The sequence below is a fragment of the Pediococcus argentinicus genome, from assembly GCF_001437605.1.
Taxonomy (GTDB): Bacteria; Bacillota; Bacilli; order Lactobacillales; family Lactobacillaceae; genus Pediococcus; species Pediococcus argentinicus.
This window is the reverse complement of record NZ_JQCQ01000002.1, coordinates 1-103,319: the sequence shown is the minus strand read 5'-3', so window position 1 is coordinate 103,319 and position 103,319 is coordinate 1. Positions and strand designations below refer to the sequence as shown.

Annotated in this window: 87 protein-coding genes, 1 pseudogene and 1 riboswitch; of the genes and pseudogenes, 68 read left to right on the top strand and 20 right to left on the bottom strand. The window is 36.7% G+C overall.

Going from position 1 to position 103,319, the window contains the following annotated elements; translation table 11 throughout:
* Window positions 1–128: 128 nt before the first annotated feature.
* From IV88_RS01110 to IV88_RS01075, 8 genes are all read left to right on the top strand, one after another.
* The gene (locus IV88_RS01110) at window positions 129–1,508 is read left to right on the top strand and encodes a cytosine permease (protein ID WP_057797858.1); all 1,380 of its coding nucleotides are present in this window, start codon (window positions 129–131) and stop codon (window positions 1,506–1,508) included.
* Window positions 1,498–2,733 (top strand): cytosine deaminase, encoded by a 1,236-nt coding sequence (codA, locus tag IV88_RS01105; RefSeq protein ID WP_057797856.1) that lies wholly within the window; start codon window positions 1,498–1,500, stop codon window positions 2,731–2,733. Before IV88_RS01110 ends, codA begins: the two co-directional genes overlap by 11 nt.
* Before the next feature lie 89 nt (window positions 2,734–2,822).
* Window positions 2,823–4,349 (top strand): ABC transporter permease/substrate-binding protein, encoded by a 1,527-nt coding sequence (locus tag IV88_RS01100; RefSeq protein ID WP_057797854.1) that lies wholly within the window; start codon window positions 2,823–2,825, stop codon window positions 4,347–4,349.
* 1 nt (window position 4,350) lies between these two features.
* Window positions 4,351–5,319, top strand: coding sequence for an ABC transporter ATP-binding protein (locus IV88_RS01095; RefSeq protein WP_057797853.1), 969 nt, complete (start codon window positions 4,351–4,353; stop codon window positions 5,317–5,319).
* A gap of 16 nt (window positions 5,320–5,335) precedes the next feature.
* Window positions 5,336–6,667: a dihydrolipoyl dehydrogenase family protein gene (locus IV88_RS01090; protein WP_057797851.1), complete on the top strand. Its 1,332-nt coding sequence runs from the start codon at window positions 5,336–5,338 to the stop codon at window positions 6,665–6,667.
* Window positions 6,668–6,678: 11 nt separating this feature from the next.
* The gene (locus IV88_RS01085) at window positions 6,679–7,842 is read left to right on the top strand and encodes a cation:proton antiporter (RefSeq protein WP_057797849.1); all 1,164 of its coding nucleotides are present in this window, start codon (window positions 6,679–6,681) and stop codon (window positions 7,840–7,842) included.
* A 147-nt stretch (window positions 7,843–7,989) separates the two neighbouring features.
* On the top strand, window positions 7,990–11,421 hold the full coding sequence (locus tag IV88_RS01080) for a pyruvate carboxylase (protein WP_057797847.1): 3,432 nt from the start codon (window positions 7,990–7,992) through the stop codon (window positions 11,419–11,421).
* Window positions 11,422–11,430: 9 nt separating this feature from the next.
* On the top strand, window positions 11,431–12,612 hold the full coding sequence (locus IV88_RS01075) for a pyridoxal phosphate-dependent aminotransferase (RefSeq protein ID WP_057797845.1): 1,182 nt from the start codon (window positions 11,431–11,433) through the stop codon (window positions 12,610–12,612).
* Between the two features lie 159 nt (window positions 12,613–12,771).
* Here IV88_RS01075 and helD read toward each other — a convergent pair whose 3' ends face one another.
* Window positions 12,772–15,075 carry an RNA polymerase recycling motor HelD gene (gene helD, locus IV88_RS01070; protein ID WP_057797843.1) on the bottom strand — a complete coding sequence of 768 codons (2,304 nt, stop codon included), beginning with the start codon at window positions 15,073–15,075 and terminating at the stop codon, window positions 12,772–12,774.
* A gap of 343 nt (window positions 15,076–15,418) precedes the next feature.
* On the opposite strand from helD, the gene trpS reads away from it, so the two are divergent.
* From trpS to IV88_RS01050, 4 genes are all read left to right on the top strand, one after another.
* Window positions 15,419–16,438 carry a tryptophan--tRNA ligase gene (gene trpS / locus IV88_RS01065; protein ID WP_057797841.1) on the top strand — a complete coding sequence of 340 codons (1,020 nt, stop codon included), beginning with the start codon at window positions 15,419–15,421 and terminating at the stop codon, window positions 16,436–16,438.
* A 126-nt stretch (window positions 16,439–16,564) separates the two neighbouring features.
* On the top strand, window positions 16,565–17,491 hold the full coding sequence (locus IV88_RS01060; protein ID WP_057797839.1) for a Ppx/GppA family phosphatase: 927 nt from the start codon (window positions 16,565–16,567) through the stop codon (window positions 17,489–17,491).
* Window positions 17,492–17,500: 9 nt separating this feature from the next.
* Window positions 17,501–18,766, top strand: coding sequence for a hydroxymethylglutaryl-CoA reductase, degradative (locus IV88_RS01055; RefSeq protein WP_057797837.1), 1,266 nt, complete (start codon window positions 17,501–17,503; stop codon window positions 18,764–18,766).
* On the top strand, window positions 18,747–19,703 hold the full coding sequence (locus IV88_RS01050) for a hypothetical protein (protein WP_057797835.1): 957 nt from the start codon (window positions 18,747–18,749) through the stop codon (window positions 19,701–19,703). Before IV88_RS01055 ends, IV88_RS01050 begins: the two co-directional genes overlap by 20 nt.
* Window positions 19,704–19,922: 219 nt before the next feature.
* On the opposite strand, the gene IV88_RS01045 is transcribed toward IV88_RS01050, so the two are convergent.
* Window positions 19,923–20,111 (bottom strand): PspC domain-containing protein, encoded by a 189-nt coding sequence (locus tag IV88_RS01045; protein WP_057797833.1) that lies wholly within the window; start codon window positions 20,109–20,111, stop codon window positions 19,923–19,925.
* Window positions 20,112–20,244: 133 nt separating this feature from the next.
* Between IV88_RS01045 and IV88_RS01040 the strand changes: the two genes are divergently transcribed.
* From IV88_RS01040 to IV88_RS01000, 9 genes are all read left to right on the top strand, one after another.
* Window positions 20,245–20,910 carry a hypothetical protein gene (locus IV88_RS01040; RefSeq protein ID WP_057797830.1) on the top strand — a complete coding sequence of 222 codons (666 nt, stop codon included), beginning with the start codon at window positions 20,245–20,247 and terminating at the stop codon, window positions 20,908–20,910.
* A gap of 58 nt (window positions 20,911–20,968) precedes the next feature.
* On the top strand, window positions 20,969–21,820 hold the full coding sequence (locus IV88_RS01035; protein ID WP_057797828.1) for a DUF72 domain-containing protein: 852 nt from the start codon (window positions 20,969–20,971) through the stop codon (window positions 21,818–21,820).
* A gap of 90 nt (window positions 21,821–21,910) precedes the next feature.
* A complete protein-coding gene (metG, locus tag IV88_RS01030; RefSeq protein ID WP_057797826.1) occupies window positions 21,911–23,929 on the top strand; it encodes a methionine--tRNA ligase in 2,019 nt (672 codons plus the stop codon).
* A 72-nt stretch (window positions 23,930–24,001) separates the two neighbouring features.
* The gene (locus IV88_RS01025; protein WP_057797825.1) at window positions 24,002–24,775 is read left to right on the top strand and encodes a TatD family hydrolase; all 774 of its coding nucleotides are present in this window, start codon (window positions 24,002–24,004) and stop codon (window positions 24,773–24,775) included.
* Window positions 24,772–25,332, top strand: coding sequence for a ribonuclease M5 (gene rnmV / locus IV88_RS01020; protein WP_057797823.1), 561 nt, complete (start codon window positions 24,772–24,774; stop codon window positions 25,330–25,332). Before IV88_RS01025 ends, rnmV begins: the two co-directional genes overlap by 4 nt.
* Window positions 25,325–26,218 (top strand): 16S rRNA (adenine(1518)-N(6)/adenine(1519)-N(6))-dimethyltransferase RsmA, encoded by an 894-nt coding sequence (gene rsmA / locus IV88_RS01015; RefSeq protein ID WP_057797820.1) that lies wholly within the window; start codon window positions 25,325–25,327, stop codon window positions 26,216–26,218. Before rnmV ends, rsmA begins: the two co-directional genes overlap by 8 nt.
* Window positions 26,219–26,307: 89 nt before the next feature.
* On the top strand, window positions 26,308–26,553 hold the full coding sequence (locus tag IV88_RS01010) for a Veg family protein (protein WP_057797819.1): 246 nt from the start codon (window positions 26,308–26,310) through the stop codon (window positions 26,551–26,553).
* Between the two features lie 105 nt (window positions 26,554–26,658).
* The gene (gene ispE / locus IV88_RS01005; RefSeq protein WP_057797817.1) at window positions 26,659–27,510 is read left to right on the top strand and encodes a 4-(cytidine 5'-diphospho)-2-C-methyl-D-erythritol kinase; all 852 of its coding nucleotides are present in this window, start codon (window positions 26,659–26,661) and stop codon (window positions 27,508–27,510) included.
* 23 nt (window positions 27,511–27,533) lie between these two features.
* A complete protein-coding gene (locus IV88_RS01000) occupies window positions 27,534–28,040 on the top strand; it encodes a TetR/AcrR family transcriptional regulator (RefSeq protein ID WP_236698584.1) in 507 nt (168 codons plus the stop codon).
* 52 nt (window positions 28,041–28,092) lie between these two features.
* On the opposite strand, the gene IV88_RS00995 is transcribed toward IV88_RS01000, so the two are convergent.
* On the bottom strand, window positions 28,093–28,512 hold the full coding sequence (locus tag IV88_RS00995) for a GtrA family protein (protein WP_057797814.1): 420 nt from the start codon (window positions 28,510–28,512) through the stop codon (window positions 28,093–28,095).
* A 369-nt stretch (window positions 28,513–28,881) separates the two neighbouring features.
* Here IV88_RS00995 and IV88_RS00990 point away from each other — a divergent pair, with 369 nt between their 5' ends.
* The 8 genes from IV88_RS00990 (at window position 28,882) to IV88_RS00955 (ending at window position 45,731) form a co-directional block, all read left to right on the top strand.
* A complete protein-coding gene (locus tag IV88_RS00990; protein ID WP_162258637.1) occupies window positions 28,882–31,500 on the top strand; it encodes an LTA synthase family protein in 2,619 nt (872 codons plus the stop codon).
* A gap of 85 nt (window positions 31,501–31,585) precedes the next feature.
* On the top strand, window positions 31,586–32,512 hold the full coding sequence (locus IV88_RS00985; RefSeq protein ID WP_057797810.1) for a glycosyltransferase family 2 protein: 927 nt from the start codon (window positions 31,586–31,588) through the stop codon (window positions 32,510–32,512).
* A 147-nt stretch (window positions 32,513–32,659) separates the two neighbouring features.
* On the top strand, window positions 32,660–35,557 hold the full coding sequence (locus IV88_RS00980; protein WP_057797808.1) for an LTA synthase family protein: 2,898 nt from the start codon (window positions 32,660–32,662) through the stop codon (window positions 35,555–35,557).
* 86 nt (window positions 35,558–35,643) lie between these two features.
* Entirely contained in the window at window positions 35,644–36,843 is a 1,200-nt protein-coding gene (locus IV88_RS00975) for a CDP-glycerol glycerophosphotransferase family protein (RefSeq protein WP_057797806.1), read from the top strand.
* A 67-nt stretch (window positions 36,844–36,910) separates the two neighbouring features.
* Window positions 36,911–37,726 carry an ABC transporter permease gene (locus IV88_RS00970; RefSeq protein WP_057797804.1) on the top strand — a complete coding sequence of 272 codons (816 nt, stop codon included), beginning with the start codon at window positions 36,911–36,913 and terminating at the stop codon, window positions 37,724–37,726.
* Window positions 37,727–37,737: 11 nt separating this feature from the next.
* Window positions 37,738–38,805, top strand: a complete 1,068-nt coding sequence (locus IV88_RS00965; RefSeq protein ID WP_057797803.1) for an ABC transporter ATP-binding protein — start codon at window positions 37,738–37,740, stop codon at window positions 38,803–38,805.
* 149 nt (window positions 38,806–38,954) lie between these two features.
* Entirely contained in the window at window positions 38,955–43,904 is a 4,950-nt protein-coding gene (locus IV88_RS00960) for a bifunctional glycosyltransferase/CDP-glycerol:glycerophosphate glycerophosphotransferase (protein ID WP_057797800.1), read from the top strand.
* A gap of 123 nt (window positions 43,905–44,027) precedes the next feature.
* Window positions 44,028–45,731, top strand: coding sequence for a hypothetical protein (locus tag IV88_RS00955; protein ID WP_147165202.1), 1,704 nt, complete (start codon window positions 44,028–44,030; stop codon window positions 45,729–45,731).
* Window positions 45,732–45,795: 64 nt separating this feature from the next.
* Here IV88_RS00955 and IV88_RS00950 read toward each other — a convergent pair whose 3' ends face one another.
* Window positions 45,796–46,299 (bottom strand): YbhB/YbcL family Raf kinase inhibitor-like protein, encoded by a 504-nt coding sequence (locus IV88_RS00950; protein WP_057797796.1) that lies wholly within the window; start codon window positions 46,297–46,299, stop codon window positions 45,796–45,798.
* Between the two features lie 89 nt (window positions 46,300–46,388).
* Here IV88_RS00950 and IV88_RS00945 point away from each other — a divergent pair, with 89 nt between their 5' ends.
* The 14 genes from IV88_RS00945 to IV88_RS00880 all read left to right on the top strand — a co-directional run bounded on the left by IV88_RS00945 (window position 46,389) and on the right by IV88_RS00880 (window position 61,247).
* Window positions 46,389–46,571, top strand: a complete 183-nt coding sequence (locus IV88_RS00945; RefSeq protein ID WP_057797794.1) for a hypothetical protein — start codon at window positions 46,389–46,391, stop codon at window positions 46,569–46,571.
* Entirely contained in the window at window positions 46,568–47,104 is a 537-nt protein-coding gene (locus IV88_RS00940) for a GNAT family N-acetyltransferase (protein ID WP_057797793.1), read from the top strand. Before IV88_RS00945 ends, IV88_RS00940 begins: the two co-directional genes overlap by 4 nt.
* Window positions 47,105–47,166: 62 nt before the next feature.
* Window positions 47,167–47,352, top strand: a complete 186-nt coding sequence (locus tag IV88_RS00935) for a hypothetical protein (RefSeq protein ID WP_057797790.1) — start codon at window positions 47,167–47,169, stop codon at window positions 47,350–47,352.
* A 141-nt stretch (window positions 47,353–47,493) separates the two neighbouring features.
* Entirely contained in the window at window positions 47,494–49,245 is a 1,752-nt protein-coding gene (locus IV88_RS00930) for a serine hydrolase domain-containing protein (RefSeq protein WP_057797788.1), read from the top strand.
* Between the two features lie 208 nt (window positions 49,246–49,453).
* A complete protein-coding gene (locus tag IV88_RS00925; protein ID WP_057797786.1) occupies window positions 49,454–50,395 on the top strand; it encodes an ABC transporter ATP-binding protein in 942 nt (313 codons plus the stop codon).
* Window positions 50,385–51,995: an ABC transporter permease gene (locus IV88_RS00920; RefSeq protein ID WP_057797784.1), complete on the top strand. Its 1,611-nt coding sequence runs from the start codon at window positions 50,385–50,387 to the stop codon at window positions 51,993–51,995. Before IV88_RS00925 ends, IV88_RS00920 begins: the two co-directional genes overlap by 11 nt.
* A gap of 11 nt (window positions 51,996–52,006) precedes the next feature.
* Window positions 52,007–52,645, top strand: coding sequence for a TetR/AcrR family transcriptional regulator (locus tag IV88_RS00915; protein ID WP_057797782.1), 639 nt, complete (start codon window positions 52,007–52,009; stop codon window positions 52,643–52,645).
* Window positions 52,646–52,758: 113 nt separating this feature from the next.
* Window positions 52,759–53,520: an exodeoxyribonuclease III gene (locus IV88_RS00910; RefSeq protein ID WP_057797780.1), complete on the top strand. Its 762-nt coding sequence runs from the start codon at window positions 52,759–52,761 to the stop codon at window positions 53,518–53,520.
* Window positions 53,521–53,529: 9 nt separating this feature from the next.
* Complete coding sequence (gene ligA, locus IV88_RS00905) at window positions 53,530–55,557, top strand: NAD-dependent DNA ligase LigA (RefSeq protein WP_057797779.1); 2,028 nt, start codon at window positions 53,530–53,532, stop codon at window positions 55,555–55,557.
* Between the two features lie 51 nt (window positions 55,558–55,608).
* A complete protein-coding gene (locus tag IV88_RS00900; RefSeq protein WP_057797777.1) occupies window positions 55,609–57,114 on the top strand; it encodes a gluconokinase in 1,506 nt (501 codons plus the stop codon).
* A gap of 4 nt (window positions 57,115–57,118) precedes the next feature.
* The gene (locus IV88_RS00895) at window positions 57,119–58,225 is read left to right on the top strand and encodes a glycerate kinase (protein WP_057797775.1); all 1,107 of its coding nucleotides are present in this window, start codon (window positions 57,119–57,121) and stop codon (window positions 58,223–58,225) included.
* Between the two features lie 126 nt (window positions 58,226–58,351).
* Window positions 58,352–59,476 carry an acyl-CoA dehydrogenase family protein gene (locus IV88_RS00890; protein WP_057797773.1) on the top strand — a complete coding sequence of 375 codons (1,125 nt, stop codon included), beginning with the start codon at window positions 58,352–58,354 and terminating at the stop codon, window positions 59,474–59,476.
* Window positions 59,477–59,489: 13 nt separating this feature from the next.
* Window positions 59,490–60,278 carry an electron transfer flavoprotein subunit beta/FixA family protein gene (locus IV88_RS00885; RefSeq protein ID WP_057797771.1) on the top strand — a complete coding sequence of 263 codons (789 nt, stop codon included), beginning with the start codon at window positions 59,490–59,492 and terminating at the stop codon, window positions 60,276–60,278.
* A gap of 6 nt (window positions 60,279–60,284) precedes the next feature.
* On the top strand, window positions 60,285–61,247 hold the full coding sequence (locus tag IV88_RS00880) for an electron transfer flavoprotein subunit alpha/FixB family protein (protein WP_057797770.1): 963 nt from the start codon (window positions 60,285–60,287) through the stop codon (window positions 61,245–61,247).
* Between the two features lie 298 nt (window positions 61,248–61,545).
* On the opposite strand, the gene lepB is transcribed toward IV88_RS00880, so the two are convergent.
* On the bottom strand, window positions 61,546–62,148 hold the full coding sequence (gene lepB / locus IV88_RS00875; RefSeq protein ID WP_057797768.1) for a signal peptidase I: 603 nt from the start codon (window positions 62,146–62,148) through the stop codon (window positions 61,546–61,548).
* 112 nt (window positions 62,149–62,260) lie between these two features.
* Between lepB and IV88_RS00870 the strand changes: the two genes are divergently transcribed.
* Window positions 62,261–62,869, top strand: a complete 609-nt coding sequence (locus IV88_RS00870) for an RpiB/LacA/LacB family sugar-phosphate isomerase (RefSeq protein WP_057797767.1) — start codon at window positions 62,261–62,263, stop codon at window positions 62,867–62,869.
* Window positions 62,870–62,887: 18 nt separating this feature from the next.
* On the opposite strand, the gene IV88_RS00865 is transcribed toward IV88_RS00870, so the two are convergent.
* Both IV88_RS00865 and IV88_RS00860 read right to left on the bottom strand, forming a co-directional pair.
* The gene (locus IV88_RS00865) at window positions 62,888–63,787 is read right to left on the bottom strand and encodes a cation diffusion facilitator family transporter (protein ID WP_057797764.1); all 900 of its coding nucleotides are present in this window, start codon (window positions 63,785–63,787) and stop codon (window positions 62,888–62,890) included.
* Window positions 63,768–64,163 carry a metal-dependent transcriptional regulator gene (locus IV88_RS00860; RefSeq protein WP_057797762.1) on the bottom strand — a complete coding sequence of 132 codons (396 nt, stop codon included), beginning with the start codon at window positions 64,161–64,163 and terminating at the stop codon, window positions 63,768–63,770. The genes IV88_RS00865 and IV88_RS00860 overlap by 20 nt, the downstream gene beginning before the upstream one ends.
* A gap of 142 nt (window positions 64,164–64,305) precedes the next feature.
* Between IV88_RS00860 and IV88_RS00855 the strand changes: the two genes are divergently transcribed.
* The 3 genes from IV88_RS00855 to IV88_RS00845 all read left to right on the top strand — a co-directional run bounded on the left by IV88_RS00855 (window position 64,306) and on the right by IV88_RS00845 (window position 66,769).
* Window positions 64,306–65,883, top strand: coding sequence for an Nramp family divalent metal transporter (locus IV88_RS00855; protein ID WP_057797760.1), 1,578 nt, complete (start codon window positions 64,306–64,308; stop codon window positions 65,881–65,883).
* 22 nt (window positions 65,884–65,905) lie between these two features.
* Window positions 65,906–66,343, top strand: coding sequence for a universal stress protein (locus IV88_RS00850; protein WP_057797757.1), 438 nt, complete (start codon window positions 65,906–65,908; stop codon window positions 66,341–66,343).
* A 111-nt stretch (window positions 66,344–66,454) separates the two neighbouring features.
* A complete protein-coding gene (locus IV88_RS00845) occupies window positions 66,455–66,769 on the top strand; it encodes an ArsR/SmtB family transcription factor (RefSeq protein WP_057797756.1) in 315 nt (104 codons plus the stop codon).
* 192 nt (window positions 66,770–66,961) lie between these two features.
* Here the strand turns inward: IV88_RS00845 and IV88_RS09370 are convergent, their stop codons facing one another.
* The 3 genes from IV88_RS09370 to IV88_RS00830 form a co-directional block, all read right to left on the bottom strand.
* Complete coding sequence (locus tag IV88_RS09370; protein WP_186823763.1) at window positions 66,962–67,222, bottom strand: hypothetical protein; 261 nt, start codon at window positions 67,220–67,222, stop codon at window positions 66,962–66,964.
* A 208-nt stretch (window positions 67,223–67,430) separates the two neighbouring features.
* Complete coding sequence (locus IV88_RS00835) at window positions 67,431–68,501, bottom strand: M24 family metallopeptidase (RefSeq protein ID WP_057797755.1); 1,071 nt, start codon at window positions 68,499–68,501, stop codon at window positions 67,431–67,433.
* A gap of 59 nt (window positions 68,502–68,560) precedes the next feature.
* Window positions 68,561–69,259, bottom strand: coding sequence for an SIR2 family NAD-dependent protein deacylase (locus IV88_RS00830; RefSeq protein ID WP_236698583.1), 699 nt, complete (start codon window positions 69,257–69,259; stop codon window positions 68,561–68,563).
* A 188-nt stretch (window positions 69,260–69,447) separates the two neighbouring features.
* Between IV88_RS00830 and IV88_RS00825 the strand changes: the two genes are divergently transcribed.
* The gene (locus IV88_RS00825) at window positions 69,448–70,098 is read left to right on the top strand and encodes an NAD(P)H-binding protein (protein ID WP_057797753.1); all 651 of its coding nucleotides are present in this window, start codon (window positions 69,448–69,450) and stop codon (window positions 70,096–70,098) included.
* Window positions 70,099–70,250: 152 nt separating this feature from the next.
* On the opposite strand, the gene IV88_RS00820 is transcribed toward IV88_RS00825, so the two are convergent.
* On the bottom strand, window positions 70,251–71,051 hold the full coding sequence (locus IV88_RS00820) for a class I SAM-dependent methyltransferase (RefSeq protein ID WP_057797752.1): 801 nt from the start codon (window positions 71,049–71,051) through the stop codon (window positions 70,251–70,253).
* A 206-nt stretch (window positions 71,052–71,257) separates the two neighbouring features.
* Here IV88_RS00820 and IV88_RS00815 point away from each other — a divergent pair, with 206 nt between their 5' ends.
* Complete coding sequence (locus IV88_RS00815) at window positions 71,258–72,436, top strand: MFS transporter (protein ID WP_057797750.1); 1,179 nt, start codon at window positions 71,258–71,260, stop codon at window positions 72,434–72,436.
* A gap of 392 nt (window positions 72,437–72,828) precedes the next feature.
* Here IV88_RS00815 and IV88_RS00805 read toward each other — a convergent pair whose 3' ends face one another.
* Window positions 72,829–73,197: a hypothetical protein gene (locus tag IV88_RS00805; protein WP_057797746.1), complete on the bottom strand. Its 369-nt coding sequence runs from the start codon at window positions 73,195–73,197 to the stop codon at window positions 72,829–72,831.
* A 72-nt stretch (window positions 73,198–73,269) separates the two neighbouring features.
* On the opposite strand from IV88_RS00805, the gene pepF reads away from it, so the two are divergent.
* Window positions 73,270–75,078, top strand: coding sequence for an oligoendopeptidase F (pepF, locus tag IV88_RS00800; protein WP_057797744.1), 1,809 nt, complete (start codon window positions 73,270–73,272; stop codon window positions 75,076–75,078).
* Window positions 75,079–75,127: 49 nt separating this feature from the next.
* Here pepF and IV88_RS00795 read toward each other — a convergent pair whose 3' ends face one another.
* A complete protein-coding gene (locus tag IV88_RS00795) occupies window positions 75,128–75,721 on the bottom strand; it encodes a DUF4767 domain-containing protein (RefSeq protein ID WP_057797742.1) in 594 nt (197 codons plus the stop codon).
* A 381-nt stretch (window positions 75,722–76,102) separates the two neighbouring features.
* On the opposite strand from IV88_RS00795, the gene IV88_RS00790 reads away from it, so the two are divergent.
* Genes IV88_RS00790 through IV88_RS00775 form a run of 4 tightly spaced genes read left to right on the top strand, consistent with a single transcriptional unit; the run spans window position 76,103 to window position 79,980 of the window.
* Window positions 76,103–77,266, top strand: a complete 1,164-nt coding sequence (locus IV88_RS00790; protein WP_057797740.1) for an aminotransferase class I/II-fold pyridoxal phosphate-dependent enzyme — start codon at window positions 76,103–76,105, stop codon at window positions 77,264–77,266.
* A gap of 15 nt (window positions 77,267–77,281) precedes the next feature.
* Window positions 77,282–78,274, top strand: a complete 993-nt coding sequence (locus IV88_RS00785; RefSeq protein ID WP_057797738.1) for a D-2-hydroxyacid dehydrogenase — start codon at window positions 77,282–77,284, stop codon at window positions 78,272–78,274.
* A gap of 3 nt (window positions 78,275–78,277) precedes the next feature.
* Complete coding sequence (locus tag IV88_RS00780; protein WP_057797736.1) at window positions 78,278–79,324, top strand: PTS sugar transporter subunit IIC; 1,047 nt, start codon at window positions 78,278–78,280, stop codon at window positions 79,322–79,324.
* Between the two features lie 47 nt (window positions 79,325–79,371).
* Window positions 79,372–79,980 (top strand): TetR/AcrR family transcriptional regulator, encoded by a 609-nt coding sequence (locus tag IV88_RS00775; RefSeq protein WP_057797734.1) that lies wholly within the window; start codon window positions 79,372–79,374, stop codon window positions 79,978–79,980.
* An 82-nt stretch (window positions 79,981–80,062) separates the two neighbouring features.
* On the opposite strand, the gene IV88_RS00770 is transcribed toward IV88_RS00775, so the two are convergent.
* The 3 genes from IV88_RS00770 to IV88_RS00760 all read right to left on the bottom strand — a co-directional run bounded on the left by IV88_RS00770 (window position 80,063) and on the right by IV88_RS00760 (window position 81,531).
* The gene (locus tag IV88_RS00770; RefSeq protein WP_057797732.1) at window positions 80,063–80,245 is read right to left on the bottom strand and encodes a hypothetical protein; all 183 of its coding nucleotides are present in this window, start codon (window positions 80,243–80,245) and stop codon (window positions 80,063–80,065) included.
* Between the two features lie 75 nt (window positions 80,246–80,320).
* A complete protein-coding gene (locus tag IV88_RS00765) occupies window positions 80,321–80,953 on the bottom strand; it encodes an NAD(P)H-binding protein (RefSeq protein WP_057797730.1) in 633 nt (210 codons plus the stop codon).
* Between the two features lie 20 nt (window positions 80,954–80,973).
* A complete protein-coding gene (locus tag IV88_RS00760; protein WP_057797727.1) occupies window positions 80,974–81,531 on the bottom strand; it encodes a TetR/AcrR family transcriptional regulator C-terminal domain-containing protein in 558 nt (185 codons plus the stop codon).
* Window positions 81,532–81,711: 180 nt separating this feature from the next.
* Here IV88_RS00760 and IV88_RS00755 point away from each other — a divergent pair, with 180 nt between their 5' ends.
* The gene (locus tag IV88_RS00755) at window positions 81,712–82,371 is read left to right on the top strand and encodes a nitroreductase (protein WP_057797725.1); all 660 of its coding nucleotides are present in this window, start codon (window positions 81,712–81,714) and stop codon (window positions 82,369–82,371) included.
* A 41-nt stretch (window positions 82,372–82,412) separates the two neighbouring features.
* Here the strand turns inward: IV88_RS00755 and IV88_RS00750 are convergent, their stop codons facing one another.
* Window positions 82,413–82,991, bottom strand: coding sequence for a TMEM175 family protein (locus tag IV88_RS00750; protein ID WP_057797723.1), 579 nt, complete (start codon window positions 82,989–82,991; stop codon window positions 82,413–82,415).
* A 126-nt stretch (window positions 82,992–83,117) separates the two neighbouring features.
* Here IV88_RS00750 and IV88_RS00745 point away from each other — a divergent pair, with 126 nt between their 5' ends.
* From IV88_RS00745 to IV88_RS00725, 5 genes and pseudogenes are all read left to right on the top strand, one after another.
* On the top strand, window positions 83,118–84,389 hold the full coding sequence (locus IV88_RS00745; RefSeq protein ID WP_057797721.1) for a CPBP family intramembrane glutamic endopeptidase: 1,272 nt from the start codon (window positions 83,118–83,120) through the stop codon (window positions 84,387–84,389).
* Complete coding sequence (locus IV88_RS00740; protein WP_057797719.1) at window positions 84,361–84,849, top strand: cysteine hydrolase family protein; 489 nt, start codon at window positions 84,361–84,363, stop codon at window positions 84,847–84,849. The genes IV88_RS00745 and IV88_RS00740 overlap by 29 nt, the downstream gene beginning before the upstream one ends.
* A gap of 2 nt (window positions 84,850–84,851) precedes the next feature.
* Window positions 84,852–85,307: an ASCH domain-containing protein gene (locus tag IV88_RS00735; protein WP_057797717.1), complete on the top strand. Its 456-nt coding sequence runs from the start codon at window positions 84,852–84,854 to the stop codon at window positions 85,305–85,307.
* A 1-nt stretch (window position 85,308) separates the two neighbouring features.
* Window positions 85,309–85,947 (top strand): annotated as a pseudogene (locus IV88_RS00730) (DNA alkylation repair protein).
* A 69-nt stretch (window positions 85,948–86,016) separates the two neighbouring features.
* Window positions 86,017–86,490, top strand: coding sequence for an S-ribosylhomocysteine lyase (locus IV88_RS00725; RefSeq protein WP_057797716.1), 474 nt, complete (start codon window positions 86,017–86,019; stop codon window positions 86,488–86,490).
* Between the two features lie 741 nt (window positions 86,491–87,231).
* Here the strand turns inward: IV88_RS00725 and IV88_RS00720 are convergent.
* The gene (locus IV88_RS00720) at window positions 87,232–89,331 is read right to left on the bottom strand and encodes a cation:proton antiporter domain-containing protein (RefSeq protein WP_057797714.1); all 2,100 of its coding nucleotides are present in this window, start codon (window positions 89,329–89,331) and stop codon (window positions 87,232–87,234) included.
* Window positions 89,332–89,557: 226 nt separating this feature from the next.
* On the opposite strand from IV88_RS00720, the gene IV88_RS00715 reads away from it, so the two are divergent.
* From IV88_RS00715 to IV88_RS00700, 4 genes are all read left to right on the top strand, one after another.
* Window positions 89,558–91,024, top strand: a complete 1,467-nt coding sequence (locus IV88_RS00715; protein WP_057797713.1) for a glycoside hydrolase family 1 protein — start codon at window positions 89,558–89,560, stop codon at window positions 91,022–91,024.
* A gap of 126 nt (window positions 91,025–91,150) precedes the next feature.
* Window positions 91,151–92,002: a YitT family protein gene (locus IV88_RS00710; protein WP_057797711.1), complete on the top strand. Its 852-nt coding sequence runs from the start codon at window positions 91,151–91,153 to the stop codon at window positions 92,000–92,002.
* 54 nt (window positions 92,003–92,056) lie between these two features.
* Window positions 92,057–92,119, top strand: a riboswitch (Fluoride riboswitch).
* 50 nt (window positions 92,120–92,169) lie between these two features.
* On the top strand, window positions 92,170–93,456 hold the full coding sequence (gene eno / locus IV88_RS00705; RefSeq protein ID WP_057797710.1) for a phosphopyruvate hydratase: 1,287 nt from the start codon (window positions 92,170–92,172) through the stop codon (window positions 93,454–93,456).
* 172 nt (window positions 93,457–93,628) lie between these two features.
* Window positions 93,629–96,406 (top strand): cation-translocating P-type ATPase, encoded by a 2,778-nt coding sequence (locus IV88_RS00700; protein WP_057797708.1) that lies wholly within the window; start codon window positions 93,629–93,631, stop codon window positions 96,404–96,406.
* 24 nt (window positions 96,407–96,430) lie between these two features.
* Here the strand turns inward: IV88_RS00700 and IV88_RS00695 are convergent, their stop codons facing one another.
* Entirely contained in the window at window positions 96,431–98,002 is a 1,572-nt protein-coding gene (locus tag IV88_RS00695) for a ClC family H(+)/Cl(-) exchange transporter (RefSeq protein WP_057797706.1), read from the bottom strand.
* Between the two features lie 173 nt (window positions 98,003–98,175).
* Here IV88_RS00695 and IV88_RS00690 point away from each other — a divergent pair, with 173 nt between their 5' ends.
* Both IV88_RS00690 and IV88_RS00685 read left to right on the top strand, forming a co-directional pair.
* Window positions 98,176–98,664, top strand: coding sequence for a universal stress protein (locus IV88_RS00690; RefSeq protein WP_057797703.1), 489 nt, complete (start codon window positions 98,176–98,178; stop codon window positions 98,662–98,664).
* A gap of 2 nt (window positions 98,665–98,666) precedes the next feature.
* Window positions 98,667–99,116 (top strand): universal stress protein, encoded by a 450-nt coding sequence (locus IV88_RS00685; protein ID WP_057797701.1) that lies wholly within the window; start codon window positions 98,667–98,669, stop codon window positions 99,114–99,116.
* A 232-nt stretch (window positions 99,117–99,348) separates the two neighbouring features.
* Here IV88_RS00685 and IV88_RS00680 read toward each other — a convergent pair whose 3' ends face one another.
* Window positions 99,349–100,254 (bottom strand): LysR family transcriptional regulator, encoded by a 906-nt coding sequence (locus tag IV88_RS00680; RefSeq protein ID WP_057797700.1) that lies wholly within the window; start codon window positions 100,252–100,254, stop codon window positions 99,349–99,351.
* Between the two features lie 176 nt (window positions 100,255–100,430).
* Here IV88_RS00680 and IV88_RS00675 point away from each other — a divergent pair, with 176 nt between their 5' ends.
* Together IV88_RS00675 and IV88_RS00670 are read left to right on the top strand one after the other, a co-directional pair.
* Entirely contained in the window at window positions 100,431–102,059 is a 1,629-nt protein-coding gene (locus IV88_RS00675; protein WP_057797698.1) for a malolactic enzyme, read from the top strand.
* A 73-nt stretch (window positions 102,060–102,132) separates the two neighbouring features.
* A complete protein-coding gene (locus IV88_RS00670) occupies window positions 102,133–103,101 on the top strand; it encodes an AEC family transporter (RefSeq protein ID WP_057797696.1) in 969 nt (322 codons plus the stop codon).
* Window positions 103,102–103,319: the final 218 nt, after the last annotated feature.

Sequence of the window (103,319 nt, the reverse complement as noted above, 5' to 3'; positions counted from 1 at the left end):
TGTTGCACTTCAATTTTAAATTCGGGTTAAAAATGAGTTTGTAGAATCCAGTCAAAAAAGACTGGATTTTTTTATTCATCCGCGTATAATATTTAAAAATGTGTCAAAAAATTATTAGGAGGTTTCTGATGGATAAATCTAAGAAGTATGCGGTGGATAGTATTTCAAAGGATCATCGTCACATGACTTATTGGGATATGTTTGCCACGTGGGTTGGAGCAAATGCTAACAACGGAACGTGGTTTGTAGGTGGTATTATTGCAGCCTGTGGATTTGTAGGTGGGATTAAAGCTTTAATTATTGCTTCTAGTATTTCATATGTGTTTCTCGCTTTAGTTGGTTATATGGGTTATAAAACGGGTGCTACAACCATGGCAATCTCTCGGGCATCATTTGGAATTCGTGGTAGTATTATCCCTTCATTAGTGAATTTGACACAATTTATTGGTTGGACTGCTGTTAATACATTTATTGCAGCAACTTCAATGTCTTACATTTTACATACATTATTCGGATGGCCAGTATTTGGTCATCCAGGTGGGAACCTTGGACTCATTGTTGGAATTGTAGTTATGAGTGTTCTGCATCTAATAAGTATCATCGCCGGGCAGCGATCGATTCAAATTATTGAGCGAATAGGAATTGTTCTAGTTATTATTTTCGTGATTTGGGAATCGGTCGTTGTTTTTAAGGACGTATCATTTAGTCAGATTGCACACTGGAAGGTTCCAAGTGCCCAGCACATGAAGTTTGGATCTGCGATTGATACTTTAGCTGCATTTAATCTGGCTTGGGTAACTGCTGGTGCAGACTTCACCAGATTTACTAATAAATCCAAGACTTCTACAACAGCACCATTCCTTGGAGCCTTCGTTGGAGTATTCTGGTTTGCCTTTATTGGACTGAGTGCAACAATTAGTATTGCTATTACATCAGGAGTCTACAATGCTAATAACTCTGATCCAAGTACGATTGCTAATCGATTAGGATTAGGTATGGTTGCTATGATCGTGATTGTCTTAACCAGTATGACAGCCAATGCGGTTAACATTCAGGCGGCGGGATCAGCTTTAAATAATATGTTCAGCAAATTGAGTTTGAAAAAATCGCTCTTTATTGTCACAATTCTTTCTACCATAGTGACGTTTATACCAGTTATCTATGGAAGTTTCTTGGATACATTTACAGCATTTCTAGACTATGTTGGAATGGTACTAGGACCAATCGTCAGCATTATGGTTGTCGATTTCTACATGATTGCAAAGAAGAATTATCAAGTCAGTGAGTTAGGAAATCCGCAAGGACGTTATTGGTATCGTGGTGGCGTTCAATGGCTATCATTTGGCCTTTGGATTTTTGGTGTAATATTATACTGGTTACTGCAAAAAGTCGCATTTATTCAAAATGTAACTGGTGCAACGTTTATCGATATGATCATTGTTGGAGTGCTCTATTACTGTGTTAAGGTTTTTACCAATCAGAAAGAAGATGTGAAGATTGCTGATTAAACAAGTCTATATTGAAAATAGTAATGTTAAACAGGATGTTCGAATTGAAAATGGTAAATTTACTCAAATTAGTAAAAGTATCATAGCGTTAGATAATGAAAAAGTAATTAATGCGGATGGAAAATTGTTGTTACCACCGTTCATTGATTCTCATGTCCATTTAGATGCGATCTTAACTGCTGGAGATCCGGAGTGGAACGAAAACGGAACACTCTTTGATGGGATTCGCATTTGGTCAGAACGCAAAAAGACGTTAACTAAAAAAGATGTTAAACAAAGAGCTTTGGAAACATTAAAGAAACAAGCTAGTCATGGAATTCAAGTTGTTCGTAGTCATGTTGATACGACAGATCCCAATTTTACAGCTCTAGAAGGGCTGTTGGAGTTAAAGGATGAAGTGAAAGACTTTATGAATCTTCAACTAGTTGCATTTCCACAGGAAGGAATTTTATCCTTTCCAAATGGTAAAAAGTTACTGGAAGATGCTGTAAAGGCCGGAGTAGATGTGATCGGTGGAATTCCGCATTTCGAATTTAATCGGGACTACGGAGTGGAGTCTTTAAAATATCTAGTAGGATTAGCTGAAAAGTATGACAAATTAGTCGATGTTCACTGTGATGAAATTGACGATCCTAACTCTCGCAATTTGGAGGTTCTTGCTACATTGGCATACGAAACTGGATTGCAAGATCGAATTACTGCGAGTCATACTACAGCAATGGGATCTTATAACGATGCTTATGTTTATAAACTGATGCGATTATTGGAGCTTTCTAAAATAAATATGGTTTCAAATCCCTTGGTGAATATGCATTTAGGTGGTCGATTTGATACGTATCCTAAACGACGCGGATTGACTCGCGTAAAAGAATTATCAGAACATAATGTTAATGTTTCGTTTGGGGAAGATGACATTAAGGACCCATGGTATCCTATGGGAGACGGAAATATGCTTGATCCAGTTCATATGGGACTTCATGCTGCTCAACTAATGGGCTACTCACAAATTCAGAGTTCTTACAATTTTGTCAGCAATAATGCCGCTAAAACGTTACATCTCGGTGATCAGTATGGAATAAAGATTGGAAATAGCGCGGATTGTTTAATCTTTAATGCCAAAGATTTTTACGACGAAATTAATGAGCGAAAGGAACTGCTATATTCAATTAAAACTGGACAAGTTATTGTGGAAACTAAACCCGCTGAAGTAAAACTTTCTATTTGATAAAAAGCACTGTTTCATAGGCTTATCGCTAGGGACAGTGCTTTTTTTGTGCGATAATAAGTCATTAAATTAAAAAGAAGCTGAATAAATTGAGTGACTTAATCAAAACATTTTTAGATCAAAAAGACCAGTTATGGCAAGCGTTGTTGCAACATTTGGAAATATCAATGATTGCTTTATTAATTGCGGTCATGATTGCTGTTCCATTGGCAATTTGGGCGACACATCATCCAAAAGTTGCAGAAACTTTATTACAAATAACTAGTGTTTTACAAACAATACCTTCACTAGCATTACTTGGATTATTAATTCCACTTGTTGGAATCGGTAGTGTGCCAGCTGTGATTGCCCTGGTAATCTATGCGTTATTACCTATTTTTCAAAATACATATGTCGGGATTGACGAAATTGACCCTTCTCTAGAAGAAGCGGCGGATGCATTTGGAATGCGTCCAATTCAAAAATTGTTTCGAGTAGAACTTCCAATTGCGATGCCAGTTATTATTTCAGGTATTCGAACAGCGATGGTATTAATTGTTGGTACTGCTACATTGGCCGCTTTAATTGGTGCCGGTGGACTAGGTAACTTTATTCTTTTAGGAATTAATCGAAATGACACCTCGCTGATTTTAATTGGTGCAATTAGCTCGGCTTTATTGGCAATTATTTTGAGTGCGCTTATTCGATTACTACAAAGAATGAGTTTAAAGAACATGTTGATTTCGGTTGGGGTACTAATTGCCGCTATTGCTGGTGGTGTTGGTGTTCAGTCGCTTAGTAAACCAGTAGAACAAATTACAGTTGCTGGTAAATTAGGATCAGAACCAGATATCTTAATCAATATGTATAAGGATTTGATTGAGCAAGATAACCCCAAAGTTAAAGTGCAACTCAAGTCTAATTTTGGTGAAACAAGTTTCTTGTTTAATGCTTTAAAGGCCCATCGAATTGATATTTATCCAGAATTTAGTGGGACGGTCTTAGAAACATTGGTTAAGGATGATAGTACTAAAAAATTATCTGAACAAGGAACGTATTTAAAAGCTAAGAAATTAATTTCGCAGCAAGGTCGTATGACATATTTGGAACCAATGAATTATGAAAATACGTTTGGTATTGCAGTTAAGAGAAGTTTCGCGGCTAAGTACCATCTCAAAACTATTTCTGATTTGAGTGCTATTCAAGATAAATTGCATGGTGGAATGTCATTGGAATTTATTAACCGTAAGGACGGAATGGTTGGCATTAAGAAGGCTTATAACTTAGACTTTCCAATTAAGTCGATGCAACCATCATTGCGCTATGAAGCAATCAAGAAAAATGATATTAATATCTGTGATGCTTATACAACGGATAGTCAGCTAAGACAGTTAGATTTAGTAACCTTGCAAGATGATAAGCATGTCTTTCCACCATATCAGGGAGCACCATTAATGAATGATGACTTTGCAGGTAAACATTCGAAAGTTGTTGATTCATTAAACAAGTTAAAGGGAAAGATTACTGCCAAACAAATGCAAGAAATGAATTATGAAGTAAACGTACAAAAGAAGTCAGCTGCTGGTGTTGCTAAGACGTATCTAGTTCAACATGGCTTATTAAAGGCAGGTGAATAAAATGGCACAACCAATGATTGAATTTCGTCATGTAAAGAAAGATTTTAATGGACAAACGACGATTAAAGATCTTAATTTTACGATTGATCAAGGAGAACTATTTGTCTTAGTGGGAACTTCTGGAAGTGGTAAAACAACTACTTTAAAGATGATCAACCAATTATTTGTTCAAACAGATGGTGATATTTTATTCGCCGGTAAAAGAATTAAAGACTATGATTTACGTACTTTAAGATTAGACATCGGATACGTTTTGCAACAAATTGCATTGTTTCCAACAATGACAGTTCGCCAAAACATTGGCGTGATTCTGGAAATGAAGAAAGTCCCACGAAAAGAAATTAATCGCCGAGTTGATGATTTATTAGAACAAGTGGATTTAGACCCTGAAAAATATCGAGATCGGTATCCACGTGAATTATCTGGTGGTGAGCAACAACGAATCGGAATTGTGAGAGCTATGGCAGCTAAACCACCTGTAATTTTATTTGATGAACCATTTAGTGCTTTGGATCCGATTGTCCGAACTCAATTGCAAGATTTAGTTGTAGAACTTCATCAAAAAGTAAAAAGTACAATTGTTTTTGTTACGCATGATATGGATGAGGCACTAAAGTTAGGTGATCGAATTGGTATCATGAGTCACGGTGATTTATTACAAGTTGATACACCGGAAGAAATTGCGCAACATCCAGCTAACGAATTCGTCGAAGACTTCTTTGCCTCAACGGTTGGAAAGAATATATATGAAACTCCCGTGGATAAAATAATGCGAACTGGGTTTTCAGTTTCAGCACCTGAACAAATTGATTCACCGGTTCAAGTTCGTTCCAACGATGTGTTGGAGGATGTATTTAGCAAATTATCTAATACACCGATTGTTGAGGTTCTGGATGCTAAGGGTCAACAACATGTGGGATGGATTGATCGAAAGGCGATTATTTCTTATTTGAGTGAAACCAAACATTAAATTAGGAGGTCACAAAATGAAAAAATATGATGTTGTTATTATTGGCGGAGGCCCTGCTGGTTTAGGATTAGCATATCCTTTGAAATCAAACGGACAAAAAGTTGCGGTAGTTGAAGAAAATTTATGGGGCGGAACCTGTCCTAATCGTGGCTGTGATCCTAAAAAAGTATTACTTTCAGCCGTTGAAGCAAAACGTAAAGGTGAGTATTTAGTTGAGAAGGGTATTCAAGATACTCCTGCAATTAAGTGGGATGACTTAATGAAGTTTGAAAAAACTTTTACAGCTCCAGTTTCAGTGGGAAGCAAACAGGGACTAGTGAATGCTGGAATCGATGTTTTTGATGGGCATGCCGAATTTGAGAGTGCCAATATTTTATCAGTTGGTTCAGATAAAATTGAAAGTGATCGATTTGTTGTTGCTACTGGTCAAAGACCAGGACGTTTGAATATTGATGGAGATGAATTACTTCAAACAAGTACTGATTTCTTGAGTATGGATCATTTACCTAAGTCATTAGTATTTGTGGGTGGTGGGTACATCGCTTTTGAGTTTGCTGCAATTGCGGTTGCAGCTGGTGCAGAGGTCCATTTAATTCATCATAATGATCGTCCTCTCAAAGGATTTCCCAAAGATGGTGTGGATGAATTAATCGATCAGTTAAAGAAACAAGGTGTACAATTCCATTTTAATGTTAATATAAATAAAATAATAAAAGATAACAGTGAAATTGAACTATCTGACGGACAGGGACTTGAATTGAAAGTTGAAAAAGGGTTTGTTACGGCAGGTAGAAGACCGAACGATGATACGTTGAATTTAAACCAGATTGGTGTAGAAACTGATCAACACGGAATTAAAGTTAATGATCATTTACAAACGACGGTTGAAAATATTTACGCGATGGGTGATGTAGTTTCGCGTAAGCAACCTAAGTTAACACCAGTTTCTGGTTTTGAAGCTCAATATTTGAGTAACGAGTTACTCAAATATGGAGATGGGATTACTTATCCAGCAATTCCAACGTTAGTATATGGGATGCCAAAACTAGCTCAGGTAGGTCTTTCGGTTGAAGAAGCTCAAAAGCAAGCCGATAAATATGACATCAATAAATTAGATATGACTGGTTGGTTCTCATATAAACGAACAAATGAGCCAGTATCTAAAGCAGAGGTTGTGATCGAAAAAGAATCCAATCGAATTGTTGGTGCGTTTGTGATTAGTAGTGAAGCAGATACTGTTATCAATTATTTAACAATGATTATCAATGCCAAAGCTACTATGTCCGAAGTGCAATCACAGATTTTTGCTTATCCAACTGAGGCCAGTGACTTAGAGTACTTTGGCTAGAAAGAGGCCTTATGGAATTTGTTGGCGTTTTAGTTTTAATATTAGTTTTAACAATGTTAGCGGGACACTTTTCGACGAGAGTTGGAATTCCAGCAGTTGTTGGTGAGTTATTGGTCGGAATCATTATTGGACCAGGAGTATTTTCGATTGTTAAAAACTCAGATATAATCTCAATCTTTTCTGAAATTGGGGTTATTATTCTGATGTTTTTAGCTGGACTAGAGAGTGATCTTGGATTACTAAAAAAATATGCTCGTCCGGCTCTAATCGTTGCTGGAATTGGTGTTATCTTTCCCGTTGTCATAGTTGGCGGAGTTAGCTTACTTTTTGGCGTAAACCTAATGGAAGCTCTCTTTATTGGTGTGATTTTCTCAGCGACGTCAGTTAGTATTTCTGTTGAAGTGTTAAAGGAATATCAAACACTGAATACTAAAGAAGGTGCCACCATTTTAGGGGCAGCTGTTGTTGATGACATCCTAGGTGTTTTATTACTCGGAGTTATGATTTCGCTCACTGCATCGCAAAACACTAGTGCTATAGGTAACTCAAATCTGGGATGGTTAGTTCTTTATCAAGTGCTATTTTTCGTTGGTGTTTATGTGATTTCAAAATGGATTGCACCATATTTGATGAATTTAGCTAGTCGATTATACGTCACGGTTAGTCGTCCGGTTATGGCAATGGTTATCTGTTTAGGAATGGCATGGTTATCTAATCTAGCCGGATTGAGTGGAGCAATCGGAGCTTTTTTTGCTGGTGTTGCCATTTCAATGACTGTTTCCGATGATGAAATTGAGAAAGCAATTGAACCAATCGGATACGCAGTATTTATTCCAGTATTTTTCGTTAGCGTTGGCTTGTCAGTTAGTTTTGGACAGTTCTTCAATGATTTAGTATTAATCATCGTATTTACAGTTTTAGCTGTCCTAACCAAGCTATACGGATGTGGATTGGGTGCGAGATTATCTGGATTTGATAAAAAGAGTAGTCGAGTTATTGGAGCGGGTATGATTTCGCGGGGTGAAATGGCGCTGATTACTTTGCAAATTGGCTTTGCTGAACATCTACTTAGCAGTTCGTACTATTCTGCATTGGTTTTGACTATTGTACTGGTTACAGTCATTGCACCATTTATTTTAAAAATTGCAATTAGAAGAAAAAGAGCAGTAGCTTAGTTAAAAACCGTGGGTTGATTATTCAACTCACGATTTTTAATTTTCTTTTAATAAACTATCGTTCGAGTCTGAAAGTTGCTATAATGGCTGTTAATACATACTTTAGAACGTTAAAAAAGCGTAATTTGGTTGGAGGCTTACATAATAATGAGAAGAATTTTAATTGCTAACCGTGGCGAAATAGCTACTAGAATTATTCGTGCAATCCATGAATTGGGTATGACTGCGATTGCAATTTATGCCAAAGAAGATGAGTTTTCAATGCATCGATTTAAAGCTGATGAAGCTTATCAAGTTGGTGCAGGAGACGGACCCATTGAAGCATATTTGGATATTAAAGATATTATCCGAATTGCTAAAGAAAATCATGTTGATGCCATTCATCCAGGCTATGGCTTTTTATCAGAGAATGCAGACTTTGCTCAGGCCGTAACTGATGCTGGAATTAAGTTTATTGGACCTAGTGCCGAATTATTGGATATATTTGGTGATAAATTAAAAGCCAAAGTAACCGCGATTAAAGCGGGAGTACCAACGGTTCCAGGATTAGAAGAGCCAGTGACTACGGTCGAAGAAGCTTTGGATTTTGCAAAAGAATCAGGATATCCACTCTTTATTAAATCAGCTGCCGGTGGCGGTGGTAAAGGGATGCGAATTGTTCACGAAGAAAGTGAAATGCGCCGTTCTTTTGAAATGGCTCGTTCAGAAGCTAGCAAATCTTTTGGCAACGATGAGATTTATTTAGAGCGTTATTTAGTTGATCCAATTCACGTTGAGGTTCAAATTATTGCGGATGAACACGGTGAGTTGATGCATCTTTATGAACGTAATTCATCCGTGCAACGCCGTCATCAAAAGATTATTGAATTTGCTCCGGCTGTTGGTGTTGATGAAAATGTTCGAGCACGGATTCGAGAAGCTGCAATCAAGTTACTCAAATCAGTTAACTATACAAATGCTGCTACTGTTGAATTTCTTGTAGAAGGAGATCAGTTCTTCTTTATGGAGGTTAACCCTAGAGTTCAGGTGGAACATACAGTAACTGAAGAAGTGACTGGTGTCGATATTGTTCAAGCACAAATTAGAGTTGCAAATGGCGAACGGCTCCATGAAGATATTCAGATTCCACTCCAAGAGGATTTAGAAGCAGTTGGAGTAGCTATTCAAGCACGAATAACGACTGAAGATCCAATGAATAATTTTGTACCGGACGTTGGAAGAATTCAAACTTATCGTTCACCAGGTGGTACCGGCGTTCGGTTGGATGCCGGGAATGCTTTTACTGGCGCTCATGTTACACCCTATTATGATTCACTTTTGACTAAAGCAATTGTCCACGCTGCAACTTTTGAAGAAGCGTTAGTGAAGATGGATCGCGTTTTAGATGAGTTCGTCATTCGAGGTGTTAAAACTAACATTCTGTTTTTGAAGAATTTAATTCATCATCCAGTTTTTAGGTCTAAATTGGCACCAACAACTTTTGTTGATGAAACCCCATCATTATTTAAAATTAAACCTGAAACTCAATCAATTACGAAGCTATTAAATTACGTTGCTACAACAACTGTTAATGGTTATCCAGGAATCGATAAGAAACTGCACTATACTCATTTGCATCCGCACCAACCTGAGATTGTAGTACCTAGTAAAGAAATCGTTTCGGCGAAGACCATTTTGAATCAGTCAGGACCTGAAGCAGTTGGAAAATGGCTCACTGAACAAGATCGAGTTTTATTAACTGATACAACAATGCGTGATGCGCATCAGTCCTTATTTGCAACGCGTATGCGAACTAACGATATGATTAGTGTTGCTGATAAAGTAGCGCAAGGACTACCTAACCTGTTTTCAGCAGAAGTCTGGGGTGGCGCAACTTTTGATGTGTCATATCGTTTCTTAGGTGAGGACCCTTGGAAGCGTCTGGAAACATTGAGAAAGCAAATGCCAAATACACTTCTTCAAATGCTCCTTCGTGGATCAAACGCGGTTGGATATAAGAATTATCCCGATAATGTAATTGATGAATTTATTGCTCAATCGGCCGCTAGCGGAGTAGATGTATTCAGGATTTTTGATTCATTGAATTGGGTGCCACAAATGGAGGAATCCATCAAACAGGTTCGAGATAGTAACAAAATTGCCGAAGCTGCAATGGCATATACGGGTGATATTCTTGATCCAGACAAAACTAAGTACAATTTAAAGTACTATGTTGATTTGGCTAAGGAATTACAAGCAGCAGGGGCACATATTATCGGAATTAAAGATATGGCTGGCTTACTGAAACCAGAAGCAGCCTATCGCCTAATTAGTGAGTTGAAAGACAAAGTTGAGATTCCAATTCATTTACACACACATGATACAACTGGGATGGGAGTTTATACCTATGCTAGAGCTGTGGACGCTGGTGTTGATGTAGTGGATGTTGCATCTTCTTCGTTCTCTGGAACAACATCGCAACCTTCGATGAGTGCGCTATATTATGCCTTAGATCATAGTAAACGTCAGCCTAATTTGAATGTTAAGAATGCCGAAGAGATTGACCAATACTGGGCCTCAATTCGGGAACCTTATGAAGCATTCGCTCATCCATTGCATGGTGCTCAAACAGAAATCTTTAAAGTCGAGATGCCCGGTGGTCAATACACTAATTTACAACAACAGGCCCAAGCCTTACGTTTAGGACATCGTTGGAATGAAATCAAGGATATGTATGCAACCGTAAACAAGATGTTTGGTGATATTACGAAAGTAACCCCATCTTCTAAGGTGGTTGGTGATATGGCATTATTTATGGTTCAAAATGACTTATCAGAGCAGGATGTTTTAGATAATGATTATAAATTAGATTTTCCTGCGTCTGTCGTTGCGTTCTTAAAAGGTGACTTAGGTCAACCTGCTGGTGGTTTTCCAAAACAGTTACAAAAAATAGTACTTGGAAATCAAACTGCATTAACTGATCGTCCTGGAAAATTCGCTCAACCTATTGATTTGGAAAAGACTAAGGACGAATTAGAAGAAAAACTAAATCGTTCAGTTACCCATGAAGAACTTCTTTCATATATTCTTTATCCAGATGTATTCATGGACTACAGCAAACGTCAGGAAGACTTTGGACCGGTTACTTTACTTGATACGCCAACGTTCTTCCAAGGTATGCGAAAAGGTGAACGAGTTGAATTCCATTTGAGCCAAGGCCGCGCTGCTATTATTGTTTTACGTGAAATTAGTGCAGCAGATGAAAATGGTGATCGGTCATTATTCTTTGAAGTTAATGGTCAGTCAGAAGAAGTGATTGTCCATGATAACAATGCCGTAGTGACTACAACTCAGGTTCCAAAGGCCGAACCTACAGATGATAGTCAAATTGGTGCAACGATGGCCGGCTCAGTAGTTAATGTACTGGTTGAAAAAGGACAAGAAGTTCATAAGGGTGATGATTTAATTGTCACGGAAGCTATGAAAATGGAAACGACAATTCGAGCTCCATTTGATGCACGAGTTAAAAAAGTGATTGCTCATGATGGCATGCAGATTGCCAGTGGTGATTTATTAGTTAAATTAACTAAATTGAAGTAGGAGACTAGCATGAAATTTTCAAAACGAGTTTTAAATGTAAGTCCGTCAGCTACTTTGGCCGTTTCGGCACAAGCTAAGAAAATGCAGGCTGATGGCATTGATGTAATCAATCTAAGTACTGGTGAACCAGATTTCGCTACTCCTGTTAATATTCAAAAGGCTGCGATTGATAGTATTCAAAATGGGTCAGCGAGCTATTATACACCGGTTAAAGGACTTCCTGATTTACAAAATGCAGTCGTCAAGCGAGTCTTTCAAGATTATCAACGGACTATCGATCCTTCACAGGTAGCTTTAACTGTTGGCGCCAAGATGGGATTGTACGCGTTGTTTCAGGCAGTATTGGAACCTGGCGATTCAGCTATGATTATTGCTCCTTATTGGGTTAGTTATGAAGAACAAATAAAATTAGCTGGAGCTAAAGTACAAGTGGTTCATCCACATGCTAATGATATGAAGGCTACTCCAGATGAACTAACCGAGGCAATGGATGATAGTACCAAAATTCTAATTTTAAATACACCACAGAATCCTTCTGGATTAGTTTATTCCAAGGAAGAGACTGAATCGATTGCTAAGTGGGCGTTGGAACACGGTGTATTGTTAATTGCTGATGAAATATATGGCAAATTAGTATATAACAATGTGAAATTCACATCCGTCCTCGAATTATCGGATGAACTAGTGAATAATACAGTCATAATTAATGGGGTTTCTAAAGCGTACGCAATGACTGGTTGGCGCTTAGGATATTTGATTGCAAATTCTGAAATTATCAATAAGGTGGGTGCTTTATTAGGTCACATGACTTCTAATCCGACAACTGTTGCGCAGTATGCTGCGATTGAAGCTTTGAACGGGGATCAAAAAGCAGTTTTTGATATGCGGGATGCATTCGAAAAGAGATTGAATGAAACATTTGCTTTACTAAACGATATTCCGGGCTTGAAGCTTGAACATAAACCAGAAGGTGCGTTCTATCTATTTCCAAATGTAACGGAACTCATGAAGCAAAAAGGTTTTACAAGTTCTAGTGAGCTAGCACTTGCACTACTTAATGATGCTCATGTTGCAGTAGTTGCTGGAGAAGGATTTGGAATGCCAGGTTATATTCGATTGTCATACGCAACTAGTCAGGATAAATTAAATGAAGCTTGTCGTAGAATTAAAGAATTTGCGAAAGCGCAATGAGAGTGAGACAAAAGGTGTTCTGATTCTGAGCATAGCATAGGAAACCTGATGATTCGCATTTGGAATCGTTTGGTTTTCGTAGCTAGGCGGAAGAATTAGCTTTTTGTCTCCGATTTAGACTATTAAAGTAAAGTTTGTAAAAAGAGTTTGAAACAAAAATTAATTTTGTTTCAAACTCTTTTTTGGTAGTTCTTTTTCTTCAAATAGGTCAGAATTTAAATCTAAAATCAAACGTGACATTGGTCCGTTACTTATCATACTTAATTGATGCATAGCACGGGATGCCATAGTATATAGTGTCCCACGCCATTTAGTGTTGTGGTAATTTACGTCAGAGGTGTTATAAACAATGACGGAATCAAACTCAAGGCCTTTAGCTAAGTAGATTGGTAAGATTACTAATCCCTTTGGCAACGAGAGGTCACCATCGTTTAAAAGATGAGTATGAAATTTCTTATGCAATAATTTTTCTACGGCAATACTTTCAGTTTGATTCTTAGTCAAGATAGCTACTGATCCATTTTGATCCAGTTCAGTTTGGCAAAGCTGAATTAAGTTACTGCTGAAGTTTTCCGGCTGACTTTCAATGACTAGAGGTTTTGCTCCGTCTCGACTGAAAGCTTGAATTTGGTCGCCATCAGGTAATAAAGCAGCGGCAAACTTGGTAATAGGTGCTGTAGAGCGGTAACTACGATTCAAAGTGATTAGGTTCGCTTTATGAACTTGCAGCGCATCTTCTAAATGATCTAATAATTCTTGTGGTGCCGTTACATCCTTGAATAACGATTGTTCGCTATCACCTAGTAATGTGAATTTTGCTTTTGGAAAGGCATGTTTCAAATACATCATTTGTGCAATTGAATAGTCTTGCATTTCATCAACGAAGACATATTGGAATTTTCGATTAACGCCACTGCCAACTATTAAATCACGCAACATCAAGAGTGGTGCAGCATCAGTTAAATTTAATTTATGAAACTCTAAGTTTTGCACAAAGTTATTGATTTTGTTGTTCCAGGTTTCTTCGTGTATACCTTCTGGTGTCTTAGTCCATTGCCAGAAGTCTTGGTATTGCTGGTATGCATCAATGAAATAATTGTTATAAATTGCGTCGTCAATAATTTGGAAACTTTGTTTAACAATTGCTGAGCCAATGAAGCGATTCTCTTCATCGTAAGATTTAAAATGGCGCCGACCAACAATATTGTGGTACTGCTCGTCACCAATTTGATTGATGCGTTCTTGAACCCAGTCCTTTTTAATTTCTTGTAGTGTTCGCTTTTGGAGTCGTCTAATCAGTTCGTTTTTCGTCTTTACAAAGCGATTTGGCAGACTAATCGAAGTTGGAAAACTAGCAAAAATAGCTGCGATTTCTTCTTTTGCAAAGAAAGCCTCACCTTTGTGATTGATATCATTAAATTTCAAATCCGCGACGCTTAGTTGTTCGACGTACTCTTGAATCGCATGAATACATTCTGCACTTTCTTGCCAATCCTGTAGAGCTTGTTCTTGTAAGGCTAACTTAGGATTATTTTCGTAACGATCAAACAGTGATTCAACACTTAAACCTTCAAAACGACGACTAAAGAATTCTGCCAAAGTTAGTTGGCGCATATTGCGTTCTCCCAGACTTGGCAGAACGTCTGAAATATAGCGACTGTACAGACGATTAGGAGAAAATAGAACAATTTCGTCGGCATTTAGTGATGCTCGGCTATGGTAAAGCAAGTAGGCAATACGTTGGAGAATAGCTGAAGTCTTACCACTTCCAGCGACCCCCTGAACCACTAGTAGGTCACTAGTTGTGTCTCGAATAATGTCATTTTGTTCCTTCTGGATTGTAGAAACGATATTCCGCATGTATTCATCATTTTGCTCACCTAGGGCTGCTTGTAACAGTTCATCGCCAACCGTTTCGTTGATATCAAACATATGAACTATTTTTGCGTCATTAATTACAAATTGACGTTTTTTAACTAGTTCGGTTGTCATGTGGCCTGCTGGAGTATCATACGAGACTTTGCCTAGCGTACCATTGTAGTAAATATTTGAGATTGGAGCGCGCCAATCATAGACTAGGAAATTTCCATTTTGATCTGCAAAGGATGAAATACCAATGTATAAAGGTTCGCTGGATGATTCATCCTGGCCTTTAATATCAATTCGACCAAAATAGGGGGACTTTTCCAATTCCTTTAGTGCAGTAATTTGACGGTTTAGAATCGCTTCATTTTCAATTGTACGAGCGACTAACCCCTTTTGTTGTTGGATTTCGGCAGCAGTTTCAATACGATCATCCGCTTCAATCATGTTGACTTTGGCGTTTTGGGAATAATTTTTTTCAACGTTTTTTGTTTCTTGTTGAGCTTTGGCGTATAAATCTTCAATATGAACTTGTTCGGTCTTGATTTGTTCAACCACTCGGTCGACGCGTGTTTGCTCTTGTTTTTGTTCAGAATCCATATTATCCCTCCACTTCGACTTCTTAAATGCTTGCACAATTTTAGGCGCAAAACCCTTGTATGTCAACTGATTTGGCTGATTAAAAATACCTTTGACAAGTACCAAAATAGCAAGTAAACTGAAGGTATAAGTAGGGTAGCCAAAAACAGGGAGAAACGGTAATTGAGAAGTTTCATGGCGACGAACTGGTAAATGGGTGAAAGCCCTTATCTTTCAGCAAAGTGACAGGTATATATACGTATCTGTAATTTAGGTGGTACCGCGAAAATAATCGTCCTATTGTTCTTTAACTGAGCAATGGGATTTTTTTATACAATCAATTAATAAAATGGAGGAATTTACAATGACAGAACAAAAAGTTGTTTTAACTGGAGATCGTCCTACAGGTCAATTACATATTGGACATTACGTAGGTTCTTTAAAAAATCGTGTAGCTTTACAAAATACAGGTGATTACAAAACATTTATTATGATTGCTGATATGCAGGCTTTGACTGATAACGCCCGTGATCCAGAAAAAATTCGTCATAGTTTAACACAAGTTGCATTGGATTATCTTGCTGTAGGTATTGATCCAGCAAAATCAACTATTTTTGTCCAATCACAAATTCCTGCTTTAAGCGAACTAACTCAGCATTACATGAATCTTGTTTCTGTAGCGCGTTTGGAACGAAATCCAACTGTTAAAACTGAAATTAAGCAAAAATCATTTGGTCAAAGTGTACCTGCTGGTTTCTTTACTTATCCTGTTAGTCAGGCTGCTGATATTACAGCATTTAAAGCTAATACGGTGCCAGTTGGTGATGATCAAGAACCAATGCTTGAACAAACTCGTGAAATTGTGCGTTCATTTAATAACATTTATAAACAAGATATTTTGGTTGAACCTGAAGGGTATTTCCCACCAAAGGGACAAGGACGTATTCCTGGATTAGACGGTAACGCTAAGATGTCTAAGTCACTTAACAACGCTATTTACTTAGCTGATGACGCTGATACAATCCAAAAGAAAGTAATGTCAATGTACACAGATCCTCAACACATTAAAATTGAAGATCCAGGCCACATTGAAGGAAACACTGTATTCACATACTTGGATATTTTTGATGATGATAAAGCTAAGGTTCAAGAATTGAAGGACCAATATCAAGCCGGCGGGTTAGGTGACGTTAAGATTAAACGTTACTTGAATGAAGTACTCCAAGCTACGTTGAAACCCATTCGTGAACGTCGTGAACAATATGCTGCCGATATGGATGGCGTATATAAGATTTTGAAAGACGGCAGTGATGCTGCTAATGAAGTTGCAAACCAAACTTTAAAAGAAGTCCGGGATGCAATTGGTATTAATTATTTTGATTAATTTTTAAGTCTAAATATGACCTAGGTGAAATGTTAATTTTGCCTGGGTCTTTTTGACTTTTATGGGACTCTCACAATTACTTTAATGGTAAAATTAAAGAGAATATACATGAATGAGGACAAAAGTATGAAAAATCTAGTTATTGTTGATCTGGGATCCAATTCAGTTCGAATGGCAATTAATACAATCCAAAATGATGGTAGTTTCAAAGAAGTAAAACGAATTAAAGAAGATTCACGAATTTCAGAAGGAATGGGTCGTGAACGTTTGCTTCGGCCAGTGGCGATGCAACGCACGTTGGATGCATTAAAAAGATTCAAAAAAATCTATCAAACATATCCTAATATCGAAGTTCGTGGAATTACGACTGCAGCGGTCCGGATGGCACGCAATCAACATGAATTTTTAGATCGGGTTCGTAAGGAAACTGGTATTAGGTTAGAAGTTTTATCTGGTGATGATGAAGCTCATTATGATTATTTGGGTGTCATGAATTCACTAGAGGTTAAAGACTGCCTTATTTTAGATACTGGTGGTGCAAGTTGTGAATTAATCAATGTTCACGACGGGAGAGCTGACAACTTAATTAGTATTCCATTTGGAGCAGTGAGTTTATCCGAACAGTTTCACTTAAATAATGTTGTACGCTCGGATAATTTGTTTGCAGCAGAAATGTTTATCAATAAACAGTTGCGAGATATTTGGTGGATTATGGATGCCTTTAATAAGCCAGTTGTATTGTTGGGCGGTGCTAACCGAACGTTGGCTCGTATGAATCGTCAACGTCAAAAGCTTGCTCGTATTAATCATATTCATGGTTATCGACTAAAAACAGAAGTAGTCAATCGTACTTTCAAAACACTATTATCACGTAGTTTAGAAACACGTAAGAAGATGCCAGGTTTGGAAACTAATCGTGCAGATATCATTGTCGGTGGGATTTTGCCATTAGTGATGTTGCTCCAAATGATTGATGCCGATCGAGTTGTATTTTCAGAAAGTGGCGTTCGGGAAGGTATTATTTCAGAATATACTTCTAAAATGGATTTATAGGAGTTCAATATGGTAGATGGTTATCATAAAATGTCTCGTTCAGCACAGCTTGAATGGCTACGGGACCATACACAACTAACGACAGATGAACTAGATCAATTTGGTGTCGATTATATTCACCAACAAATGATTGAAAATTATCTAACAGATTTCTCTCTTCCAGAAGGAATCGCTGTTAATTTTAAAGTGAATCAAAAAGAATATGCTGTTCCAATGGTTACTGAAGAGCCATCTGTGATTGCGGCAGCTAGTAATGGTGCCAAGATTGTTAATTTAGCTGGTGGCTTTCAGTCTGAAAGTCAGTTGTTGAAAATGGGTCAGGTTTTAGTGAGTGAAATAGTTGATCCGGAACAACTCACGGCCGAGCTTAATCAGGTTGCAGACCAAATTTTAGAAATAGCAAATAATGCGCATCCATCAATTGTTAAACGTGGTGGTGGAGCTCGTTCTATTCGAGTGCGTAATTTAGGTCATCAATGTCTATCCATCGATGTGTTTGTTGATACTCAAGAAGCAATGGGCGCAAATATCATTAATACGATGATGGAAAGCGTTGGAAATTGGATTCAAGAACAGTTTAGTGGTCGGTTGGAAGTTGATTTAAAGATTTTATCGAATCTAGCAGATTGTGCTTTAACAACTGTTAAATGTGATATACCCATTCAACTTATAAATTCTGACTTAGAAAGAGCGAGAGATTTGGCTAAACGAATAGCTAAAGCAAGTTACTTTGCTCAAATAGATTCATATCGCGCTGCTACCCATAATAAAGGAATCTTAAACGGAATTGATGCGGTTGCTATTGCTACCGGTAATGATTGGCGGGCAATTCAGAGTGGCGCACACGCTTTTGCAGCTCAATCTGGTATGTATAAAGGTTTATCAACATGGAAAGTGGTTGATGACAAGTTATGTGGCGTTTTAAAAATACCACTGCCAGTGGCTAGTGTTGGTGGATCAATTACCATTAACAAGCAAGTTCAACAGAATTTTAAAATTTTAAAAGTAAACACTGCTAAAGAGTTAGCAGAAGTAATAGGTTCTGTGGGATTAGCACAAAACTTAGCTGCTTTAAAAGCACTAGCTGGTGAAGGAATTCAGCAAGGTCATATGAAATTACAGGCTAAATCGCTTTTGATAGCAAATGGTGCCATGCCAGAAGAAGTTGATTCAATGCTAAGCTTGTTATTCAATCAACCTAAGATGAACGCTCAAGCAGCTCAAAAAGTAATTGAAGAAGTGAGGAATAAACGAAATGACGGAAATAAAAATTAGTCCGAAAGTTCAAGACTTACTAGAAGAGGTTAATGAACATTTTCCTGGTGAGGTTCGAATCCACTTTGGTGAAGACAAAGCCGGATATGTACGACATGATCAAGCTCAACAAGTCGGTGACGGTCAGAAAATGCTAATTGAAGTCAGTGACATCACTGCTCCAGATTACACAGCTTCACACGAGTTATTACATTTATTAATGGTTTTAAAAGGATTTCCCCAAATCTATTTCCAATTAACATCTGATGATGCAGAAACTGACCAACAATTAATGGTCTTGATTACAGAACTATACGATATTGTTGCTCATGAGGTTGTGGTCAGTGAACAACGTCGTCAGGGATTGGTTGATGATAATATCGAAGAACTATTTATAAAGGGAATTAAAGATACAATCACTCCAGAAAATGATGGTGACGTTGACGGAATGAGCACTTTAAGATTACTAATGATGATGGATGCAATTGTCTTCTTTGGTGACCGAATCAGTAACGTGAAGTCTGAATTAGAAGATCTTTATCCAACAGCTTTTGCTGCAGCACAAAAGATTGAAGACGAATTACAACAACGCGATATTAAGTCGCCATTTGATTTACGTCGCAAAGTATTAAACGCTTTTAGACTGTTCGACGAGCAGATGCAAGCCTGGAATTTACCGGAAATCCATGCCATCGATTTTGTCACGCTAGGAAGTGTCTTCAGCGAACGCCAATTAAGGTTAAAAGTGCGTCAAGTCTTCCAAATCTTCCATTCAGATCTACACGAACAAAAGACTAAAACAAGAGCTTACGTAGGAATTGGTATCAGCGACAAACAAAATTCATTCGTATTACCAACACCAAAAAAAGTAGCTTCTGACGAATATTTCCGTGAACTCTACAATAAAAACGTAAAAGAATTGTTCGATGAGATGGGAATGCCATATACGGTAAGGTAGTATTTTAGCTCTAGTATAAAGGTCGAGAGCGAAGCGATTCGACAAAGAGTGCAAGGAAAAGAACCAAGTCAAAACTATGCTAAGTAGTGAAATTATTCTTAGTGGTTTACCACTTAGAATAAGGTTAAGTTTCAAGACCGAACTTTGGCTTGAAATTAATCCACTACGTTCCAGCAATAGTTATGACTTGGTTCTTTTATGCTGCAGTAGAACGCAAACCTATTCGTCATCCGGCATCACAATCATAGCAATGATATACAAAATAACACCAGGTAACACCCCAGTAAACAGAGAAATAGCCGAGTAACCAATTCTAAGAAGCGAGCTGTCAATTCCGTATGTTTCAGCAAATCCACCTAAAACACCCGCAATGACACGATTATTTGATTTGTGTAATTTTTTATCCATAACAGAAACCTCCTTTTTCTTTATTATAACTTAATCACTATGAAAAGGCTTTCTATTAGGGGCTCGGTTGTTAAGAGCCGTCTTAAAATGTTAAAATAATAACAATTACTCTTCAATAGGAGATTTTAGATTAATGAACGAAACAGAATGGAACCGAGCGGCAAACATCTCGGGTATTGCGTCGCTTATTTCAATTGTTTTATTTCTTTGGCGTCTGATGACGGGAACAATTGACCTGTTAACTGTAATTTTCTTTGCATTAGTGATTACAGGTGCAGTAGCTTACATATTAATAAGAATGATTATTATGATTCGGAAAACTACTCCTCAATCATTTACAATATCGGATCAAGTATCGGAAACACGCGAATTTGTGGCATTTTTTATCACTGAAATGGTTATGCTTGGTATGGCGATTACAATTTTAATCTTTGGATCGAATCCAGCCGGTAAAGTAACAAGCTCACTTTTATTCGTGTATACATTAGTGGCAACTGGTATTAAAATTTATGATATTCAGCGCTTGACTACCAGCAAAACCGCTCATATTCCGTTGGTTCATGAGTATAACTTCACGCGTTTTTCAATGGCAGAACGAGTCGGATTTGGATTGATTGCATTTGGGTTCATATTAATGTTCTTTGTCCCAGTTTTTTCAGTAGTATCTTATATTGGTGGCTTAACTTTCTTGGTACGTCCCTTTAATAAACATGTTGATGGAAAGTTTATAGATGTCTTTTTAGTTGCTTTAAATGGCATGATGATTATCTTTTCACTGTTACTAATGCTATTTAAATAACACCAAACTAAAAGTTGTCGATTTTTGACAGCTTTTTATTTTATCGAGGTAATAGCTAATGATTGAAATTGGATTAAGTACATGGAAAGATCACCCAAGTTTATCTGTTGAAGGTAAGGAAGAAGCAACTTTAACTGAATATACTGGCCATTTTCCAATAGTAGAAGTGGATAGTTCTTTTTATGGGATCCCTAGGCTCTCAAGTGTTGTTAATTGGCAACACCGAGTACCGGAGAACTTCAAATTTATACTGAAGGCATATCAAAAAATGACACTCCATGATCATCCAAATGAGGATGAGGACTATTTAAGTAAAGACCGTCGGATTGAGTTTTCTAATTTCAAAAAGATACTTCAGCCTTTAATTAAAGCTAAACAATTGGAAACTGTCTTATTTCAATTTCCACCTTCGTTTCGTTGCACTTTAAAAAATATTCGCTATCTTTTTGAAATTAGAGAGTTGATGGATGGACTGCCATTATCAATTGAATTTCGTAATCATAGTTGGTTCGATGAAGCAGTTCGAGACTCTACAATTGCTTACCTTAAACGCCTTGAAATGACGCATGTGATTGCTGATGAACCCTTTGATGGAACGAATGGGATACCTCTAGTTCCACGAATCACCAATGAAAAATTAGTATTTATCCGATTACACGGTCGTAATTTAGCGGGATGGACTCAAACTAAGAATCAACCACCGCATGAGCGAACTAACTATCATTATTCAACTGAAGAACTAAAGCGAATTGGTGAAATGGCAACGGAGCTCAATAAAACAGCGCAAAAAGTAGATATTATTTTTAACAATAACGGAAATCACGACGCGGCTGGTAATGCGGCTGAAATTCAAGAAATGTTAGGCCTTCACTTTGGAGGATTGGGTCCAGTGCAAATGGATTTATTTTAAGTAGTTATGATTTAAAAATGGCGCGGTGGAGTACGTTAAATATGATACAATTAATGTTAATTAACTTTAGATTAGAATAGAGGATCTGGCATGGCTGAAAAAGAAACTTATTACATCACCACCCCAATTTATTATCCATCAGGAAAACTTCATATTGGAAATTCCTATACAACAATTGCTGTAGACGCTGAAGCTCGTTTTCAACGCTTATTAGGCAAGGACGTGTTCTATTTAACTGGTACAGATGAACATGGTCTTAAGATTGAACAAAAAGCTGATGGACTTAAAACAACTCCTAAAGCTTATGTTGATGGAATGGCCAAGGATATTAAAGAACTTTGGAAGTTACTAGATATCTCCAATGACAAATTTATTCGTACAACAGATGATTATCATGAAAAAGCTGTTCAAAAGATTTTTCAACAACTATTAGATCAAGGCGACATTTACCTCGGTGAATATGAGGGATGGTACTCGGTTTCTGACGAAGAATACTTTACAGAATCTCAACTAGCTGAAGTTTACCGTGATGATAACGGTAAGATGATTGGTGGAAAAGCTCCATCAGGTCATGAAGTTGAATTAGTTAAAGAAGAATCTTACTTCTTTAAGATGAGTAAGTACGCTGACTGGTTGTTGGATTACTACAAAAGTCATCCAGACTTTATTCAGCCTGCTGCACGAATGAACGAAATGATTAATAACTTCATTAAACCAGGTCTTGAAGACTTAGCCGCTACGAGAACTGGATTTACATGGGGTGTGCCAATTTTAAATGATCCTAAACATATTGTTTACGTTTGGATTGACGCTCTTTCAAATTATATTACGGCCTTGGGTTATGGCAGTGACGATGATGCCAACTTCAAGAAATATTGGCCAGCCAATGTTCAATTTGTTGGAAAAGAAATCGTTCGTTTCCATACAATTTATTGGCCAATCATTTTACACGCATTAGGATTACCACTACCTAAGCAGGTGTACGGTCATGGATGGCTATTGATGAAGAATGGTAAAATGTCTAAGTCAAAAGGCAACGTAATTTATCCGGATACATTGGTTGAACACTATGGCTTAGATGCATTGCGCTATTACTTGCTCAAAGCAATGCCTTATGGAAATGACGGAATCTTCACACCAGAAGACTTTGTAAATAAGGTTAACTTTGATCTAGCTAATGACTTTGGAAATCTATTGAACCGTACCGTTGCCATGATTAACAAATATGAAGGTGGAGTTATCCCAACTTTTGAATCTGGTGTTAACGACGTTGATACAGACTTAGAAACCGTTGCTCAACAAACAGTCAAGAACTATCAACAATTGATGAATGATTTACACTTCTCTGATGCATTGTCAGAAATTTGGAAATTAGTTTCACGTACTAACAAGTACATCGACGAAACTGAACCTTGGGTACTAGCTAAAAATGATGATGAAGATTCAAAACGTAAGCTCGCAAGTGTTATGAATCACTTAGCGGAAAGCTTGAGAATCATTGCAATATTGATTCAACCAATTATGACTAAAGCACCAACTGAAATTTTCAATCAATTAGGTCTTAATACAGATCAAATGGGAATGGAAGATGCAGTCTTTGGTAGAATTCCTGCCAATACAAAGGTTGTTGAAAAGGGAACACCAATTTTCCCTCGTTTGGACGTTGAAAAAGAAGTTGATTTTATTCAGGGACAGATGACAAAATCTGATAAGAAAAAGGGTCGTGCAGCTATTGAAGCCGCCAAAGAACAGGCTCAAGAATCGTTACAAGATGGTAAAAAGGAAATTCGGATTGAAGCTTTTGATAAGGTTGAAATTCGAGTTGCTCAAATCTTAGAAGCCGGACATGTTGAAGGGGCTGACAAGTTACTTAAATTCCAGTTAGATGCTGGAGATAATCAACCGCGTCAAATCTTATCTGGTATTGCTTCATCATATCCAGATCCAGATGTGCTAGTTGGCAAGCAAGTTTTAATTGTTGCTAACTTAAAGCCACGTAAAATGCGTGGTGAAATGAGTCAGGGAATGATTCTTTCAACTGAAAAAGATGGTAAAATTACCGTAGTCGAAGTTGGAGCGGGCCATGAAAATGGAGACGTTTTAGCATAAAGTACGGTTTAAAAAGGGACCGTTACGCCATTCAAGGTGAGACGATTCCTTTTATTTTTAGGAGATTAAAACATGAAGATTTTTGATTCGCATACGCATTTAAACGATGAAGCCTTTTCTGGAGAAGAAGCTGCTTATCTTGAACACGCTCGTAAACTGGGAGTTGTTAAGACGGCTCAAGTTGGTTCGAATACAGTTTTGAATTGCAAAGCCATCGAACTAGCTCATCAGTATGATAATGTCTATGCCGTAGTTGGTTTTCATCCAGAAGATGCTAAAGACTTTCACAGTGATGAAGAAGCGGTATTAAGAGAACAGCTGACTGACGAAAAGGTTGTAGCCGTTGGTGAAATTGGCTTGGACTATCACTGGGATACTTCGCCTAAAAAAGCGCAGTGGCATGTTTTTGAAAAGCAAATTCAGATTGCTCATGATTTAAATTTACCCATTGCTATTCATAGCCGTGACGCAATGGAAGATACTTATGATATCTTAAAAGGTGCAGATGTAGCTGACATCGGTGCTGTGATGCACAGTTTTAATGGCGATGTTGATTGGCTAAATAAGTTCTTAGATTTAGGAATGAATATTTCTTACAGTGGTGTTGCTAGTTTTAAAAAGACGAAGGATTTACATGAAGCAGTTCGCCAAACACCACTGGATCGCATTATGGTTGAGACGGATGCACCTTATTTAGCGCCCGAACCTCTTCGGGGTAAACAGAATGAACCGGCATATGTTTTATATGTGCTAGAAGCATTAGCTCGTCATCGTGATATGAATCCCGATGAGCTAGCAGAAGCCACTTATCAAAATACTTGTAAATTTTATGGGATTAAAGAATGAAGAAAATAAAAGAAGTTATCGTCGTTGAAGGTAAGGACGACACAAAAAGAATCAATATGGCTGTTAAAGCTGACACAATTGAAACTCGTGGTTCAGCCATTTCAGAAGAAACCGTAGAATATATTGCTGAATTGCAGAAGACTAGAGGGGTGATTGTGTTCACCGATCCTGACTTTTCTGGTGAGAAAATCCGCAAAACTATTTCTGCAGCAGTGCCAAACGTTAAACATGCGTTTTTAAAGCGCTCTGAGGCTGTTCCAGATCATAAAGGCAGTCTGGGAGTGGAACATGCTGATCCGGCTGTTATTCGTGAGGCTCTTAGTCATTTATATACTGAAGATGAAGAAAGCAAACCTGAAATTAGTCGGACGGACTTGATTGATGCCGGTTTGATTGCTGGCAGCAGTGCAAAGCAACGTCGCCTTGAGCTTGGTGAAATTCTCCGTATTGGATACGTGAATGCCAAACAGTTACCAAAAAGATTACAACTATTTCAAGTTACCAAAGCGGAGTTCGATGATGCAATTACAAAGATGAATGGAGAAAAACATGACTGAACAAATTGAAATCGGTAATCCGATTCGAACAAGAGCGATTATTGAACAATATGGTTTATCGGCTAAAAAGAGTTTAGGGCAAAACTTTTTAACAGATTCCAATGTCTTGGTTAATATTGTCACAGCTGCCGAGATTTCAGAAGAAGATGATGTAATCGAAGTTGGCCCCGGAATTGGAGCGTTAACTGAACAATTAGCTAAACGAGCTCATCACGTATTGGCATTTGAAATTGACGAAAATCTAATTCGAGTATTGGATGACACATTAGCGCCATATGATAATGTTACCGTTCTAAATCACGATGTGTTAAAAGCAAATTTAGCAAATGAAATTGCGGAAAATCTTGATGGCAAACATCATCTTAAAGTGGTTGCAAATTTGCCATACTACATTACAACTCCAATTTTAAAAAACTTTATGGCGAGTTCATTACCAATTGAAAAAATGGTTGTTATGATGCAAAAAGAAGTGGCTGAACGTTTAACAGCTAATCCAGGCAATAAAGAATATGGGTCATTATCTGTTGTGGTTCAATACCGAATGGATACTAAAATTGAATTTGCAGTACCGGCCAAAGTATTTGTTCCAAAGCCCAAGGTTGATTCAGCAATTTTGAGTTTAACACCACGTACGGAATATACAGTTAAGCCTGATGATGAAGCTCATTTCTTTAAAACGGTTCATGGATGTTTCATGCATCGCCGTAAAAATCTGTGGAACAATCTTCAAGGAATGTTTGGTAAGACACCAGAAATCAAGGAAGAAATCCAGATTGTCTTAGATGATTTACAAATCGATCCTCAAATTCGTCCCGAACGTTTAACAGTGGCAGATTTTATTCGACTAAGTAATCGATTGTTACCAACTGACTTAAAACAAAAGTAAGTTATGACTAGCTACTGACACATTGATGTGGTATAATTGCGAACTTTGTGAAACTATGATACAATGTTTCACATGGGAAGGTGAAGTTAATGCCAGTCACACTAGCTACAATAAAAGATATGCTTGATAATAAAGTCGGTGAAGACATTATGGTTGTTGCACAAGCGGGACGTAAGAAGATTACTAAACGCCACGGTCGCCTCCATAAGACTTATCCTGCAGTGTTCGTTGTTGATCTTGATCAAGATGAGAATTCCTTCGAACGCGTTTCATACAGTTATACAGATATTTTAACGAAGAATATCACCATCGATTTTGGTGAAGAAACCGCATAATATCTAAAAAAAGATGATCATTTTGATCATCTTTTTTATTTCACTCCAAACTTTAGTATAATTGAATTTAAAATACGTGAATTATGAAATGAATCAGGTGAAAACATGGAGATAACGGAAAAGGCTCCAGCTAAGCTTAATCTATTTTTAGACACACCATTTAATCATCCAGATGGATTACAAGAATGGAATATGGTGATGACGTCAGTTGATTTAGCAGATTACGTTAAAATTAATGTGGTTCCTAACAAGGTTGGAATTAAAGTTAAAACAAACACTGGTTTTTTGCCGAATGATAGCCGTAACTTGGCTTATCAGGCGGCTCGGATCTTGCAAGAAAGATTTAAAATTCGTGCAAAAGTAATGATCGAGATTAGAAAACATATTCCAGTTGCTGCTGGAATGGGTGGCGGTTCATCGGATGCCGCTGCTGTTTTACGTGGCTTAAACCGAATTTGGAAGCTTGGTCTTAGTTTGGAAGAATTAGCTAAAATCGGTTTAGAAATTGACTCGGATGTTCCATTTTGTGTTTATGGACAAACTGCCCATGTAGTTGGCAAAGGGGAACAAGTCATACCATTGAAGAAGTTACCGCCAATGTGGATTGTTATCGCTAAACCAAAGTTAAGTGTTTCAACTCCGTATATTTTAAATAAGCTGAACCACGATAACATTCAGCATTTAAAGATTGAACGAATGCTAGATGCAATTGATAAAAATGACTTTGATGGAATTTGTGCTAGCGTGGGGAACGTGTTAGAACAGGTTACAGGCAAAGAGTATCCGGAAATTTTGCAAATAAAGGAACGAATGGTTAAATATGGTGCCAATGCTGCTCAAATGAGTGGTACAGGACCAACTGTTTTTGGAATTTGTTCTAAGTCAACGCGAGCAAAGCATATCGTGAACAGCTTGAAAGGCTTTTGTCACGAGGTGTATTTGGTTCGGACACTATAATATTTTAGAGGGGATGCGTGATTGTGGCTGAAAATACGAAACAAAAGATTGTTGATGCCTTATTTGAATTATTAGCTGATAAAGAGTTAGGTGTTATTTCAGTTAGCAATATTTGTAAAACAGCTTCGGTATCACGCATGTCGTACTACCGGAGTTTTAAGTCAAAAGACCAGATTATCGATTATCAAATTGATCAAATATTTCAGGAATTCTTTAATTACCTCATGAGAAAACCTAATCATGATATTTCTGCTTTCCTGGATGCTTTCTTCACCATTTGTCGAAAAAATCAGCATTATATTCAGGCAATTTTAAAAGCTAATCTACATGATCGTTTGTATGATAAGGTTCACTTTTATCTCAAAGATTTAATTGATAAAGGAATCTTCAAGTTACGTACTGAATCACCTGATATGTGGATTAGCTTTGTTGCGGGTGGACTGCATCAGATGATTGTTTCTTGGATGAATGAAGGATTAAAAGAATCCAATGAAGAAATTGTCATGCTCACTCGAAGATTCTTGCGTTAAAAAACGACTGATTCAAAACGTTAATTTTGGTCAGTCGTCATACATATAATTATTATTTTATTTTTCCGCTTGATCTAAATACTAAAATCTTACTGAAGAAGTAGTTGGATACGACCACTACGACATTATCGATGATTTTAACCAAGATTGAGTCCCATTTTAGTAGTGAGACTCCAATCCACATAATAAACATTTCGATCAATAAGGTTGCAACACGCATAGTGAAGAACTTTGTCATTTCACTAAGTAGTTCAGATGTTGTTTCTGTTTTTGAGTTAAACACCCACAATTTATTGGTTACATATGCCGTTAGAACAGATAAGAACCAAGCAATCACTGTACTAACTTGGTAGTTCACGTGAAAAACTCGATCAAAAATAATATACGAAACGATATTTACCAGTGTTGTAATTACGCCCCAAAATAAATATGAAATTACAGATTTGTATTTGTTAAATAGATTGATTAGCAATATAAGTTCTCCTGAGATGTAGTATTTAATAATATTAACTCAAATAGAAGAATAAACAAATAAATTGAATGAAAAAATTAAGAGGGAATTATGTTTACACAGAAAAAAATATCCACATATATAATTAATATTATTTTAGTAGCACTAATTGTTTTGGGCTCCGTTATGACGTATACAAACTTTGCTATTCATGAAGTTGGTATCAGAGGTTATTTTATTGAATTTACTACCAGTCTTCGACCTATTTTGGAGAACCTAGTACTTTTACTTCTGGCCCATAGATTAACGCGGGGGGATTCTAATAAAATTAGCATCGTTAGAACATGGTCCCAAGTGTGGTTTTATTCGGTAGTTTTTGGAGCTATGTCAATGGCAGTCGTTTTGACTAAATTAAATATTTATAATCTTGTTAGATTTTTGTTTCCAGTTACATTTTTGACCAATTCATTTGCAATTGCTGTTTTATTCATGATTGTTATACGAAAGATGGTACTATCTTTAAACTCAAAGATAAAAGTAAAATTATGGTGGGCTAGTTTAATAGCGCTATCCGTAGTTCCTACTTTTATTTGGGTATTAAAAATTCCAAACTTCAATCAATTTCCATTTGGAACTATTTTATGGGCAGGTTTCGTTTTACTGACGATGGATCGTCTAAAACAACTACCTATTGAAAAATCTCGCAAGCTAATCCGGACTATTGGACCGATTAGTATTATTGTGGCAGTAATTTTAACTATTGTGTTTAATCATATTGGGGAACACTTAAGCCTATTACAACCAGGATTTGTAGCAGTTTCACATTTAGCAATGCTACCATCTAATTTTTTTGCATTTGGTACTGCATTATATGTGTTTGATTTATTAACTAAATTCAAAATAGAATCTAAATTGTCGTTTGCAATGTTATTTGGCGCAACGTTATTTAACACTCATTTCTTAATGATTGATTCGTTTTGGAACAATTTGTGGAAAACATCATTATGGGATCACGAATCAACAGGCAGCATGTTGCTGGGCTGTTTAGTTATTCTGATTGTAATGACGTTCTTTGTTGTTTTGATTGAGCACTTGAGGCAACTTGCGGAAACTCAAATCATTGAACGCAAACCCAAAGCTGCAGTTTCATTTGTTGTATCTTTTATAGTGGCCTGTCTGAGTAATGTTACACTATTGCTTATCAATACATTATTTAATGTTCATTCGGTATTTATAAATGGAACCTCCCGTACCCAATTAATGTTATTAAATGTACTACTATTTCTAGCTTTAACAATTGTTATATATACAATTATTAATCGACTAATGGTTTCAACAATTGTTTCATTAGCACTTCTAGTTGCTTTCTCATTTGGAAATTATCAAAAAATTATTTCCCGTAATGAACCGGTTATGCCAATTGATATAACAAGTAATTTGAGTAATGTGAATGAAATTGCTGATTTGGTAAATATATGGTTAGTGGTATTTTTGATTATTGTTATCATAGCTGTTATTGTCTCCGTAGTTTGGTACGAACGCAAAATCAAGCTTTCCAAACCATTCAACCTATATCAGAGATTAGGTGCAGGTATTATTAGTGTTGCCTTTTTAATGTTCTTTATGGCTAAATTACCGCTAGTACCAAGTTCTGTCGTAACTTGGAAAGCAAAGGATCATACAATTACTAATGACACTTTAGCTAAGCAGGTTCGCTATATTCCGCATCCTGGTGATATTTGGTGGGATTTCAAGGCTAATGGTCCTGCTGTTGCCTTCATGAGTAGATTTAGCATTCCGGTGATGGATAAGCCTGATGGATATTCAGCAAGCAAGATTGCTCAGTTAAATAAAAAATATGGTAATTTAGCTAATTCCATCAATAAAACAAGAACTAATAATATAAAAAATGATGTTGTTGTTTATATTTTAAGCGAAAGTTTTTCTAATCCAAATCGTGTTCCCGGAGTTAAAATGGATCAAAATCCGGTACCTTATACGGACCAGATTAAGCAACAGAATACTTCAGGTATTATGGACAGTTATGGCTATGGTGGAGGAACAGCGGATATCGAGTTTGAAGCTTTATCAGGAATGTCACTTAATAACTTTAACCCAGCGTTATCAACACCATATGTTGAGCTGATGCCTAAATTAGACTATATGCCAACTGTACTAGATTTATTTAATACAAAAAATGCCATTCATCCGTTCCAACCGGGATTGTATAACCGGATTAATGTGTTTAAACAACTCGGGTTTAGTAAGTTCTATAATACCAAGGATCCAAATAAAGTTACGTATACAGACAAGTTAAATGGATCTGGATATATTTCTGATTTATCGGCCTACAAAGAGCTGAATAAAGTCATGAATGAAAATAAAAATGGACAATTTATTCAATTGTCCACGATGCAAAATCATATGCCATTTAAGAAAAATGAATACAAGAATAACTATCCAATTTCTGGGCCATTCACTGGTGCTAGTTTAGATAAACTGAAAACATATACTGAGGGTATTCATCAGTCTGATCAATCTTTGAAGTATTTAATCAATAAGGTTAACCAAGAGAAACGCCACGTCACATTGGTTTATTATGGTGACCATTTGCCTGGAGCATACGCATGGGCAAAGGACAATGATGAAAACATGACTAAGTACGATTCGCAGTTACATCAAACGGACTACTTTATTTATTCTAATTATACGCACAAAAAGGTACAAAAACCAGTTGTTGCACCTTATATGTTCACACCAATGATGTTGCAACAGACCGATTCTAAAGTGTCAGCTTATTATGCATTGTTAACAAAATGTATGGAAACTTTGCCAGCTGGTGAACGCGAGAAGTATATGGAATCAGATGGTAAACAAATTACTGAAGATAAATTGACTGCTAAGCAAAAACAACTATTGAAAGATTACAAATTAATTCAATATGATATTACAGCGGGTAAGCATTATTTAAAACGCGGTTCAGACTTTTTCAAAGTTAAGGAAGATTAAGTAAACTAGGTTCTTTTATGAGTTGGTGTTGAGTTATACTTGAGGTCTAAAACTTGTAAAGAATCCAAATGATGGGGGTTAGTAATTGGAAACTTTATCAATTGTCGTTCCAGTGTTTAATGAAGAGGAAACGATAGATATTTATTATGATGCTCTTCAAAAGGTGAAGCCTCAGTTGAACTATGAAATTGAGCTTTGGTTTATTGACGATGGATCAAAAGATAATACCTTAATGAAATTAAAAAAACTAAATCAAAAAGATAGTAATGCTCACTTTGTAAGTTTCTCTCGTAATTTTGGTAAAGAAGCAGCTTTATATGCTGGGCTAACAAGAGCTACTGGCGATTATGTTGTTGTTATGGATGTTGATTTACAAGATCCGCCAGAATTACTACCTAAGATGTTAGAGAACATTCAAACTGGTAATTATGATGCGGTCGCTACAATGCGAAAAGATCGTCAGGGAGAAAGCAAAATCCGATCATTCTTTGCGCGTGCTTTTTATCGTTGGATGAATAAGATTACTTCTTTAAATCTCGTCGATGGTGCTCGTGATTTTCGTGTTATGTCTCGACAAATGGTTGATAGTGTTTTGAAGATGCACGAAAATAAGCGATTTAGTAAAGGCCTTTTTAACTGGGTTGGTTTTAACACTTACTACATGGCTTATGAAAACCGTGAACGAGTAGCCGGGAAAACTTCTTGGTCATTCTGGGGATTGATGAAATATGCGATTGAAGGATTTATTTCCTTTTCAACAGCTCCTCTAACATTAGTTACGGGATTAGGGGCGATCTCGTTTGTCGCTTCTATCATCGCTGCCATTGTTGTTATCGTTAGGACGCTGCTATTCCCACATGTTTCGGCATTTGGGTGGCCTTCATTAGTTGTAATCATTTTATTCTTTAGTGGAATTCAGTTATTGAGTCTAGGTATTGTGGGACGATATATTGCGGAAATCTATTTAGAGGTAAAGAATCGACCAATCTATTTAGTCAAAGAAGAAAAGTAGACTTCTGTAGTTTCGAATTTTAAGTTCGCAGTTGGTTCCTTCGGTTAAATAATTATTGTGGCCTTTATGGAATAGAACCCAAAGAAAACATGTGGCAGTGGGCGATGTTTTATACAAAAGAAAAGGTCAATTTACTAAGGAGTAAATATGGTGGAAAGTACTTTGAAACAAAAGACTCAAAAATTTGTGGTTTTATTACTGACGGTCTTTATTGTTACGTTGGCCTCTGTGTCTTCATTTTCAATGTGGAGGTTTGGTATTGGCACCAAGCGGGCAATTTTAGTTGAAAACTTGATGTTTTTAAAACCTATTATATCTACATTAGGGTTGTTGGTAATTGCTAAGTTAAGTCAAAGCTGGTCAGATAAGATTAATTTTAAATATTGGCTACAAATTGTTTTTTATTCGCTTGTTTTAGGCCTATTTGCTTTTGGATTAGTAGTTGCAAGATATAGTTTGTGGCAGTTGCTTGAGACGGCTTTTCCAGTAACTTTAATGAGTAATACCTTTGCGGGAGCTGTTGTAGGAATTCTTTTTATTGCTCCAATTTTGAATAGGTTTAATAACAATAAAATATTCAAGTTAATTAGTTTAATGGGATTAGTAACTCTAAGTGTGGTTCCAACCATTATTTGGGCTACACATCTTGTCTCACCCGTTCAAAATGGTGTTAACGGTTTACTTTGGGGTATGTTAATTACAGTAATTGTTAAATTTACGGATGAATGGAATATTTCAAAACGCAACATATGGATTGGATTAGGCACCGTTGCTGTAGTTTCAGAGATACTAATGATTTGGGTTAATAATGTTAATAGTCGCTCAGCTATTTGGTGGTCTGGTTTTGCCGTAATTAAGCATTTAATGTTCTTGGACACTAATTTTTTTGCTTTTTGTGTTGCTGCCGGTATTTTTTTGATATTTGGAAGCTACTTTGTAAAGTCAAAACTAATGATTAACTATTTTATTGCAGCTACGATGGTTAATACGCATTTCCTATTTAGCAAACCAATGTGGAATCAGATCTTTCGAGGAGCTGATTGGCTTAAGCTTTCGGGAATTTTGATGTTTAGCAAAATGATTGTGGCAGCATTACTAGTTAGCTTAATTATCATTGGATTTGAAAAGCTCCGTCAAAAAACATTTGAACAAGTGGCAAGCCGAAGCACTAAATGGCAAACCGGAATTGTTTCCGCAGTGATTGTTACGTTGGTGAGTTTCATAATATTATTGATAACGGATAATGCTATGAATGCCCAGGCTTTAATTCGAGTGGCTGGTAACAAGCCATTACTGATGTTACTGAACATGTTAGCGCTATTTGCGTTTGTTTTAATTATTTACGTGTTGATTAATCGCTGGTTGATCTCGTCAGTAGTGTCATTGGTACTTATGATTGCTTTAGCATTTGGTAACTATCAAAAGTTAATCTCACGAAACGAACCGATTACACCAATTGATATTTCAAGTAATATCAAAAACGCAAGTGAAATCCTAGATTTGGTTAATATTTGGTTAGTAGTAGGACTATTAATCGGATTTGCCATCTTAATTGGTTTAGCAATTTTCTCTGAAAGAAAACTTAAAATGACTGCTGTATTTGGTTGGATATCACGGCTGGGTATAATAGTGGTCAGTGGGCTGATTTTAACGTTATTCATTTTTAAATTACCTAGTGTTCCAAGTTCATCAGTCACCTGGAAACAGAAAGATAAAACTACATTTAACAAAACTCTTGTGAATAATTTACACTACAGCTATCACCCTGAGAGTGTCTGGTATGATTATAAAAAGAACGGTCCAGTACTTGCATTTATGAGCCGGATCCGCATACCAATCATGGATAAGCCAGCTGGGTACTCTAAATCTACAATTGATAAATTGGCTACTGAATACAATAATGAAGCTCAAACAATTAACAAAAAGCGTAAGAATAATGTTAATAACGATGTTGTGATTTATATTTTGAGTGAAAGCTTTGCTAATCCTAATCGGGTTCCAGGCGTAAAAACTGATTCTGATCCAATTCCATATATTAATTCTTTAAAGAAGAATAATACTTCTGGAATTATGGATAGTTATGGTTATGGTGGCGGAACTGCTGATATGGAGTTTGAGGCCCTCTCAGGTATGTCGTTAAACAACTTTGCTCCGGCACTATCAACGCCGTATGTCGAGCTAATGCCAAAAGTACCTTATATGCCATCGGCTTTGGATTTATTCAAAACAAAGACGGCTATTCATCCGTATCAACCAACTTTATACAATCGAGTTCAAGTATTTAAGCAATTTGGATTCCAGAGGTTTTATAATACAAACAATCCATATAAAGTGAAATATACTGAAAAGCTCAAAGGATCACAGTATGTTTCTGATGAGTCAGCTTATAAAGAAGTTGGGAGAGTCCTTAAGGAAAATAAGGGTGGTCAGTTTATTCAACTTTCAACCATGCAAAACCATATGCCCTATATTCCAAATGAATATAAACAAAATTATGGTGTGAAGTCGGATGGATTAACTAAGAATAGTCATGGAAGTTTAGAGACTTATACCGAAGGTATACATCAGTCTGATTCTGCAATGAAACAATTGATTGATATGGTAAATAAAGATAAACGTGATGTTTCGATTGTGTTCTATGGTGATCATTTACCAGGTTTATATAAATGGCAGAATGATAATGATGGAAAAATGGATCAATATGATTCCTTACTGCACCAAACAGATTACTTTATTTACTCTAATCACAATAGGCAAAAAGTTAAAAAGTCAATTGTGGCCCCATATATGTTTACACCTATGATGTTGGACCAAACAAACTCTAAATTATCTGGGTACTATGCATTTTTAACTAAGTGTATGCAAGAACTACCAGCGGGTGAACGTGGTAAATATATGTTGTCTGATGGCAAACAAATTCATGAGAAGAATCTTAGTTCAGCTCAGAAGAAGCTGCTATATCAATATAAACTTTTGCAATACGATATAACGGCTGGACAACATTATTTAAAACGTGGTTCATCATTTTTTGAAGTGAATAAGTAGAATTTTAAAAAATAATCACAATTAAACTACTGTATTTGGTTGTGGTTATTTTGCTTTTCGGTGGCTATATTTAGGAGGTTGATAAGATGTCGTTTAGATCAATTTTTCATCGCATAAAAATGAGATTAATTAGCTCAGCTTCGCATTTGAGTTTTAAACCGTTTAGAGAGCATACAATTGTTTTTGAAAGTTTTGGCGGACGTCAAATAAGTGACTCTCCACTAGTGGTTTATCAAGATATTAAAACTAGATATCCTGATGTTAGCTGCTACTGGAGTATCGGAAGAAGTAGTGAATTGCAGAGTTATTGTGATCGAAATAATATTCCGTATGTTATTCGTGAAAGCTTTTCATGGGTAAAAGTTCTTGAAAAATCTGATGTTTGGGTTAGCAATGCTAGATTTCCTGCATGGCTTAACAAACCGAAACGAGTTCAGTTTATTCAAACCTGGCATGGAACACCACTAAAAAAATTGGGCTTAAGTATTGAAAGAGTTGAAATGCCAGGCACTTCAACTGAACTATATCATAGCAATTTTGTGCACGAAGCTAATCGATGGGATTTGCTTGTTAGTGCAAACAAGTATTCATCGAATATTTTTAGGAAATCATTTGGATATGAAAATGAGATTTTTGAGATAGGATATCCACGTAACGATGAATTGATTAATGCCTCTCAAAAGGATATTGAGCAACTCAAGACTAAGTTGAAAATTCCTAAAAACAAGAAAGTTATTTTGTATGCCCCAACTTTTAGAGATGACCAGTTTTATAAAATTGGTAAATATAAGTTTTCTTTACCGTTTAAACTTGATGACTTTGAAAAACAGTTTGGAATGAATACTGTTCTGATTTTAAGGATGCATTACTTGATAGCTAATGAAATTGATGTGTCAAAATACAAGAATGTTGTATTTGATTTCTCTAATTATAGTAACGTGTCTGATTTGTATTTAGTGTCTGATATGCTGATTACCGACTATTCCAGCGTTTTCTTTGATTATGCATATTTGAAAAGGCCCATTTTATTTTATCCGTTTGATTTTGACAACTACAAAGATAAATTACGAGGTTTTTATTTAGATTATCAAAGCGATTTACCAGGTGAAATTGCTTATAATCAAAATGAGCTTTTTAATCTTATATCTGAAACGTTAACTAATAATTCAACGCCTCTCAGTTTAAAGTTTAAAACCTTTTATCAACAGTTTTGTTATATTCATGAAGGAAACTCAGGGAAACTCCTTGCTGATCGAATTATGGATAAAAAATATAAAAAAAATTGACTTTAGAAACATAAAAGAACTACAATCTTAGGAGTTCTGTAAAAGTTATTTAGGAGTTTAATAAATTATGAATGTTATGTTTAATGTAATTCGTGATCAAATTGCGAATTTTAAAATCATTCGTCGTATGGCTAAATATGACGATCGGGCTACATACCAAAGTCATTATCTTGGGCTTGCTTGGGAATTCTTAAATCCATTAATTCAAATTGGTATTTATTATCTTGTTTTCGGGGTGGCTTTAAAACGTGGTGATCCTATGCACGGTATTCCATATTTGCCCTGGATGGTAACTGGTATTGCACCATGGTTGTACATGAATAAAACAACTTTGGATGCTTCCAAAAGTGTTTACCAACAGGTAGGATTAGTTTCAAAAATGAAATTTCCCGTTAGTGTTTTACCATCAATAAAAATCATGGGAAACTTGTATAGTTTTTGGACAATGATGGCATTTGCCGTTTTTCTGATGTTCACTAACCATATATGGCCAACAGTTTCCTGGATTCAATTTATTTACTATTTCTTCTGTATGATTGTTTTAATGTACGCACTTGGTATTTTTAACTCTACAGTCAGTGTATTGATTCGAGATTGGCACATTACGTTACAATCGATATTAAGAGTGCTGTTTTATATGAGTGGAATTCTTTTCAATTTCCAAACCTCTAAGTTTCCAATTTTATTTGTTCGTGTATTGGAATTAAATCCACTGTATTATATTGTAAATGGATTCAGGGAATCGCTCTTATCAAGAGGGTGGATTTGGCAACAACCAAATCTTAACTTGACGATTACTTTTTGGATGTTTGTTCTGTTATTCATGTTGTTTGGAACATACCTGCATAACAAATTCCGTGCAGACTTTGTGGATTTGATTTAGGAGGATGGCAGTTGGATACTGAATATAAAATCAAACTTGATAATGTAACAAAGGAATACGATTTATATAAAACCAAGAGCGATAGAATGCGTAACTTCTTCAACTTAGGAAATGTTGAAGTTCCACATTTTTGGTCACTTAAAGGTGTTAGTATGACAGTGAAGCCTGGTGAAACGCTAGGAATCATTGGAATTAATGGATCAGGAAAATCAACTATATCAAATATTATCTCTGGCATTATTCCTCAAACTACTGGCACCGTTACAGTAAATGGGGATACTTCCATTATCTCTATTGGTGCTGGATTAAAATGGAATCTAACAGGTGATGAAAATATTCGTCTAAAAGGTCTCATGCAAGGATTGAGCATCAAAGAGATTGCTGAGTTGAGAGATAGTATTGTTGATTTTGCGGATATTGGAAACTTTATTAACCAACCGGTTAAAGATTATTCGACTGGTATGAGATCACGTCTAGGATTTGCGATTGCTGTTCATATTAATCCAGATATTATGATTATTGATGAGGCTCTATCTGTTGGTGATGACACATTTTATCAAAAGTGTGTTGATAAAATCATGGAATTCAAAGAACAAGGAAAAACAATTCTTTTCGTCAGTCACTCTCTTAAACAAGTTGAAATGCTTTGTGATAGAGTAGCTTGGATGCATTTTGGTGATCTTCGCGAAATAGGAGAAGCCGGAGAAGTTATTCAACACTATCGTGATTTTTCAGAAGACTTTAAGAAGAAAACTGCCAAAGAGAGACGTGAGTATCAACAAGATAAAAAACAAGATCAGCTAGACTTTAATATTGAAACTTATCAAGATACCTTGATTGATCAAGAGGTTAAAGTAAACGGTTTCTCACATAAGGAAGCCGCAAGAAAAGTTGGTAAGGTACTTTATAAACAGATCTCACCAGCCAAGATGACTACGCCCACTAAATGGATGGTTGCTTTATCAGTTTTTGTGCTACTATTCTTTTCAATGGTTAACATTTCAGGTCATTCGATTAAACATTCTGTGAAGGATCCTGTTAGTTTGGTTCATCCCAGAATGCATAAAATGAGAAAATAATATATACCTAAAGAGAGGTAAATGAAGTTTTAAATATTTCATTTACCTCTCTTTTTTTTAAAAGAACTTGTATAATATAAAAATGTAGTGATTTTTAAATGATATTGTGGCAATGTACTGCAGTTATTATGTTAATGGGAGAGAATATCTTGAATCAATTTGAAGCAAAAAAACTCAGTGTGATCGTTCCGTGTTACAAGGTTGAAGAGTATATAAAGGACTGTTTAGACTCACTTGCACAACAAACCTTTTTTAATATGGAAGTCATAATGGTTGATGATGGTTCACCAGACAATACTGGTGTCATTTTAGATCAATATGCTGATCGATATGATAACTTTATTGCTGTGCATACTGAAAATGGTGGGCTCAGTGCCGCACGTAACGCTGGACTACCTTATGTAACAGGTGAGTTCATGGCGTTTGTGGATTCGGATGATATAGTCGAGGAAAATGCTTACGAAGTTTTGGTTGGATCTTTGATAAATACGGGATCGGATATGGCTTCTGGCTTTGTTAATCGTCTAAAAGGATCTAAAATGTATCCTTCAATTCTGCATGAAACAGCAATACCTGAAACAATTTTACATACACATATTAATGAAAATCCTTTTCTGGTCTACGATACAACTGCCTGGAACAAGGTCTATAGATCATCTGTTTTTTTCGAGAACAACATCAAATACCCTGTTAGTCTGACATATGAAGATATTCCCGTTTCAATGAAATTTCACCTGTTGGCTAAAGCTGTGGATGTGATTGATATGCCTATATACAAATGGCGAGTTCGTGAATCATCTAATCAGTCCATAACGCAACAACGAGGTAGTTTTAAGCTTTTTTGGGATCGTATACAAACTTTAGAGATGGCGCGACATTCTATCGAGCAATTGGGTGGTAATGATAAGGTAAAAGAGGCCTTTAACTTTAAGGTTTTAGATATGGATATTCCACTATATTTAAATAGTTTCCAAAATGCTAATGATGAAACACTCTTTGCTTTTCAACAAGATTTAGTGAAATTTCTAAGAAATTACAATTTGGATGATTTGAAACGCATCTCAATTAGAAAGCAAATTCAATATCGCTCTATCTTAAGCGGTAACTTTATTGATTTTAAACGTTATGGATATCAGAGACTCGATATTGGAAAGACGGTTTTAAAAAACGATAATTACGAGTATGTAAATAATGCTTTGAACAAAGACATTGTAAAAAAAATTAGCGTTCGTGACTCATTTGAAATTAAGGGAAAAACAACTAAGATTTCGGAAGAAAACGGACAGGTATTGATTTTAGGTTTCATGGATTTTGTTAGAACGACCAAATTTAATCCTGAAAGCTACAAAATCAACGTATTTTTAAGAAATAAAGAGAACCAAAAGACTTTTAATATTTCGATGGAATGGAATCTGAAAAAGAAACACAGATTTTCACGACGCCGTAAATCTAAATATGAGATAAGCTTTAGTATGGCTGAGGCTATTGATAATATTGGATTGGGTAAATGGGAAATTGACTATGAAGTAGAAGCTAATAATATTAGAGTTACTGGATTGATTGGGCACCCTACCAAACGATCCAATCAATTGTTAGATCCTCTGGAGATAAATGGGAACTATGTAGTTAATACTTTTAATAAAGCATGGGACCTTCAATTTGTGGTGGGCAATAAACAGAACTCTGAAATGGTTCACAATCATGTTGATCGTATAGAGCATACTAGTACAGGTGTTACTGTATTTGCAACGGTTCAATCAAAGTCAACTTCATTAGCAATTAGAACAAGTGAAAACAAGTTTGCTGGAATAACAGAAATTACTGACTCTTCTGAATCAAGTTATCATATTAAAAGCGTTTGGCCATACGCTGAAGTTTTGAGTGAAGGATCTGTTAAAGGGAGTCTTGGTTTTTATGATATTGACAGTGGAGCTTCATTTCCATATAGTTTCGCCCATCAGATATCACCAATGGATTTTGAACATGGGCAATTTGAAGGCCTTATTAAATGTGATAATTTAAAAAAGATAAATCTAAATATAATCAAAAAAGAAGTGCAAGTTGTTTCAGTCAATTTGGATAACGGTGTTTTAACTCTAAAACTTCATGATGATTTGAAAATACTATTTCAGAGCATTTCTGATAAAGAATTAACGTTTGGGATTAGTAGTTTGGATGGCAAGAGTTCTTATAATCACGTTGGAGAGATTGATTTTGATAAAAACAGTGGTGATATAACGGTTCAATGGAAACTATACAATAATGGTACTCCAGTTATCAGTAATAACAGATATGAATGTTATCTTGATGTCAAAGGTAGTAATGAATCTAGAATAGCGTTACAGAGTATCATGAGTCGAGATACAGATCTCAGTGATTTTGAAAATAAAAACTTCAAAACCAAAGTGCTGTTCGATCAACAGGGTAAGTTAATTATTACTTCATGGCAACGCTGGTCTTTCTGGAATAGGTCTGCCAGGAAACGCTCTATTAATTATTCGTTACTATATCCACTTATGCGACTTCTGCCATTAAATAATAAAGTAGCTGTTTTTGAAAGCTATTGGGGAACGGCATATAACGATAATCCAAGGTCTATTTATGAGTATTGGTCTGATACGCACCCAGATTTTAAATTTGTGTGGCCAATGCAAGATATGACAACAGAATTGCCAGAAAAAACGATTAAAGTTAGACGATATAGTTTGAAATATTGGTATTACTTAGCTGTAGGAAAATACTTCATTCAAAATACTAATTTTCCAAATCAATATGTTAAACGGTCCGGACAAATTGAAGTAGAGACCCTTCATGGAACATTTATGAAAAAAATGGGATTTGAAGAGCCTTCTATGCGAAATAGTTCTGCTAATGCACAGAAGAATTTTCTAAAGAGAAATTCAAGATGGAACTTTTTGATTTCACCGTCTGAGTATATGGATGAAACAGCTAAAAAAGCCTTTGATTTCAAAAATAAAATATTATCAGTTGGATTCCCTCGAAATGATGTTTTAATTAATGACAATAATGCCGCTTATATCGAGGCCAAAAAGAATTCTATGGGAATTCCAAATGACAAGAAGATTATCCTCTACGCGCCAACTTATCGACAGGCCGGTATTTTGGATTTTGAATTAGATTTATCCAAATTAAGAGATAAATTCGGTGATGACTATATTGTTTTGGTTCGTGTGCATCATCTAGTCGCCAGTGCAATTGATTTACACAAATTTAGCGGATTTGCGATAGATATGTCGGCTTATCAGTCTATTGAAGATTTGTATTTGATTTCCGATTTAATGATAACTGATTATAGTTCAGTAATGTTTGACTATGGGTATTTAAAAAAGCCAATGATATTTTTCGCCTATGACTTAGATTGGTATGAAGATTCCACAAACCGAGGAGTTTACTTAGATTATAAAAACACTGTTCCTGGACCAGTTGTAACTACAAATGAGGAATTGATAGAACAACTTGCAAACATAGATGATATTAAGTCACGGTATGCAAACAAACTGAATGATTTTTATGATCGATTCTGTTCATACGGTCGTGATGGTAAGGCTTCAGAAAAAACGGTTGAATCGCTCTTGAAGGCGGATGCAATTTCACAAGATAATTTTATCAGAAATAAATTTTGGACAACTAAGCTAAATAAGTTTTTAGGAGTCTCTGATTTAAGAATTGCATTTCAAAACTTTTTAGGAGGCAAAGTGAGTCCTAAAAAAATAATTATTTTTGAAAGCAATGATGGAAATAGTTATAGTGGTGATCCACGAGCATTATACAAAAAGCTCATTGAACTTGATAGTGAGTATGTAACGTACTGGAATGTTAATAGAGACACAGCTGATTTCTTTAGAAGAAACAATATTCCATATGTTATTAAAGATAGTTATTGGGGTAGTTTAAAAAAAGCCAGAGCTATGTATTGGATTACAGATAGTGATTTACCAATTATTTGGAAGAAGCCAAGACATACTAAAGTGGTCCAAACCGGACAGGGTTCACCATTAAAAACTGTTGGAACGGATTTGTCCAGCGACTTTATTCCAGGACAGACTATTTATCAGTATCAACGAGACCAAGTAAGAATGTCCAGAAAATGGGATTACATGATTGCTGGCAATGATGAAAGTGCTGATATTTTTGAGAATGCGTATCGATTGTCTAATCATCAACTGATTAGAAGTGGATTACCACGCAATGATGTTTTCTACAATAACAATGTAGATTATATCCGCAGTATTAAAAATAACTTGGATATTAGTCACTTTAGCAAAGTTATCTTATATGCTCCAACTTGGATGGATAATGATATTTTATATACAGATAAGTACTTAGCTAGTGACATTATGGACTTTAGTGAAGTTGATAAGCATCTATCTAATGATACAGTTATGTTAGTTCATTTCCATCCAAGAGTGGCCGCGAATAGGCCAGACCTAAGTGGCTTTAAGCACATTATGGATGTAACAGACTATCAACAGATTAACGATATTTGTTTAGTGTCTGACTTATTGATTTCAGACTATTCATCTGTAGTTAACGATTTTGCAAATCTACGACGTCCAATGATTTTCTTGGCAAAGAATCCTGAAAAATTTGATTCATATATTCATGGATTGTATCTGGACTATCAGTCGGAAATGCCAGGACCGATTGTTAAGAATACCGCTGAGCTTATAAACGAACTTGATATTTGGAAAGATAGTTCAAACAGTACTTGGACATACAAAGAGCAACTGGAAGAATATTGGAATAAATATTGTGGTTGGGAGCACGGTGATTCCGCCGATAGAGTTTGGAACTTTATTTTTAAAAATCTTAAGTATAAAGTTAGAGAGCAAAAGCTAACGGAAGATACATCTGGAAAAGTTAATGATGGTGCCGCATTATGGTCAAATGTATATGGATCTGGAACAGAAACATTGATTGCTAATTTAGATCTAGTCGGAGGCTTATATACAAAATGTCTCAAAGTGGCTTCTCTTGTTGATCCAATTCAAAACGAAAATGTGGGAATGAAGTTTTATCAGATTAAATATAATGACACACTTGTTTGGGTTTCAGAAAAAGAAATCGAACTTGGCTAAGAGAGTATGGAACAGTTTAGATTGCTCCATGCTTTTTTGCTTTGACAATTATCATTAACTAATTCATGATATAAATATATTGTTTATACTATAAAATCAAACAACACTGGAGCTACTATGAATTTGCTAAAGGAAAAGAAAAATGTGATTAGGCCAATATTTGTAATCTCATTATTCGCACTATTTTTTATTTTGCCACTGTTATTGAATAACGGTATTATTTTTGGAAGGGACACTAGTTTCCATTTCAATAGAATTTTTGATGCTTATGCTCAAATTAAATACAATAAATTTAGTTATTTTCAATCTAATTTTGGCTTTGATAAATCTGGTCGCCTTGTTAACGCACTTTACGGACCATATTTTGCGTATGTACTAGGATTTATCTTGTTAATAGTAAAGAGCTGGTTTCGTTTCCAATTAGTTACCTCGTTTTTAGTCTTCTTTACTGGGGGATATGGACTATTCAAGCTTTCCAAAAGGTTGGGTGCTAATGAATTCTTTTCGTTAGTTTCTTCTGCGTTATTTATGGCTACACCTTGGTTAGCTGGATGGATAAATATTACACAGTTTACCTCTATGGGTACGATGCTTTTACCATTCATTGCTATTTTAGGGAGCAGAATGCTGGATACTCCTGATGATCCTATTAATCCACTTTCGCTAGGTTTTGTTATGGCAATTATTACTGAGGTTCATCTGTTAAGCTCTATCTTTGCAGTTTTATTTTTGATCCCATGTTTTATTATTGGGTTCATTCGTAGTTCTGTGAAGCTTCAAATGTTTTTAAAAGCCGGATTATCCGTGCTAATATACCTAGTCCTGACTTCTAATATTTGGGTTGCAATGATAACTGTATTTTCAAAAAATAATGTTGCACATCCCTTTTCAAATATTGATATGGCTAGCTCAGCATTGAGTATTGGAACGGGAATGATGTCTCCGACTAGTTTGGGATTAGTTTTAAGTATTTTAATTATCTTTCAGATTTCATGGATGTTCATAAACAATGTTGATTGGAAAATACGTGACTTAACCATTATTGGATTGGTCTTTATAGTACTTTCATCTAATTTATTGCCTTGGAACAGGCTTGCAGTCGAAGTACCACCATTGTCGTTCAATCTACAATTTCCATCTAGAATTATAACTATGGGAGCAATTATTCTTTTGGCAATGATAGCTGTGACGCTAACTGAATTGTCAAATAAGGGTATATCTATTCAAAAGGCGACTAGGGTATCGGTGATAATACTTTCGAGTCTTTTGATTTTTGAAGCATATTCTAATACGCAGGGAAGAGCCCAAAAATGGAATGATGACAACATGCCAATTAATAAGGACGGATTAGTGCATGTTAGGTCTAAAGCGACAGCTAAAACAATTAAGGCTGCATATAAGGATACCAATCCTGAAAAAGCAATAGTATTGGTCAAAAAACCAATTCCGGATTATTTACCATTACATGCAGTTGATCAGACAAAAGTTAATTTATATAAAGTATACTCAGACGAAATTTTGAATAATGAAAGCGGCTTTGAAAAGCATGCTTATAAAAATGGAGTTTTAGAAATTAAGTGGAAAGATAATAAAAAAGGGCAAAAGCTAATACCGGCTTTTGCATACCAGCAGAGTAGAGTGACTTTGAATGGCAAGGCTATTGACCCTAAGACTACAAAGCTTGGGACAATACTTGTTGATTCAAAAAAAGGAAATAACAATTTGACTTTAAGGTATGTCCAACCGAAATTTTTTAATGCTTTATTAGTTGTTTCGATTATTTTTTGGATAGCCATTTTGATTGGCTTGTTAGTGACAACTTTATAAAAGTGGACCTGAAGTATTACGTTCAACCAGACAATATTAGAAAAATCGAGTTAGATTTAGAGGTTTATCCTCTAGATGCTAACTCGATTTTTTGTTGGTCTAAAGTAATTGGTTTCACAGCCTTTAATAATTCATTCAGATAAAAACCTTCTGATAAATGTGTTGGCTGTGATAATGCAAAGACAGTCAGTGTGTAGTCATGATTTTCAGGTGGCTTTGGGCCTGCATAGCGTGTGTTCAGGGTTGGATCGGTAACATTAATATAGCGGGAGACCATACTGTTCTTTCCTTGAGTAATGTTTTTATTGATTCGACTTGCATCCTCTGGAATGATATTTGTAACAGGGATGTCAGTAGCAATCCAATGAATCCATGGAAAACCAGCGACGGGGACGGCATCGTAGTCAATCAAAGTTAGTGCTAGTGCTTGGGTATCTTGTGGTAGATTATCAATCTCAATTGGAAATGACAGTATTGGCCCATCATTCTTTAAATACTCTGTAGGTGCATTTTTACCATATTTATCTGGTAAAAATCCTTCTGAATCTAATTTAACTGTGATTTTCATTATTATCACGCTCCTTATTGTTTAAATTGATTATAAAATACTTTGGTAAAAAGATATAATATAAACAAGAGAACACGGAGGACATCATTATGAGTATCGGTAGAATTATTGGAATTATATTTTTAGGATTAATAACATTAGGTTTGTTAGCAATGAGTATTGAACTATTAATAAGTGGAAACTTTTCTGATCATTTCTGGATTGGTGTGATTGGAATGTTTGCGTTTGGATATGTAACGTATAACGTTTATCAAACAGGACGAAAAAAATGAAATTAAGACTTGCGCCTATAACGGTTGATAACCTGGAAGATTACTGGCAGGCAGCTTGGGGAAAGTCAGATCTAGAGTGGATGAAGTTTAATGGACCATATTTTAAAGATCCAGTGCCGGAACACGATGAATTTGTAGAAAAGACTGGCATTGCAAAATATGTTGGTAATCCTCTTAATCGATTAATAATTGTGAATAATAAGATTGTCGGAATGGTTGGCGCCAATTATGAAGACGGTGAGCTAAAACGATGGCTTGATTTTGGAATTGTCATTTTTAGTCAGGACAACTGGTCTAAAGGAATTGGCACAGAATCTTTAAAGCAGTGGATATCCTATCTATTTGACCTGACTGACTTACCACATCTGAGCTTTACAACCTGGTCTGGTAATCCTGGGATGATTAAATTAGGTTACAAACTAGGAATGCAGGAAGAAGCGCATATTCGTCAGGTTCGGTATTGGAATAATCAATATTGGGATTCAGTAAAGTTTGGAATTCTTCGACAGGAATGGAAGCGCATTAAAGACTAGTATATCAAAAAAAAAAGAATTATAATAAATGTAACTTTTAAAGATATGGTAGGTGATTTATTGTGAATGCACAAGACGCGTTAGATAAGATCAAGGAACTTGTTAGTGGCGGTAATCTTGACGACGCAAAGCAATTCTTCGAAGATCATAAAGACGACTTAGGTGACTATGCAGACCAAGCTAAGGGATTACTTGGTGGCGGTGCTGATGGCATCATGGATTCAGTTAAGAATCTATTTGGTAAGTAAAATAGTTTTATTTAAAGGATTGGCTTAGCCAATCCTTTTATTTTGTCGTAAGTATTAAAAAACTTACAACTTGATTACAAATCCCTCATACCTCTTAAATGCTATCGAATGTTCGTTACAATAGAACTTTGGAGGGTAAGAATGAATAAAAAACAATTTTTGGGGATTACAGCTACATTGCTGACCGGACTAGTATTTTCAAGTACACATGTTTTGGCTGATGCTACCGATACAGCTAAAGATGTAGTACAAACGAATAAAACTAATTCTACAGTTAGCACAAGTGGAGAACAAGAAGTAACAACACCTGCCAAAACAGAAACTAACCTTAATCAAAGAGTAATGAACGTGAAAGTGCAACCACACGTCAGTACGGCGCCAATTAGTAACACTGGTAATCAAACAGCTTCTCATAATTGGCAAAGTTCGGGTAAGTTGAAGAGTATGAATCAGGTTCGCGTTGTGCAACAGCAGAACCGAGCCAAGTCCTCTAATAAAAAAGTTTGGGATTTGGAGGGGAATCCGATTGGAAGTCAGAAACCACTGTATTTCAAATCTAAGTATTTAGCTAATCAATTTACTGATTTATCTGTTAAACAACAATTGAAAGTTGGTAAAGAGAACTATTACTATTTTAAAAACAATGATGGCAAATCAGCTTGGATTTGGCAGGGATATACTGGATTACCAACTAAGTATACGACGGTAAAGAAAAATACCTATAAAGTTAAAATTAAAAAGGGCAATAGTCATCCATTTTTCGATCACGCTAATTATGGTGATTATCGTGCGACCGCGATTCACTATCAGAAAAATTATGTGAATAAATTGATGACGGTTGATATGACTGCTCGTGTTGCTGGTAAAAAAGCTGATTATTTACGAGTGAAGTGGAATGGCAAGAACATGGGATGGATTTGGGCAACTGCCACAATCAAACAGCCAATCATTGCAAATGCTAATTTAGCAGTAAAGTCTGATCCTAAAAAAGATAACGTTCAAAGATTAATGAATCAGTATCATTTAAATGGTCGAGTTTTAGTTGTTAAAAATGGTAAAGTGCATTCTTTTGCTAATGGTGATGCAGACCACAAAGGGAAAGTTTCTAATTCCAGTGGAAGTGCTGTATATGCTGGGGCATCACTTCAAAAAGCAATGACTGCAGCTATGATTGTTCAATTGATTACACAGTCTCAGAAAACCAAAAATAGTTTTACACAATATACGACTATTAATCGTTGGTTACCCTCACTAAGAGGCGGTAATACAATTACACTTGGAAGTTTAATGACTCAAACATCAGGAATTGCAGATCCAGATGATGAACGTGAACCAGGAACTAAATTATCAGAAGCAACTGCGGTTAATCGTGCAATTCAACGAGTTAATGCCCGTGGCTTAAGAAGTAAGACTTTTTATTATAGTAATTCCAACTATATTTTGTTAGCTGGTATTATTAGAAAGATTACCGGTAAGTCATATGCAACTAATTTGAAAGAACGAATTATAAAGCCTTTGGGACTTAAATCCACATATATGTGGGACCAAATTCCTAAGAATCGCGTTGCTGCTAAAAACTATTATTATTCGAACGGAAATTATAAGAGTTGTAAAACTGTTTCTCCATCCCTAATGTCACTGATTGTGGGAGCTGGAAATATGTATACAACGCCGGAAGATTATTATAAGTTTGAAAAGGGATTATCTAATGGAAAAATTCTGAATAAATCAGATTACAATTATTTAATCCATTTAAAGACGGTGTCTTATAAAGGATATTCTGGTGGGATGTATGTTAGTGATTACTTTAAAACTAAAAATGTGTATGGTTCATTAGCGTACAACCATGTTAATAACTGGGTCAATTTTTCACTAGACACCGTAATGGAGTGATTTTGTTTGTAAATCAAACCTCCAAGTCAGCCGGTGGAAATAAGAACCATGCGGTTAACTTGGCTTCGGCTATTCAAAATCTACTTTAAAAGTAAAACGCTGCTGATATAAAGCAGCGCTTTTTATTTTTTTTAATATTGACTGCACAGTCATTGACTTGCGGGTCAACAAGAAATATAATCTAAGTAAATTCAAGGGAGGCATTATTATGAAAACAAATAATGTGGTTTTACACCTAGATCATTTACAAAAATCATTTGGCAAATTTAAAGCTTTGAAAAATATTACTTTTGATGTTAATAAGGGAGAAGTTTTTGGGTTTATTGGACCGAACGGAGCTGGTAAATCAACTACGATTAGGACTTTATTAGGGATCTTAAAACGAACTGCCGGTAAGGCGACCATCTTTGGTGAAGATGTATGGACACATCGTGTATTAATTCATAAACGAATTGCGTATGTGCCAGGGGATGTGTATCTATGGCCTAATTTAACTGGTGGCGAAATTATCGATTTGTTTTTGAAAATGAATGATAACAAACATACCCAACGTACGGATGACTTGATTGCTAAGTTTGACTTAGATGTCACGAAAAAGGCTCGGACATATTCAAAGGGAAATCGCCAAAAAGTGGCACTAGTTGCTGCATTTTCAACGAATGCTGATTTATATATATTTGATGAACCTACATCAGGGTTGGATCCTTTGATGGAAGAAATCTTCCAACAAGAAGTTTTACAGTTAAAAAAATCTGGGAAGAGCATTTTACTTTCGAGTCACATTTTATCTGAAGTTGAGCGTATGTGTGATCGGATTGGAATTATTCGTGACGGTGAAATTATCGAAACCGGAACGTTAGACGATATGCGTCATTTAACGCGTACGCAAATAACAGTTACAACTAAGGAAAGTATCGACGATTTGGATCAGAATCCGGCGGTTCATAATGTCAGTCGCAGTAAACAAGTTTCTAACAAAGCAACATTTGCGGTCGATTCAGAAAACATCGAGAATATTATGCAGTATTTGACTACTAAAGGAATCGTGGCATTACAGAGTACTCCACCAACCCTGGAAGATTTATTCTTACGTTATTACAAACAAAGTTCTGATCAAAGTGGATCAGAGGTGAGTGATCATGAAAAATAATTTTGATAAAACGGGATTTCTAACACGATTTGGGATTCGACGTGATAGTTGGAGCCTGATTACTTGGATTATCTGTCTTGCGGGATTAATGGCTTCTGTAGCCTTCAAATTTGAAGGAATTTATGGAACACCAAGTTCAATTTCGGCGATTGAGAACACTTTAAAATCACCTGCAATGGTAGCTTTATTTGGTAAGTTTGATATTCCTGCAAAGCAAAGTGCTGATGTGTTTGGTACTGAAATGATTGTTTTCATGGCTTTGATGATGGTGATTATGAATATTTACTTTGCAATTCGTGGGTCGCGAAGTGAAGAAGACAGTGGTTTAACAGAACTGCTAGTTTCGCATTCAATTGGACGTATGTCGAATATAATGGCGATTTCCCTCGAACTACTCTTCATTAATATTATTGTTGGAATGCTGTTTGGATTAGGAATTCAATTTAGTGGAATGCCAGGAGTCAATGCAAATGGTGCTTGGCTGCTTGGAATGGTATTAGCAGCAGTAGGGTTGTTCTTTGGCATGGTAGCACTCTTCAGCGCACAGATTGCGGATAATTCTCGTAATGCAACGACGATTAGTTATGGAATTTTTGGATTGTTTTATATTTTACGAATGTATACGGATTTAAAACGTCCATCTACAACATGGTTTAATCCATTTGGAATGATTGAAAAAATATCAGCATTTCATAAAAATGATTGGAGACCAGTCATTATATTGGTTGTTTTGAGCTTTGTTGTTTGGTTGTTAGTACTATTTACAAGCCAACACCGTGATATTGGTTCGGGATTGATTGCAACTCGTCCTGGACGAGCAAAGGCTGGTTTCTTACTGCGCGGTCCGATTAGTCTAATTATGAAGCTACATCGTACTAGCATGATTGTTTGGACTGTTGGCTTATTTATCTTAGGTACGACGTATGGTTCAATTTTTAATACAATCAGTGATATTTTGAAAACTAATCCAACGATGCAAACTGTATTTGGAAAAGCTGCAGTTAATGCAGCAAATCACCAGATTTTACTAAATTTTGTGGCAGTCATTACCATAGTTTGTGTTGGTCTCGCAGCGATTCCAGCTATTCAGGTTATGAATAGTCTCAAAGGAGATCAAACGAAGGGCTATTTAGAAAATATTTTTGCAAAGAAGGTTTCCAGATTACATGTTTTTATCAGCTATTTAATCACAGCAATTATTGCGGGAGAACTGAGCTTCTTTGCTTCTTTAATGGGTCTTTATGTTGCGGGAAATGCAGTTTTAACACATGGTAAATTAGACTTTCAGACTTATATACATGTGTTTATCGCATACAGTCCAGCAATTTTGACGTCTGTTGCAATGGCAGCCTTTTTAGTTGGTATATGGCCTAAAGGCACCTTGATATCATGGGCTTATGTGTTCTATGGTATCTATTCCATGTATTTGGGTAGTTTGTTAAAATTACCAGATTGGGCGAAGAAGTTTAGTGCTTTTGGTTGGGCTAATAAGGTCCCTGTCCATGCGGTCAATTACGGATATTTCAGTGTATTAATGATAATAATGGCAGTTTTGATTATAATTGGAATTTGGGGGTATCAACGTAGAGATTTAAGTTAAGAGGTTTAATTATGGAAATAACTAAACAAGTACCTAAAGATCCAGAAAAAGTTTCGCGTATTTTAAAAAACTCGCTCAAGGTATTTGCAAATAATCGCTATCAACGAACGCGTGTTGATCAAATTGCAGAGATGGCAAAAGTTTCGAAGGGAATTATTTTTAGATACTACGATAGTAAATTTGGATTGTATAAAAGTACATTACAATTTGCAGTTAATAATATTATGAGTACTGCAGATCTTTCGGTTTGGAAAGACTCCAAGGATTTAACTGAAATGATTGTGCGAGCTACTAAATATAAAATACAACTCCAAAGCAAGTTCCCGGATGAGTTCAAAGTATTGCTTGATGCGTATGGTGATGTGAACGATTTTAATGACGAGGATCGTGAGCAAGTTCATCAAATTGTCGGGGTTGATTTAAACAATGCTATGGAGCTGAGTGGTCCAGTCTTAGAACGACTTAATATTCGTGGAGATGTTGATATGGAGGTTGTTCAAGGAATGTTCACCGCTATTATGCTTCAAATTGGTGAAGAGACTAAGGCGTATATGGAAAAACATCCAGACGGTGATTTGAGTCAAATGACTGATATTATTAAACATGCTGAGGGATACATGGGTGTTTTTGAGCGTGGCATTAGTAAATAATTTTTAGAGATATCAAGCTGTAATGTAGCTTGATATCTTTTTTAATGTTATAAAGACCCGAATGATACTAAAATGAGATATTATAGAAGTAATAGAAAAGTGGAGGTAATCTAATGAAGTTAATTTCTTGGAATGTAAATGGACTGCGAGCTGCAGTGACACATGGATTTATGGATTCTTTTAATGATTTAAATGCCGATATCTTTTGTTTGCAGGAAACCAAGCTACAAGCTGGCCAAATTGAAATGGATTTACCAGGTTACCATCAATACTGGAATTATGCTGATAAAAAGGGCTATTCTGGTACGGCTATTTTTACAAAAATAAAACCACTAAATGTTACATATGGAATTGGCGTTGATGAGCATGATCACGAAGGTCGGGTGATCACCCTTGAATACAAAGACTTTTACATGATTACTTGTTATACACCTAATTCACAAGCTAAATTAAAACGCTTGGAATATCGAATGAGTTGGGAAGATGCTTTTCAAGCTTACATCAACAAATTAAATGAGACCAAACCAGTTGTGTTCTGTGGTGACCTAAATGTTGCTCATAATCCGATTGATTTGAAAAATGACAAGACTAACCACAAGAACGCTGGCTTTAGTGATGAAGAACGGGCTAAATTCAGTGAATTATTAGCTTCAGGATTTACGGATACATTCCGTTACTTCTATCCAGACCAATCCGATATTTATTCATGGTGGAGTTACCGATTCCACGCTCGTGATAATAATTCTGGTTGGCGGATTGACTATTTTATTACATCAAAATCAATTGATGATCGTTTACAAGATGCAAAGATTCACAATGAAATATTTGGTTCTGACCACTGTCCAGTGGAACTCGATGTTGATTTAAAAGGGTAGGAGATTAAGATGGCTTTAAGTAAACCAGTAACCGAAATGACTGAAGCAGAGGCAAACGACCAGGCAAAGAAACTTCGTGTTATTCTCGATAAATGGAGTAATGAATACTACACGCAGGATAATCCTGAAGTGGAAGATCATGAGTATGATGATAAATATAATGATTTATTAGAACTTGAAGCAGCTTTTCCTGCAATCATTACGAATGATTCCATCACACAGCGTGTTGGTGGACAAGTTTTAGAAGGATTCACAAAAATTTCGCATGAAATTCCAATGCTTTCCATGGGGGATGTTTTTTCGCGGGATGAATTAGTTGAATTTGACAATCGAATTCAAAAAAATGTTGGTCATCAAGTTGATTACAACGTGGAATTAAAGATTGATGGATTAGCTATTTCACTTGTTTATGAAGATGGTAAATTTGTTCAAGGTTCTACCCGTGGAGACGGTAATATTGGTGAGGATATTACTAAAAATTTAGCTACGATTGATTCAGTTCCTAAGACTTTGAGTCGTCCAATTTCGCTAGAAGTGCGTGGTGAATGTTATATGCCAAAAGAAGCATTTGCGACACTCAACCAACAACAGGTTGCTGCTGGAAAAGATAGCTTTGCTAATCCGCGGAACGCTGCTGCTGGAAGCCTGCGCCAGTTAGACACAAAAGTAACTAAAGCACGCAAATTAGACACATTTATCTATACCCTGGTTGATCCTGAAAGCGTCAATGTTACAACTCAACATCAAGCGATTCAGTTTATGGAAGAACTAGGATTCCATACTAACCCAACTCAAGCTGTTTGTGCTTCGTTGGATGAAGTTTGGGATTATATTGAGAAGTATGAAGGTCAACGGGATGATTTAGCGTACGGAATTGACGGAATTGTTCTGAAGGTTAATGACTTGGAACTAGAACGTCAGTTAGGTCATACAGTCAAAGTTCCCCGCTGGGAAATTGCTTATAAGTTCCCACCTGAAGAGGAAGCAACCGTTGTTCGTGACATCGAATGGACAGTTGGACGAACCGGGGTTGTCACCCCCACAGCCGTGATGGATCCAGTTCAATTAGCAGGAACAACTGTTAGCCGTGCGACATTAAATAATGTGGATCAACTCCGTGCGAAGGATGTTCACATTGGCGATACAGTTTTACTTCATAAAGCAGGAGATATTATTCCCGAAATCACTAAAGTTGTTTTGGATAAACGACCATCTGAAATTGAAGACTTACCAATTCCAGAAGTCTGCCCATCTTGTGGTCAGGAGCTAGTTCATTTGAACGGTGAAGTGGCCTTGAGATGTATTAATCCAGACTGCCCAGCGCAAATTGTAGCTCGTCTAGAACACTTTGGCTCACGGAATGCGATGAATATTATGGGATTAGGTCCCAAACAAATCCAACAACTGTTTGATAAGGGCTTTATTCACCATTTCAACGATTTGTATAAATTAACACCAAATGAATTAGGCGAATTAGATGGTTTCAAAGAGAAACGAATTAATAACCTTCTTCAATCGATTGATACCAGTCGTAGCAACTCACTGGAACGACTTGTTAATGGCCTAGGTATTCAGGGTGTTGGGACTAAAATGGCTCGAACGCTGGCTGAAGAATTCAAAACGATGGATGCAATGATGGAAACTAGCGTTGAAGATTTTGAAGCTGTTAATACGGTTGGTGGTACTTTAGCCAAGAATCTACATGTCTTCTTTACCAGTGAATCTGCTCAAAATATGATTGATGAGTTAAAAGCAGTGGGCGTTAACATGGAATTTTTGGGTCAAACAGCACCAGTTGATGAGGATAATCCCTTTAACGATAAGAAGATTGCCATTACTGGTAAATTAGAGCAGTTTAAACGTAACGAATTAAAAGAACAACTAACTAATTTAGGTGCCAATGTGGTTGGCTCGATTTCGAAGAAAACTGATCTTTTAATTGCTGGGGCAGATGCCGGAAGTAAGTTAACAAAAGCTGAAGAACTCGGCGTTAAGATTATGAATGAAGCTGAGTTAGTAGACGAATTGAATAAGTAATCTGAAGGAGCGCAAAAGTGCTCCTTTTTGACTATTAAAGAGGTAATAACAATGGATTATATGATTGGCACTGACATTGGAACAACCAGTACGAAGTCAGTTTTGTATGATGAAAATGGGAAAGTAGTGGAATATTCAAATTTAGGTTATCCCATGTATCACGACGTTCCTGAAGCAGCTGAAGAAGATCCTGATGAAATTCTAAATGCAATTTTGCAGACAATTCAAAACGTTACTAAATCGGTTGATAGCGAGCATGTACTCGGAATTTCATTTTCCGCTGCGATGCACAGCCTGATTTTGTTAGATGGAAATCACAAACCAATTTCTCGAGTTATGACCTGGGCTGATAATCGAGCAGGTGTTGTACTTGGTCAATTTAAGCAGGAAGCTAATTTTCAGAATATTTATCAAGAGACCGGTACTCCAATTCATCCGATGAATCCACTGGTTAAACTTTATTGGTTGAGCCATGCATATCCTGCAATGATGGAAAACACTGGCTACATTGCGGGGATTAAAGAATATGTTATTTACAAGCTGACGGGCGAATTTAAAATGGACTACTCGATTGCAAATGCAACCGGTCTGTTTAATTTGCATACATTTAACTGGAATCCAGAATCTTTGAAATTAGCCGGAGTTAAGTCAAATCAGTTGCCTGATTTGGTGGATACGGATTATGTGATTGATAATATAAATTCAGACTTGGTTAATGAATTAGGTCTTAATTCAAATACTAAGATTATTATGGGAGCAAGTGATGGTGCACTATCTAATTTAGGTGTTGGAGCTGATCAAGAAGGTGTTGCAGCGGTGACTATCGGAACCTCTGGAGCAGTTCGAGTGATGACTACAGAGCCATATTTGGATCCAGAAGGGAAGCTTTTCTGTTACTACGTTGCCCCACATAAATGGATTGTTGGCGGACCAGTTAATAACGGAGGGCAGGTTTTGCAATGGGCTCGCGAAGAATTACTCGATCATTTACCATTTGAAGAAATTAATAAACTGGTTGATAACACACCTGCTGGGGCTCATGGGCTAATTTTCAATTCCTATATGAGTGGCGAACGTGCTCCATTGTGGAATTCTAATGCACAGAGTTCGTTGGTTGGTTTAACATTTTCACACACAAAAGCTGATATTGCCCGGGCCGTGATGGAAGGCATTGTGATTAATTTAAATGAAGTCCTCAACCTAACTAAAAAGTCACTTGCCGTTAATGAAATCCATGCAACAGGCGGTTTTACTCAGTCTGAAGTTTGGTGTCAAATTTTAGCAGATGTACTAGGGCAATCAGTGACTGTTCCAGATAGCTTCGAAAGTTCATGTTTAGCTGCTGCCGTTATCGGTTGGAAAGCTCTAGGCAAGATTGAAAGTTTAGATATCATTCGAAAAATGGTTGGAACTACCAAAGAATTCAAACCCAATGCTAAAAATCATGAAGTATATCAAAAATTGATTCGACTCTTTGAAGATGTTGAACAACAGATGGAACCACTTTATGGTCGAATTGCTGAGTTGCAGGAAGAACTGAATGGTGAGGAGCGATAAATCAATGAAAGCATTAATAGCAATCGACTCATTCAAAGGTTCCATCACCAGCATTGAAGCAGCTAATCGAGTGGAACGTGGCTTTACACATGCTGGAATTCAGTGCGAGAAAATAGCCATTGCCGACGGTGGAGAAGGAACTGTTGATAGTTTTCTTTTCAACAGACTTGGTGGAATTAGAAAGACCTTCAAGGTGCACGATGTTTTAAATAATAATGTTTCTGCTCCAATTGCATGGTTTCCAAGTTCAAAAACGGCAGTTATTGAGTGTGCTTCAGCTTCTGGTATTCAATTTAAAGATCAATACTCTCAAATTAACTCGACTGAATTTAGTTCAGTTGGAACAGGAGAGCTGATTAAAAATGCCGTAGATCTTGGTGCTCAGACGATTATTGTTGGATTGGGTGGCAGTGGAACAGTAGATGCAGGTTTGGGTCTTATTAGTGGTCTTGGTGGAAGATTTTTGGATAACCTAGGTCATGAAGTTGCCGCTAATGTGCAGCAACTTAGCAATATCCAACACCTCGACCTATCCCATGTTAATCTCGAAGATGTTCAATTGATTGTGGCATCTGATGTTACTAGTCCGTTGACCGGTAATTCAGGAGCAACGCAGGTTTTTGGTGCACAAAAGGGACTGTCAGACAATCAAATTCAAGTTGTGGATCAGGGCTTGAAAGAATTAGCACGAGTATTAGATCCTAAAAATCAGGGCCAAGAACCGGGCGACGGTGCTGCGGGCGGAATGGGATTCGCACTTCGTTTACTGGGTGGAAAAGTGGAAAGTGGATTTCATTTAGTGGCAGAGAATGCAGATTTAGAGTCCAAGGTTCAAAATACAGACATAGTTATCACGGGTGAAGGTCAAATTGATGAGCAAAGTTTGCATGGTAAGGTTCCGGTTGAAGTGGCAAAGCTGGCGAAGAAATATCAAAAACCATGTATTGCTTTTGTCGGTCAACAAATTGGAACACTGGATAATTTTCGTGCAATTGGATTAACTTCAATTTTTTCAATTGTCGATCAAGTAATGAGTTTGAATCAAGCCATAAGTCAGGGACCAGAGCTATTGGAACAAATGGCTGAACGTGTGAGTTGGCTAATTAAATAAATTGGTACAGAGTTTTGCTGATGAAAATTGGTAAAACTCTTTTCATTTGGTCTCAAAATCATTCGAAAAATAGTGTATTATAGAAACTTGTAAGGGGTTTCACAAAGCGATGAAGGAGGATTCGAAATGTTTGATAATACATTTACGCCTGAACAACAAATGTTACACCAAATGGTAAAGGATTTTACGGCTAAAGAAGTCGCACCATTTGATATGGCAATTGACCAAAAAGGCGATTTTACAGACGGATTATTTCAAAAATTGATTGATAATGGTTTTCTGGGGTTAACGCTCCCTGAAGAATATGGTGGTGCTGCTTTTGATCCAATTGCCACCGCAACAACTATCAATGATTTAGCATACGGAAACGCAAGTGTTGGTGTAACTTTGGAGGGTCATTATAAGACGCTCGACCAACTTATGAAATACGGAAATGAAAATATTCAAAAAGAGTACTTAGATAGTGCTAATCATCGTATTTTTGCCTTCTCAAATACTGAACCAAGTGGTGGCTCTAATCCAACTGGAATTAGTTCCACGGCCGTTAAAGAGGGCAACAAGTGGATTATTAACGGTGATAAAGTCATGATTACAAATGGTGGCTTGGCTGAAGTTTATATTATCCTAGTTAAATCTGGTGAGAATGAATTTTCATGTTTCTTGATTGATAAAGATATGCCAGGATTTTCATTTGGTAAACGCGAAGATTTCATTGGACTACGAGGAACTCCCGTAGGTGAAGTGGTCATGAATAACATCGAAGTTAGCGAAGACCATTTGATTGGTAAACGTGGTCAAGGACTAGAGATTGCAGATCAAGCTCATGATGATGCTCGAATCCTAATGGGTGCTGTTCTAACGGGAATTATGGAACACGCTCTAAAAATTGCTTCTGATTACGCTAAACAACGTAAGGCTCTTGATACTCCATTAACTGATTTACAAGTCATCCAAGAAAAAATTGCTAATATTGCAATTTCAAAAGAATTAACTAAATTAGTCTATCAACAAGCAGCAATTCGTAAACAAAATGGCCAACCATACATGGAAGAAGCCGCAATGGCCAAAACATTTGGTAGTCGTTCAGCTGTTAAAGCCGGTGATGACGCACTCCAAGTTCTAGCTGGTTATGGTTACAGTCGTGAGTATCCAATTGAACATTTAATTCGAGATGCACGAGCTTTGGAAATTGCTGAAGGAACCGTTGAAAAGATGCGGACAGCAATTGCTAAAGCCGAATTTGAAAAGTAAGGAGGATACCAGAATGAAAATTATTGTATGTTTAAAACAAGTACCAGAAACTAATAATGTCAAAATTGATCCGGTTACGCATAATCTACAACGAAACGGAATCAGTGGTGTGATTAATTCTTTTGATGTCAATGCCATTGAAGCAGCCCTTGAGTTGAAAGACCGTTATGGCGCCGAAGTGGTTGCTTTGACAATGGGACCTCCTGACTATGAAAAAACGCTTCGTTTAGCAATGGCTATGGGAGCTAACGAAGGTGTTCTCTTAAGTTCTCGTGGATTTGCCGGTGCAGATACTTTAGCAACAGCTACTGTATTGGCTGCAGCTGTTAATAAAATTGGCGGAGCAGATTTAATCTTATTCGGTCGTCAGGCAGTTGATGCTGATACAGGACAAGTTGGTCCGCTTGTTGCTGAAAAATTAGATTTACCACAGTATACTTACGTTTCAAAATTAAACTTGAGTAGCGATGGCCAAATTGATGCAGTACGTATGCTCGATGGTGGAACCGTTCGAGTAAATGGTGATCTACCAGCAGTTGCAACGGTTCGTTCTGAATTAAACGAACCACGTTATGCAACACCTCGAAATATTAAACTCAGCTTTAAGAAAGATATTGTCGTTTATGATGAAAAGGATTTAGATCTAGATGATAGCGAAATTGGACAAGCTGGTTCGCCAACAATTGTTACTAAGGTTTATACACCAACAGCAACACCTAAAGTTACAGAAACCCTTGAAGGATCTGCAAAAGAAGCTGCTCAAAACTTATTAACAAAATTGAGCGAAAAAAGTATTTTATAGGAGGTTATGAAAATGAGTGAGATTTGGATTTATGTGGAAAATCATTTTAATCGGGTTGATCCTAGTAGCCTCCAATTAATAACGAAGGCGAAAGAAATTGCTAATGGTCGCCAAGTTACTGCAGTTATTCTGGAAGACCACGATCAAGATTTTGAAAATACTGTTAAACAGTATGGACCTAATCAAATTTTGTTGGTTAAAAATGATAATTTAAAGAATGCTAGTGATGAAACGATTACGAATGTATTAGTTGATTTAGCACAAGAACAAAAGCCAGATACGATTTTATTTGGAGCAACAGTCACAGGACGTTCTCTAGCACCAAGAATACAAGGACGTCTAAAGACCGGATTAACGGCCGACTGTTTGGACTTACGATTTGACGACGATTTGCTAGTTGCTACCAAGCCATCTTATGGTGACAACATTATGTGTGAAATAACTTGTCCTAAGAACAAGCCACAAATGGCAACGGTGCGTCCTAACACATTTGAAGCAGTTGTTGATGGTTCGTCTGAGCCCAAAATTAATGAAGTCGAAGTGACCGTTGATGTTGATCCAAGAGTAACAGTTAGTGACGAGCAGGGTTCAGTTAGCAATACCCGTAGCATCGGTACGGCTAAACGAATCATTGCCCTTGGTCGTGGTGCTCAATCTGAATCAATCATTAAGAAAGCTAATGAATTAGCTGGAAAAATTGGAGCGATTGTTGCTGTTTCACGCCCGTTGACTGACTTACCAGAATTCAGCCATGAACAGCAAATTGGACAAAGTGGAAACACCGTTGCACCAGATTTGATTATCAATCTTGGTATCTCAGGTGCTGTTCAATATGTGGTTGGAATTCAAAATGCCAAGACCGTGGTATCAGTTAATACCGATCCAAAAGCACCCATCTTTGACGTCTCGCAATACAAGTATGTTGGGGATGCAGAAGCGTTTTTGGATGGCCTGATTGAAAATGTATAAATAAGTATAAGCATATTGTTTTGAGTAGACTAATATAATCTATATAATGTTTTTACCAAATGAAATGGAGGAAACGTTATGTCATTATTTAGTATCTTATCAATATTTCTAATTAGCTCAGTCTCTTTATATCTATTGTATGAACTTATAAATAAACTAGTTCTTTGGATTGATAAAATCGCTAAAGACGAACGGGTTCCGTTTCATAAGGGATTACAACTGGCTGTAGTACGAATTACAAAAAGATAAAAAATAGCACTGATAAACATTTTGATTCGTTTATCAGTGCTATTTTTAATTAACGATTAATTTCTTCGTGATGATTTTGCCAAGGTAGTAATTTAACTACGCCTTGAATCTTATCTTTGGGAACGAATCCCCAGTATCGACTATCGTTAGAAACTTCACGATTATCACCCATTACAAAGTATTTTCCCTTTGGAACGGTGGTTACGCTACCGGAATTCCATTCAGAACCCTTGGAGAGTGATTTTAAATCAAAACCGGTCTTTTCTTTATTTATTGGTTGCAAGGTGCCTTGTTTTTGAGCATCTTTGCTGATGAAATCTTGTTTAACAACCTTGTTATTAACTAGAAGTTCGCCAGATTTTGTATATTGAACGGTATCACCAGGAACACCAATAACTCGTTTAACATAAAGAATTTTCGGGTCAATTGCTCGAGGGTCAACACCGTAAGCTTTAAAGACAACTACATTGTCGCGTTTTGGTTCTAGAAATTTAATCATTGAAACACGTTCAGTATTTTGCAAGTTAGGGTACATTGAGCTTCCGTCAACTTTAACTAGTGAGAAAGCATACGTTTTAATCAATAGTGCAATCGCTAATCCAACGGCAATTGGAATAATATAATTTTTAAAAATAGACCAAATTGATTTCATTTTAAACTCCCTTTTTAGTGAATAGTTATAGTCTACATCAAAATAAGGGTAAAATAGTAAATGATAAAGAATATTATAAAAATAAAATAATTTTGTAAAGAAGGTCGCAACCATGCGAGTAGCACTGCTAACTGGATCGACACAGAGTTCTAAAAATGAATCATTAAGTAAAGTCTTGACTGAATTGAGTGAGTCCTATCATTTTGAGTTCTTAAATTTTGGCGCTTTTGATAGTGAAGAAACTAAATATAACTATTTAGACACTGCTATTTTATCAGGAATGTTGCTAAATAGTGGTTCAGTTGACTTAGTAATTACTGGTTGTAGTTCTGGAATGGGATCTCAGCTTGCTCATAATTCAGTGCCAGGCATTTTATGTGGTTATGGTCGTAGCTACGAAGAAGCCAATTTATTTACACGAATCAATCAAGGAAATTCCTTTGCTTATCCACTTGGTCTTGAGTGGGGCTGGGGCGCTGAAATCAAGTTTAAAAGTACTATGCAGGGATTGTTCGATGGTTTCCAACAAGATCCTTATCCTGCTAAAGATAAAGAACGGAAGCAACGTGATGCTGACGCTTTGAAGTTAATGAAAAAGAATAATCAAGTATCATGGAAAACCATGGTCGAAGATTTAAGTACGGAACAGCGGGCAAAATTAACCGAAAAAAATGACGTAATTGAATATGTTCAAAATAAAAATGCTCAATTCCATTTCTAGTGGAGTTGAGCATTTTGACTATTCCTGAACAAACATCTGATGGTGATTACCATGAGACCCATGTTCCGGTTCGATTTGAATGGTGACATGCGATACATGATATTTATCGTTAATTAAATGGCGGATATTTTGTAGAGTTTCATCACTATCTTTTAAACGACTGTCGGAAACAGTGACGTGTAATGAAAGCACAATTTGAAATTCGTCCATTTGCCAAGCGTGAATATGATGAACACCTGTTACATCAGAAATCTCGTTAATATCTTTCGACATTTGATCGTAATCTAAATTGGGCGAAGCTTGCATTAAAATTGCACACGATTCGCGGATAACCGGAATTGTTTCAGTTAATAAGTAAATTGAAATTAAGATTGTCAAAAGTGGATCAATCCAAGTTAGGTGCCAGAAATAAATAATGATACTCCCGATAATAACGCCCATTGCAGCTAATGTGTCAGACAATAAGTGTAGATAAGTTGCTTTAACATTTAAGCTACTATCATCTTTTGGATGTAATAAGAAAGTGGAGATAATGTTGCCAATAAAACTAATTATTGCAACCCAAAACATAACGGTAACATGAACGGCACTTGGATGAAATAAATGTTCAACAGCTTTGAATGATAGAAATAACGAAATTAATAGTAAGGCTAAGCTGTTTAAAAATGCGGAAATGATTTCGGCACGTTTGTATCCAAATGTTTCGCGTTCATTCTCAGAACGTTGACCTAAACGTTGAGCAATCAGACCCATTAAAACTGATAGTGAATCACTGAAATTATGGAATGCATCGGACGTTAGTGAAAGTGATCCTGAAAAGATTCCTCCTAATAATTCGCCGACTGTGATGATGAGATTCAACAAAATAACACTGATGAAGCGCTGATTGGATACAACCTTACTCGATGGTTGATTCATAAGTTTGATCTTCCTTTCTTGATATTTTTGAAACGTATTTTTCCAAGGCGGTTAGAACACGTGGTGAACTCAACTCACATAGTTCAATAATGTCTTGGTAGTTAAATGAATCACTATCTAGTGCAAACTCACAGAAATCTTCCCAAACGTTATACCGATTTGAAAAGTTTTCGGCCATCTGTTGACCAGATTCGGTTAACCGAATTGTACTGTACCGTCGATGCAAAACTAAGCGCTGTTTTGTAAGTTGTTTGATTTGCAAAGTAACGCTTGGTTCGGTTAATGATAAAAATTTTGCAAGGGTACTTATACGAACAAAGTCGTATTTTTTAGAAAGCAGGTAAATCGCGAAAAGGTATTCCTGACAGGTATGCAAACGATTACACCTCCTTTGTTAGGATAACCAAACAAAAATTATAAATAGAACTATTTAAGTTTGGTGTTCCAAAATAATTGTTTACAACTATGGAATTTATGATAACATAAGTTTTGTGGAAAAAGGAGGACATATAGTCATTATGGAAAATTCACAAGCAAAAAAGAAGAAACAACACTTAATCCATTATGCTAATGGTAAGTCGTTGGAAGAGATTAATGGAACAGTTGAAGTTCCAAAGGGAAAGGGTTTCTGGAAAACCTTATTCATGTATTCAGGACCTGGTGCTCTAGTAGCTGTTGGTTATATGGATCCAGGTAACTGGTCAACGTCAATTACTGGGGGACAAAATTTCCAGTACTTACTAATGTCTGTTATCTTGATGTCAAGTTTAATTGCGATGTTGCTACAATATATGGCGGCTAAACTTGGAATTGTGAGTCAGATGGATTTAGCTCAAGCAATTCGTGCAAGAACTAGTAAATCACTTGGAATTGTACTTTGGATTTTGACTGAGTTAGCTATCATGGCTACTGATATCGCTGAAGTTATTGGTGCCGCAATTGCGTTATATCTATTATTCAATATACCTTTGGTTATCGCTGTATTTATTACAGTATTTGATGTTTTGCTCTTATTGTTATTAACAAAGGTTGGATTCCGTAAGATTGAAGCAATTGTTGTATGCTTAATTTTAGTTATCTTATTAGTATTCGTTTATCAAGTAGCTTTATCAGATCCTAACTGGGGTGCCGTTGTTGCTGGATTAGTTCCAACAACTAAGACATTTGACGGTTCACATTCAGTAAATGGAATGACAGCTTTACAAGGTTCACTTGGTATCATTGGTGCTACAGTTATGCCTCATAACTTGTACCTCCATTCAGCTATTTCACAAACACGTAAGATCGATCATGATGATGAAGAAGATGTTGCAAGAACAGTTAAATTCTCAGCATGGGACTCAAATATTCAATTAACAGCTGCGTTCTTCGTTAACTCACTCCTATTAATCATGGGTGTGGCAGTATTTAAGACTGGCGCTGTTAAGGATCCTTCATTCTTTGGTTTGTTCCAAGCATTATCAGATACATCAACATTGAGTAACGGTGTGTTAATTGGTGTTGCTAAGTCAGGTATTTTATCAGTATTGTTTGCTGTTGCCTTGTTAGCTTCAGGTCAAAACTCAACTATTACTGGTACTTTAACTGGGCAAGTTATCATGGAAGGTTTCGTTCACATGAAGATGCCTATCTGGTTACGTCGTTTAATTACACGTTTGATTTCAGTTATCCCTGTTCTTATCTGCGTTATGATGACAAGTGGTAAGAGTGCGATTGATGAACATACGGCGTTAAATGATTTAATGAATAATTCTCAAGTATTCCTTGCCTTTGCTTTACCATTCTCAATGTTGCCATTACTTATGATGACAAATAGTAAAGTTGAAATGGGTGAACGTTTCAAGAACAGCTTGTGGGTTAAAGTTCTTGGATGGTTATCAGTTATTGGATTAACATTCCTTAACATGGAAGGTCTTCCAGATGCTGTTGCTGGTTTCTTCGGTGATAATATCACTGCTGCACAAACCAACACAGCCAATATTATTGCTTATATCTTGATTGCTGCTGTTATGGCTCTCTTGGTATGGACAACGGTTGAACTTTATCGTGGTAACAAGCGTTATGAAGCAAAATTAGAACAAGACGGAACACTTTAATCTAAAAAAAGGAGCAAGGAAGATGAGTGAACATGAAGATTTTAAACGAATTTTGGTGGGAGTTGATGACTCAGCTGATGCCCAGTTGGCTTTTCGATACGCCATTCGACAGGCAAGACAAAACGATGCGACATTAATTATTACCTCAATTCTCGAAAATGAAGAAATGAACGTCTATCAAGCTCTAACAAAAGATTATATTCATGGAGAGCGTGACGAACTTGTTGAACATATCAACGAATATCGTAAGCTCGCACTTGAAGCAGGCGTTACTAAGGTCGATATGATGGTCGACGAAGGTGATGCTGGTGAAACAATCGTTAAGAACGTAATCCCAGCTTCTAAAGCTGATTTACTAGTGATTGGTTCAATTTCTAAAAAGGGAATTCGGAAGTATTTTGGTTCTCAAGCATCATACATGGCCAAATACTCACCAATCTCTGTTATGATTGTTAGATAACAAATTATTATTAGCGTAATAATAGACAAAGAAAGCTGTCCTTTGGGATGGCTTTTTTTATTGGCATAAGATTGTTAAAATTAAGAAAAATACGAACTAAGAAGGATTCCTATGGCTATTGATGAGAAGCTATTTGATGAAACACATCAGATCTTAAAAGTTTTAAGTAATTTAACTCGGATTAAAATCCTTTATTTACTCGAGGATAAGCCTTATAACGTTAGTGAAATTTGTGCGGAACTTGGACTGGAACAGTCGGTGGTTTCACATCAGTTGAAAATCTTGAGAGAGCTACAGTTGGTTTCTGCTACTCGAGTTAAGAAGAACAACTATTATCAGTTGGATGACCCGCATATTTTGCAAGTTATTAACTCTGCGATGGGACATGCGGAACATGTGATTCGTGGGAAGAAGCATGGGGAATAGGGTTTAGTGTTCTATTTCCGAAAAAAGTCGTTTCCAAGATTGGCTGGAACGTAGTGGATGAAATTCAAGCCGAAGTTCGGTCTTGAATGTTCATCTTATCCTAAGCAATAAATTGCTAAGGATAATTTCACTACTTAGCCATCTTGGAAACGACTTTTTTCTACATTTGCTTTTAAATTAACGCAATTTTACTTAATGCTCTAATTCGTTCATTAATTCATCGGCGGACCTAAAACTCTTTAAGTTTGGGGACAGAGCTTCATTTCTTGCTTGATTGTTTAGTACTTGTTTTAAGTTAATGTTAAGTGGAATACTATTTTTAGATAAACTCTCTTCAAAAAACAGCCTCACGGCCATATTTAAGTCCATGCCTAAATCAGCATATAATTTCTCCAATTGTTCTTTTTCTTTAACATCGATTTCCATTGAAAAATTCTCTGTATCATATTTCAAAATGTCACCTCTGTGTTTTCAAAGCATGTAAGTTTTCGCTGCCAATAAAAGTTCTACCAATGATGGCTCAGTAGTGAAATTATTCTTATCGCGAAGCGGTTAGAATAAGGTGAACTTTCAAGACCGATTTGTGGCTTGAAATTTGGCCACTACGTTCCAGCCAATCATTGGTAGAACTTTTATAACTCTATAAACAAACAGAACACCGCTACAAAACTATCAAATCTCTATCTGAATCAGCCGAAATATTCAAATGACCATCAGCAGTAACAAGGATATCATCTTCAATGCGGACTCCACCTAAATCTGGTATGTAAATGCCAGGTTCCACCGTAATAACTTCGTTTTCTTGAACTTTGTAATTTGGTGTCACGCCATAACTTTGAGGATATTCATGAATATTTAAACCAATGCCATGACCCATTCCGTGATTAAATTTGGGACCGTACCCTTGTTCAGTAATGTAGTCACGTCCAATTTGATCTAATTTTTTCCCTGATACTCCTGGTTTAATAGCTTCAATAACTTTTGATTGTGCCTCTTGAACAATTTTGTATATTTTTTTCAGTTCGTTATCTGGTTCACCAACAGCAATGGTTCTTGTAATATCGGAAGTATAACCATTGTAGAAATATCCAAAGTCGATTGTAACTAATTCACCATTTTGAATGACTTTGGATGTTGCTGATCCGTGTGGAAGGGCAGCTCTAGCGCCACTTGCTACGATAGTTTCAAATGAGGCTCCTTCTGAACCGTGGGCTTTCATCCATTGATCCAAAAGATCAGAAACTTCAATTTCAGTGATTCCAGGTTTGATTTTGGTTAAGACGTAGTTAAATCCTTCAATTGAGAGTCTTGTGGCTTCTTTTAAATCATTAATTTCAGATTTAAATTTAATGGCACGAGCACGATCGACTAATTCAGTAGTCGGAATTAGTTCTAAATTGAGTTGTTCGTTCAGGCGAGCGTACTCTCTATATGGAAGATTATCTTCAAATCCAAGTTTAGCGATGTGATTTGGTTCCAGTAGGGGCGCCATTTCATCCACGTATTTACGAGTAATAATAAGTTTGATTTGTGGATCAAGGTATTCTTTTAAATCAGTTTCATAACGGGCATCAGTGAAAAAATATGATTCATTAGTTGTGATTAATAAGTGAGCATCTCCTGCAGTTCCGTCGAATTTAGTGAGGTATTTCAAATTAAATTCGTCTGATATAAGTAAGGCATCAAAAGATAGTTGCTGAAGTTGAGCTTGAATTCTGTTAATTTTCTCCATATTAAAATCCCCAATCTGATTGATTGGGGATTATTTTAGCACTTTATAGTGGTAATAAACTAGAGCATCTGCTCTAACTCGGTGAAAACAGCGTCTGATGAGTGTCGTAATATCAAGTCGGAACGTTGATCAAATGTATTAGGTTTAGGATTGATGTTAATAACGTGTTGATTGGATGTTTGACTGTAATAGCCATTGGAACCAATCACGATGGTTAAATCACTGTTCTGCATGATTTGATTTGCACGGCGAACCTCGTCTGGTAGCGTTGCGATATGACGGAAGACTGGATCAGGTGATAGAACGCCGTTGCAATTTTGACACCGAGGAATAGCATCTTTCAGACGATTAATATCAAAAATCCGTCCACAGTTGATACAGTGGTTCGTATTTAAATCACTCCAGATAGGCATGACGTTCGTATTACCAGCAATATTATGTAGATAATCGACATTGGTTGTCACTATGCCGTCTAGATGACCGTTTTGTTCTAACTTTGCTAGGACGCGATGTGATTTATTTGGACCATATTTGAAAATTGGATCAACAAAGTCTTTATGGAATTCAGACCAAAAAGTATCGGGATGATTTTCAAGTGTTGTAGATTCGAAAACTCCGAATACGTTTGTCATCATTTCCATATCCGGAATGTGACTGCTCACTGAGATTCCTGCACCAGTTAATACGGTGGGATGTTTTGCATCGAGTATCATTTGATACATTTGTTTTACTTGTTCTTTTAAAGATGATTCTGACAATTGATTAGCCTTCTTTGAAGTAGTTTAAAATTCTGATGGAAATGCTACTCGTTTAAGATTTAATTGTCTATTAAAAAGGTTTATTTATCATACAAATATTTAATTCACGAAAATAAACCTTTATAAGCGACATATACAATTTTCTAAGCTAGACTTCCTTTGAAATAACAATTTTGGAGGGGGTTATGATGACTAATGTTTTAATTATTGGAGCTACTGGTGGAATGGGTACTTTTACTACGCAAAACCTACTTAAAGAAACGGATTATAAAATTACGGTGTTTGTACGGACACCGTCTAAGTTGCCAACTGATATTTCCGAAAATGATCGTGTGACTGTCGTTCAAGGTGACGCAACTAAAGTGGTAGAATTAAAATCGGCCATGGATAATCAAGATATTGTTTACGCTAATTTGGGGCCTTGGCTAAAGACTGAGATGGCAAATTCTATTATTGAAGCAATGCGCCAAAAAGAGTTGCATCGATTAATCTGGATTGGCTGCTTAGGGGTGGATGATGAAGTTCCTGGTAAGTTTGGTGAATGGAATAAAGAAACTTTAGTGCCAGATGGTTATTTAGCAACTGAAACGGGTGCAGTGCGTTTGATTGAAGCTTCAGATCTTAACTACACTATCATTCGTCCTAGTTGGTTGAGTGACGAAGATGAGGTTGATTATGAAGTTACTCGTCAAGGAGACTTATTAACTGGAACTGAGGTTTCTAGAAAGAGTGTTGCTGACTTTGTTACTAAATTAATTCAAGATCCTAATCAGCATGAAAAAGAGTCGATTGGATTGAATAAACCAGGGACAGATGGCGATAAGCCTAGCTGGTATTAGATAACGGGATGATGTAGAATTAGAAACGTAAAGGCAACAAATCAAAAGAGACCAACAAATTGCCGTTGCTGGTCTCCGCATGTTGATAATTGTCTAATGTAATGGTTGAGGACTAACTTAGGTTAGTCTTTTTTTAGTGTCGTGCAATTGTTTCACTCGTTTGAAGCATTAAAAAGTCCGATTTGTTTTGGAATATCAATAGTCCCATGTTTATGAAGTATTGAATTAAAATAAATAGTAAGTTTTTGTAACAAGTCATCAGATATTTCGGATTGCATATCGCGGGTGGAATCAATCCAAGCTATGAGATCAGCAGTTTTAGTAACTGATAGTGAGTTAGGAAAATCAGTGATTTGAACATGTTTAAATTGCTTTTTTAAGTAATGCTCTCCGTTCTGTAAATTGAATGGCAAAATATCACTAAATGCCATATTGTTAGGATCGATTTTTTGAATGGCTTGGTGCAGATAATTTTCTAAGCCATTTGTTCCATTTGCAGTCGCATAGAAAATTCCATTCGGTGTAAGTACGCGTCTGATTTCTTTTATAGATGTATCAATATTTTCAACATGATGTAATGTATGGTTTGCAATTACAATATCAAAAGAGTTATCAACGAACGGGATGTCTTCAGCATTTACAACCTGAGTTTCAATTCTATCATCATGTTTAAATTCATCTTGAACAATTTGTACCATACCAGAAGAAAAGTCAGTTAATGTTAGTCTAGAATCCGTTGGCAGTAACTGTAAATGATTTAACCAAAGTGAACCATTGCCACAACCAATTTCTAAGATACGTGGATGTTTTGGAAATTTTACATTTTCAAAAAACCAGTCCCAGAGAGGCTGTTGATTAACATTGTACAGTTGATGCAGTCTCGTTCGAATTGCAAGACGATTGTCGTTTTCATATTGTTTTGAGAGACGTTCTTGATTAGTCATTTTAGACATAGATAATTTCCTCGCTATAAATATACTTTTCTGATTATTCATTTAATTTTAGAGATTAATAACCATATTGTAATCAAATTATAATTTTACGGTATACAAAATACAACTATGCGTTTTTTAGATATGTATTGATATTCATACTAATTCGATGTTGTAAGTGTAGTCTTGTAGTATTCTAGTAGTAGATATCGCAGGAGGATAATTACATGAAAAAGCGCACCATTTTTACAATATTAGTGTTCCTAATTGGGGCCAATTTGAGAATGATGATTACAACCATCCCGCCGTTATTGGGAATGATTCAAGATCAATTTCATCTTTCTAGTTCAGTCAGTGGAATTTTAATGACGATTCCGCTGTTGTGTTTTGGACTTTTTTCAGCCTTCGCAGGTAAATTAGGAAAGATATTTGGCTCGCGACTGATTATCCTTATTTCATTAGTATTAATGGGGCTTGGTGATATATTGCGAGTTTACTCAGTCGATTTAATGTTCTTAGGAACGCTGTTAGTAGGACTCACAATTACTGTTTTGAATGTTTTATTGCCATTATTCTTAGTAGAATATGCGAGTGAAAATGTTCGTGGATATACGGGGATTTATTCCGTATCGATGAATATTTGGGCCGCAATTGGGAGTGCAGTAATTGTTCCAATTGCTAATGCGATTGGGTGGCAGTTAGCTGTTCAAATTTTTTCGGTGGTTGCTTTAATAGCCGCGGTTTATCTACGTGTTGTATTACCAAATAACGTTACGCCTAAATCTAAATCAACTAACAAAGAGTTACCTGAATCAATCAGTGTATGGAAACAGGGCCGAATCTGGACGTTAGCACTATTTATGGGGATGCAGTCATTTGTCTTTTACGGTTTATTAACCTGGATTCCAACGATTTTTATTAGTAAAGGATTCAGTACCTCGGAAGCAGGACTATTACTAGGTATTTTTCAGTTAGTGGGGATGCCAGCATCATACTTTGTCCCGGTGTTATCAGAGAAGAAATCGGCTCGGGCACCTTTGATTTGGTCGATTGCAGCTGGATATGGTCTAGGTATAGCATGTTTAGTTTCAATCAGTAAAAATTGGCCAATAGCCATTTTAAGTGCTGTTCTATTGGGGTATGCAGTAGCTGCCGTATTTACATATTCTGTCAGTTTAATTACCTTATCATCTAGAACTAGCGCTGAAACTGCTGATGTCTCTGGTATGGTACAAACGGTTGGATATTTATTGGCAGCGGTTAGTCCGGTTCTTTTAGGATCTTTACATGCTTCTTTAAGTTGGAATGTTATTTTAATGATTGTTCTAGTTGTCGGTGCAATAGTAATCGGATTGGGATTAGCAGTAAACCGAAATTTGGCAAAACAAAACCGTGGAGTCGATTAAACTTCACGGTAAATCATGAATAGGTCAGATATGAATTTGCCCACGCAACCAATAATCCAGAATGTACAGAGAAGTATGAGATATATTGGTTTGTGAGAAGCTGAATAATTGACAATAAAAAACGACATAAGAGCTATTAATGCTACTAGAATAAGTCTTAAAATCATACTGAGTGACGAATATTGGTAGTTTTTAGACGCTAAAGTAGGCTTGTATTTTTGAATCCAAAAATAAAGTAATGCCAAAATACTTATTATTACAATCAGTAAAATAAAGGATAAGTTTAGCCACAGAGTGATTAATACCAAGCCTCCGGTAACTATGGATCCTAGCAAATTAATTAGTGCGTATTGCCATTGCAAGTTCTGCATATTAGTACCTCATTTCTATTTTTAGCCTTTTTCTGGAATCCAGTAGTTCGAAAAAACACCAAAGATAAATTGGATAACTGTAGTAAAGACCCAAAAAGTAACAAAGTTATCTGGTAATGAAAAATTTATCCCAATAATTGCGATAACTACTAGTAATAGTGTTAATGATATGGTTATTACTGGTCTGGAATGGTAGTTCGATGGATTTAATTTAGGGTTTTTCTTAGCAAGCCAAGAATTAACGAAAAAAGCTAAAATCGCTAATGCTATTAATAATAGTATGGATAATTCATCGGGTAATTTAAGTGCTTTGACTAGCATTATTAGTATAAAAGCGATTAAAAAATATAAAGAATTATATAGTCCGTATTTCCAATGATATTCACGCATGATTGTCCCCCCAGTTAAAACTAAGTTAATTATAAAACTAAAAAATAATATAAAAAGGGTTCGGTGAGTTAAATGACTGAAAAACAAATTAAGCGCAGTGATGTTCCAGTTGAATTGACATGGAATGTAAATGACATTTTTACAGATGATCAAGCATTTCAGCAGGGTGTCTTAAATCTTAACAACTTTAGTAAACAACTTTCTGAACACAAAGATACTGTAGTAAATTCAGCGAAAGAACTCTTGGATACAACTAAATTGCTGGTTGAATCTGAAGAATTACTTGGAAAAGTCTATGGATATGCTGCTCGGGTTAACGATAGTGATACTGGCGATGCTCGTGGTAATGAACTTTACAATACAGCTATGTTATCCGTTAATGATTGGGAAGCTGCCATTTCATTCTATGAACCAAGTATCACGATTTTAAGTGAGGAACAATTAAAGAACTTTATAGCATCAGAACCAGATTTAAAACAATTTGAATTTAATTTAAATCGAATTCAAGCGCAAAAGAGTCATACGTTAACACCAGAATTAGAAGAATTGTTAGCCAAATTGCAACCAGCAATCGATGACGCTGCTGAGATTTCAACTAAGTTGGATGATACAGATTTAAAATTTGGTACTTATACTAACGATGATGGACAAGAGGTTGAGTTAACAAAGGAACGGGTCTTTGACTTACAAACTAATGAAGACCAAAAAGTTCGTGAAGCTGTTAGTCGCAAAATGGACGAGGCATATCACGGGGTGCGAAACACTTTTGCGGCAACATTGCGTAATCATGTTCATTCCCAAAATATTTTAGCCGGAATTCGTCATTTTGATAGTGCTCGTCAAATGAATATGAGCGAAAATGATGTTCCAGAGAGTGTTTACGATAGCTTGATAGAAGCTAATCACAAGCACTTAGATTTATTGCATCGGTATTATGAATTACGGAAAAAAGTGCTTGGTCTAAATCATATGTATGATTATGATCGCCATGTTTCATTAGTGAAGGGAACTAAGCTTAAATTTACATTTGATGAAGCTAAAGCAATTGCTAAAAAGGCTCTAAAACCTTTAGGATCTGATTACTTGGCACACTTGGATGATGAATTTGATCATCGCTGGATTGATGCCGCTGAAAATGAAGGTAAGCGTAGTGGCGGTTATGAAGATGATGTTTATGGAGTACATCCCTACATTCTGTTAAATTGGAGTGACACTTATAGCAGCACTTCCACTTTAGTCCACGAGTCAGGTCATGCTCTGCAAAGTGTTTACACGGACCTAGCTCAACCATCATGGTATTCACAGTACCCAATTTTTATTGCTGAAATTGCGTCAACTTTAAATGAAAGTCTTCTTAATGACTATATGTTGAAACAGTATGCCGATGATCCCAAAGTATCAGCATATCTATTAACTCAAATCTTAGGCGATTTTGTCGGTACTGTTTATCGTCAAACCGCTTTTGCGGAGTTCGAACATTTTATTTATACAGCAGACGCTGAAGGCAAAACTTTAACTCCTGATTTGATGGCAGATAAGTTTAATGGCTTATTTGAACAATATAATGGACCTGCAGTTGAAGCTCCAGATTGGGATCGAGATACTTGGGCTTATATTCCACACTTCTACTATGATTATTACGTCTATCAGTATGCAACTTCAAAAGCCATCGCGGTTAGCCTTGCTAACGATATTCTAAATCAGAAGCCGGGTGCATTAGATCGATATAAAGAATTTTTGGCAGCTGGTGCCAGTGATTATCCAATTAATATTGTTAAAAAGGCCGGCATTGATGTAACTAAGACGGATTATCTGGATCAGGCTTTTGACGTATTTGAAGATAACTTGAATCAGTTGGAACAGAAATTGAATGAACTGTGATTTAAAATATAAAAACGATCGGGAAAATTAATTTCTCGGTCGTTTTGGGTTATTGAACATTTGAGTTAGCAATCTTTTCAAATCCTTGTTCTAAGTCAGTATTCTTAGTTGGATTGAAATGAATCAACATATCAGGGGTACCTTGATTTTGTTCAGTAATTAAAACAATTGGTTTCTTATTAGAAGCAATTGCGAAGAAATATAGATGAGCGCCCATTTTAGCATGGTCAATGTCGGAATAGATGGCCACAACGTTAAAGTCGTGTTTGCCCAGACCATCATTGGACCAACCCATGCTGACTTTGTGATCATTCACTGCTATATTTCCTGATCCAAGCGAGCTAGGATAGGTAATACCATAGTAACTAACATCTTTTCCTGGATAGTAGTTTTGATATTCTTGATGCATCGTTGCTTGCCAGTCTTTCATAAATGATTCTAGCTGGCGCGACTTATCATTATTCCAAAGATCATTTTCTTGTGGCTTGAGATCAATTGATTTACTATCTTTAGAACTATCATCTGATCCACCTTGAGCAGATGTAATATCACCTTTTTGTTCGGAAGTTTGTTTTTGATTGCCACAGCCACTGACGGTTAATAACACAATTGCTGCCAGAATAAACGCAAATGATTTTTTCATAAGTAGCATCCTTTCAACGGGTTTTCTTAAGTATATCTTATTTATAAAACACACGAAAGAATTACGAAAATTAAAAAATGAGGTTGCATTTCTAATTTTATAATGATATTCTAATTTCAAGTCATTTTAAGGAGCTGGATATTTATGTTAAAAATTAAACGCCAACAACTTAATAACCGATATTACTTTTGGTTTTTTCAGAGCTAATCTGTAAGAAACCAAGAGCCTTTTGGGATGCCTGCAGATTAGGAAACTAAGCTGCGAGACATCTGACAAGCCATTAATACGAATTTTTAACGTCAGAATAAAGCCGCTTAGTTTTCAATTAAACTAAGCGGCTTTTTTACATACTTTTTACGAAAACTTTAGGAGGAACCACATATGGATTTAGCAAGTAAAATGAATAAACAATTAGATTTATTGAAACCATCTTCAATTTTAAAATTTGATGCAGATGTTTCTCAAATTCCAGACATCATCAAATTGACTCTGGGAGAACCAGATTTCAATACGCCAGAGCATGTTAAAACTGCTGGCGAAGAAAGTATTGCTAACAATCAAAGCCACTATACAGCATCTGCTGGAAAAATTGAATTGAGAAAGGCAGCCGCAAATTTCTTATCATCAAAATACAGTGCCAACTTTGATCCTGAAACTCAGATCGTAACGACAGTTGGTGCAACTGGTGCGATTTATTCTTCAATCACGGCGGTTATTAATCCAGGCGACGAAGTCTTAATTCCGATTCCAATTTTTCCACTCTATATTCCGATTGCTATTTTAAACGGTGCTAAGCCTGTCTTCATCGATACGTCTAAAGATGGATTCCAACTTACATCCGAAAAATTAACGAAGGCTTTTGAAGAACATCCAAACGCCAAAGCGTTGATTATGAATTATCCAACTAATCCTACGGGAGTTACGTATACTCGAAGCGAGCTTGAAGCTTTAGTAGCAATCATCAAACAACATGAAATCTTTGTGATCAGTGATGAAATTTACAGCGAACTAACGTATGGCGACAAACACGTTTCCTTGGGAGAGTTACTACCAGAACAAACTTTGTTAATTACCGGTGTTTCTAAATCACACGCCATGACCGGATGGCGAATTGGTTTTGTAGCCGGACCGGCACCAGTCATTCAAAAAATTGGGATGGTTAATCAATTTACTGTTACTTCAGCTACTACAAATGCTCAAGATGCCGCAATCGAAGCTCTTAAAAATGGGATGGACGACGGTTTAGAAATGAAGAAGGAATACCAAAAGCGTCGTGATTTCTTAAAAGCTGGACTAGAAAAAGCTGGTTTTCCAGTTATCAGTCCGGATGGAGCTTTCTATATTTTTGCTAAGATTCCGGCTCAGTTTGACCAAGATAGTTTTGCATTTGGCATGCAACTAGCAAAAGAAGCTAAAGTTGCTGTAATTCCAGGAGCAGCTTTCCCAGCTGGCGAGGGTTACTTACGTCTTAGCTATGCCGCAAGTATGGAAAATCTTGAAGAAGCAGTTAAACGAATTCAGCATTTTGTTGATAGTCATAAATAATCGGAGGAAATTTAAATGAAAATTTTAATGTTTAGTGTACGTGAAGATGAAAAACAATTTATTCAAAAATGGGCTCAAGAACACGATGCTGAAGTAGAAACAAATCAGGAAATTGTGGATGCACAAACAATTGAACTAGCAAAAGGATTTGACGGAATTTCGGTTCAACAACACGAAGCAATCAATGATCCAGCAGTTTATGAAAAATTAGCTCAAATGGGTATTCATCACATTGCTCTACGAATGACGGGTTTCAATGTCGTTAATTTAGAAGCTGCAAAGGAAAATGGTATTGCAATCACAAACGTTCCAGCATACTCACCACGCTCAGTTTCAGAAGAAGCTCTAGCGTATACAATGGGACTTCTACGTAAGATTAAAGAAGCTGGATTAAAGATGAAAGAGCACGATTTTTCATGGCCAGGACTCCAGACTACTGAAATTCACAACATGACGGTTGGAATTTTGGGTGCTGGTAAGATTGGTGGAACTTCCGCCCGAATTTTTAGAGCCTTAGGAGCTCGAGTAATTGCTAATGATTTAGTGCAACGACCAGAACTAGCAGACACGTTGGAATACGTTAGTTTTGATGAGTTGTTAAAACAAAGTGACGTAATCACAATTCATACTATTTTAGATGATTCAACGCACCACTTAATTGATGCCGATGCATTACACAAGATGAAAAATACAGCTCTCCTGATCAATTGTGCTCGTGGACCAATTGTGGAACCCAACGCTTTAGTAGCTGCCCTACAAAATGGTGAAATTGCTGGAGCCGGTTTAGATACTGTTGAAGGTGAAGAAGGGGTCGTTGAAAATGATCTCCGCGATAGTGACCGTGACTTAAGTCTCTTTGATACATTGCTCGCAATGCCAAACGTCACGATGACACCCCATATTGGTTTTTACACTGATGCAGCAGTTAGCTCGATGGTTTCCATGAGTTTAAACGACGTGGACTCCTTATTACACGACAAACCCAGCGATCACATTGTAGGAGGATAAATTATGACAGAAACTAAACCAACTCAATCAGCCAAGCAGTTTACGTTAAATGTCTTAAATGGTATCAGTATCGGGGTTATCGTAGCCTTGGTACCATCAGCTCTACTCGGTCAATTAATGTTGGCTCTCAAAGGTGTCTTGCCATTTGCCAATACGATTATTACACTTACTAATTTTTCTATGACCTTACTACCAGTGGTTTCCGGACTTTGTGTAGCGATGCTTTTCAAAATGACTCCCATTCAAAGTTCCAGTTTAGCAATTGTGGCTATGATGGGTGCTGGAAACTGGAAGTTATTACCAACTGGCGGTTTCGGTGTTCAAGGAACTGGTGATGTAATTAATATTATGGTGACAATTGCAATTGGCGTTCTAATCATTCAAGTATTAGGAACTCGCATGAAGGCCTACACTATTTTACTCTTACCAGCTCCAACATTGGTTATTGCTGGTGGGTTGGGTCTATTAACATTAGGACCTATTCACGCTATTACAGTAGCAATTGGTGAAGGTATTATGGCAGTCACCAAATTACAACCAGTGATGATGGGGACCTTATTAGCTATGATTTTTGCCGCATTGATTTTAACTCCGATTTCCTCAGTTGGAATTGCCACAGCGATTTCATTAAGTGGTATTGCTTCTGGCTCAGCTAACTTGGGAATTACAGCTTGTGGTTTTGCTCTAGCAATTTTCGGTAGCCAAGCCAATTCATTAGGTACGTCTCTAGCTCATTTTCTTGGCTCTCCCAAGATTCAAATGGCAAACATGCTCGAAAAACCTAAATTATTTATTCCCGTCATTATTAACGCCGGAATTCTCGGTGCATTAGGTGCTATATTCAATGTTAAAGGAACACCAATGAGTGCAGGATTTGGATTCTCCGGCTTGATTGGTCCGATGGCTGCCCTAAATGGTGGTACCAATGTGATTGTGATAACGATTCTATTCTTCGTGTTACCAATCGCACTAGCTATCGTTAGCAAATTAGTCTTTGCTAAACAAATGGACTTCATGCATGATTCAGACTTTATGCTGAGTTACGAATAATGCGTTATATTGACATCCAAATCGGGATTCTTTAGTATCAAGATATTATGAAAATAAAAGACCCTAAGAAAACTAAAAAAATCATCCAAGTTACGGCTCAGATGATTGTTAAAAATAATAATATTGATATCTCAACGAGTGCGATTGCTAAAAAAGTAGGGATTGCCCAGTCAAATATTTACATCTATTTCAAAAGTAAACAGGATTTAATTGAACAAGTTTATTTAGATGCATTTATTCGACTCGGTAAGTTTGCTGAAAAAGAAACGAATTACTCCGGTAGTCTTGAGCAACAAGCTGCTAATCAAATCGAAATGATTTATCGTTTTTCACAAAAGTATCCCACTGAGATGAAGTTGATTAGCATTAGTCTCAAAACACCAGTTTTCAAAAGTCATTTGGCAATGGACCAAAAGGCCGCCGGCAATCGTGCAATGTATGAATTGTTGAAAAAATGCGCGGACGAGGGACTGTTACGAACGAATAGCTTTGAACTGTCGCGGAATATTATTTTTGATACGATTCAATCTTACGAAGTTGAATTAGAAAAAGAAACTTCGTCTGTTGAAAAGCTCCCATTTCAAACTATTTTAGAAATGCTGATGGCTGGTCTAATGACGCCCGAGGCTAACCAACGTTGGCTTAATAATAACTAAAAAATGGATTGCTACTTTTTATAGTGGCAATCCATTTTATGTTGCTGAATCTTAATAGCCTAAATCAGTTTGATTTCACACTCTATGCTCTACCAAACATTGAAAATCCGCCAATTACTAGTGCAATGAGCGCAATCCAAAAGGCGATTCTGATAAAGAAAACGAACGCTAGAACTACTAATCCGACACCTAATACCCAGAAAATGGTTCTACCGACTAGGCGAGCAAGTAGTAATAGAATTAGAAATCCAATTATTAATCCCACTGTGGAGACCTCCTCAAATATGATTGAGAAAAGTTTAGCACTCTATTTTAAAAATACAAGCTATTGACGAAAAGTTTAAATATCGCTTAATGCTTGATTAATTGGTAAGCTTCCGCTGTGCATAGGAACAACCTTTTTATACGAGTTCTTTAGTTCAAGAAGTTCACCTAAAACAGTTACGACGTCGTCAATTGAGTTCTTACCAGTTTCCTTGACGTAAACATCTATCTTGTTTGTAGCTGGTTCTTCTAGAAGAGCACCAGGTTGTAAAATTGTGTAGTTTAAGTTGGAATGGTCAATAATCCAACGGTCAGCGAAGTACTTAGCAATATTGTAATCTGGAATTTGAGCAAGGAAGTCGTCGTTCCAATGATCAGGTTGAGTTGCAAAAATTGAACTTAATAGAATAAAGCGAGTAATTCCATTTTCTGTTGCTACTTGCGCTAATTTAACGGGACCATAGGCATCAGTTTGAAGTAAGTCCTTACTTCGTGAACCAGCTACAAAATAAATTGCGTCCACTTTACCTACTTTTTTTGCTAAATTTTCAACAGAGTCATGAAGGTCAAATTCAATCGATGTAATGTTTTCTGATTCAAATGCTTGAGGATGACGTGAGCCAGCAATGACTGTATGTCCCTGATCTGCAAGATAATTTGCTAGTTTAGTACCGATTCGACCACTGGCACCAACGATAAAAATTTTCATAGTTAAAACTCCTTTTTTAATTAAATTGTTTGTCCTTCTTTAGTATAGAAGTATGGGGCTAAAATTTCTGGAATAGAGGTTCGAAAATGTGCAACTAATTTATCAACTGGTTCTTGCATGCCAGTTTCAATCCAATCGTAAATGATGGTATTAACAGCGTAAGCATAGAAACGAGCGGCAAACAGCACAGAATCAGAGATGTCATTAGCATAATGCTGTTTTAAATAATCAGTAATAACATCGACAGACACCTGACAATAAATTTTCTTGAACATATACTCATTTTGACCTGAAAGTAAGTCCTGATAGAAATTTTTATGATTAATGATTCCATTCATGACAGCCTGATTGGCTTCATCCAGTGATTCTGACTTAAGCATCTTAACGTAAGAATTAAAGAGTAGCGAGCGCAAAGTCTCTTCAACCAGACTGTATTTATCGTCAAAATAATAGTAAAAGGTTTCACGTTGTAATTGAGTAATCTGCATTAATTTTGAAATTGAAATCTTATCCACGGATTGTTTCAATGTTAAATCCAAAAATGTATCAATAATCTGTTGTTTTGTTGCATTTGCCATTTATTTATCTCCATTCATACAAAACGTTAAGATTGTATGTTTTCAAAAGTTGCCCAGTCATTTACTATAAGTAAGCATAATTATTCAATAGTCCATTTATAAAGCAAAACGAAGTTGACTGCAATTTAAAAGGTTTGAATTAAATAATAAATTTAAAAAGTGAAAAGGAAGTAATTTACTATGGAACTAAAAGATGCAATTTACGAACGCCAATCAATGCGAGATTTCTCTGATCGTGAAATTAGTGATGCAGATTTGAAAGAGATAGTTACTGATGCAAGTAGAGCTCCTTCGTGGGCTAACTCACAGCCATGGCAGGTTTTCATTGCTAAAGGTGGCATGCTAGCTAGAATTAAGCAACAACATGCAGAATGGGATAATGCCGGTCGAGGTGGCAACTCTGATATTGATACAATTCATCGCGGGGAATGGGCTCCAGTAGCACAACAAAATATGCAGCAGTGGTCCAATCAAGTCTTGCAAGAATTAGGTAATAACATGGCTGCCAGTATGAAGTTCTCCAAGAGTCAACATCAGCTATTTAATGCCAGCGCGATTGTTTACTTAGTTTTACCAAAGGATGCAGCAGGTTGGTCGTTGTATGATTTAGGCGCTTTTGGACAAACGCTAATGCTTTCAGCTACTGATCACGGAATTCAATCGATTCCAGCTTATGAATTGGTCAAGTTTCCTAATATGATTCGGAAAGAATTCAAAATTGGTGATAATCAAATGATTGCGATGGGTATTGCCCTTGGTTACGCCAAAACAGATGAAGCAATCAATCAAATTTACACGAAACGAACACCAGTTGATTCATTTTTAACAATTAAAGACTAAATTAAAAGACCGCGATTATATTATTCGCGATCTTTTTTCGATTATGAAGCTTGAGTCCAACGATCCTCTGTTCTGAAACAAGTGATGATAGATTCTATGAACAAGAAGTATGTTAGAGCTAGAGCAATTGGTGGCCAGAATGGTAGTACTATAAAGGATACAATGAGACAACCGTAGCGAATACCTCTTTCAAAATTGTTTTCTGGGTCGACATTAATTGCTTGGCCACGATTATCCCGCTGTAACGCAAATGATGTCACAGAGTACATTCCGGTCCAAAGTGACATAATCGTTAGGTAAGCAAGTTCTGGTTGCCAATGAGTAGGATATTCACCAACCCAAGCCGTTACAAATGGCATTCCGGATAACATTAGGAGCCAAATCATGTTAGTTAAATAAACTAGAAAATCAACTCTCTTAGCTCGTTTAAATAGTAAATGGTAGTTGTACCAAGAAACCATAATTTGTAGAAAACTAATTATGTAGGCGATTAGTGATGGAACCTGATTCTTAAAACTTTCAAATGTAAAATTGTGTGGTGCGTGAATTTCCAATACCATAATCGTAGCGACAATTGCTATGATGGCATCAGTAAATGCTTCCATTCGAGATTTATTCAAGGTCTAAACCTCCTCATTTTTTCTAAAGTGTACCATAAAATTAATGTTGTGAAATGACTGTTTTTAATCTATCTCATCCAACTTTAATGTATAATCAAAATCATAATAGATTGTGGGGGATGCATGATGTCAGAATATTTAAAGCAGCATCAAAAGTATTTGAAAAATTGGTATTTAATTCAATTAGGAGTCATGGTGATTATTGGAATTGTTTATCCAATTTTAAGTAAGATGGGACTCTTAGGATCGATTGTTATTGCCGTCTTTGTCATAATGCTATGGATAATCGAAGGATTGCTAGGCCTGTTACCATTTTTAAGTCGACAAGCCGTTCCAAGAAAACCGAAGACCGGTTGGCAGAGAGCGTTACGAGTTAATAGCTATTTTCAAACAATCATACAAATGTTTCTGATTCCGCTGACACTCCAAGCCATTACTTGGATGTTGTATCACTATTTAGGCATAAACGTTAATGTACTGACAGTTTTGGGGATGCTAGTGTTACTAGTAGCCTTTGTTCCTGTGATGGTTGTATTCACCAAGGATGTTAGTTCTATTGTGGGTCGAATTATTTTACTTACAGAAGTAATTTTTGCTGAGACTGTCGGAATGAGTTTTGTAACCACAGGAGTTAATAAAGCTAGTGAAAGCAGCTTTCTAAAAGACCTAATTAGTACTGGAGTTTGGGGAGCGTTAAGCTTTGTGATTACAGTTGGCGTTTTGATGGCTCTTTGGGGATATCGATTACCATCATTTAAATTTAGGATTAAACCACATTGGATTATTTTCACATTACTAGTTCTTTTCTCGATTTGGTTTGTAACTTATAACGCTTTTGCGTCTGGTGACAGCTGGAAAAACTTCTTAACAGCATACGATTTCCATATGAAGAAACCTAGTTTGTACATGTTCCTGTCTGGCTTAGAGCCTGGAATTGCGGAAGAATGGTTGTATCGTTTTTCAATTTTAAGCTTGTTATTATATGCATTTCGAAATAATAAATTCCAAGTTAAATTATCAGTATTTATTAGTGCGGCTATCTTTGGAGTTTGGCATTTAAGTAACGCTTTGGGCGGACAAAATTTCCTAGCAACCTTAGAACAAATTATCTTTGCCTTCTCATTTGGAGTTTTTGCTGCATCAGCCTATCTGTTTACTCGTTCGTTATTATTTACCATGGTTTTCCATCTCTTTACAGATGCTTTAGCTATGATGGCTTCTGGAACTGAAATGATGAGTAAACCGGGTTTGAGTGATTGGATTGCAGTTAGTGTTCAGGGTGCTATGTTTATTTTGATCGGACAATTCTTATTGAGTAAAACTGAAAAAATGATTCCAGAATCTGAAATCCTATCGGGAGGTCGTCTAGATGAGCAAGCAAGCCTTAGTAATTATTGATTTACAAAATGGTCTGAGCCACATGGCTGATTTCGATGGTGTTGTACAACGAGTTAACCAACGTATTAAAGATTTTCGCTCCAAAGGATTGCCAATTATTTATGTGCAACATCAAGATGAAGAACTGGTTCCCAATACTACTGCGTGGCAATTTGCACCTGAACTTGATGTACCTGAAGATGCAACGGTGGTTGCTAAAATTCATCCAGATTCTTTTTATCATACAGAACTTCAAAAGGTTTTGGATGATTTAGAAGTTACCGATTTAGAAATTTGTGGTGCGCAATCTGATTACTGTGTAGATACAACAATCAGAGTTGCTTTTGACCGTGGATATAAAATTAGAATCGGATACGATATGCATACAACAGAAGATTCTAAATACATGACTGCACTACAGATGCGCGACTATTTTAAGGATATGTGGAATGGCCGTTTTGCAGAAGTATACGGAGGTTAGTGATGGATAATTCACAGATTCAATCGTATTGGCAGGATTTTATTAAACAACATCAAATCGATGCCAATGCTAAAGTAGACGCATATAGTTTTGGTGCTGGTAAAGTGATGGAAGACGAGCTGGCTAATTTAGTGGCAAATGGTTTTAAAACAGCAACAACTTCCGCAGCTGAGTTGTATGAGCCTGACGAAGAAATACCGCAAGTTGGAGATTACAATATTATTTTAGATGGAAGCGGGCAACCTGTGTGTGTTACTCAAACTAAAGTAGTAGAGACGGTTCCCTTTAAACAAGTGATGGTTGAACATGCTTATCACGAAGGCGAAGGAGACCGTTCCTATGAGTATTGGCACCAAGCACATGTTGAGTTCTTTACCGACGAATATCGAGAAGTAAATAGGACTTTTAATGAAAGTGTTCCAGTAATTTGTGAAGTTTTTGAATTAGTAGGTAAATAATATGCAACGATTTCTAGTTAAAAATAGTGATAATGCCGCACCGATGGCAAAATATATGAAGAATAAGTTTTCGTTTTTAGGTGTTAAAACACCAGAACGAAAATCGGCGGAGAAAGACCTACTCCAAGTGAGCAAAGAGTGGGATTTATCACTTTTATTTAGTGAAATATATGCCTATTATAATCAGCCAGAACGTGAGTATCAGTATGTGGCAATTGATTTATTGTTAAAAAATGAAAAGAGATTGTCGGCAGCTGACTTAGAAAACATTTATGGATTAATTGATCAAAAATCCTGGTGGGATAGCGTAGATGCTTTACGTAAACCAATTAGCATGGTTGCAGCACATTCATGAACAGACTTTGAAATTATTAGCAGACAATTTGTGAATAATCCGAGCTTTTGGCAGCGTCGCGTTGGATTAAATTTACAATTGGGATACAAAGATAAGATGGATACAAATTATCTTTCTCGAATGATTGAGGATGATTTAGATACGGATGAATTCTTTATTCAAAAAGCGATTGGATGGGCATTGAGAGACTTCAGTAAAACTAATCCAAAATGGGTTGCTGATTTTATCGATAATCATAACTTGAGTAAATTAGCGGTTCGTGAAGGTAGTAAATATTTATCTTAAGTTCTTTGAAACAGGTTTTGAAAAGGACTATTATTAACATTAGATTAAATAAAAAAGGGGTAATTTAACATGGCAAAAGTTGAAAGTTTTGAATTAGACCACACAAAGGTTAAAGCACCATACGTTCGTTTGATTACAGTTGAAGAAGGTAAACAAGGCGACAAGATTTCCAACTTTGATTTACGTTTAGTTCAACCAAACGAAAATGCAATTCCCACCGCTGGATTACATACAATTGAACATTTACTAGCAGGTTTACTTCGTGACCGTATGGACGGCGTTATCGATTGTTCACCATTTGGTTGTCGTACAGGTTTCCATTTGATTATGTGGGGCGAACATACAACCACTGAAGTTGCTAAAGCATTGAAGGGTGCTTTGGATGATATTGCAAACAAGATTGAATGGAAAGATGTTCCTGGAACTGACATTTACAGTTGTGGTAACTACCGTGATCATTCATTATTCTCTGCTAAGGAATGGTCTAAGAAGATTGTTGCTGAAGGTATTAGTGATGATCCATTTGAACGTCATGAAGTTTAAGTTTTAAAATATTCTATTTGTTGATAGAGTAAAAAACCGAATTTAATTATTGCTGGAACGTAGTGGGTTAATTTCAAGCCAAAGTGCGGTCTTGAAAGTTAACCTTATTCTAAGTGGTAAACCACTAAGAATAATTTCACTACTGAGCATAATTAAAATTCGTTTTTTTATTTATACGGTTAGTATTTCTGGAAATGAATAATGGATCACAAAAATAAGTAATCGTGATATAATGTTGTTGTAGAAGAATAGAGCAAGGGATAACCTCTCTATAATAAAAGCCCCGGTAGCAGCCACTACCAGAGCTTTTTTATTTTGCATTAAAGTCGATTATTAATCCACCATGCAAAATAAATTGAGATGAGTTGAGTTATTAAATTCAACTCAAATTGTAGAAGAACTAAAAAAATTTGCAAGGGATTCACCCCCTTTGCTGTCATTGGTATAGTAGCCTAACAGCAATTACCATTATGTCCAGCAAAAAAGTTTAATACAAGTCTTGACAATGATTGGTATTAAATTATTTATAATCAGTTGTACTGACGAAGAAAAAAGAACCAACCCATAACTATGCTAAGTAGTGAAATTATTCTTAGTGGTTTACCACTTAGAATAAGGCTAAGTTTCAAGACCGAACTTTGGCTTGGAATTAGTCCACTACGTTCCAGCAATAGTTATGGGTTGGTTCTTTTAGCTGCAGTAGAAAGTAAATCTAAATATTTAGTACATCCAGAAACAATATTAAGCTGTAATAGCCAATACTTGTTGCACCCGCTGCAATTGTAAAGTTTGGGCCTGGTTAATTTCATCATACAAAACGGCTGCCATAGCTGATGAAACATGACCGTTGTTTACACCACGTTGTACAAAGTTATATTCCTGTTGAAAGGCTTGAATGTAGTAATCACCATCAACGTAAATAGTTTCTTTGTTGTAATCATGGCGAATTTGAGTGAAGTATTTGTTCACAGTTTGGCGAACTAAGTTGATATGTTCGTTGTCACTATGTTTGTGCATTAAACGGTCGCGTAATACGTCATCAATGTATTGATCAGAAGCGTTGATTACTTCTGTGTTAAGCTCCAAAAGTGCATCCCTGACATCTTGTCGTTTCTTAAGGACGTCAGTTGGTTGCTTTGCAATCCAAGCTTTTCGCGCAACTTTTCGTTGATGCGGTGTGATTTGTCCATTTTTAATGTGCCACATTGCATGTCTGTATTGGTTATGAACTTTTTCGTTGTATTTGTGCGTTAAGAAGTGCATACGTTTTACAAAATGACCACGTTGGTCAAAAGATGGAATATCGTATCGATTAATGATCTTTTCATAAATGTTAACTACATCAGCACTGTATTTATCAGCAATCGAAGGGCCGTGAATATAAGTCAAAATGAAGTCTTTAGTTTCATAAAGTAACTTTTGATATTCTTCAATATTGCCAACTTGATTTACGAAACTACCTTTTTGTGACTGTAGCTGTTCGGTTAATGCTTCACGTACATCGTGATCGTCGATTGTATCGCGAACTTGAAGAGTAGCGTAATCGACCATTTTGTTTCGAATGTGATCAATATCTTCTAATGAATAAGTCGTAACTTTCGGTGGCAGAATCATTGGTAACACAATAGCACTGACAATCATACTAATCAGAATAACCAGTGTGGCAATAATGATTAGTTCCTCACGAAATGGAAAGGCATGTCCTGCGATTCGATTTGGAAGGGAGAATGCCATCGCTAGTGTCACTGTTCCATGCACTCCACTTATAGCAAAGACACTTGCCAGGAAGCGATGTTGAGCTGGATCGTGGGCTCCTAGGAAATTATCGTCGGTATTTGGAGACTGGCGAACTGACCAGAAGAAGCGAATAGCGAGCATTGCTAGATAAATCATGATGCTGACACCTAAAATTGGGAACATTCCGGTTGTACCGATAACTTGCATTTCTTTCCAAACGGTTGGAAGAGAAATACCAAGAATTAAAAATACAACACTATTTAGAACATTTGAAATGGTTGTCCAAATCGTGGTCGATGTTAGTTGAACACGAGTTGAAGTAAGACGTAAACGACTTGCTTCCCAGTTGTGAACAATTCCGGTTGCCACAACAGCCAAGATCCCCGACACACCGAATTTTTCTGCTAGTAAATAAACTAAAAATGGTGTTAATAAACTGATTGGAATAACGGTTGTTTCTGGATTTTTAGTATGGACGTTCAAACTAACACGCAGATATACAATCAAAAATCCTGCGACAATCCCAACAAGGACGCCCCCAAATGCAACAAAGGCGAAATGCTCTAAACCGTAAACAACCGAAAACTTACCTTTTGAAAGAACCGAAAGTGCCAAATCTAATACCACTAAACCAGTAGCATCATTAAATAGTGATTCAAGTTCTAAAGCCTCGCCAACTCCAGCTGGCATATCTGTTTCGCCAGTCAATGATTTAACAGCTACGGCATCAGTTGGTGTGACGATGGCTGCCAAAGCAATTGCAAGCGGTAAAGTCCAACCAGCTTCGAAAACGTTAGTTAGGAGGCCAACCACCAAGGTACTAGCTAAGGCTAGAATAACGGATAAGAAGAATATGGTTCCAAATCGTTGTCGGATTTTGGAGAAGGACTGTTTTTGCCCGTCGATAAACATGATGGGTACGATGATCATTAATAGAAAGAATTCAGGTCGTAATTCAAATGATTTGAAAAAAGAGGTGAATGATAGTGCTACACCGACTGCAATAAGAATGAAAGCTTCCGGTATTTTAGATATAAATGGCTTAATAATGTTGGTTAATATGACTCCAACCAGTAAAACTGCCACGGTATAAAATGTTTGCAATGTGATCCCTACTCTCTGTGAAACTGAAATTTGCTAGTGCAATTATAACAAAACACACCCTTAAAATAACCAAGTAGCGCTAAATATTTAATGATAAACGAAGTTTGTTTCAAAAAAGAAATATATTTTCTTTTGTAAATGATAGCCGGTTTCATTGGTTTAGATAAAAATTCTTTGCTACAATATTAGTTGTGAACGCTTACAAAAGAATTTAGGAGGAACTGTAATGTATAAAAAATATTTTCCAAAAGGCTTTTCAAAAGGATTTTTATGGGGTGGCGCGACTGCTGCTAACCAAGTTGAAGGTGCCTGGGATGTTGATGGTAAAGGACTCACAACTGCCGAAGTCGTAGAAAAGGCCAAGAGTCGTACTGATATCACACTAAGTGCAGTTTCTAAAGATAGTATTGAAAAAGCGATTGAAGATAAGACAACTGAAAATTATCCTAAACGTCGTGGAGTGGATTTCTACCATAACTATAAAGAAGATATCGCACTCTTCGCTGAAATGGGCTTTAAAGCTTATCGTATGTCGATTGCTTGGTCTCGTATTTTCCCTGAAGGAACGGAATCAGAACCCAACGAAGCTGGATTAGCATTTTACGATAAAGTATTTGATGAATTAGCTAAGTATGACATCGAACCAGTCGTAACAATTTCTCATTACGAAATGCCATTGAACTTAACACTTAAGAAAAATGGTTGGATTGACCGTTCAGTGATTGATGACTTTTTACGTTTTACAGACGTAATCTTCAAACGTTATCAAAACAAAGTTAAGTACTGGATGACATTTAATGAAATTAACGCCGCTATATGGGGTGGCTTTGTTGGAACTGGCTCTGTTGATTCCGATATGTCAGAATCAGAGCAGCTTCAACTCCGTTACCAAGCATTGCACCATCAATTTGTTGCTAGTGCTATGGCAGTTAAGCAGGGTCATGCAATCAACCCTGATTTCAAGATTGGTAGTATGTTAGCTCGTGGCGTTTCATATCCTAAGACATCTAACCCAGTTGATGTGCGTGCTGCACAGTTTGTGGATCAACAAAACTTGTTCTTTGATGATGTTCAAGTCCGTGGCGAATATCCAGACTTTATGAACCGTTACTTTGCTGAAAATAACATTGTTATCAAAATGGAACCCGATGATGAAAAGATTATTAAAGAAGGAACCGTTGATTACTTAAGCTTCAGTTACTACATGTCAAATGTGACTGGTGCCGTTAAGAGTGACAACGAAACGGTTGGTAACATTACAGAAGGCGAACCTAATCCTTACTTGGAAACAAGTGACTGGGGATGGCAAATTGATCCAATCGGACTTCGGATTACATTGAACGAACTTTGGGATCGTTATCAAGTACCTTTGTTTGTTGTTGAAAATGGACTCGGAGCGGTTGATAAGCTTGAAGAAGATGGTCACGTTCATGATAGCTACCGCATTGACTATCTCAGAGCTCATGTGGAACAGATGAAAGAAGCTGTTAAAGACGGTGTTGATTTGATGGGTTACACAATGTGGGGACCAATCGATTTAATCAGTGCTGGAACATCTGAAATGTCCAAACGTTACGGATTTATCTATGTTGATCAAGATGATGATGGTAACGGATCTAAGAAACGAATTCGCAAGGATTCCTTTGAATGGTACAAGAAGGTTATTCATTCAAATGGGGAAGATCTTAAATAGAATGTTAAATCAAAAGAAGTTGGAAGCTTATTTCCAACTTCTTTTTAGTTTGTTAATGAAAGTTAGTTCAAAATTGGTGCTATCTATTGTATGCTGAATATCTAAGACAAAAAGGACGGAAAGCCAATGAATAGATTTGCTAAAGCAACTTTACCAAACCAAATTATCGTGGCGATGATTTATGGATTCAGCGCTGCAATTGCCATTAACTTATTTCTGATACCAGCGGGAACGTACTCTTCAGGAGTGACCGGAATGGCGCAGCTAATATCCGCAATTGGTGGCCTGCTACATGTGAATATCAGTATTTCGATTTTGGTGGTTGTACTTAATTTGCCACTTTTGATTCTGGCCTGGTTTAGTATCAGCAAACGATTTACCTTACTGAGCATTGTCAGTGTTGTTGCAAATGCTGTGTTTTTAAAATTCATTCCAGTTCATCAAATTTTAGATGAAAAATTAGCCGCTGTAATCTTTGGTGGAGCGTTAATTGGGGCTGGAGTTGGGCTATGTTTCCGCTATGGATTTTCGACTGGTGGAACAGATATTATTCTCTCCATTATTGGAACGCGAATGGGTAAGAATATTGGACCGATTAATTTAATTATCAATGGCACGATCTTAATGATTGCTGGGATTCTATTTGGTTGGCCAGCAGCTTTATATAGTTTGATTGGGATTTTCATTAATGGATTGATTATGGATTACGTCTATATTCAACAACAGAAAGTCACGGTCACTATTTTCTCGAAGCATCTTGATGATCTATCGAAATATCTTTCTAAAACCAGTCGTGGTGCAACGGTCATGGATGGAACCGGTTTGTACACTGGTGATCCTGTTAAAGTGATTATTACAGTAGTTTCTAAATATGAATTGAACAGTTTGAAAGGTGTTGTGACTTCAATTGATCCTAATGCATTCGTAAGTGTCAGCCCTGTTAACCAACTTTGGGGAAAATTTGCAAAAACGGACTAGACCATAGTTGCATTTTTAAAATGATAGCGTTATTATCTGTGTGTACAAAAGAATAAGCAAGACAGCGATGGTGTTCGCTGTAAATATCTGATTAAGATTGATGACACCTGTCCTTTTGCGGGGCAGGTGTCATCTTTTTTATTTGGAAAATAATAGGAGGGAATTGTATGTCAGTATATATCGAAAAAGTTAAAGCACGAGAGGTCTTTGATTCACGAGGTAACCCAACCGTTGAAGCGGATGTTATCTTATCAGATGGTACGTTAGGTCGTGCCGAAGTTCCATCAGGTGCATCAACAGGTGAACTAGAAGCTGTTGAACTGCGTGATGGCGGAACTCGTTTACAAGGCAAGGGTGTTAGCAAAGCAGTTGAACACGTTAACAGCGCGATTAATACTGCTCTCCATGGCTTAGATCCATTTAATCAAGGTCACGTTGATCAAGTAATGATAGATTTGGATGGTACAAAGAATAAAGGCAAACTAGGTGCCAACGCTATTTTAGGTATTTCAATGGCTACTGCGCGTGCTGCAGCTAACTATCAAAAGGTTCCTTTGTATCGTTACTTAGGTGGAACCGATTTGGAATTACCACAAACATTCCATAACGTTATCAATGGTGGTGAACATGCTGATAACGGAATCGACATGCAAGAATTTATGATTACTCCTGTTGAAAGAACTAGTTTCCGTGATGGATTTGAAAAGATTGCTAATACTTATCACGTTTTAAAGAAAGTTATTGAAGATGCTGGTTATCAATCTGGTTTAGGTGATGAAGGTGGATTTGCTCCTGATTTGAAATCATCTGAAGAAGCTTTGAAGATGTTGCATGAAGCGATTGAAAAAGCCGGATACACTCCTGGTAAAGAAATTGCGATTGCATTTGATGCCGCCGCTTCATATTTCTACAATACTGAAACTAAGATGTACGATTTTGAAGGCACACACAAGACTCCTGATGAAATGGGTGAATATTACGAAGGACTTTTGAAAGAATTTCCAGAAATTATTTCAATCGAAGACCCATACAGTGAAGACGATTGGGAAAACTTTGAGAAGTTCACTGCTAAGATGGGTGATAAAGTTCAAATCGTTGCTGATGATCCAGTTTGCACGAACCCTGAATTAGTTCGTAAAGCCATTAAGAATGGTTTAGCAAACTCTATTTTAATCAAGCTCAACCAAATCGGAACGGTCAGCGAAACATTGGAAACAATTCGTTTAGCTCGTAAGAATGGTTATACAACCATGATTTCTCATCGTTCTGGCGAAACTGGTGATACATTCGTTGCTGACTTCACAGTTGCAACTAACTCAGCTGAACTAAAAGCCGGTGCTCCAGCTCGTTCAGAACGTGTTGAAAAGTACAACCAACTTCTCCGGATTGAAGAAGAATTGGGCGAAGATAGTACTCGTTTAGCACATTTTCCAAATAGTGTTGATTTAGATTAGAATAAATTGAATTACTTAAGGGTCGCTATGAAAATAGTGGCCTTTTTATTGTGCATTAAACCATACAAATTCTAATTTATTAATCACTCTTTCTTAATTTAAAAGGATTATAATATAGCCATATATAGCGATATATATAGCTCTGTAAAAGAAAGAATAAGAGATGACAATCATGCAAAATAAAGCAAAGATTGATGCAAGTAAAATTGCACAGGAATCGATTGAAGATGTTTATCAAGAATTTGAAACTTCAAAGGATGGTTTAACAGCTAGTGAAGCTAACAAGAAGCTTCAAGAAGTTGGTAAAAATACAATCCAGCGCGGACAAAAAGAACCACAGTGGAAAGTATTCTTAAAGAACTTTACGAGCTTAATGGCTTTGTTACTCTGGGTCAGTGGATTTATTGCAATCTTTGCCCAAATGGTAGAACTTGGAATTGCAATCTGGGCCGTTAATATTATTAATGGATTATTTAGTTATTGGCAGGAACATGCTGCTCAAAAAGCAACGGATTCATTGCTGAAGATGCTGCCTTCTTATACGCAAGTTATTCGAGACGGTAAGTCACAGCAAATTAACGCTGAAGACTTAGTTCCTGGTGATGTTTTCATTATTCAAGCTGGAAATAGTATTTCCGCTGATGCACGGATTATTGAAGCAACCTCATTTCAAGTTGATGAATCATCGTTAACTGGTGAATCTGTTCAAGTTTCTAAGAAGCCGGAATATGAACATGGTGATGGTCGTTTTGCTGAAGCAAATATGGTTTATGCGGGAACGATTGCTGGTAGTGGAACTGCCACTGCAGTAGCGGTTGCAACTGGAATGCAGACTGAATTTGGTAAGATTGCTAAATTAACTCAAACTCAGAAAACAACTACGAGTCCACTTCAAAAAGAGTTGAATCGTCTAACTCATCAATTATCATGGATTGCGATTGGAATTGGAGTGGCATTCTTCATTGCCGCAATTTTCTTCGTTAAATATCCGGTTGCTAAATCATTTATTTTTGCATTAGGAATGATCGTAGCCTTTATTCCTGAAGGATTATTGCCAACTGTAACGTTATCTCTCGCACAGGGTGTTACGCGAATGGCTAAGAAACATGCGCTCGTTAAGGAACTTAACAGTGTTGAAACACTGGGTGAAACCACTGTTATCTGTTCGGATAAAACCGGAACCTTAACCCAAAATCAAATGACAATTAACCATTTGTGGACTGCCAAACAGGAATATCAAGTTACTGGTGAAGGCTATGTTAATAATGGTGAAGTGCAATTAAATAATCAAAAAGTTGATTATCATAATGATGCTGATTTGGAAATGTTGCTCCGAATTTCAGCATTGAATAACGATACAAAGGTGGAACAACCGGATAAAGCGGGAGATAAGCCTAAAATTGTTGGTACACCAACAGAAGCTTCGTTAGTTATCTTAGCTGAAAAAGCCGGAATGAATGTTGATGAAGAATCAAAAGTATCACCTCGTTTGACTGAACTACCTTTCGATTCAGATCGGAAAAGGATGACCACGATTCATCAATTAGATGAAAAACATCGGAGTGTTTGTGTGAAGGGTTCACTTGATGGAATTTTAGATATTGCTGACTCCATTTTAGATGATGGTAAAGAACGACCAATCACTGATGATGATAAGAAAAAAGTTCTAGATGCAGATGCTGGTTACGCGAAGGATGGACTTCGTTCACTAGCCGTTGCATATCGGGTGGTTGAGAATGATGATGCATCGATGCCAAATGATGTAAAAGACTGGACGATTGAAAATACCGAAAAGCATTTAACTTTCGTTGGATTAACGGTGATGGCTGACCCTCCACGTCCTGAAATTTACGAAGCAATTCAAAAATGTCATGATGCCAATATCAAAGTTATCATGGTAACCGGAGATGGTGCTTTGACTGCCAAGAGTATTGCCGTTAGGATTGGTATTACTAGCAATCAAGCACGTGTCGTAACTGGTGATGAGTTAACAGCTATGAGTGATGATGAGTTAATCAAAGCTCTCGAAGGTGAAATTATCTTTGCCCGAGTAGCACCAGAACAGAAGTACCGAGTTGTGACAACACTTCAAAAATTAGGACATGTTGTTGCTTCAACTGGTGATGGTGTTAATGATGCTCCAGCCTTGAAGAAGGCTGATATCGGTGTCGCGATGGGTGTTACCGGAACTGACGTTGCCAAAGATGCTGCCGATATGATTTTGACTGATGATAACTTTTCTTCTATAGTTGCAGCCATTGAAGAAGGTCGTACAGTTTACAGTAATATTCAGAAATTCCTTCTATATATATTGAATAGTAACGTGTCTGAAGCTGCTCCATCAGTTTTGTTCTTATTCTCACGTGGATTAATTACACTACCACTAACAGTTATGCAAATCTTAACTGTTGATTTAGGAACCGACATGTTTCCAGCCCTTGGATTAGGTGCTGAAAAGAGCGAGCTTGGTATTATGAAACAACCACCACGTGACCGAAAAGCTCACTTATTGAATAAGTCGATTATTTGGAAGGCCTTCGCTTGGTACGGATTAGTCGCTTCAGTAATTTCATCTGGCGCATACTTCTTTGTCAACCACGTCAATACCGGTTGGCCTGCAGGTGCCTTGGCTGCCACAGGGATGAACTACCGGGAAGCTACAACAATGACATTAGCTGCGATTGTCTTCTGTCAAATTGGTGCTGCACTTAACTGTCGTACCAAGGATACTTCGTTATTCAAGATTGGTATTTTCAGTAATCATCGAGTACTATTCGGAATCGCATTTGAAATCTGTCTCTTGGCACTTTTAATCTACGTTCCATTCCTACAAGGATTGTTTAATACAGCCCCACTAGGACTTCAAGAATGGATATTCCTTGTATGTATTCCAATTCCATTAGTACTAGTAGAAGAACTTCGTAAAAAGATTTTTAGAAGAAAAGCATAATTAAAAATGGAATCACAGCAATTTTTACTGTGATTCCATTTTTTTGTTGGTTTTATAACTGATATTTTGAGCCATTTCAGAAAGCTGATGGCGAACAAATGCACGATTGTCGTGTTGAGTTGTAACGATTAAGGTATCGCCGACTTTGATAATTGAATCGCCATTTGGGATAATCTCATTTTCACCATGTCGAATGGAAATAAGAAGACTATTGGCAGGCCAACTAAATTCGCGGACAGCGTGATCCACGAGAGAAGACCCCTCTAAAACTGGAACTTCAATTCGATCCTGTTTACCGGAAGGTTGTTCCAAAAGCTCGGGAACTAGTCGGTGTAATAGTGATTCATAAATTGGCGCACCGTGTAATAGGTCAACTGTCAGATATGCGATTAATGAAACGACAGCCAATGGCATTAAGTGACTGAGAGAGCCGACCATTTCAGTGATTAATAAGATAGCAGTGAAGGGAGCTTTTCCAATTCCAGCAAAATAACCAGCCATGGCGTAAATAATAAAATTAGGTAGAAAAACTAGAGGCATTAAACCGATTTGATGGAGTGCCATTACATAGACGGCTCCAATCAAAGCACCTAAAGTTAGAATTGGTAAGAAAATCCCACCCGGTAGTCCGGAGCCGTAAGCCATAATGGAAAACACAAATCGTACAACTAGGATAGCCATTAAAGCGATCAGAGATGGAGAGATGCTGGTCAAACTTGTGATTAAATGATTCCCACCACCAAGTGTGCTTGGTAGGTAATATCCGATTGGGATGATTAAAAGTAACGGAATGATTCCATTTAACCAATGAGGTAAAAATTTGATTTTTTGATACCAAACACTCGATTTCAGTAGAACGATTTGATATAAACGACCCAAGATTCCCAGAATAACACCAATAATAATTAGATGACCGTAAAGACTTAAAGGAAGAGCATGAGCATATTTAATTGCTAGTACCGGCTTTAATCCGAAAAAGTTCAGTGATATGAAATTAGCGGAGACCGCGCTGGTTAAAGCACTTAACCAAACTACTGGCGAAAAGTTATGATAGATTTCTTCTAAAACGAATAATGTACTAGCAATCGGAGCGTTGAAAGCAGCTGACAAACCAGCTGCGGCACCGCCAGCAATCGAAACGCGTTGGTCTGTTCCACGATGACCCATGATACTAGCATATCCTTGACCGACTGAAGCTCCTAACTGGATTGATGGACCTTCTCGACCGAGCATTAGTCCGGATCCAATCGCCAAAATACCACCAATAAATTTCTTCCATAGAACAGACCACCATTTGGCAGAGTATTCACCAGCTAATTGTCCTTCAACCTGGGGTATTCCTGATCCAGATATGGCGGGTGTAGTTTTAACCATCCATCCAGCAATTAAAGCAATAATTAATCCACCAATTGCAATGGCAACCAACCACCAGCTATTTTGATGTGCCAATCCGTAGATGGATTTAACTCCAGTTAGTGATTTTTCAATGGTGAAGCGAAACATACTAACGATAAAGCCAATGATGATTCCGATAATTAAAGCATTTCCGATAATTTTTAAGCGGGTCGGATCCCAGGTCTTTAAGTGATTTTGCATTAAATTTCATTCCTCATTTAGTGTCGTAATTCAATAGTAGCACTTCCAATCAGCTTTATTAACGAACCATAGATATAAGTTGATATAAATGTATTTTGAGACGGTCTTTTGGTAGCGCTATCTTTAAAAGTCTACTATAATAAAATTAATAAGATGCGGAAGGTGTGAACGTTATGCTTCAATATAAAAAAATTTTGGTACCGGTCGATGGTTCGACTAATGGGGAACTTGCTTTAAAAAAGGCAATTGCTGTTGCCCAACGCAATAACGCTCATTTAGACATTATTACTGTAATCCAATCAACTCGTTTCCTAGATATTTATGGTCACATGGGTTCCAATATGGATTATGTTGCCATTTCGCTTCAGCGTGCCAAAGAATACGTTGATGATTTAAAAGATCAGATTAAAACCAAATACAACTTTGATGATGTAAGTACTGAAGTAGAATCTGGCGAGCCTAAATCCATTGTTGCAATCGACGCACCAAAGAAATTTGGCTCAGATTTAATTATGATGGGTGCTACTGGTTTGAACGCTTTTCAACGAGCAATGATTGGATCAGTTGCTGACTATGCAATTAGAGCTGCTGACTGTGATGTTCTACTAGTTCGGACAGATGACAAGAACCAACCATACCAGAAAGAAGAAAAGGGGGAGTAACCGTGGCTGCAGCAGAACTGAATCCAAAACAATTTTCTAAAATCTTAGTAGGTGTTGATGATTCTCCTGATGCTCAAATGGCATTTCGATTTGCGATGAATCGTGCTAAACAAGATAATGCTGAACTTGATTTAGTATCAGTGCTTGAAGAAGATGAAATCAATATCTATCAAGCTTTGAATAAAGACTATGTTTCTTCCAAACGCGAAGATATGGAAAAGCATTTAAAAGAATATGCGAAAGTTGCACAAGAATTCGGTATTAAAAAAGTTAAAACCTACATTGCAGAAGGTGACGCTGGAGAAACAATTGTCAAAAGTGTTATTCCAGAAGTAGAACCTGATCTTCTAGTAATCGGCTCATCTTCAAGAACAGGAGTAGCCCGCTACTTCGGTTCCCAAGCTTCCTATATGGCCAAGTATTCACCAGTGTCGGTGATGGTAATTAGGTGAGCGTCCTCGAAAATGGGAGACTATGAGTATTAACAAAAAAATCAGTAATAGTGATGGTCTTTATCACTGTTGCTGATTTTTAGGTTAAACGGAGTAGTCTGTTTTCGATGACGCGTTATGGCTATAAAGAAGTGGAGCGGAGTGGTCTGGTTTGTTGTGCGCGTTATGACTATAAAGAAATGGAGCGAACTGGTAATTGTCGATGATGCGTTATGGCCAAAAAGCAATAGAACTATGGCTTTTCAGTACGCCCAACCATATGCTCACCTTCCAACCCAGTAATCACTTCCACAATTTCCTGCTGTGCTGGCGTCAATAAATGATCATTCCGGTAAGCCAGACTAATATGAAAAACAGGTTGGTCGTCATCAACTAAGTCCAAAACGTGAACACGCTGAAAAATGGCAATTTCAGAAATAAAGCCAATTCCCACATTGTTTTCGACCATCTTTTGAACAACTCCAGGGTTATTACTTTGATAGATAATCTTTGGACGGAAATGTGCCATATGACTAAATTGCTTAATTGCTTTAGCGTGAACTGATTGTTCATCCAGTGTAATGAAAGATTCATTTCTTAATTCGGAGAAGCGGATCTTTTTCTTATTGGCAAAAGGAGACTTATCACCAACGATAATTTTAAATGATGATCTAGCAAACTCTTGTGAGTATAACTGCTCATGGTCAATCGGACTGGTAGAACCCAGTAAAGCCATATCAATGGTTCCATTTTCCAGTAATTTGATTAATTCAGCCGAACCACGCTCAATTGGAATGATTTGCTCGAGTAATTTTTCGTCTTCTAATTTAGCAGCAATACTGGGAAAAAACTTCTGAGTAATGATGGGTGGCAGTCCTAAAACAATTTTCTGTTGATTAATGTTATTGATTTCATTTTGTGCAACTTTGAGATGATGCAAAATGGAAATGGCGTGTTCATCGAATTGTTGACCACTGATTGTTACACGTAGTTGGTTGCGGCCCGGGTCACGCGTAAATAGTGTTGCGCCAAGTTCTTTCTCCAATCGTTTAATAGCCAAAGTAATCGTCGGCTGACTAACTTGAAAGTTCTTTGCGACCAAGGAGAAGTTCTTTTGCTTCACGAGGTCATGAAAATACTCAATTTCACGAATATTCATAATTTTTATTTTTGTCCTTATTTTTTGATAGTTAATATTTATGTTCGATTGTACTGTATTTACGGCATTTATAAAAGAAATATTAATTATATTTATAGCTATTTATACATTTGACTATAGTTTTAAACCGCGTGTACACTGACGTCATGAATTTAAGTTTAGTCGGAGGTAATATTATGAGTGAAAATCCAGTAGCAATTTTAAACAATCCTTTCTTAAACAAAGGAACTGCATTTACAAAGCAAGAACGTAAAGATTTAGGCCTTGAAGGTTTACTTCCACCATTCGTTCAAACACTTGACCAACAGGTTGAACAAACCTATGCACAATTCCAAATGAAACAAAATGATTTGGAAAAACGTGTTTTCTTGATGGAAATCTTCAATGAAAACCGTGTGCTCTTCTACAAATTATTCAGTCAACATATCGTTGAATTCATGCCAATCGTGTATGATCCAACTATTGCGGATACAATCGAAAACTACAGTGAATTATATATTCAATCACAAAACGCTGTTTATCTATCAATCGACGAACCAGATATGATGGAAGCCGCATTGAAGAACGCTGCTGATGGTCGCGACATTCGTTTGATCGTTGTTACTGATGCTGAAGGAATTCTTGGTATTGGTGACTGGGGTACAAATGGTGTTGATATCTCTGTTGGTAAGTTGATGGTTTATACAGCTGCTGCAGGAATCGACCCTAGCCAAGTTATGCCAGTTGTTTTGGATACTGGTACAAATAATGAAGGTCTTCTTAACAACAAGATGTATCTTGGAAACCGTCACGAACGTGTAACTGGCGACCGTTACTACAACTTTGTTGATAAGTTCGTTGAAACTGCAGAAAACCTCTTCCCTAAACTTTACTTACATTTTGAAGATTTCGGACGTGGAAATGCTGCTAACATCTTAAACAAGTACAAAGATCAAATCACAACATTTAATGATGATATCCAAGGAACAGGAATTATTGTTCTTTCAAGTATGCTTGGTGCACTTAACATTTCAAAACAAAAGTTCACTGATCAAGTTTACCTATCATTTGGTGCTGGTACTGCCGGTGCTGGAATCACAAAGCGTGTCTTTGATGAATTCGTTCAAGAAGGTATGTCTGAAGAAGAAGCACGTAAACATTTCTACATGGTTGATAAGCAAGGATTGCTATTCGACGATGACGATACTTTGACACCAGAACAAAAACCATTTGCTCGTTCACGTAGCGAATTTGATAACGCTGATGAATTAACAAACTTGGCTGCTGTTGTTAAAGCTGTTCACCCAACTGTTTTAGTTGGTACATCAACACAACCTGGAACATTTACACAAGAAATCGTTCAAGAAATGGCTAGCCATACAGAACGTCCAATCATCTTCCCACTTTCTAACCCAACTAAGTTGGCAGAAGCTAAGGCAGAAGATTTGATCAAATGGACTGACGGTAAAGCACTTGTTGCAACTGGTATTCCAGCTGCTGATGTTGAATACAAAGGTGTTACTTACCAAATCGGTCAAGCTAACAACGCACTTGTATACCCAGGTCTTGGTTTAGGTGTGATTGCTTCAACAGCTAAGGTTCTAAATGATGAAATGATCTCTAAAGCAGCTCATTCATTAGGTGGAATCGTTGATGCTGACAAACCAGGTGCTGCAGTATTGCCACCAGTTTCAAAATTAGATCAATTCTCAAACACAGTAGCCACAGCCGTAGCTCAAAGTGCAGTAGACCAAAAACTAAATCAAGAACCAATTGATGACGTTGAAAAGGCCATCTCAAATACTAAATGGGTTCCTGAGTACTAAAAAATAGAACACTGTCACAAAGATGCGCACTACAAAACTGAACCAGAAAAACAGAGAAAGAAAGTGAATCAAAATGACTGCATTTATCACATCAGTAGGAAGTATCGTCACAATTTTACTTATGATGGCTTTAGGTTTTGGCCTTCGTGGATTAGGATGGTTTGATGATAACTTTAGTGGAAGTATTTCAAAATTAATCATGAACGTTGCTTTACCAGCTTCAATCTTCATGTCAGTTATGAAGAACCTTACTTTGCCAAAATTAGTTAGTCTTTCAAGTGGATTGATTTATTCATTTGGTGGCGTAATTATCGGTTATATTGTCGCATGGTTGACTGTTAAATTATTAAAGATTCGTCCTGGCCGTCGTGGACTATTTATGAACACGGTTGTTAACGCCAACACAATTTTTATTGGTTTGCCACTTAACTTGGCATTGTTTGGTACGAAGAGTTTGCCATACTTCTTGGTTTACTATGTAACTAACACCGTTTCAACATGGGCATTTGGAGTATTCTTGATTTCAAATGATGATCCTACAAAGGAAAAAGGTGCTAAATCAAATGCTAAGTTTAACTGGAAGAAGCTTTTACCAGCTCCATTGTTAGGTTTCTTAGTTTCACTTGTTTGGTTGATTCTTAACTTACCAGTTCCAACATGGGCAGGAAACACATTGACTTATGTCGGTGGATTGGTAACACCTTTGTCATTGATTTACATCGGTATCGTTTTACACGATGCAGGTTTGAAGAGTATCAAGTTTGACCGTGATACAATCGTTGCTTTGTTAGGTCGTTTCGTATTAGCTCCAGTAGTAATTACATTGTTAATTCTTCTTGGTAGCCACATGGGACACGCACTTCCAACAATGGAAATGCAAACATTGATTGTTCAAGCTTCAGCTCCAGGTCTTGCTGTTATGCCAATTCTTGCTAACGAATCACATGGTGATGTCGAATACGCAACTAACTTGGTTACAACAAGTACAATCTTATTCATTGTTGTTGTTCCAATCGTAATGACATTGATTCAATATATTTAAATTAGAGTGTGAAACAAACCGGGTAATTCCTGAGTAATAACAGAAAATAACCTATGATTGTGCATTTGCAATCATAGGTTATTTTTAGTTATATGGACGGGATTGGTTTGGAGAACAGGTTTCAAAAATAAGAGTGCTGAACAAGTCGGTATTTCATGAGTAATAACAAAAAAATAACTATGATTGCGTACTTGATCTGAACCCATAATATTGGACTA

Coding starts and splice junctions, on each gene's coding strand:
- IV88_RS01110 (WP_057797858.1), top strand. CDS start 129: ATGGATAAATCTAAGAAGTATGCGGTGGATAGTATTTCAAAGGATCAT.
- IV88_RS01095 (WP_057797853.1), top strand. CDS start 4,351: ATGGCACAACCAATGATTGAATTTCGTCATGTAAAGAAAGATTTTAAT.
- IV88_RS01090 (WP_057797851.1), top strand. CDS start 5,336: ATGAAAAAATATGATGTTGTTATTATTGGCGGAGGCCCTGCTGGTTTA.
- IV88_RS01085 (WP_057797849.1), top strand. CDS start 6,679: ATGGAATTTGTTGGCGTTTTAGTTTTAATATTAGTTTTAACAATGTTA.
- IV88_RS01080 (WP_057797847.1), top strand. CDS start 7,990: ATGAGAAGAATTTTAATTGCTAACCGTGGCGAAATAGCTACTAGAATT.
- IV88_RS01075 (WP_057797845.1), top strand. CDS start 11,431: ATGAAATTTTCAAAACGAGTTTTAAATGTAAGTCCGTCAGCTACTTTG.
- helD (WP_057797843.1), bottom strand. CDS start 15,075: ATGGATTCTGAACAAAAACAAGAGCAAACACGCGTCGACCGAGTGGTT.
- trpS (WP_057797841.1), top strand. CDS start 15,419: ATGACAGAACAAAAAGTTGTTTTAACTGGAGATCGTCCTACAGGTCAA.
- IV88_RS01060 (WP_057797839.1), top strand. CDS start 16,565: ATGAAAAATCTAGTTATTGTTGATCTGGGATCCAATTCAGTTCGAATG.
- IV88_RS01055 (WP_057797837.1), top strand. CDS start 17,501: ATGGTAGATGGTTATCATAAAATGTCTCGTTCAGCACAGCTTGAATGG.
- IV88_RS01050 (WP_057797835.1), top strand. CDS start 18,747: ATGACGGAAATAAAAATTAGTCCGAAAGTTCAAGACTTACTAGAAGAG.
- IV88_RS01045 (WP_057797833.1), bottom strand. CDS start 20,111: ATGGATAAAAAATTACACAAATCAAATAATCGTGTCATTGCGGGTGTT.
- IV88_RS01040 (WP_057797830.1), top strand. CDS start 20,245: ATGAACGAAACAGAATGGAACCGAGCGGCAAACATCTCGGGTATTGCG.
- IV88_RS01035 (WP_057797828.1), top strand. CDS start 20,969: ATGATTGAAATTGGATTAAGTACATGGAAAGATCACCCAAGTTTATCT.
- metG (WP_057797826.1), top strand. CDS start 21,911: ATGGCTGAAAAAGAAACTTATTACATCACCACCCCAATTTATTATCCA.
- IV88_RS01025 (WP_057797825.1), top strand. CDS start 24,002: ATGAAGATTTTTGATTCGCATACGCATTTAAACGATGAAGCCTTTTCT.
- rnmV (WP_057797823.1), top strand. CDS start 24,772: ATGAAGAAAATAAAAGAAGTTATCGTCGTTGAAGGTAAGGACGACACA.
- rsmA (WP_057797820.1), top strand. CDS start 25,325: ATGACTGAACAAATTGAAATCGGTAATCCGATTCGAACAAGAGCGATT.
- IV88_RS01010 (WP_057797819.1), top strand. CDS start 26,308: ATGCCAGTCACACTAGCTACAATAAAAGATATGCTTGATAATAAAGTC.
- ispE (WP_057797817.1), top strand. CDS start 26,659: ATGGAGATAACGGAAAAGGCTCCAGCTAAGCTTAATCTATTTTTAGAC.
- IV88_RS00990 (WP_162258637.1), top strand. CDS start 28,882: ATGGCAGTCGTTTTGACTAAATTAAATATTTATAATCTTGTTAGATTT.
- IV88_RS00980 (WP_057797808.1), top strand. CDS start 32,660: ATGGTGGAAAGTACTTTGAAACAAAAGACTCAAAAATTTGTGGTTTTA.
- IV88_RS00975 (WP_057797806.1), top strand. CDS start 35,644: ATGTCGTTTAGATCAATTTTTCATCGCATAAAAATGAGATTAATTAGC.
- IV88_RS00970 (WP_057797804.1), top strand. CDS start 36,911: ATGAATGTTATGTTTAATGTAATTCGTGATCAAATTGCGAATTTTAAA.
- IV88_RS00950 (WP_057797796.1), bottom strand. CDS start 46,299: ATGAAAATCACAGTTAAATTAGATTCAGAAGGATTTTTACCAGATAAA.
- IV88_RS00945 (WP_057797794.1), top strand. CDS start 46,389: ATGAGTATCGGTAGAATTATTGGAATTATATTTTTAGGATTAATAACA.
- IV88_RS00940 (WP_057797793.1), top strand. CDS start 46,568: ATGAAATTAAGACTTGCGCCTATAACGGTTGATAACCTGGAAGATTAC.
- IV88_RS00930 (WP_057797788.1), top strand. CDS start 47,494: ATGAATAAAAAACAATTTTTGGGGATTACAGCTACATTGCTGACCGGA.
- IV88_RS00925 (WP_057797786.1), top strand. CDS start 49,454: ATGAAAACAAATAATGTGGTTTTACACCTAGATCATTTACAAAAATCA.
- IV88_RS00920 (WP_057797784.1), top strand. CDS start 50,385: ATGAAAAATAATTTTGATAAAACGGGATTTCTAACACGATTTGGGATT.
- IV88_RS00915 (WP_057797782.1), top strand. CDS start 52,007: ATGGAAATAACTAAACAAGTACCTAAAGATCCAGAAAAAGTTTCGCGT.
- IV88_RS00910 (WP_057797780.1), top strand. CDS start 52,759: ATGAAGTTAATTTCTTGGAATGTAAATGGACTGCGAGCTGCAGTGACA.
- ligA (WP_057797779.1), top strand. CDS start 53,530: ATGGCTTTAAGTAAACCAGTAACCGAAATGACTGAAGCAGAGGCAAAC.
- IV88_RS00900 (WP_057797777.1), top strand. CDS start 55,609: ATGGATTATATGATTGGCACTGACATTGGAACAACCAGTACGAAGTCA.
- IV88_RS00895 (WP_057797775.1), top strand. CDS start 57,119: ATGAAAGCATTAATAGCAATCGACTCATTCAAAGGTTCCATCACCAGC.
- IV88_RS00890 (WP_057797773.1), top strand. CDS start 58,352: ATGTTTGATAATACATTTACGCCTGAACAACAAATGTTACACCAAATG.
- IV88_RS00885 (WP_057797771.1), top strand. CDS start 59,490: ATGAAAATTATTGTATGTTTAAAACAAGTACCAGAAACTAATAATGTC.
- IV88_RS00880 (WP_057797770.1), top strand. CDS start 60,285: ATGAAAATGAGTGAGATTTGGATTTATGTGGAAAATCATTTTAATCGG.
- lepB (WP_057797768.1), bottom strand. CDS start 62,148: ATGAAATCAATTTGGTCTATTTTTAAAAATTATATTATTCCAATTGCC.
- IV88_RS00870 (WP_057797767.1), top strand. CDS start 62,261: ATGCGAGTAGCACTGCTAACTGGATCGACACAGAGTTCTAAAAATGAA.
- IV88_RS00865 (WP_057797764.1), bottom strand. CDS start 63,787: ATGAATCAACCATCGAGTAAGGTTGTATCCAATCAGCGCTTCATCAGT.
- IV88_RS00855 (WP_057797760.1), top strand. CDS start 64,306: ATGGAAAATTCACAAGCAAAAAAGAAGAAACAACACTTAATCCATTAT.
- IV88_RS00850 (WP_057797757.1), top strand. CDS start 65,906: ATGAGTGAACATGAAGATTTTAAACGAATTTTGGTGGGAGTTGATGAC.
- IV88_RS00845 (WP_057797756.1), top strand. CDS start 66,455: ATGGCTATTGATGAGAAGCTATTTGATGAAACACATCAGATCTTAAAA.
- IV88_RS00835 (WP_057797755.1), bottom strand. CDS start 68,501: ATGGAGAAAATTAACAGAATTCAAGCTCAACTTCAGCAACTATCTTTT.
- IV88_RS00825 (WP_057797753.1), top strand. CDS start 69,448: ATGACTAATGTTTTAATTATTGGAGCTACTGGTGGAATGGGTACTTTT.
- IV88_RS00820 (WP_057797752.1), bottom strand. CDS start 71,051: ATGTCTAAAATGACTAATCAAGAACGTCTCTCAAAACAATATGAAAAC.
- IV88_RS00815 (WP_057797750.1), top strand. CDS start 71,258: ATGAAAAAGCGCACCATTTTTACAATATTAGTGTTCCTAATTGGGGCC.
- IV88_RS00805 (WP_057797746.1), bottom strand. CDS start 73,197: ATGCGTGAATATCATTGGAAATACGGACTATATAATTCTTTATATTTT.
- pepF (WP_057797744.1), top strand. CDS start 73,270: ATGACTGAAAAACAAATTAAGCGCAGTGATGTTCCAGTTGAATTGACA.
- IV88_RS00795 (WP_057797742.1), bottom strand. CDS start 75,721: ATGAAAAAATCATTTGCGTTTATTCTGGCAGCAATTGTGTTATTAACC.
- IV88_RS00790 (WP_057797740.1), top strand. CDS start 76,103: ATGGATTTAGCAAGTAAAATGAATAAACAATTAGATTTATTGAAACCA.
- IV88_RS00785 (WP_057797738.1), top strand. CDS start 77,282: ATGAAAATTTTAATGTTTAGTGTACGTGAAGATGAAAAACAATTTATT.
- IV88_RS00780 (WP_057797736.1), top strand. CDS start 78,278: ATGACAGAAACTAAACCAACTCAATCAGCCAAGCAGTTTACGTTAAAT.
- IV88_RS00775 (WP_057797734.1), top strand. CDS start 79,372: ATGAAAATAAAAGACCCTAAGAAAACTAAAAAAATCATCCAAGTTACG.
- IV88_RS00765 (WP_057797730.1), bottom strand. CDS start 80,953: ATGAAAATTTTTATCGTTGGTGCCAGTGGTCGAATCGGTACTAAACTA.
- IV88_RS00760 (WP_057797727.1), bottom strand. CDS start 81,531: ATGGCAAATGCAACAAAACAACAGATTATTGATACATTTTTGGATTTA.
- IV88_RS00755 (WP_057797725.1), top strand. CDS start 81,712: ATGGAACTAAAAGATGCAATTTACGAACGCCAATCAATGCGAGATTTC.
- IV88_RS00745 (WP_057797721.1), top strand. CDS start 83,118: ATGTCAGAATATTTAAAGCAGCATCAAAAGTATTTGAAAAATTGGTAT.
- IV88_RS00740 (WP_057797719.1), top strand. CDS start 84,361: ATGAGCAAGCAAGCCTTAGTAATTATTGATTTACAAAATGGTCTGAGC.
- IV88_RS00735 (WP_057797717.1), top strand. CDS start 84,852: ATGGATAATTCACAGATTCAATCGTATTGGCAGGATTTTATTAAACAA.
- IV88_RS00725 (WP_057797716.1), top strand. CDS start 86,017: ATGGCAAAAGTTGAAAGTTTTGAATTAGACCACACAAAGGTTAAAGCA.
- IV88_RS00715 (WP_057797713.1), top strand. CDS start 89,558: ATGTATAAAAAATATTTTCCAAAAGGCTTTTCAAAAGGATTTTTATGG.
- IV88_RS00710 (WP_057797711.1), top strand. CDS start 91,151: ATGAATAGATTTGCTAAAGCAACTTTACCAAACCAAATTATCGTGGCG.
- eno (WP_057797710.1), top strand. CDS start 92,170: ATGTCAGTATATATCGAAAAAGTTAAAGCACGAGAGGTCTTTGATTCA.
- IV88_RS00700 (WP_057797708.1), top strand. CDS start 93,629: ATGCAAAATAAAGCAAAGATTGATGCAAGTAAAATTGCACAGGAATCG.
- IV88_RS00695 (WP_057797706.1), bottom strand. CDS start 98,002: ATGCAAAATCACTTAAAGACCTGGGATCCGACCCGCTTAAAAATTATC.
- IV88_RS00690 (WP_057797703.1), top strand. CDS start 98,176: ATGCTTCAATATAAAAAAATTTTGGTACCGGTCGATGGTTCGACTAAT.
- IV88_RS00680 (WP_057797700.1), bottom strand. CDS start 100,254: ATGAATATTCGTGAAATTGAGTATTTTCATGACCTCGTGAAGCAAAAG.
- IV88_RS00675 (WP_057797698.1), top strand. CDS start 100,431: ATGAGTGAAAATCCAGTAGCAATTTTAAACAATCCTTTCTTAAACAAA.
- IV88_RS00670 (WP_057797696.1), top strand. CDS start 102,133: ATGACTGCATTTATCACATCAGTAGGAAGTATCGTCACAATTTTACTT.